Raw genomic sequence first — 111,683 nt, forward strand, 5'->3', positions numbered from 1 at the left:
CCGCGGCGTGCAAGGGACCATTTGGCCTTTGACCGCTGCAATGCATGCCGACGCCGCCATCCAGCAGGAGCGGGACACGCAGTGATCCGCACAGCCCAACGCCTGTATTATCGATTTACAACGTATCGCCTGTAAATGCAGCAAGCAGCAGAAAGAATCGTCGCCGTGACCGCGGCGCAATGGATGGAGAGAAGGATGGACACCCGATTGATGAGCGAGCAGGATCTGCGTGACGTGACCGGCAAGAAGCGGCACAGCGCGCAGGCGGCCTGGTTCAGCCTGCACTTCGGCGTGACGCCGGTACAGCGGGCGGACGGCCGGATCATCCTGACCTGGGCGGCATTCGAGGCACTGCAGGCCAAGCGCGCTGGGGTGCTGCCAGGCGCTGCGACGCCGGGACGAACACCCTTGATTCCATTGCGCAAGGCGGCATGATGGCACGAAAGAAAAGCGGCCTTCCGACTCGGGTCTATGTCCGATCCGGCGCTTACTTCTGGGTGCGGCCGACGGATGAGAAGTGGATCCGGCTGTGCCGCGTAGAGGATGGCCAGACTGCGATGTTCGACCGGCTGGCCGAGGAAAAACGGCGGGTCGAGTCTGACGGCGACGAGGGGAGCATGTCGCGGCTCGTGGCCGTCTATATGGAGCAGCACGAGAAGCGATACGCCGACACCTTCCGGGCCGAGTGGAGGCGCCGCGGCGAGGATGTCCGCAAGGCCTTCAAGCGGCACAGCGTGGAGGAAGTCGATCCGGGGCTGGTGCAGGATTTCCTGCTCGGCAACTGGCCTGACAAGCTTCCGACTCAGACCGCCATGAAGGGCTGGCTGTCCAAGTTCTTCTCATGGGCGGTACTGCGCCGGCATGTGGCGCTGAACCCCTGCCGAGAGATCACGCTGAAGAAGCCGAAGACGCGCAAGGTCTACATCCCGCACGCGCACTTCCTGGCGATACGGGAGGCACTGGCGGTCTACAGCTACGACAAGAAGATCGGCGCCAAAACGCACCACATCACCGCCAAGGTGCCGACCGGGCCGGAGATGCAGGTGTTCGTCGACCTGTGCTATCTCACCTGCCAACGGTCAACCGACATCCGGGACCTGCGCTGGCTGCAGGTAGACCGCCTCGCCGGCGTCATTCATTTCATTCCCAGCAAAACAGCCGATAGCAGCGGCGAGGCGGTGGACTGGCCGATCACGCCGGAAATCGACGAGGTGCTGCGCCGCGCCAAGGAACTCCAGCGCGACCTTAAGGTGCAGTCGCTGACCGGTCACGTCGTGACGGATCGCAATGGGAAGCCCAAGACCGCAGCGGCGTGCCGGGACGCCTGGCGCGATGCGCTGGTGCGCGCGAAGCTGGAGGGAAAGGACTACACGGTGAAGGACATCCGGGCCAAGGCGCTCACGGATGCAAAGAAGGCGGGGTACGACATCGAGGCTCTGCAGGTGGCCGGCGCACACACCGATCGCGCGACCACCGAGGGCTACATCAAGCAGCGGGAGGTGCCGGTTTCGACTGTTCGCCTGCAAATGCCATTAAGAGGGGCGTCGTAATGGCGGATTTCAGGACAATCGAAATACTGGTGCCGGCCAGCAGCGGCAAGTTGCTGACCGATACGGAGGACTTGATTCGATTCTGGATGCGCGTCGAGTTGGGGCCCACCGACGAGTGCTGGCCGTGGACCGGGGCAATGTTTCGAGAGGGATACGGCCAGTTCATCAGCAACGGCCGATCCTGGGTGGCCCATCGTATTGCGTATCAGGACTGCGTTGAGCCGATTCCGCTACGGCGCACGGTCAGAATCGTGTGCGGCAATCGCGCGTGCTGCAACCCGAGGCACCTTCGGCTCGGGGGTAATGGACGGTCCCGAAATCAGGACACGAAGACCCTCTTTTTGGATGCATCCAAGAAATTGGGGTAAAACGCCAACCAGCGCGAAAAATAAAAAACCCGCTTGGCCTTATACCAAGCGGGTTCTGTCTGGTCGGGGCGAGAGGATTTGAACCTCCGACCACCTGCACCCCATGCAGGTACGCTACCAGGCTGCGCTACGCCCCGAAGCAAAAGATTATATCAGAAGCATTTCTCGTATGACTAGCTCCTGACGTGGAAATTATCCGTGCTTCGCAATCTCGCGCAGCTGTGCCAACAGGTGCTGCACGTCGACCAGCGCATTGCGCAAGCCGGCAATGTCGACCGACAGTGCCGGCGCCTTGTCCGCGCCGCCTTCCATCGACTCTTGCGCTGCCGTCGCCGCGCTGTGATGACGGCCCTCGTCGAGGCGGTTGCGCGCGCCGTTGATGGTGAAGCCCTGCTCGTAAAGCAGCTCGCGGATGCGGCGGATCAGCAGGACTTCATGGTGCTGGTAATAACGGCGGTTGCCACGGCGCTTGACCGGCTTGAGTTGCGTGAACTCCTGTTCCCAGTAGCGCAGCACGTGCGGCTTGACGGCGCAAAGCTCGCTGACTTCGCCGATGGTGAAGTAGCGCTTGGCCGGGATCGGCGGCAACGCGATGCGGTCACTGGGTTTGTCCGACATGCAGTGTGTAGACGAGCGTCAGGCCATGCCGGCCAGAAGGTTGGCGCGCCTCGCGCGCGCGCCCAGAAGCATACCGATGCCGGCTTCGGGAAGCAATCCGCCGTTCGGGTGACGGGTCAGCCGGCGATGCCGGCGCGTTCTTCGACCAGGCCCTTGAGCTTCTGGCTGGCGTGGAACGTCACCACGCGGCGCGCGGTGATCGGGATGACTTCGCCGGTCTTGGGATTGCGGCCGGGCCGCTGCGGCTTGTCGCGCAACTGGAAGTTGCCGAAGCCGGAAAGCTTGACGCTGTCACCCTGCTCCAGCGCTTCACGGATGACATCGAAGAAGGCCTCGACCATGTCCTTCGATTCACGCTTGTTCAGGCCGACCTGGTCGAACAGCATCTCGGCAAGCTCGGCCTTGGTCAGCGTGGGAACTTCGGTCGCGCGGGCGTCCGGCATGGCTTCGTCAAAGGATGCTTGCCGGTCGCTCATCTCACCCAGTGCTGCAGCGGTCATGGAATTCGCGTCTCGATCATTCATGTCGATCGCTCGAGTGTCTGTCTGGCGATCCGCCCGGGGCAAGCCCGGGCGCCCTGTTTATCGCGGTGCGTCGGTCATGGCGACCGATCAGCCGCGCAGCCGCGCCTGGAAGGCTTCGGCCAGCGCGTCGACCATGCAGCGCACCGCGCTGTCGACGGTTTCGTCCTGGAGGGTCGACCCAGTATCTTGCAAGGTCACCCGGAACGCAAGGCTTTTCTCGTCCGCGCCGATGGCCGTGGAAGCCCCCTTGGGACGGAACTCGTCGAACAGCACCAGGCCCTGGCAGAAGCGGCCGTAACCCTGTTTTTCCAGCGCCGCGCGCATGGTGTCGAGCAGGTCCTGCACGCGTACCGATTGCTTTACGACCACGGCAAGGTCACGCACGGCGGCGGGGAACTTGGAGATCTCGGTGTACGCCGGCAGGCCGGCGCCGCGCAGCGCGTCGAGCTGCAATTCGAACAGCACCGGCGCATGCGCCAGTTCATATTCCTGCAGCCAGCGCGGATGCAGTTCGCCCACCACGCCCACGGGCTTGCCGTCGAGCAGCACGCGCGCGGCGCGGCCAGGATGCAACGCCGGGTGCGACACCGGCTCGAAGCGCGGCACGCGCGGATGGAACAGCGACTCGACATCGCCCTTGATGTCGAAGAAGTCGACGTTGCGCGTGGCGATGCCCCACTGCTCTTCGAACGCCGGGCCGTAGGCAATGCCCGCGGCCATCATCGGCTGGTCATACCCGGCCACGGTCAGGCCGCCGTCGGTGACGCCGGTGTCGCGATGGAACACGCGGCCCACCTCAAACAGGCGCACGCGCGCGGCCTTGCGGTTCAGGTTGTAGCGCACCTTGTCGACCAGCCCGCCGATCAGCGTCGAGCGCATCACCGCCAACTGGCTGGCGATCGGGTTCAGCAGGCGGATCGGCTTGTCGTTGGCGGCGAAATCACGCTCCCACTTCTCTTCGACGAAGGCGAAGTTGATCACTTCCTGGTAGTCGCGCGCGGCCACGGCGTGGCGCACCACGTGGGTGGAGCGGCTGGCTTCGTTGGTCGGGCGCATTTCGCTTTCGGCAACCGGCGGGCGCGCCGGGATGCGCTCGAAACCGTAGATGCGCGCGACTTCCTCGATCAGGTCTTCCTCGATCTCGATATCGAAACGGTAGCTCGGCGGCGTGACCTCGAACACTTCGCCCTCGGCGCCCTGCGCGCGCGTGAACGGCAGTTGCAGGCGCTGGAACACATCGGCGATGGCCGCCGGCGACAGCTCGATGCCAAGCACGCGCTCGGCGCGCGCCACGCGCAGGCTGACCGGCTTGCGCACCGGCAGGTTGACCACGTGGTCGTCCACCGGGCCGGCCTGGCCGCCGCAGATTTCGAGGATCAGCGCGGTGATGCGCTCGATATGCTCGACCGTGGTGGCGTAGTCCACGCCGCGCTCGAAACGGTGTCCGGCATCGGTCGAGAAGTTGTAGCGGCGGCTGCGGCCCTGGATCGCGGCCGGCCACCAGAAGGCGGCCTCGAGGTAGATGTCGGTCGTGTCCAGCGTGACGGCGGTGCTGTCGCCGCCCATGATGCCGGCCAGGCTCTCGATTTCCTTGTCATCGGCGATCACGCCGACCTGCTCGTCGACCTCGATGGTGTTGCCGTTCAGCAGCTTGATCTGCTCGCCCTTGCGGCCCCAGCGCACGTCCAGGCCGCCGTGGATCTTGTGCAGGTCGAACACGTGCGACGGACGGCCCAGTTCGAGCATCACGTAGTTGGAAATGTCGACCAGCGCCGAGACGCTGCGCTGGCCCGAGCGCTCCAGCCGCTGCACCATCCACAGCGGCGTGGCGGCGCGTGCATTGACGCCGCGGATGATGCGGCCGGAGAAGCGGCCGCACAGGTCGGGCGCCGACACCTTGACCGGCAGCTTGTCCTGGATCGTCACCGGCACCGGCGCCATGTCGGGCAGCTTCAGCGCGGCTCCGGTCAGCGCCGACACTTCGCGCGCCACGCCGTGGATCGACAGGCAGTCGGCCTTGTTCGGCGTCAGCTTGATGACGAAGACCTGGTCGTCGAGGTCCAGGTACTGGCGGATGTTCTGGCCGACCGGCGCATCTTCCGGCAGCACCATCAGGCCACCGTGGTCCTCGGACAGCTTCAGTTCGCGCCCCGAGCACAGCATGCCGTAGCTGTCGACACCACGCAGCTTGCCGACCTTGATCTCGAACGGCTTGCCGCCGTCTTCCGCCGGCGGGAGCACCGCGCCCACCAGCGCGCACGGCACCTTGATGCCGGGCTTGACGTTGGGCGCACCGCAGACGATCTGCAGGGTCTCGCCGGTGCCGGCATCGACCTGGCACACGTTGAGGCGGTCGGCGTTGGGATGGCGCTCGGTCGACAGCACGTGCGCGACCACCACCTTGTCGAACGGCGGCGCGACCGGGCCCACCTCTTCCACTTCCAGCCCGGCCATGGTCAGGCTGTGCGACAGCGCGTCGGTGGAGATCTTTTCAGGGTTGGCGAGGGTGCGAAGCCAGGATTCCGAGAATTGCATGGCGCTTCTGATCCGGTAAGTATTCTGTGTAGTCGGTGACGAGTTTGACGCTGCGCCGCTCAGGCGAACTGGCGCAGGAAGCGCACGTCGCCTTCGAAGAACAGGCGCAGGTCGTTGATGCCATAGCGCAGCATGGTCAGGCGCTCGAGGCCGGAGCCGAACGCGAAACCGATATAGCGCTCGGGATCGAAGCCCATGTTGCGCAGCACGTTCGGGTGCACCTGGCCCGAACCGGAGATTTCCAGCCATTTGCCATTGCCGAAGGCCATGTCGATTTCCGCCGACGGCTCGGTGAACGGAAAGTACGACGGGCGGAAGCGCACCTGGATGTCGTCGCGCTCGAAGAACTTACGCAGGAAATCGGTGTACACGCCCTTGAGGTCGGCAAAGCTCACATCCTCGCCGATCCACAGGCCTTCGACCTGGTTGAACATCGGCGAGTGGGTGGCATCGCTGTCGACGCGGTAGGTGCGGCCCGGGCAGATCACCTTGATCGGCGGCATCGCCTTGCCGGCGTATTTCGCGACATGCATCCTGGCGTAGCGCACCTGCATCGGGCTGGTATGCGTGCGCAGCAGCAGAAGCTTGTCGTCACTGTCGCGGCCGTCCACATAGAACGTGTCTTGCATCGAACGCGCCGGATGGTTGTCCGGGTTGTTCAGCGCGGTGAAGTTCATCCAGTCGGTTTCAATCTCCGGGCCGTCGGCCACGTCGAAGCCGATCGAGCCGAAGATCTGCTCGACCCGCTCCCAGGTGCGCATCACCGGGTGCAGGCTGCCGCGGGCCACCGCACGGCCCGGCAGTGTGACGTCGATGGCTTCGGCGGCCAGGCGCGCATTCATCAGCGCGTCGGCCAGCGCCTGGCGTCGCGCCTGCAGCGCGGCCTCTACCTGCTGCTTGACCTGGTTGATGCGCGCGCCTTCCGTCTTGCGGGTTTCCGGGTCGAGCTTGCCGAGGCCCTTGAGCAGTTCGGTCAGGGCGCCGGTCTTGCCCAGGAAGCGGGCCTTTTCGTTTTCCAGCGTGGCGTTGTCGTTGGCGGCGGCGAAGGCGGCCTGGGCAGCGGCGACAATTTGATCCAGATCCTGAGACATGGCGGCGGTCGTGGCGTGTTCTGGCGTCGGTCGGCGCGGGGGCCGAGGCGACGTGGGGTTGGCACTACGTGCGGTATGCGTTTCCGGATGCCGTCTCGAGGACAGACGCAAAACGATATCCGGAACCGCAAATGAAAACGGGGCTCGGTGAGGAGCCCCGTTTCAGCGGACCTTGCGGTCAGCGGTCGACCTTGCGGTCGGTGCTTGCCCGACGGCGCTTACGCGCCGCCGCAGCCGGCATCAGGCAACGGTGGCTTTCACCTGGTTGACGATGGCGGCAAAGGCAGGCTTGTCGTGAATAGCCATGTCCGACAGCACCTTGCGGTCCAGTTCAATCGAGGCCTTCTTCAGACCGTTCATGAACACGCTGTAGGTCATGCCATGCTCACGCGTCGCGGCATTGATACGCGCAATCCACAGCGCGCGGAACACGCGCTTCTTGTTGCGGCGATCGCGGTACGCGTACTGGCCGGCACGCATGACCGCCTGCTTGGCGATGCGGTAGACATTATTGCGACGGCCGCGGTAACCCTTGGCAGCGTCGATGACTTTTTTGTGACGGGCCCGTGCAGTGACCCCACGCTTTACTCGAGGCATGTAATTCTCCTTTCGTTGTCGTCAGGGGTTATGCGTAAGGCATCATCGCGCGCACCGACTTCAGGTTCGTCTCATGGACGTCCTGGGTACCGCGCAGTTGACGCTTGTTCTTGGTGGTCTTCTTGGTCAGGATGTGACGCTTGAAGGCCTGGCCACGCTTGAACGAACCGTTCGGACGGGCAGTAAAGCGCTTGGAGGCGCTTTTCTTCGTCTTCATCTTCGGCATGAAAAACTCCAGCTCATATGACATGCATGCAGGTGGACGGCTCACGCCGACGCTTGCAAGACCCGCATCCACTTGTTGTTGCGCGATGGTCCTTGCGGACCCGCGCGACTTCCGCACGAAGCAACGCCGGGATGACTGGCATCCCGGCCGCCGCACCGCGCAGGAATTACTTCTTCTTCTTGGGGGCGATCACCATCACCATCTGGCGCCCTTCCATCTTCGGCATCTGCTCGACCTGGCCGATTTCTTCCAGGTCCGCCTTCAGGCGTTCGAGCACACGCACGCCGATTTCCTGGTGCGCCATCTCGCGACCACGGAACCGCAGCGTGATCTTGGTCTTGTCGCCATCTTCCAGGAAGCGCTTCAGGTTGCGCAGCTTGACGTTGTAGTCGCCATCATCCGTGCCCGGCCGGAACTTGACTTCCTTGACCTGGATGATCTTCTGCTTCAGCTTCGCCTCATGGGCGCGCTTGGCTTCCTCGTACTTGAACTTCCCGTAATCCATGATCCGGGCGACGGGCGGAACCGCGTTCGGCGCGATCTCCACCAGGTCCAAGTCCTTGTCCTCAGCCAGCCGCAGTGCGTCCATGAACTTGACGATGCCGAGCTGCTCGTTATCAACCCCTACCAGGCGCAGCTCAGGCGCGCTGATTTCCCGGTTGATGCGATGACCTTTGTCCGTAGCGATGTTGCGTTACCTCAAGAAGACAAAAAAACAAGCCGTGCTCATCACCCATCAGGCTTTGCTGGCGACGTCGTTTTGCAGACGCTCAACAAACGCGGAGACAGGCATCACACCCAGATCCACGTTGCCACGGGCACGCACGGCCACTTGATTGGCATCCCGCTCCTTGTCGCCCACAACCAGCAGGTAGGGGATCTTTTGAAGCGAATGCTCGCGGATTTTATACGTAATTTTCTCGTTACGCAAATCGGCCTTTGCCCTAAACCCTTGTTTTTGCAGCAATTGCACGACGCTTTCGGCGTATTCTGCCTGCGAATCCGCAATATTCATGACCACGACCTGCTCCGGGGCCAGCCACGCGGGCAGCGCGCCGGCGTGATTTTCCAGCAGGATGCCCAGGAAGCGCTCGAACGAGCCCAGGATGGCGCGATGGAGCATCACCGGGCGCTTGCGCGAATTGTCCTCTGAGACGTACTCGGCACCCAGGCGCTCTGGCAGCACCAGGTCGAGCTGCAGCGTGCCGCACTGCCACGAGCGGCCGATGGCATCCTTGATGTGGTATTCGACCTTGGGGCCGTAGAAAGCGCCCTCGCCCGGCAGCTCTTCCCAGTCCACGCCGCAGGCGCGCAGCGCCAGGCGCAGGCCTTCTTCGGCGTGGTCCCAGACCTCGTCCGAGCCGGCGCGCTGGTCCGGGCGCAGCGACAGCTTGACCTTCACATCCTGGAAGCCGAAGTCGTCATAGACCGAGAACGCCAGTTCGTTGAAGGCCTTGGCCTCGGCCACGATCTGCTCTTCCGTGCAGAAGATGTGCGCATCGTCCTGCACGAAGCCGCGCACGCGCATCAGGCCATGCAGCGCGCCGGACGGCTCATTGCGATGGCAGGCGCCGAACTCGGCCAGGCGCAGCGGCAGGTCGCGGTACGAGCGCAGGCCGTGGTTGAAGATCTGCACATGGCCCGGGCAGTTCATCGGCTTGATCGCGTAGTCGCGCTTTTCCGATTCCGTGACGAACATGTTCTCCTTGTAGTTCTGCCAGTGGCCTGACTTCTCCCACAGCGAACGGTCCATCACCTGCGGCGTGCGCACTTCGTCGTAACCGGCGTCGGTCAGGCGGCCGCGCATGTACTGCTCGACGGCCTGCCACACCTGCCAGCCCTTCGGATGCCAGAACACCATGCCGGGCGCCTCTTCCTGCAGGTGGAACAGGTCCAGCGTCTTGCCCAGCTTGCGGTGGTCGCGCTTCTCGGCCTCTTCCAGCATGTGCAGGTAGGCCTCCTGGTCTTCCTTCTTCGCCCACGCCGTGCCGTAGATGCGCTGGAGCATCTCGTTGTTGGCGTCGCCGCGCCAGTAGGCGCCCGCCACCTTCATCAGCTTGAAGACCTTGAGCTTGCCCGTCGACGGCACGTGCGGGCCGCGGCACAGGTCGACGAAATTGCCTTCGCGGTACAGGCCGATTTCCTGGTCAGCCGGGATCGAGCCGATGATCTCGGCCTTGTACTTCTCGCCCATCGACTCGAACAGCGCCACCGCTTCGTCGCGGTTCCACACTTCGCGCGTGACTTTTTCGTCCTTGCGGGCCAGCTCCGTCATCTTCTTCTCGATGGCGGCCAGGTCTTCCGGCGTGAAGGGACGCTTGTAGGCGAAATCGTAGTAGAAGCCGTTTTCGATCACCGGCCCGATCGTCACCTGCGCCTCCGGATACAGCTCCTTGACGGCATAGGCCAGCAAGTGGGCCGTGGAGTGGCGGATCACATCGACGCCGTCGGCATCCTTGTCCGTGACGATGGCCAGTTTCGCATCGCGCTCGATCTTGTAGCTGGTGTCGACCAGCTGGCCGTCCACCTTGCCGGCCAGTGCGGCCTTGGCCAGGCCGGCGCCGATGCTTTGCGCCACTTCGGCAACCGTTACCGGGCCGGGAAACTCGCGGCGGGACCCGTCCGGCAGCGTGATTGCGATCATTTCGACTCTCCAGGTTCCGCCGGCGGCGCCTTGCACCTTGCCTGGGCGGATCAAACTGCATCTTGTGGCGCCGGCCCGCATGCCTGCGCGCTGGCGATCTGTTCTTTGTGCCCGCCTTGCCGCACGGGAAAGCCGGCAGCTTAGCAGGGCGCCGGCAGGCGACAGACGAAAAAAAACGCGGCCAAGGCCGCGTTTCTCTTTGTCAAACCCGATCCAACCGGGTCGAAGGCGCACCTCGACTACTGTCGCTTGCCAGCGGTAGTAGTTCGCGGTGTCATAACCATGGTGCCCTTCCGTTCCGTATGGGGTTGAATCGGACTTGCCGTACTGCTTTTTACTGCTCTACTGCAATTCGTTGGTAGGCTCGATTGGACTCGAACCAACGACCCCCACCATGTCAAGGTGGTGCTCTAACCAGCTGAGCTACGAGCCTAGCGAAGCCGCAAGTATAGCATCACTTTCTTTTCGCCTGCAACACCCCCTGCACCTCTTCGATCAGCAGCAGCGCCCGTTGCAGCTGCGTGGCCTCGGACACCTCGGCGGTGAACTGCATGCGCGCCACGCCCTTGCTGGACAGCGTCTTGACCCCGGTGACGTTGATCTTTTCGCGCGACAGCACTTCCGAGATATCGCGCAGCAAGCCCTGCCGGTCGATGGCCTCGACATGGATATCGACCGGGTAGACCGCGGCGTGGCTCTTCTGGCCCCACTCGGTCTGGATCACGCGCTCCGGCGCGCGCGCCGACAGCTGCTGGAAGGTATGGCAGTTGCGGCGATGGATCGACACGCCGCGTCCGCGCGTGACAAAGCCCACGATCTCGTCCGGTGGCGCCGGCTTGCAGCAGCGCGACATCTGCGTCATCAGCGAATCCACGCCCACCACCAGCACGCCGCTCTTGGCGCCACGCGCCACGCTGGTGGCGCGGCTCTTCTTGGTGACGGCGTCTTCCTCGCTCAGCGGCGCCTGGACTTCGCCCTCTGGGTGGCGCAGCGCGTGCTCGACATGGCGCAGGCTGAACTCGTCCTTGGCCACCGCGGCGAACAGTTCGTCGGGCGTCTTGAAGTTCAGCCGCGTCGCCAGGTCTTCCAGCTTGACCGCGGTCTTGCCTTCGCGCTGCAGCGTCTTGTCGATCAGCGCGCGGCCCTGCGCGATGGTTTCCTGCGAGTCCATCGCGTTGAACCATGCGCGTACCTTGGCGCGCGCGCGGCTGCTGGCCAGGTAGCCCAGGTCGGCGTTGAGCCAGTCGCGCGACGGGCCGCCCTGCTTGACCGCGATGATCTCCACGGTCTGGCCGTTCTTGAGCGGCGTGTTCAGCGGCACCATGGTGCCGTCGACGCGCGCGCCGCGGCAGCGGTGGCCGAGGTCGCTATGCAGGTAGTAGGCAAAGTCCACCGCGGTCGCGCCCTGCGGCAGCGCCACCACGCGCGCCTGCGGCGTCAGCACGTAGATGTGGTCGTCGATCGCGGCGTGCTTGATCTGCTCCCAAGATTCGTCGTGCGCCACGCTGTGGTCGGCGTCGTCCTTCCACGCCAGCAGCTGGCGCAGCCAGGCAATCTTCTCGTCATAGCGCTCGCTGGCGGAGAACTGCCCGGCATAGCCGCGGCTGCCCGCCTCTTTGTAGCGCCAGTGCGCGGCCACGCCGTATTCGGCGAAGTGGTGCATTTCCTGCGTGCGGATCTGCACCTCGAAGGCGCGGCCGTCATCGCCGATCACCACCGTGTGCAGCGACTTGTAGCCGTTGGCCTTGGGCCGTGAGATATAGTCGTCGAACTCGCGCGGGATCGGCTGCCAGATATGGTGGACGATACCCAGCACCGTATAGCAGTCCTTGATATCGTCGACGATCACGCGGAACGCGCGCACATCGTACAGGTCGGCAAAATCCAGCTCCTTGCCACGCATCTTTTTCCAGATGCTGTAGATGTGCTTGGGCCGCCCGCTCACCTCGGCGCGGATGCCGGCAGTGGCCAGCTCCGACTGCAGTCGCGCGATCGCGCCGGCGATATAGCCTTCGCGCTCGATGCGCTTTTCATCCAGCAGCCTGGCGATGCGCTTGTAGGTATCGGGCTGCTCGAAGCGGAAGGCGAGGTCCTCCAGCTCCCACTTCATCTGCCAGATGCCTAGCCGGTTGGCCAGCGGCGCGTAGATGTCGAGCGTTTCACGCGCCACGCCGGGCAATGGCGCCTGCTTGGTCTCGGCCAGCCAGCGCAGCGTCTGCAGCCGCGAGGCCAGCCGCACCAGCACCACGCGGATGTCCTGCGCGAACGCCAGCAGCATCTTGCGCAGTGCCTCGACCTGCTCGTGGCGCGCCTGCGCTTCGTTCTTTGACGGCGCGGCCGCTTCCACGTCAGGGCGATTGCCGGCAATGGCACCGATGCGCAGCAGCTGCCGCACGCCATTGACCAGCCGCGCCACTTCTTCGCCAAAGCGCGGCTCGATCTCGGCTTCGGTGCCGGGCACGAATGCGGCCAGACCGAACAGGCACGCGGCCGCACGCGCGGAATCGTCCACGCGCAGGCCGTCGAGGATGCGCAGCATCCCCTCCGCGTGCGACTGCACGGTCTCACCCGTAGGCAGCGCCACGCCGGCGCCGTGCGCACGCACGTACGCCAGTGCGCGCTCAACCAGCTCGGTATCCGGAATGCCCGCGACCCGGCCAGCCAGGTCGGTCGACGTCACCATGTCACAGCGCCTGCATCAGTTGAGCGCAGCGGTCACCACCACTTCGATCAGGTAATCGGGATTGGCCAGGCGGGCTTCGACGGTGGCGCGCGGCGGCGTGTTGCCTTGCGGCACCCAGGCGTCCCAGACCTCATTCATCGCGCCGATCAGGTCGACGTTGGTCAGGAAGATCTGGCACGACAGGATGCGGGTCTTGTCGCTGCCGGCCTCGGCCAGCAGGCGGTCGATATGGCCGAGCACCTCGCGCGTCTGGCCACGGATATCGGCCTTGGGATCGACCTCGGGCACCTGCCCGGCCAGGTAGACCACGCCGTTGTAGACCGCGTATTCGGACAACCGCTTGCCCACGTGGGCGCGCTTCAGTTCAAGGTTACTCATGACAATGCGTTGATCGATAAAAAACAGGTCCGCCGCGAGATACGCGCCCACTCACCCGACAAAGAACTGCCGGGCGATCGCGATCTGCGCCGGATCGACAAAGGTCGGCGCGTGCCCCACTTCCGGGACTTCGACCGCGCTCACATGCTTGCCGCGCGCCACCATCTCGGCCACGGTCTCGCGCAGCAGCAGGTCGGACTGCGCGCCGCGCACCACCAGCACTGGCGCCTCGATGGCCTCGAAGCCGCGCCACAACGCGGCTTCGCCCGCGGCCACCGCTTCCGGCGTGGACTTGCGGAACGGCACGGCCAGCTGCGGATCGTAATGCAAGCCCCATTCCAGGCCATCGGCACCCTGCACCGGCTTGATGATCGCGGCGTTGAGTTCACGCCACTGTTCCGGCGTGTGGCGCCCGAACGAAGCACTGATGGTCTGCAGGTACGCCAGCCCTTCCTCGAACGTCTTGAAGCGTACCGGGAGCCCAAGGTAGGCGCCGATGCGCTCCACCGCCGACAGCGCAATCTTGGGGCCCACGTCATTGAGCAGCAGCTTGCGCACCGGCGAATTCGGCAACCCGGCCAGGCCCATGCCGATCAGGCCGCCCATCGAGGTACCGAACCAGTCCACCTTCTCGACATTGAGCCGCGCAATCAGCGTGACCATGTCGGACACGTATTGCGGCACGATGTAGCCGTCAGGATTGGCCAGCCATTCGGAGCGGCCGCGCCCCACCACGTCGGGGCAGACCACGCGATAGTCGCCGCACAGCGCGCTCGCGACGGCGTCGAAGTCGCGGCCGGTGCGCGTCAGGCCATGCGCGCACACCAGCACGCGCGGATTGGCGGGGTCGCCCCACTCGTGGTAGGCCATGCGATGCAGGCCCGCCGGACTGATGCACTGGACAAAACCGAGGCGCGGACTGGCAGACATCTGGACTCCCTGACGGACCGGCCAGGACCGCGGAAAAGCGGCGCTGCCGGTGGATGAGCAAAACTGGATTGTACGCCGCACCGGGTACAATGCCACAGCACACTGTCTGCGCCACCGCACGCGCCACATGCTGGTGCGCGGTTGAGCCAGACCAGGCGGTACGGACCATCCGGGCCGCCTTTCCTTCCTGTGGAATTTCTCTCGACGGAGGCTTACATGCTCAAAGGCAAGACCGCTCTGGTGACGGGCTCGACCAGCGGTATCGGGCTCGGCATCGCAAAGGCATTGGCTGCCCAGGGCGCCAACATCATCGTCAACGGCTTTGGTGACGCGGACGCCGCAAAGACCGAAATCGCGCAGGCCGGCCAAGGCATCCGGGTTGGCTACCACGGCGCGGACATGAGCAAGTCGGCAGAGATCGAGGACATGATGCGCTATGCGCAGGCCGACTTCGGCGGTGCCGATATCCTGGTCAACAATGCCGGCATCCAGCATGTGGCGCCGATCGAGGATTTTCCCACCGAGCGCTGGGACGCCATCATCGCCATCAACCTGACCTCGGCATTCCACACCACCCGCCTTGCGCTGCCCGGCATGCGCCAGAAGAACTGGGGCCGCATCATCAACGTGGCCTCGACGCACGGGCTGGTGGCGTCGGCACAGAAATCGGCCTACGTGGCGGCCAAGCACGGCATCGTCGGCTTCACCAAGGTGACCGCGCTGGAAACCGCGCAGACCGGCGTGACCGCCAACGCGATCTGCCCCGGCTGGGTGCTGACGCCGCTGGTGCAGAAGCAGGTCGAAGCGCGCGCGCAGAAGGAAGGCATCCCGGTCGAGCAGGCCAAGCGCGAACTGGTGCTGGAAAAGCAGCCCTCGGGCGAGTTCGTCACGCCCGACGAGCTGGGCGCGCTGGCCGTGTTCCTGTCGTCCGACGCGGCCCGCCAGGTGCGCGGGGCAATCTGGAACATGGATGGCGGCTGGGTCGCGCAATAAGGCGGCACCACCAGGAGCAACGAATGCAACGACGACGTTTTCTCGGCACCCTGGGCGCGCTGGCGCTCGGCACGCTCGCCGCGGGCGTGCTCGGGCCCGCGGCCGATGCGCTTGCGCAAGCCAAAGCCCCGGTCATCGAGGTCTACAAGAGCCCGCTGTGCGGCTGCTGCGAGGAATGGGTCAAGCACCTGCGCGCCAACGGCTTCGCCGTGACGGTGCATGACGTCGAGGATACCGGCGACTACCGCAAGCGCTTCGGCATGCCGGAGCGCTTCGGCTCCTGCCACACCGGCTACATCGGTGGCTATGCAATCGAGGGGCACGTGCCGGCCGCCGATATCCGCAAGCTGCTCGCCGCCAAACCGAAGGCGGTCGGGCTGGCGGTACCAGGCATGCCGGTCGGCTCGCCGGGCATGGAACAGGGCCCGCGCAAGGATCCCTTCGACGTGCTGCTGGTCAAGGCCGACGGCGCCGCCTCGGTGTTCACGCGCTACCACAAGCCGGCGGCCTGATGCGCCGCCCCGCCGGATACGCGCGCGCGTATCCGGCCCGCCCTACACCTCTGCCAGGCGTTCCAGCGCCGCCTCGACTTCCCGCCATACCGACTCGGTCTCGCCCTCGGTGCACTCGCCGTGCTGGCGCTTGACCGCACCCAGCCGGTTCAGCACCAGGTGCCGGTCCGGCACCACGCCCACGTTTGCCAGGCACGCCTGCACGCAAGCCAGCGGGCAGCCGTCCAGCGCAAGGATCGGCCGGCCCGATCGGGCCACGCGCGTCAGCGCCGGCACCCCGCCGCCCACGCCGCTGATGCACGACATTTCCGCGCGGCCACTGCGGTCCAGGCGCACCGCGCAGGCATTGGCCAGTTGCGCCACGCTGGAGCAGCCGGAGCAGGCATACACCAGTGGCAGGGATTGTGTGGGGCAAGCCGGCATCGCACCTTCCGTCAGGACTTTTGCTGGCAGGACCACGCCTGCCGAAAAGCGGCCAGCATAGTGCGTTGCGCACGGGCGGGCCATCCGCCGGTCGAGCTAGCCCGCACGGCCGATCCGCGTAGCCAGGTCCCTGGACACCAAATGAAAAAGGCCCTGTGGCGCAATGCGCCACAGGGCCTGCCAGGCGGTGCCGTACGCTTGCTTACAGCAGCGGCGCCCCGGTCTTCGCCTGGATTTCCTCGCGGCTGACGCCCGGTGCGGTTTCAACCAGCTTCAGGCCGTCCGCGGTCACGTCGATCACGCCCAGGTCGGTGATGATGCGGTTGACCACGCCCACGCCGGTCAGCGGCAGGTTGCACTGCTTCAGGATCTTGATGTCTTCGGTGCCGTCCTTCTTCTTGGCGGTGTGTTCCATCAGCACCACCACGCGGCCGACGCCGGCGACCAGGTCCATCGCGCCGCCCATGCCCTTGACCATCTTGCCGGGGATCATCCAGTTCGCCAGGTCGCCCTTCTCGCTGACCTGCATCGCGCCCAGGATCGCCAGGTTGATGTGGCCGCCGCGGATCATCGCGAACGAGTCGGCCGACGAGAAGATCGACGAGCCCGGCAGCGTGGTCACGGTCTGCTTGCCGGCGTTGATCATGTCGGCGTCGACTTCGGCCTCGGTCGGGAACGGGCCGATGCCGAGCAGGCCGTTCTCGGATTGCAGCCAGACTTCCATGCCTTCCGGCACCCAGTTGGCCACCAGCGTCGGCAGCCCGATGCCCAGGTTGACGTAGAAACCGTCCTGCAGCTCGGCCGCGGCGCGCGCGGCCATTTCGTCACGTGTCCATGCCATGATGGGATCTCCTTAGCTGGCCGCGCGCACGGTGCGCTGCTCGATGCGTTTCTCGGGGGTGGCGTTCAGCACCAGGCGCTGCACGAAGATGCCGGCCAGGTGGATCTCGTCCGGATCGAGTTCGCCGGTCTCGACGATCTGCTCGACCTCGGCCACGGTGACCTTGCCCGCCATCGCGCACATCGGGTTGAAGTTGCGCGCGGTGCGGCGGAACACCAGGTTGCCGGCCTTGTCGGCCTTCCAGGCCTTGACCAGCGCCACGTCGGCGGTCAGCGAACGCTCCATCACGTATTGCTCGCCGTCGAATTCGCGGATTTCCTTGCCTTCGGCGACGATGGTGCCAACCCCGGTCTTGGTGAAGAAAGCGGGGATGCCCGAGCCGCCGGCGCGCAGCTTTTCGGCCAGCGTGCCTTGCGGCGTGAATTCCAGCTCGAGCTCACCGGCCAGGTACTGGCGCTCGAACTCCTTGTTCTCGCCCACGTAGGACGAGATCATCTTGCGGATCTGGCGCGTGGCCAGCAGCAGGCCCAGGCCGAAGCCGTCAACGCCGGCGTTGTTGGAGATGCAGGTCAGCTGCTTGGCGCCGCTGTCGCGCAGCGCGGCGATCAGCGCCTCGGGGATGCCGCACAGGCCGAAACCGCCCACAGCGATCGTCTGGCCGTCGCGGACGACGCCTGCAAGCGCTTCTGCGGCGCTGGCGTAGACCTTGTTCATGCTTCGCTCCTTCCTCGGTAGTCCCTGTCGATCTCCCCGCCGGCGGGTGGTGCGGCGGGCGACGCAGGGAAATTGTAACGGTACAATCGGCGACGGGCGCCGGTTCTCGTCCGACCGACAGCATACGCAAGCCCAGCCGGCTACGCCATTACGTAAAAATACATAAGCAGATGCCCGCCATCGACTACCAGACTGCCTTCCAGCTCGCCCCCGTGGGCCTGGTGCTGTCACGCGAGCGCGTGATCGAGGACTGCAACGAAGAGGTCTGCCGCATTTTCGGCACCACGCGCGAGGCACTGCTGGGCCAGTCGTTCCAGGTGCTCTACCCCACCGCCGACGAGTTCGAGCGAACCGGCGCGCGCATCGCGCCGATCATGAACAAGCACGGCATGTATTCGGACGAGCGCATCATGAAACGCGCCGGCGGGGAATTGTTCTGGTGCCACGTCACCGGCCGCGCGCTGGAACGCACCCAGCCGCTGGGCGCCGGGATCTGGACCTTCGAGGACCTGTCGCAGAAGCGCCAGGTCACCGCCGAACTGACCGCGCGCGAACGCGAGATCGCGGCGCAGCTGGTGGAAGGCAAGACCAGCAAGCAGATCGGCAAGCTGCTGGCGATCAGCCCGCGCACGGTCGATATCTATCGGGCGCGGTTGATGAAGAAGTATGGGGCGAGTACGTCGGTGGACCTGGTGCAGCGGTTGGTGCACCACTGAGACAGCAAAATCCCCTCGGTTTGCTCTCCTCTCCCGCTTGCGGGAGAGGGGCCGGGGGAGAGGGGAGCAAACCCTCGGCAGCTCGTTAGCCTTCGACGACCTCCCGGATCTCCGCCGGCACCGGCACCGATTTCTCCAGCGCGTAATCGCACCACACCACCTTGGCCCCACCCTCGGCCCACACCACATCGGGCATGTCGGTGCGGCAGATTTCCATGCGCGTCTCGAAGCTGGTGCGCCCCAGCTGTCCGGCATAGACCCGGCACTCGATCTCACCCGGATAGCGCAGCTGCTTCAGGAAAGTCATATGCGCATTGATGATGACCGGCCCCTGCCCGTTCGCATCCTTGCCGCCGCGCCCCAGCGACGCGAACCACTCGATGCGCGCCTGCTCCAGGTACTGGAAATAGACGGTGTTGTTGACATGGCCCATCGCATCCATGTCGCCCCAGCGGATCGGCATGACCGCCGTATAGACGTGTTTCATCTCAGCCTCCAAGGCAACAGGCCCGCCAAATCCGGCGGGCCTGCTTCATGATCTGGCTCAGCGCTTGGCGATCGCGCCTTCAGCCTTGGTCACCAGGTCGGTGCCGATCTGCTTCTTCCACTTGTCGTAGACCTTGGCGGTGGCCTTGCGGAAGGCGTCATGCTCGGCCGGGGTCAGGTGCGTGACCTTGACGCCGTGCGCTTCCATGTCCTTCCACGCGGGCGCGCCGGCCTCGGCCAGGCCCTTGCGGGCCAGCGCGATTTCCTGCTTGCCGGCGTCGATGGCGGCCTGCTTGACGATCTCGCGGTCGGCCGGGGTCCAGCTTTCCCAGATCTGCTTGTTGACCACGAAGATCAGCGGATCGGCCACGTAGCCCCAGGTGGTGACGAACTTCTGGCCCACCGTGTACAGCTTGGCGGCGGCGAACACCGACTGCGGGTTCTCCTGGCCGTCGACCGCGCCCGAGGCCATCGCCGGCTGCGCGTCGGCCCAGCTCATCTGGGTCGGGTTGGCGCCGAGCGCGTTGAAGGTCTCGATATACAGCGGCGAACCGACCACACGGAGCTTCATGCCCTTGAGGTCTTCCGGCTTGCGGATCTCGCGCTTGGAATTCGACACCTCGCGGAAGCCGTTTTCGCCCCAGGCCAGCGGCACCACGCCGGCCTTCTCCAGCGTGGCGAAGATCGACTTGCCGACCTCGCCCTGCGTGAGCGCGTCGAGCGCCTTGTAGTCGGGCATCAGGAACGGCAGCGAGAACAGGTTCAGTTCCTTGACCTGCGGCGACCAGTTGATGGTAGAGCCCACCGCCATGTCGATCACGCCCTGGCGGATCGCCGAGAATTCGCGGGTCTGGTCGCCGGCCACCAGCGAGGTGCCCGGGTACAGCTTGATATTGATGCGGCCGTTGGTGCGTTGCTTGACCAGGTCGGCCCAGATCTCGCCGCCCTTGCCCCACGGGAAGGCCGGGCCGAGCACCAGCGACATCTTGTATTCGGACTTGTAGGTCTGGGCCATCGCGCCGGCGGGGGCGAAGGCGGAAGCGGCCATGGCGGCAGCCGTTGCGAGCATCAGGGCACGACGTTTCATTTCATCTCCTCTCGGGAAAGCATCAATTCTTGTTTGTGCATGCGGAACATCAGTAGCCAAGGTAGTCAGGCAGCCACGTCGCCAGCGGCGGATAGGCCAGCACCATCAGCATGGCGATAAACATCGCCAGCAGCATCCAGATCACCCAGGGCACGGTCTCTTCCATGCGCACCCGGGCGATCCGGCACGACACCATCAGGTTGACCGCCAGCGGCGGCGTGAACTGGCCCAGTGCCACCTTCAGCGTCAGCACCACGCCGAACCACACCGGGTTCCAGTGGAAGGCATTGGCGATCGGCAGCAGCAGCGGCACGAAGATCAGGAAGATCGAGATGCCGTCGAGGAACATGCCCACCGTCATCAGCAGCAGCACGATCAGCGCCAGCACGCCATATTCGCCCAGGCCGGAGGTGGCAATCGCCTGCGCCAGCGGGTCGATCACGCCCAGCGTCGACAGCGCATAGGCGAAGATGCCGGCCAGCGCCACCACCAGCAGGATCACGGCCGAGGTCTCGGCCGCTTCCTGGAAGATCGTGAACAGGTCGCGCAGGCCGATGCTGCGGTACACCACCATGCCGACGAACAGGCCATAGACCACCGCCACCACGGCGGCCTCGGTCGGCGTGAACCAGCCGGCGCGCATGCCGCCCAGGATCAGGAACGGCGCCACCAGGCCCCACGCGGCCTCGCGCAGGCTCTTCCAGAACGGTGGCCGCGGCAGCGCGGCCTCGGCGGCGCCCATGTTGTGCTTGCGCGCCAGCCACACCGCCGGCACGATCAGCGCGATGCCGGCCAGCACGCCGGGGATCATGCCGGCGGCGAACAGCGCCGGCACCGACGCGCCCGGCACCAGTACGCTGTAGATGATGAAGGCCACCGACGGCGGAATCAGGATGTCGGTCGCCGCGGCCGCGCCGACCACCGCCGCGCTGTACGAGCCGGGATAGCCCGCGCGCGACATCGCCGCGATCATCACCCCGCCCACCGCGGCCGCATTGGCCGGGCCGGAGCCGGAGATGCCGCCGAGAAACATCGCCACCAGGATCGCCACCAGCGGCAGCATGCCGGGGCCACGGCCGACGATGGCGATGGCAAACGTCACCAGCCGCTGCGCCACGCCGGAACGATCGAAGATCGACCCCACCAGCACGAACATCGGGATCGCCAGCAGCGGATACTTGGCCAGACCCGCGTAGAAGTTCTGCGGCACGGCCAGCAGGCCGAACATCTGGGTATCGAGATTGGACAGGCCGATTGCAACCAGGCCGCCCAGGCCCAGCGACACGCCGATCGGCACGCCCAGCAGCATCAGGCCGATAAAGACCACGAACAGGATGATGGCAACCAGCGTCATGGCGCACGCTCCGCTGGTGCCGCCTTGCCGGCATGCAGCGCCTTGAGCGCGCGCACGTTGCGCGCCATCAGGGCCAGCGCGCGCAGCGCGATCCCGGCCGACAGCACCGGCAGCCAGACCGAGTACCACCAGCTCGGCACGCCGATGCCCGGCGAAGTCTCGCCGAAGGTGTATTCGTCCCAGGTGATGCGCGCGCCCAGCACCGCCAGCGCGATAAACATCACCGCCACCGCCAGCGCCGACAGGATCGCCAGGCGCCGCTGGCGCGCGGCGCTGCCGCGTTCGAAGAAGAATTCGATGCGGATATTGCGGTCGCGCGCCACCGCGGCGCTGCCGGCCACCAGCGCCAGCACGATCATCAGGAAGACGGAGAACTCCTCGGTCCAGGCGAATGACTCGTCGGTGAAATAGCGGACCACCACGTTGGCGAAGGTGATGCCGACCAGCAGCACCATCACGATCACGCCAATCCAGTCCTCGAGGCGGGGCGATACCCGGAATTCAGCGTCCTGCGCTTCGTCGGCGGCCTGCGGGATCACCGCGGAATCGACGACGTGTTGCGGCACGGCGTTGCGCCGTGCCTGTTGTTGTGGCTCCATCTCCCCGGCCTCCGGTCCAGGGCCGCTCGGGCCATGCGGCCACCGCGGCGTTCTCGCTTTGTATGTAAAGACTTAATCTGCAGACATGGCGGATTATGCCAAGACTGGCCTGCCACGCACGAAATTTCTGAATATTGATGCGTGCTGACGACGGCGCGCCCAAGGGGACCGGATCAGCCCAGGGTTGGCCGTCGGGCATCCCGGGGCGCTTTTGGCGCGCGGCCGGGATGCCGGGGGGCATGCGCCCCTTCTTCAGCGTGCGGGCGCTTCAGACCATGCCGTCGTCGGCGGTGATCACGGCCCCGTTGATGAATTGGGACTGGTCCGAGGCCAGCAGCAGCAACAGGCCATCGAGGTCTTCGGGCTTGCCCAGGCGCTTGCGCGGCAGCATCTGGATCAGCTTCTGGCCGGCGTCCGAGTCCCAGTGGTGGTGGTTGATATCGGTGTCGATATAGCCCGGGCAGATGGCGTTGGTATTGATGCCATGACGCGCCCATTCCAGCGCCATGGCCTTGGTCATGTGCACCACCGCCGCCTTGCTCATGCAATAGACACCGATCTGCGACAACACCTTCAGCCCGGCCACCGAGGCGATATTGACGATGCGTGCCTGCGGCAGCGGACTGCCGTTGCGCTCGGCGCCCTTGGCGCGCGCGATCATGCGCTTGGCCACTTCCTGGGCAACGAAAAAGGCGCCGCGGGTATTGGTATCGAAGACGAAATCGAAGTCTTCCGGGGCCACCTCGGTCAGCTTCTGCGTGGTCGACACGCCGGAGTTGTTGACCAGGATATCGATGGCACCGGCTTCGGTCTCGGCGTGCGCCACCGCGGCGCGGATGCTGTCCGGGTCGGTCACGTCCAGGCGCACCACGTGGGCGCTGCCGCCCTCGGCCTCGATCGCGGCGCGCAGTTCCTTGAGCCGCTCGGTGCGGCGCGAGGCCAGCACCACCTTGGCACCGGCGGCGGCCAGCACCGTGGCGAAACGCGAGCCCAGCCCGCTCGAGGCGCCGGTCACCAGCGCCACCTTGCCTTCCAGATTGATCGACAAACCCATGATTACCTCTTGTGCGGGAGCCCCTCTGGCCTCACGAGGAGCAGAAGGCAGCATATCAAAAAAAAGAACGACCGTTCCAAAAAAATCCTTGCCTGTGGGTGGCGAGTCCCGGACAATGCCGGAGATTCTAAGAACTTGGCCCGCAAAGGGAAAGAGGGAAAACGCGCGATACGCCCGTTTTCAGGCACCGTTCCAGCGCCCTTCCCTGCCGAAAGTCCGCCAATTGCGCGTGGCGCCCCGGACGGGTCCGCGCCGCTCCTAGGCCCGGTTCTCAGCACAACGATCACCGCATTTCCCACAATTGCCAGCTAGCAGCAAAGAAACAGAGGGTTAGAGACAATGGATCAGCAACAGCTCCTGGAACAGTTCGGCCCGCGCGAAGCCATGGAATACGACGTGGTCATCGTCGGCGGCGGCCCCGCCGGCCTGGCCACGGCCATCCGCCTGAAGCAACTCGCGCAGGAGAAAGGCGCCGACGTCAACGTGTGCGTGCTGGAAAAGGGCTCCGAGCCCGGCGCGCATATCCTGTCGGGCGCCATCATGGATCCGCGCGCCCTCAATGAGCTGATCCCGAACTGGAAGGAACTGGGTGCGCCGCTGAACCAGGCGGTCACCGAAGACAAGTTCCTGTTCCTGAACGAAAGCGGTTCCAAGGGAACCCCCAACGCCCTGCTGCCCGAGTGCTTCCACAACGAAGGCAACTACATCGTCAGCCTGTCGAACTTCGTGCGCTGGCTGGGCCAGCAGGCCGAGGCGCTGGGCGTGGAAATCTTCCCGGGCTTCCCCGCCGCCGAAGTGCTCTACAACGAAGACGGGTCGGTCAAGGGCGTGGCCACCGGCAATATGGGCATCAACAAGGAAGGCGAGCCCACCGAGAACTTCCAGCTGGGCATGGAGCTGCATGCCAAGTACACCATCTTCGCCGAAGGCGCGCGCGGCCACCTGGGCAAGCAGCTGATCGAGAAATTCGGCCTCGACACCGGCAAGGACCCGCAGAGCTACGGCATCGGCCTGAAGGAACTGTGGGAGATCGACCCGGCCAAGCACAAGCCCGGCCTGGTGGTGCACACCGCCGGCTGGCCACTGGACCCTGCCACCTACGGCGGCTCGTTCCTGTACCACATGGAAGACAACAAGGTCGCGGTCGGCTTTGTGGTCGGCCTGGACTACACCAACCCGTGGCTGTCGCCGTTCGAGGAATTCCAGCGCTTCAAGACCCACCCGGAAATCCGCCAGTACTTCGAGGGCGGCAAGCGCCTCTCCTACGGCGCGCGCGCCATCACCGCCGGCGGCCTGCTTTCGCTGCCCAAGACCGTGTTCCCGGGCGGCGCGCTGGTCGGCTGCGATGCTGGCTACCTGAATGCGTCGCGCATCAAGGGCAGCCACGCCGCCATCAAGACCGGCATGCTGGCCGCCGAAGCCGCCTATGACGCGCTGCAGGCCGGCCGCCAGCACGACGAGCTGAGCGCCTACCCGGCCGCGTTCGAGCAGAGCTGGCTGTACAAGGAGCTGCTGCAGGCCAAGAACTTCAAGCAGTGGTTCAAGAAGGGCCGCACCACCGCCACGCTGATGACCGGCATCGAGCAATGGCTGCTGCCCAAGCTGGGCATCCGCAACCCGCCCTGGACCATCCATCGCGTCAAGCCAGACCATGTCTATCTCAAGCCGGCGGCCGAGTGCCAGAAGATCGATTACCCGAAGCCGGACGGCAAGCTGACCTTCGACCGCCTCAGCTCGGTCTTCATCAGCAATACCAACCATGAAGAAAACCAACCGGCGCACCTGACGCTCAAGGACGCCAGCGTGCCGGTCAACATCAACTGGGACAAGTACGCCGGCCCCGAGTCGCGCTACTGCCCGGCCGGCGTGTATGAGTTCGTGCAGGACGAGGCCTCCGGCAAGGAGCGGCTGCAGATCAACGCGCAGAATTGCGTGCACTGCAAGACTTGCGACATCAAGGACCCGACCCAGAACATCGTCTGGGTAACGCCGGAAGGCGGCGGCGGCCCGAACTACGTCGGCATGTAAGCCGGCCGCGCGAGCGCGCTGGCTAGCGAAGACGGCACCGGATCCCCGGTGCCGTTTTTTTTGCAGCGGCGGCGTTCGTCAGCGCGCCCGCCGCCGCGCCGCCATCGCCTGGTCGACCACCTCGGCCTGCAGCGCCTCGCTGCGGCTGGCGAAGGCCTGGCTGCGCAGCAGGTCGAGCTGCTGGCGCCGGTCCTGGGCGGACAGCCCCGGAAAAGCCTCGAGCTGGGCCCGGCGCGCGGCGTAATCGTCGTAGCGCTGTTGCCACGATTGCTCGGCCTGCGCCTGCTGCTGGTAGCGCTGCGCCCGGCTGCCTGCAGGTCGGCGATGGTGGCGCTGATCGCCTGCGGGCGCGCGCTGGCTTCCCGCGCCGCGCGCACGGGCTCGGGCAGCGTGGCGTCGAGATCAGCCAGCCGTTGCCGGCGCTGCGCGTCAGCCAGGCCGGGCTGCGCGGCGATCTCGAGGCGCGCCAGCATGGCCTCGTCGTAGGCCTGCTCGTCGCCGAACCAGGCCTGCGCGACCTCGGGCAGCCAGCGCTGCCGCGCCGCATTGCGCTGCGCCAGCAGCGCGCGCAGCTGCTCCAGCTGCTGCGCATCGAGTGTCCCGCCCGCATCAGCCAGCGGCTTGTGCGCGGCCTGTGGCCGTACTTCAGCCAGATACGCCACGTAGCGCCGCCACAGTTGCCAGGCCTGCCCGGCCGCGGGCTGCGGCACGCGGCGGCGGATGTCGTCATGCACCAGCGGCTCGAGCGCATCGATGCCGCCGGCGTCGTGGCGCGCGCTGAGAAAATAGTCGAAGTAAGTGCGCAGCGCGCGCGTCAGCCGCAGGTTGCCCGCGGCATCGATTTCGGGACCCGCCGGCATCTCCACGCCGGACAGCGATGGCCACGCGGGAACGCCGGCGGGCACGGCCTCCACTGGCGGCGCGGCCGGATGCGCGGCGACGACCGCTGCCGGACGCGGCGGCACTGGTGGCTGGCCCGACGGCGACGTCAGAACGTACACCGCGGCCGCCGCGGCGCCGGCCGGCAGCAAGGCCAGCCAGAGCCGCGGCGCACGCTCAGAGCTGGTCATTGCGTAGCCGGTTGGCGTGTTGAAGGATGACCGTGCGCGGATCGGCATCCTGGTACAGCCCGGCCATCTGGTTGACCTCGTCGAGATGGTTCCAGTAATAGCCGGTGGCCAGCACCCGCCCCCACTTGCTGCTGCACACCGAAACCAGGCCGTCGTTCGGGCCAGCGCCCTTCAACGCCATCAGTCCCGCCGAGGTCGACATCATCACGGTCGACGGATCGAGCAGGTTGGAGCGCAGCAGGCTAAGCGGCCCGCCCTGCCCGGTCCACGAATAGGCGGCCTGGGTGTGGGTGACCAGGTTGCCCGCGGCATCGCGTGCCTGGCGCTGCTCCGACACCGCGCCGGCGGTGCTGCAATCCGGGCCCAGCGCCGATTTCGTGCCCGGCGCCAGCGTGGCATCGAGCCGCGCGTTCTGTTCGGCGGCGCCGCGCGTGGTCAGGCTCTCGAGCGAGGCCAGCGCATCCTGGTCCAGCGCCTGCCCGTTGCTGATGCCGTTGAACCAGCCGACCGTATCGAACACGCCCTGGATGATGCTGACCAGGACCGGGCCGGCGATCGGGATATTGCCGATGCCGCTGATCAGCTCGAGCACGGTGTCGGCCACTTCGCTGCCGCGGTGCGGGCTGCCGATGGTGGTGACCGAGGCCACGTCCTGCGGCGACATCGCCGCCAGCATGCGCGCGGTGGGCCCGCCCTGGCTATGGCCGATCAGGTTGACCTTGTCGGCACCGCTGTCCAGCTTGACCGCGCGCACATAGGCCTGCAGCGCCAGCGCGCGCTCGGCATCGCTGTTGAACGACGGCACCGTGGCCACGTAGACCTGGGCGCCGTGGGTCCGCAGCACTTCGGGGATGCCATACCAGTAGTCGAGCACGCCGGCCATCTTCGCCGCGCCGGTCAGGCCGTGGACCAGCACGATCGGGTAGCGCGTGCGGGCGTAGTCGCCGTCCGCGGCGGCGGCGGGCGCTGGCTGTGCCAGCATGGCCGCCGCGGCCAGCGCCGAGGCGGTGCCTGCAAGTCTGCACAGCAGGTTGCGGGTCTGCTGTGCGCCGGCCACAAGCGCGCGTGGCCCGCACGGGTGGTGTCCGCCATGCTCCATCTGGTCTCCTCGGTGGTGGGTCTTTTTATGTTGGAAGCAGTAAAGACGGCCCGATCCGGGGAGACAATCAAAACATTAGCGGATTCCCTCTAAACGGCCGCTACAGCAGCGGGTTGCACGGGCATGCGGGTGGTGGCAAGCAGTTGTTCGTAGATGTAGCACTGCAGCAGCGTCAGCTCGCGCTCGGCCAGCACGTCGAAGGCCACGCCGAACGCCGGGAACTCGGCATCGTCGCCGGCTGCGCCGGACGGCGCGGCGCGGACCCAGCCATCGATCACCACCTCGCTGTCCAGCGATGCGGTACGCAGATTGAAGCGCAGCCGCACGCGGCTGCCTGGCGCGGGGGCCGGGGAGGTGGTCTGCACCAGCGCGCCACCGGTGCTGAGGTCTGACAGCAGCGACAAGCGCGGCACGCTGCGGTCGATGCCGTCGTCATCGCCGGGTTCGGCCAGGTAGGCGGCCAGGCGGGTCGGCACCCGCGCCGCCTTGCGCACTGGCATGGCGTGCTCACGCTCCGGCGCCGACAGCACCAGGTAGCGGAACGGGCTGCGGCATACGGCGGTGATCGTCGAGGTAAAGCTGTGGATGGCGTGCCCCGAAAAGCCACGCAGCAGCACCGAGTCACCGGCCTGCAACGGCAAGTCGCGTCCGCCCAGTTGCGGCCAGGTGACAAAGAGGCCGTGCTCGATAAAGCCGATCAGGCGGCTGGCCGCCGCACGCGTGGCGGCACCGTCAAGCTTGACATGCAGCAGCGTGCCGACCTGCAAGCCGAGCGGCCCCGGATTCGGTCGCAGTACGTCGGCGGCATCATCGCCGCCTTCGTCGCGGCAGACCGTGCCGTGGCGGAACACCAGCGCCAGGTCGCGCGCATCGGGAATGATGTTGCCGCTGCCAAGCACCAGGTTGCCCTCGCCATCTAGCAATGACCAGGGCAGCGGGTGGCCGACGGGAAGATCGTTAGGGGTGAGCTGGATCATGGCTGTTTGCAGTTGGCCCGGGCATGAACGCCCAGGGGCACGGCGAGCCCGGGACGGCGGAAATCTCAGGCACGGGCTCCGCCACCTGTATTGGGCTTCTATCGGCGTGCGCGCGCCGAAGTTTAGTCCGACACGATGGACGCCGAAGCCGTATGTGTAGCATAGATTACTTGCGGCAAGCTTGACGCGCGGCAAAACTGCGGTCAGAATGGCGCAAAGCTGTCAGACAGCCTGACATATTGAATACATGAACACGCTCCTGCCCCGCCCGGCTTCGCTTGCCACCCGTATCGCGCAGACCCTGCATGACGACATCCTTGCCGGCCGCTACGGCGCGGGCGCGCGCCTGCCGGCCGAGTCCGCCCTGGCCGATGGCTTCGGCGTCAGCCGCCCCATCGTGCGCGAGGCCATCGCCCAGTTGAAGGCCGACGGCGTGCTGGTCACGCGCAAGGGCTCCGGCGCCTATGTGTCCGAGACGCCGGGGGGCCAGGCCTGGCGCGTCGCCAGCGCGCCCGACGGCGGCCCGACGCTGGCCCAGTTGTTCGAGCTGCGCCGCGTGGTCGAAACCGCCTGCGCCGAGATGGCGGCGCAGCGGCGCACCGCCGCCGACGTCGAGGCCATCGGCGCCGCGCTGGCGGCGATGCAGGCGCAGGCCGACGGGCACGGCGACATGGCCAGCGCCGCCGCCGCCGACATGGCGTTCCACCATGCCATTGCCGAAGCCGCGCACAACCCCTGCTTTACCGGCCTGACGGATTTCGTCGGCCAGCAGATGCTGGCCGCGCGCCAGCGCGCGTGGGAGAACACCGCCCGGCTGAGCGCCGCCACCGGCGCCCCGCGCGCCGCCGACCACGAGCATGCCGCGCTGGCCGCGGCCATTGCCGCCGGCGACGCCACGGCCGCGCGCCACGCCGCGCAGCAACACCTCGCGGCGGCCGCCACGCGCCTGGGCCTGCCGGCCTGAGCCCCGATTCATCGAGACCCCTGCAGCAAGGAACAACATGGAAACAGTGGATTGCGTCGTGATCGGCGCCGGCGTGGTGGGACTGGCGGTGGCGCGCGCGCTGGCGCTGCAAGGCCGCGAAGTGATCATCCTCGAGGCCGAGAACGCCTTCGGCACCATCACCAGCGCGCGCAACAGCGAGGTCATCCATGCCGGCATCTACTATCCGGCCGGCTCGCTCAAGGCGCAGCTGTGCGTGCACGGCAAGGCCATGCTGTACGACTACTGCGCCAGCCGCCACGTCGCGCACCAGCGCTGCGGCAAGCTGATCGTCGCCACCAGCGAGGCCCAGGTGGCCACGCTCGAAGGCATCCGCGCCAAGGCCGCTGCCAATGGCGTCGACGACCTGCGCCTGCTCAGCCGCGCCGAGGCGCAAGCGCTGGAGCCGCAACTGCAGTGCCATGCGGCGCTGCTGTCGCCGTCGACCGGCATCGTCGACAGCCACGGCCTGATGACGGCGCTGCTGGGCGATGCGGAAAACGCGGGCGCGATGCTGGCGGTGCAGTCGCCGGTGCTGGGCGGCGCGGTCACGGCGGACGGCATCCGGCTGGAAATCGGCGCGGAGGACGGCAGCGCCACCACGCTGCTGGCGCGCACGGTGGTGAATTCGGCGGGGCTCACGGCACCGGAACTGGCGCGCCGCATCGAGGGCATGCCGGCAGCCCACATCCCGCCGCAGTACTACGCCAAGGGCTGCTATTTCACGCTGGCCGGGCGCGCGCCATTCTCACGGCTGATCTACCCCGTGCCGGAGGCCGCCGGACTGGGCGTGCACCTGACCATCGACCTGGGCGGCCAGGCGCGCTTCGGCCCCAATGTGCGCTGGATCGACGAGATCGAATACGGCGTGGATCCGGCTGACGCGGATGGCTTCTATGACGAGGTGCGCCGCTACTGGCCAGGGCTGGCCGACGGCGCGCTGCAGCCCGGCTATGCCGGCATCCGCCCCAAGATCAGCGGCCCGCACGAAGCGGCGGCGGATTTCCGCATCGACGGCCCCGCTGTACACGGCGTGCCGGGGCTGGTTCACCTGTTCGGCATCGAATCGCCGGGGCTGACCTCGTCGCTGGCGATTGCCGAGCGCGTCTGCGCGACGCTCGACTGAAGCGCGCCGCGGCGCCGGGTGATACCTCACCCGACGCCGCCCGGGCCAGTGGCTAGCGCAACGCGCCTTCGATGACGCGTGCGTCGACCACCAGCGCCGGCCAGTCGGCCACCGGCACCGACAGCGTCACGGCGCCGGGCGCGTTGGCGGAGATGCTGCCGGCCGGCATGTCATAGACGCGACCATCCATCATGTCGACGTAGCGCGGCGCGGCCCCGCTCGCCGCCATGCCGCTGAAGCCGATCCCATTGCACGACACCTGCACCACCGCGCGCGGCTCGGCTGTGTCGGCCACCGGCAGCCGGGTCATTTTCCAGACCCCGATCACGGTCGCGTCCACGCCACCCTTGCGTTGCCGCCAGGCATGGGCGGTATAACCGGCGGGCGCGGTGCAGCCGTGGGCTAAAACCGGCTCCATGCGGCTGTCGAACAGCGCCGTCACGTTCTGGAAGGCGCCATAGACGATCTTCTTGCCGGCGATGCGCTGGTCGCCATTCAGGAACGGCGTATCGAGGTTCGGATCCCAGACCCCGGTGGTCAGCAGTCCCTTGGTGTTCTTGGCATCGTTGTAGTGCAGGTCCGAGATCGTGAACATGCTGGTCTCGATGCCGCGTGCGAGATCGCCGAGGACGCGGCGCAGGTTGTACTTGGCCTGGTTCTTCTCGGTCCACGCCTTGGTGCCGTTGTCGCACATCGCATAGGTCATGCACGGCGTCGACGGCGCGCCGTTCTCGTCCATGCGCGGCTTGAAGCCGTAGCCGCGTAACAGCGCCAGGAAGTTGTCCATGCTGCGCGCATCCCACGGATTCTGGTCGTAGTCGACGCTGGTCGTGTACGGATGGAACGCCACGTAGACGTCCTCCGACGGCACCGTGGGCCCCTTGTTGTCATAAAAATACTTGAGCGACGTCAGGATGTAGTTGCGCGCTTCCTGGACGTCGGCCGAATCCGTGCAGTTCTCCAGGCATGAGAGCGCGTAATGCACGGTGTACCACGAGCCGATCGTCAGCTTGGCATTGGGCTGGATCTGCTTGATAAGCTTTGCCGTCTCCACGATCAGCGTCTTGTAGGTGTCGAGGTCCTTGGTGGGCTCGTTCCAGATCTGCCAGTCGGTGACCTTGTCCTTGTACCGCGTCACCGTGGCGGCGACGAACTGCAGGAAGCGCGCCTTGCCCGCTCCGGTCGGGAAGCTGCCGCCGAGACCCGCGCCACCGCAGTCGGTACACCCCGCGCGCACGTTGCCATAACCCAGGAACACCATGGGCTCGTGCTTTTGCTCGAGCGCGCCGTCGACGATCTCGTCGAGCTTGGCGAAGTTGTAGGTGGCGGGCGTGGTGATGACCTGCTCGATGTCGTTCCAACCAGACTGGATACGCACGCGGGTCGTGCCGAGCGGGTTCAGATACTCGCGCCAGTTCGCGAACACGCTGAAGTTGCGGTCCGTCGTTTCCCCGCCGATCATCAGGTGGCTGGTCAGGCCCTGTGCCCGCAATTCGGCGGTGGTGCGCGGCTGGATGCGGCCGAGCAGCGTGTAGCCAGGCTCGGCGACCGGGTCGAGCGCGGCATAGCTGGCCGGATCGGCGTCCAGGATGGCGCGCGTCGCGGCGCTGATGGGGGGATTCAGCGCCGGCTTGTCGGGCGCTGGCCGCGACGCCGCGGGTGGCGGCTCGGCCGGCTGCGTGGCGCCGGCTGGCGGGGGCGACCCGGCCTCGGCCGGGTCATCGCCGCCACAGGCGGCCAGGGCCAATGCCAGGCTCACTGCCCCGGCCAGTCTCACGTAGTTGCGAATCTTCATGCTGCTCCTCTTTGTGGTTGTAGTAGTACCGCCGCGCGCCGTCCTCCGGCGCCGCCACGGCGGTACCGGATCGCAACCCACAGCGACACGAAGAAAGGTTGGTGCGCGGCTACGTCAGCCGCAGGCGGACCGTTGCCGGCGCGTCCGCGGCCAGCACGTCCGGCAGCTGGAACAGTTGCCCGTCCTCGGGCCTGGTGTCCTCGGGCGCCCATTGCGGGCGCACCAGCGACGTGACGAAGACCGAGCCGCGCGGGCCCGGGCAAACCATGCTGGGCGCCTGGCATGGCAGCGCCAGCGTGCGGATGCGCGCGCCGGTGGGCGCATAGACGTTGATGCAGCCGGCCGACACGCCGGCCGACCAGTAGTTGCCGTGCGCGTCGATAAAGGCGCCGTCGGGCCGACCGATGCGCTCGTCGGCGGTGACCCAGGGGTTGATGCCGGCGAGCGTGCCGCTTTGCGGCTGCCAGCGGGCCCGGTACACCACTCCGGCCTTGCTGTCGGAGAAGTGGAAGGTCTGCCCGTCGACCGACCAGGCAAAGCCGTTGGCGATGTGCAGGCCGTCCAGCAGCACGTGGCAGCCGTGTAGCCGATGCCAGGCGTGGAGCTGTCCGGTCGGCCCGGCCGCGCCCGAGTCGTCCATCGACCCGAACACGAACCAGGAACCGCAGGGGGACACGCGGCCCTCGTTGAGCCGGTTTTGCGGACGGTCAGGCTCGGGCAACGCCAGGGTGCGCAATGATCCGCGCGCCGGGTCGAGGATCGCCAGTTCGTCGCGCAGGGCCAGGATGATGCTGCCATCGGCGCACAGGCCATGCGCGCCCACCGGTTGCGGCAGCGTCCAGGTGGTCAGCGTTGCCGATGCCGGATCGAGCGCGTGGAGCGCGGGCGCCCGCACGTCGATCCAGATCAGGCGCCCATCGGACCAGATCGGGCATTCGCCCACGCGGTTGGCGACCCGGAACTGGCGCCACGCCAGCCCTTGCGCGGTGCGGCCTGCCAGCGACTCAACGGTCGACGTCGAAACCGGAACGATCACGATTGAACTCCGCCGCGGCAAAGTCGCCGCCCTGGAAATGTTCTGCCAGCGGGTCATTGCTGACCTTGTGCTGCAGCGCCTCGCGATAGCGGTCGGCCGAATCCTGTGGCCGGTAGCCGAGTGCATGGGCGCGCGCGTTGTCCCACCAGCTCGCGGCGTTGTCCGACACGCCATAGACGATGGCCTCGTCGTAGTCGGCGTCCATGCCGACACGCACCAGCTGCGCCAGGTCGCGCGGGCTGATCCAGTGCGCCAGCATGCGTGCGTCGAGCGGCTCGGGCGAGCAGTGGCCGATGCGCATGCCGAAGCCCTTCAGGCCGAACTTCTGCGCATACAGGCCAGCCACCGCTTCCATGAACACCTTCGACACGCCATAGCGCGAATCCGGCCGCGGCAGGTCGTCGCTGCCGACCGTGGTGGCGCGCGGATACAGGCCCATGGCATGGTTGGAGCTGGCGTAGAGGATGCGCTGCACGCCCGCCGCGCGCGCCGCCTCCCACAGGTTGGCGACGCTGGTGATGTTGGCTGGCAGGATCACGTCCCACGCGGCTTCACGCGGATAGCCGGCCAAGTGGACCACCATGTCGGCGCCGGTGAGCAACGCGGGCAACTGGCCGGCATCGTCGAGCGCGCACTGGAAAGCACGCTCGTTGACGGCCTGCGGCGTGACGGGCCGCACGTCGCAGAGCCGCACCTCGCGGCACGCGGACGCCAGCATCGGCCGCACGTATTGCGCCAGGCGTCCCGCGGCGCCGGTCAGCACCACAATCGGCAAGCGCGGCTCAGGCATAGCGGTGGCTCTCCTGCGCCTGCCATTGCGCGTATTCCTGCTGCAGGGCCGGGTCGAGCAGCGGATACAGCCCGGGCAGGCCCGCGCCGGCAAGGATCTTCTGGTTGACCCAATCCTCGTACATGGTCTGCCCGACCGCTTCCCGCGCGACCGCTTCGGCCAGGTGCCGCGGGATGCAGACGATGCCCTCCGCATCGGCCACCATGATGTCGCCGGGATAGATGCTGACGCCGGCGCAGGCAATCGGCAGCTGCAGGTCGACGGCATGGTGCCGGATCAGGTTGGTCGGTGCGGACGGACGGGTGTGCCAGGCGGGGAAGTTCATCGCCGCGATCTCGGGGCTGTCGCGGAAGCCGCCGTCGGTGACCACGCCGGCACCGCCGCGATGCCACAGCCGGGTGATCAGCAGGTTGCCGGACGACGCCGCGGTGGCGTCGCCGCGGCTGTCCATGACCAGCACATGGCCGGCCGGGCATTCTTCGATCGCTACGCGCTGCGGATGGCGCGGATCCTCGAATGCCGTGATCGCGTCGAGATCCTCGCGCGCCGGGATATAGCGCAGCGTAAACGCGGGTCCGACGAAGCGGCACGCCGACGGATTGAGCGGCTTGAGGCCCTGCAGGAACACATTGCGGAAGCCGCGCTTGAACAGGATGGTGGTCAGCGTGGCGGTGGATACGCGCAACAGGATGTCGCGCGAGGCATCGGACAGAGTCATGGAAGGGTCTCCTTGCTACGATTGCGTCAGGCGTGCGCGGGTGCGCCGTGCCTGCAGATACGGGGTTTCCTGCGCAGTGCCGGGCTCCCAGCCGCCGGCCGGCAGCGCGACATTGCGCGCGCTCGGATGCGCGGCGATGAAGGCATGGTCCAGGCTGGTGCCGAGACCGGGGCCGTCGGGCACCACGATGTGGCCGTCGTCGGCTTGCAGCGCGCGGGTGACGGCCTGCGCCTTGCCCGGCCAGTCCGGCTCCAGACGCTCCAGGATGAGGCCGCCGGGCGAGGTCGCGATCCAGTGCACCGCGGCGAATTCGGCCACCGGCCCGAGCGAGCCGGAATGCGGCGCCAGCAGCAGCGATCGGGCTTCGGCCAGCGCGGCAATCTTCTTCAGCTGGGTCGGCCCGCCGGTGCGGCCGGTGTCAGGCTGGACGATGTCTACCAGGCCGCTCGCCATCAGCCGGTCGAACTCGGCCAGCGTGCCGAGCCGTTCGCCGGCGGCAAGCGGCAGCGCGACACCGTCGCGCACGCGGCGCCAGCCATGATCATCGTCGGGACCGACCGGCTCTTCGAGGAACAGCAGGTGCGCGCCTTCCAGCGCCCGCCCGACCGCCACCGCGTCGGCACCGCTCAGCCAGGCCGGACCGTGCAGGTCGACGATCAGGTCGACCTCCGGCCCGATCGCTTCGCGCACGGCCCACGCGCGCTCGACGATCTGCTGCGTGCCGCCGACCTTGACCGCGCGCACGCCGCGCGCCACCGCGGCGCGCGCGGTCGCGGCATCCTTGACATGCGCGTAATAGGACACGCGCTGGCGCAGCGCCCCGCCAAGCAGGTCGTGCAACGGGCGGCCCAGCGCCTGGGCCTTGAGGTCCCAGAGTGCCGTATCCAGCGCCGCCAGCGCTCCCGCGCCGACCACGCCGGTGTGGCCGTGCCCCATCAGCGCCACGCGCAGCTTCTGGTGAAGGCGCTCGGTCTGGAACGGATCCTCGCCAGCCAGCAATGGCGCCAGGTCCGGGATGCCGGCCGCGACCACGCGGGGCCAGCCAGAACCTTCGCCGGTGCCGACCAGGCCTTCATCGGTGGCAATTTCCACGAACAGCCAGTTGCGCCCCGTCGCCAGCGCGCTCTTGCCCGCCCCGCCCCATGCCGTGTGGCTGGGAGCGCCGGCCTGCATAAGGTGAACTTTGACCTGCGTGATTTTCATCGTGTCTGGCGGTTATTGCGGCTTGATGTTCGCTGCCTTGATGAACCCGCTCCAGCGTGCCAGTTCGTCCAGGTAGAGCTTCTGGAAATCCGCCGGGGTCGCGCTCGCGGCGGGCTCCATGCCCATGGCCTGGGCCCGGGCCTGCACCGCCGGCTGGCGCATGGCGGCGTTGAGCGCCGCATGCAGCTTGTCGATGATGGCCGGCGGCGTGCCGGCCTTCACCGCCAGGCCCTGCCAGCTGCGGATATAGGTTTCCTTGGGCAAGCCCGCGGCGGGCGCCGGCGGCGCCTTGACGCCGCTGACCGCGGTGGCCTGCATCACAGCCAGAGGCCGCACCTTGCCCGTATCAATGTAGGACTTGAGTGTCCCCGACCCCAGGTCGAACATCACGTCCACCTCGCCCGACATCAGTCCCTGCAGGGCGGGCGTACCGCCGCGATAGGGAATATGCAGCGCCGGCATGTGCTCGGCGCGCTTGAGCAGTTCGAGCGCCAGGTGCGACGACGTGCCGATGCCGCCGCTGCCGACCTTGACACCGCCCTCCAGCTTGCGCGACGCCGCGATGACGTCGGCCGCCGACCGGTACGGCGACGAGGCTGCCGCCAGCATGAACACGGGCACGCTGGTCATCTGGCCCACCATCGCCAGGTCGGTGCGCGGGTTGTAGGGCACGCCGATCAGCGACGGATTGGTGGCGAGGTGGATGGCGGCGAAGATTACCGAATAGCCATCCGGCGCCGCGGCCAGCGCGGCCTGGGTGGCGATATTGCCCGAGGCGCCGCTGCGGTTGTCGACCACCACTGGCTGGCCCAGGGTCCTGGACATTTCCTCGGCGACGGCGCGCGCCATGGTGTCCGCCGCGCCGCCGGGTGCAAAGCCGACGATCAGCTGGATCGGCCTGGACGGATATGGCGCGGGGGCAGCGCCGGCCGCATGGACCAGCCCGAGGGCTGCGGTGAATGAAAACGCTAGGCGCACGGCGCCCTTACCGAACTTCATGTCGGCTGTCTCCTGGATCAGGTTTGGAACAGTTTCGTGGCGCCGCGCGGGCGCCGCGGCTTAATGCGGTGTTTGGATCATGCGCAGCAAGTCGTCGCGCGCCGATTCGGCGTGGTCCAGCGCGATGCGCGCGGCCAGCGCGCCGTCGCCATTGCGCACCGCGGCCACCAGCTTGCGGTGCTGCGCGATCACCGCTTCCTTGCGCTGCGGGCCATAGCCGAGCGAGCGGCGCAGCGCATCGACCAGGCTGGAGCGCGAACCGAGCACGTCCACGGCGGGCTGGTTGCCCGCCACCTGGTTGAAGACCCGGTGGAACTCGCGGTTCGCCGCCACGCTGGCGCCGGTGTCGTCGCCGCCGACGACGTCCTCGTAATGCAGGCGCGCCGCATCGATGCGCTCAAGGTCCTGCGGCGTGGCCAATGCCGCGACCTTGGCGGCGAGCATCTGCTCGATCGCCCCGCGCATGTCGTAGATGTTGGCGATGTACGCCGCGTCGACCGTGGGGATCACCGCGCCGCGATGCATCTGCATGTCGATGATGCCCTCGCCCTGCAGATGCAGCAGCGCCTCGCGCACGGGGTTAAGGCTGACCTCGTAGCGCTCCACCATCTGCGCGAGCGTGATGTGCGCACCGAGCGGCCAGATGCCAGCGGCAATGTCGGCGCGAATCTGTTCGCGCAGGCGGACGTAGGTGGGGGTGTTGATGCGTTGCATGGAGGGAAACCCGGTTGCGTTTGGTAAAGCACGAGCTTACTATACACTGGATTTTCCAAAATCCAAAATCCAAATGCGATATCCGAACTACATCAACGGCTGCTGGATCGATAGCGACCTGCGTGAACCCAACCTCAATCCCTCTGACCTGTCGGATCACATTGGCGAGGCCCCTTTGGCCAGCCCTGCGCTGGCGCAGGAGGCCGTCGCGGCAGCCAGGGCCGCGTTTGGCGCGTGGTCCGAAAGCCCCGTGCAGGTGCGGGCGGACATCCTCGATCGCGTCGGCCACGAAATCCTGGCGCGGCAGCAAGAACTGGGACAACTGCTGGCGCGCGAGGAAGGCAAGACGCTGCGCGAGTCGATCGGCGAGGTGGTGCGCGCGGGACAGATCTTCAAGTATTTCGCCCAGGAAGCGCTGCGGCCGCACGGGCAGCTGGTGGCATCGGTGCGGCCGGGCATCGACGTGGAGGTCAGCGCCGAACCGGTCGGCGTGGTCGCCATCATTACGCCGTGGAACTTCCCCATCGCCATCCCGGCGTGGAAGATCGCGCCGGCGCTGGCGTTCGGCAATTGCGTGGTGTTCAAGCCGGCCGAGCTGGTGCCGGGCTCGGCCTGGGCGCTCGCGGAGATCCTGTCGCGCAGCGGCTTGCCGGACGGCGTCTTCAACCTGGTGCTCGGCCGCGGCGCGGATCTGGGCCCGGCCCTGACCACCGCGCCAGGGGTCGCGGCAGTGTCCTTTACCGGATCGGAAGCCACCGGCCGGCGCATTGCGCAGGCACTCGGCGGCATCGGCACGCGCCTGCAGCTGGAGATGGGCGGCAAGAACCCGCTGGTGGTGCTCGGCGACGCGGATCTTGCCGTGGCGGTCGACGCCGCCGTGCAGGGCGCCTTCTACTCCACCGGCCAGCGTTGCACCGCGTCGTCGCGGATCATCGTGACCGACGATATCCACGACCGCTTCGCCGCGGCGCTGCGCGAGGCGACGCAGCGGCTTCGCGTCGGCCATGCGCTCGACCCGGCCACCGAGATCGGCCCGGTCGTCGACGCCGGCCAGCTCGAGAAGAACCTGCGCTACGTCGCCATCGGCCGCGACGAAGGCGCCGTGCTGGCGTGCGGCGGCGAACGGCTGCAGGGCGCCAGCGACGGGTTTTATCTGTCACCGGCGCTGTTCCTGCAATGCGAGAGCGGCATGCGCATCGCGCAGGAAGAAATCTTCGGGCCGGTCGCGACGGTGCTGCGCGCGCGCGACAACGACCATGCGCTCGAGCTTGCCAACGACACCCCGTTCGGCCTGTCGGCGGGCGTGTGCACACGCTCGCTGGCGCAGGCCCGCCGCTTCCGGCGCCACCTGCGCGCCGGCATGGTGATGGTCAACACGGCCACCGCCGGCGTCGACTATCACGTCCCGTTCGGCGGCATCAAGGCCTCGTCATACGGCCCGCACGAACAAGGATGGGCCGCACGCGAATTCTTTACCGCAGGCAAGACCAGCTACATCCGGGCCTGACACAACCACGGGGCCAATCACCGCCGACCCTTGTCCGCAGTACCGTCCGGGGCGCCTGCCGCCCTGGAAAATTCTTATATCCATCACGGAGACAACATGAAGAAACACATCGTGCCGTTTTGCCTGGCATGCGGATTCGCAGCGCCTGCCCTGGCTCAGAGCAGCGTTTCGCTGTACGGGCTCATCGACACCACGATCCGCTACACCACCCATGAGAACGCCGCCGGCGACGGCAAGGTCCAGATGGGCGACGGCGTGCTCACCGGCACGCGCTTCGGCATGCAGGGCACCGAAACGCTCGGCAACGGCTATCGCGCCTTCTTCGTGCTGGAGAACGGTTTCCTGCCGGACACGGGCATGGCCTCGCAGGGCGGACGGCTGTTCGGGCGCAAGGCCTTCGTCGGCCTCGGCGGGGATTTCGGCAGCCTCAAGCTGGGGCGGGACTTCACCGTGATCCATGAGGTCATCGCCAGCTACGACACCATGGCGCTGCCCAACCTGGGCCTGATCGCGTTCCAGAGCGGCAACTACACCGGCGGCGTGCGGCAGGACAACATGCTCAAGTACTCCGGCGTATTCGGGCCGGTCACCGTCGCCGCGCAGCATGCCTTCGGCGAAGTCGCCGGCAGCTTCGCGGCGTCCTCGTCGACGGGCGCGAGCGTCACCTACAGCAGCGGCAACGTCAAGCTGGCCGGTGGCTACCAGATCATGCGCGACACGACCACCTATTTCGGCACCGCCGTGCCCGTGAGCGACCAGCAGGTGTGGTCCGCAGGCGGCACCTATCGCTGGGGCAAGACCCTGTTCAACGCCGGCTTCACGCGCAGCACCTATGACCAGGCGGGCTATCGCGACAACGCTTACTACGCCGGGCTGAAGCACGCCTTCGACGATGCCTGGACGTTCTATCTCACCGGCACCTACGACCGCATGAAGATCAACGGCGACGGCGGCAACCGCTATACCGCGGCCATGATGGTGGACTACAACCTCAGCAAGCGCACCGATGTCTACCTCGAAGCCGATTACACATCGTTGACGGGGACGTGGCGCACGCTGGCGTCGCGGCCCAACTTCGTCACGCCGTTCTTTGGCCATGGCAACCGCATTGGCGTCACCACCGGGCTGCGCCACAAGTTCTGACGCCCTGGCCGGCTCTAGCTGCCCGGCATGGTGTCGCCACGGCCGAGCGTGTCGCTGGCGCCAGCCGGGCGGCCTTCCGCGCGAAAGCTCATCGCGGCGCAGAAGGCCCCGGCCGCCGCGGCGACAGCGGCGAGCCCGAAGGTATGCGCCGGCGCCAGCGCGTTCCAGGTCCAGCCCATCGCCAGCCCGCCCAGCGTGCCGCCGACGCCGTACGAAATGCCGGTGTACAGCGCCTGCCCGCGCCCTTGCAGCGGCCCGGCAAACCAGGCCTGCAGGCGCTTCAGGCTGGCGCTGTGGTGCGCGGCGAAGGTGGCCGCGTGCAGCACCTGCACCAGCGCCATCAGCCAGACCCACTGCGCGAAGTAGCCGGTCAGCCCGAAGCGCAGCGCCGCCAGCACGAAGGTGCCCGCCAGGATGGTACGCAGCGCAAAGCGCGCGAACAGCAGGCCCTGGTAGTAGAAGAAGACGATCTCGGCCACCACGCCGATGGTCCACATCGCGCCGATGGCCAGCTTGCTGTAGCCCAGCGTCTCCAGCCACAGCGAATAGAACACGTAGAGCGCGGCGTGCGCGAACATCATCAGGAAGGCCGACGCCAGGAACCAGGCCACGTCCGGGCGGCGCAGCAGCGGCAAGGCGCGCGGCGGCGTGGTGCGCGGGCCATCGTCGGCGGCGTCGCGCATGGTCAGCACCACCCCGGCCAGGATGCCCAGCAGCGCGCTGGCGACCCACGGGAAGGCGCGCATGCCGACCGCCTCGAACAGCGCCCCGCCGGCCAGCACCGCGCCGATAAAGCCGAGCGAGCCGAACATGCGGATGCGGCCGTAGCTGTGGTCGAAGGCGCCGTGGCGGCGCAGTGTGGAAATGGTCAGGGCATCGCCCAGGGGCGACATCGCGCTGGTCAGCAGGCTCAGCGTCAGCATCATCGCCATCATGCCGCCGTAGCTGCCGACCCCGGGCAGCACCAGAAATGCCAGCAGCGACGTGAACGCGCTCACGCGCAGGATGCGCACGCGCGTGTGCATCACGTCGGACAGCCAGCCCCACAGGTAGGGCCCGACGATGCGGCTGACCTGGAAGCTCGCCATCAGCACGCCGATCTGCACCGGGTCGAAGCCGCGGTCGGCAAAGTACAGGCTGACGTAGGGCGAGATCAGGCCGACATAGCCGTAATAGCCCAGGTAGAACAGCCCGAAGCGGGCATAGTCGGGGCCGCCGCCACCGCCGGCGCCCGCGCGGTGCGGCGCCAAGTCAGCGGGTCGGGCCGGCCTGCGCGGGGATGCGCGGCGTGTCGACGCGGACGTCGCCGCACTGGGCGCGATGGCGCAGCGCGTGGTCGATCAGCACCAGTGCCAGCATGGCCTCGGCGATCGGCGTGGCGCGGATGCCCACGCACGGATCGTGGCGGCCGAAGGTTTCGACGGTGGCGGCATTGCCGGCCTTGTCGATCGATTCGCGCGGGGTGCGGATCGACGAGGTCGGCTTGATCGCCAGCGATACGGTCACGTCCTGGCCGGTGGAAATGCCGCCCAGCACGCCGCCGGCGTTGTTGGTGCGGAAGCCCGCGGCGGTCAGCTCGTCGCCATGGACGCTGCCGCGCTGCGCGACGCTGTCGAAGCCGGCGCCGATCTCGACACCCTTGACCGCATTGATGCCCATCATCGCGTGCGCGATATCGGCGTCGAGCTTGTCGAACAGCGGCTCGCCCAGGCCCACCGGCACGTTGCTGGCCACCACCTCGATGCGCGCGCCGACCGAATCGCCGTCGCGGCGCAGCGCGTCCATATAGGTTTCCAGCTCGGGGGTGATGTCGGCGTTGGCCGCGAAGAACGGGTTCTCCGGCACATGCGACCAGTCCGTGAACGGCACCGCGATCTCGCCCAGCTGCGACATATAGCCCCGGATCTCGGTGCCGTACTGCTCGCGCAGCCACTTCTTGGCCACCGCCCCGGCCGCCACCACCGGCGCGGTCAGGCGCGCCGACGAGCGGCCGCCGCCGCGATGGTCGCGGATGCCGTATTTCTGCCAGTAGGTGTAGTCGGCATGGCCGGGGCGGAAAGTCTCGACGATATTGCCGTAGTCCTTGCTGCGCTGGTCGGTGTTGCGGATCAGCAGGCAGATCGGGGTGCCGGTGGTCTTGCCCTCGAACACGCCGGACAGGATCTCGACCTGGTCGGGTTCCTTGCGCTGGGTGACGTGGCGCGAGGTGCCGGGCTTGCGGCGGTCCAGGTCGCCCTGGATATCGGCCTCGGTCAGCGCCAGGCCCGGCGGGCAGCCGTCCACCACCGCGCCGATGGCGAGCCCGTGCGATTCGCCGAAAGTGGTGACAGTGAAAAGCAGGCCAAGGGTGTTGCCGGACATGATGGAAACCGCACAGGAATTGGGGACGGCCTCCATTGTAAGGCCAATGGCCGGGCTCGGGCGGCCCCGGGCGGCGCCGACACGGTCAGGCGGCGGCGCTCTGCGGCACCGCTTGCGCGGCCAGTCCGGGGTAGAACTCGGCGCGCATCCGCTCCATATAGGCCACCAGGTTGGCATGGCCCTCGGCCGCGGTGCGGATCGGGGTGTCGAATACGGGGCACAGCAGGCTGCCGGCAAAGGCGAACAGCGTGGCATCGGCCCCGCACGGCCGGTCGCCCATCAGGTAGGGCTTTTCGCCCAGGATATCGGCGATCGAGGTCACGCCCTTGCTGGCCAGCGCCACCAGCTCTTCCTCGCTGTGCCGGCCGAGGCCCTGCCCCCACAGCGTCTTGCGCACCTTGTAGCGCACCAGCCGCTCGGCCAGGCCGCGCACCGGTGCCGGCACGCTGCGGAAGAACTGCGCCGGTCCCTTGTCGAAATTGGCCTGGTCCAGCCAGCGCACCCGCGCCACCGCCCAGTAGAGATGGTCCTCCATCAGCTTCTCGGCGGCCCAGGCGATGCCGCGCTCGGCCGGGCTCAGGCCCTCGTCGAAATCGATGTGGTAGGTCTTCTCGATATGCCAGCGGATCATGGTGGAATCGGCCACGATCTGGCCCATGTCGTCCAGGTACGGCAGCTTGCCCTTGGGCGCGCGCCGCAGGCTGCCCCGGCGCGCGTGGTACGGCAGGCCGGCCAGCTTGAGCAGCATCTCGGCCTTGGTGACGAACGGACTGGCATCGGGCAGCCCGAAGGCGGGGCCGAAGGTATAGAGGGTAATCATCGAGGTCGCCTTGTCGTGAGCTATCGCCAGTCACCGCGCAAGGCCTGCACCATCTGCTGCAGCCCCTCGGGAGTGGCGGCCTCGGGCGGCACCGGCTCGCCCACCACCAGCTCCAGCCGGTTCAGGATGCCGCGCCGGAACGGCCGCGACATCGCCGGCGCGCCCTTGCGCGAAAAAAAGCTGCCCCACAGCCCGCGCAGGGCCATCGGCACCACCGGCACCGGCGTGCGCCGGATGATCTGCTGCACGCCCTGCCGGAACGGATTGATGTCGCCGGTGGCGGTGATCTTGCCTTCGGGGAAGATGCAGACCAGGTCGCCCTCGTCCAGCGCCTGCGCCACGCTGTCGTAGGCACGCCTGAGCATCTCGGGGTCCTGGTGCGCCGGCGCGATCGGGATTGCCCGCGCCTGGCGGAAGAACCACGACAGCAGCGGCACCTTGAAGATGCTGTGGTCCATCAGGAAGCGCACCGGGCGCGGGCTGCAGGCCATCAGCACCACCGCGTCGGCAAAGCTGACGTGGTTGCAAACCAGCACCGCCGGGCCGTCGGCGGGAATGCGCTCGGCGTTGATGCGGCGCAGCCGATAGAGGGTATGGACGAGGATCCACGCGATAAAGCGCAGCAGGAATTCCGGCACCAGCGAATAGATATAGGCCGCCACCACGGCATTGAGCAGCCCCACCACCAGGAACAGCTGCGGGATGCCGTAGCCCGCCCGCGTCATCGCCACGCCGAGCAGCGACGCGGCGATCATGAAGAAGCTGTTCAGGATGTTGTTGGCAGCGATGATGCGGGCGCGGTGCGTCGGCGCGCTGCGGCTCTGGATCAGCGCGTACAGCGGCACGCTGTAGAAGCCGCCGAACATCGCCAGCAGGAACAGGTCGGCCAGCACGCGCCAGTGGTGCGGCGCGGCCAGAAAGGCGCCGATGCCGCTGAGCGCGGCCGGCGCCTGCCCCTGGCTGGCAAAGTACAGGTCGACCGCGAACACGGTCATGCCGATCGAGCCGAACGGGACCAGGCCGATCTCGACATGGCGCCCCGACAGGCGCTCGCACAGCAGCGAACCGGTACCGATGCCCAGCGAGAACACCGCCAGCAGCAGCGTCACCACGTTCTGGTCGCCGCCCAGCACATCCTTGGCGTAGCTGAAGAACGAGGTGAGGAAGGTCGCGCCGAGGAACCACAGCCACGAGATGCCGAGCAGGCTCAGGAACACGGTGCGGTTGCCGCGCGCCAGCACCAGGTTGCGCCAGGTCTCGGAAAACGGGTTCCAGTTGATGCGCAGGTCCGGCTGCGGCGCCGGCGACGCCGGGATCCGGCCCGACACCAGCCGCCCGGCCACGGCAATGCCCACGCACACCGCGCCCACGTACATCGGCCCGACGATGGTGTCGCCCTGCTGCAGCCCGGCCAGCTCGCCGCCGATCAGCGTGCCGATCAGGATCGCGACGAAGGTGCCCATCTCGACCAGCCCGTTGCCGCCGACCAGCTCGCTCTCGTCCAGGTGCTGCGGCAGGTAGGCAAACTTGACCGGGCCGAACAGCGTCGAATGCAGCCCCATCAGGAAGGTGCCGGTGTACAGCAGCGGCGCGCTGTGCCACGCAAAGCCGGCCAGGCCGAGCACCATGATGGCGATTTCCAGCGACTTGACCAGCCGGATCAGCCGCGACTTCTCCAGCTTGTCGGCGATCTGGCCGCTGGTGGCCGAGAACAGCACGAACGGCGCGATAAAGATGGCCGAAATCAGAAACGCCGCGCTGCGCGCGTCGACGCCCTCGAACAGCGCCGTGTGGTAGGTCACCAGCGAGGTGAAGGCGACCTTGAACACGTTGTCGTTCATCGCCCCCAGGAACTGGGTCCAGAAGAACGGGGCAAAGCGGCGCAGGCCGAGCAGTCGGAACTGGCTGGGTTGGCTCATGGATGGGCCGGTCGGTCGGGCGACCGCCAACGGAAATGGAAACGCCGGCTAGTGTGCCGCAGCCGCGTCCTCGCCGCCACCTTGCCGCGGCCGGGTGGCGCCAACCAAGGGTATTTCCGGGTCGGATTCAGGCCGGGCGGCCCGGCGCCATCACTCGGCGCGCTCTTCCGGCCAGTCGCGGATATAGGCCTTGAGCATCTTGTTCTCGAAGCTCTGGTCCTCGACCACGGCCTTGGCGACGTCGTAGAAGGAAATCACGCCCATCAGCGTGCGGTTGTCGAGCACCGGCAGGTAGCGGGTGTGACGCTCCAGCATCATGCGGCGCACCTCGTTGACGTCGGTTTCCATGGTGCAGGTCAGCGGCGCATCGTCCATCACCTTGCGGATGCTGGTGGTGCCGACGTTGCCGTTGTTGCGCGCCAGCGTCTCGATGATCTCGCGGAAGGTCAGCATGCCGACCAGGTCGCCGTACTCCATCACCACCAGCGAGCCGATATCGTGCTCGGCCATGGTGTGCACGGCAACCAGCAACGAGGTGTCAGGCGTCACGGTATAGAGCGTATTGCCCTTGATCTGGAGGATGTCGCTGACTTTCATGGTGGTCTCCGCTGCCTGCGCTCTAACCGAGCTGAAACTGAAGGCATCGCCGTGGCCGCTGGCGGGGGCGATGCCGGTCACATTGTTTTCTGTCTGGGGGTGTGCGGGCGCCTTGCCCGTTGGCCGATGCTAGCCCAAACCCGCCGCCAAAGTAAAGCGGGAGGCCGGTTTGCGGGCCACCACCGGGCGTGGCTGGGCGCACGATGCTACGATGCTGACCGGAGACAACTCAAGGCCGACCGACCATGTCCGGAACCCGCTTCGACACGCTGGCGCTGCACGCCGGCGCCGCGCCCGACCCCGCCACCGGGGCCCGCGCCACCCCCATCCACCTGACCACGTCGTTCGTGTTCCGCGACAGCGAGCATGCCGCGTCGCTGTTCAACATGGAACGCGCGGGGCACGTCTACTCGCGCATTTCCAACCCTACCGTGGCCGTGCTCGAAGAGCGCATCGCCGCATTGGAGAACGGCGCCGGCGCCATCGCCACGGCCTCGGGCCAGGCCGCGCTGCACCTGGCGGTGGCCACGCTGATGGGCGCGGGCTCGCATATCGTGGCGTCGTCGGCGCTGTACGGCGGCTCGCACAACCTGCTGCACTACACGCTGCGCCGCTTCGGCATCGAGACCACCTTCGTCAAGGCACGCGACCTCGACGCCTGGCGCGCCGCGATCCGCCCCGAGACCCGGCTGCTGTTCGGCGAGACGCTGGGCAACCCCGGGCTGGACGTGCTCGACATCCCGACCCTGGCGCAACTGGGCCAGGACCATGGCATCCCGCTGCTGGTGGACTCCACCTTCACCACGCCCTACCTGCTGCGCCCGTTCGACCATGGCGCCGGCCTGCTCTACCACTCGGCCACCAAGTTCCTGGGCGGGCACGGCACCACCATCGGCGGCGTGCTGGTCGAAGGCGGCACCTTCGACTTCGAAGCCTCGGGGCGCTTCCCCGAGCTGTCCGAGCCGTACGAGGGCTTCCACAACATGGTGTTCACCGAGGAAAGCACGGTGGCGCCGTTCCTGCTGCGCGCGCGGCGCGAGGGCCTGCGCGATTTCGGCGCCTGCATGAACCCGATGGCGGCATGGCAGCTGCTGCAGGGCGTGGAGACGCTGCCACTGCGCATGAGCCGCCATGTCGACAACACCCGCAAGGTGGTGCAGTTCCTGGTGTCGCATCCGATGGTCGAGTCGGTGTCGTACCCCGAACTGGAATCCCACCCCGACTACGAGCTGGCCAAGCGCCTGCTGCCGCGCGGCTGCGGCGCGGTGTTCAGCTTCAACCTGAAGGGCAACCGCGCTGCTGGCCAGCGCTTTATCGAAAGCCTGTCGCTGTTCTCGCACCTGGCCAACGTCGGCGACGCGCGCTCGCTGGTAATCCACCCGGCGTCGACCACGCACTTCCGCATGGACGCGGCGGCGCTGCAGTCGGCGGGCATCACCGAGGGCACGATCCGGCTGTCGGTCGGCCTGGAAGATGCCGACGACCTGATCGACGATCTCAAGCGCGGCCTGAAGGCGGCCGAGAAGGCCATGGGCGCGGGCGCCGGCAGCAAGGGAGGGCAAGCCTGATGGAACTGAACCTTGCCGGCCAGCCGGCCTACGCGTATACCGGGGGCAAACCCTTCGACCCCGCCCTGCCCTGCGCCGTCTTTGTCCACGGCGCGCAGAACGACCACAGCGTGTGGGCGCTGCAGACGCGCTGGTTCGCCAACCATGGCTTCTCGGTGCTGGCGGTGGACCTGCCCGGCCACAACCGCAGCAAGGGCGCGCCGCTGGCGACGGTGGAGGCCATGGCCGACTGGGTCATGGCGCTGGTGGCCGCCGCCGGCGTCACCGCGCCGGCCTTCGTGTTCGGCCACAGCATGGGCTCGCTGATCGCGCTGGAATGCGCGGCGCGGCACCCGCAGGCGGTGCGCGGCATCGGCCTGCTGGCCACGGCGTACCCGATGAAGGTGTCGGACGCGCTGCTGGACGCTTCGCTAAATCGCGAGGGCGACGCCATCGCCATGGTCAATGCGTGGTCGCACTCGAGCCTCGCCAACAAGCCGTCGTCGCCGGGCCCGGGCGCGTGGATGCATGGCGGCAGCCAGCGGCTGATGGAGCGCGTCTCGCGCAACAACCCGCAGGCGCATGTGTTCCACAACGATTTCTCGGCCTGCAACGCCTATGCCCATGGCGAGGAAGCCGCCGCGGCGGCTTCCTGCCCGGCGCTGTTCATCAGCGGCAGCAAGGACATGATGACCTCGCCCCGGGCGGCGCAGGCGCTGGCGGGCAAGATGGCCAGCGCCAGCGTGGTGACGGTGCCGTGCGGCCATGCACTGATGGGCGAGCGACCGGATGAAGTGCTGGATGCGCTAGCGGCGTTTGCGCGCAAGGTGGTGGGGGCAGCCTGACACTGCCCCCGGGACGGCCTGCCACGCCGGCGGCCGGCCCCGCTACAGCCATGCGCTGAAGGTCTACACTGCAGCAAACCAGACCTGCCGGAGACAGCCATGGCCCATGCCCGCGCGCGCGAGTTCGAAAATTTCGCGGCTTTTTATCCCTACTACTTGAGCGAACATCAGAACCGTACTTGCCGGCGGCTGCATTTCGCCGGCTCGACGGTGGCGCTGCTGTGCCTGGTGGCGCTGGTCGTGACCGGCAATGCCTGGTGGCTGCTGGCCGCGGTGGTCGGGGGGTATGCGTTCGCCTGGGTTGGGCACCTCGGTTTCGAGAAGAACCGGCCGGCGACGTTTCGGCATCCGGTTTATAGCTTGATGGGGGATTGGGTGATGTATTTGGATATTTGGCGGGGGAGGATTCCGTTTTGATTGGCGAGCGCTGTTGGTGACATGCTGTCGGCTTTTGAACCGCCTGGTTCCGCCCTCCTGGGCGGGTCACTTTTTGTCCGAGCGACAAAAAGTAACCAAAAAGCGCGTTTACTGCCCTGCGGGCGGCATATCTTATCGTAGTGTGCCTGGGGGTTTTCGTACGGGGCTGGGCTTCCTCACATAGCGGGACTGCCTGCCGCGGGGGTGCACCACGGTGGGCGGGGCGTTGGAAGGATGGTTGAACGAGCCCAGAGCGGTCGGTGGCTGCCTGCTGCGGGTCTTGTCGTAGGAACGCCTGCGGCTGCTGCGCCGGCAGTATCGCGGGACGTGCGCCTTGGCACGGAACGCGTCGCTGCGCTCGCTTGGCGCTGCCGGCTGGTGAACCCGGGTTGCGAAATCGCACAACGCCTTCGGCTGCGTTCGCGCAAGCGCCCAACGCCCTCCAGCTCAATCGACCCTGCGCAGCAGCCGCAGGCGTCCCCGCGATACGGCTCGCAGCAGGTTGCCTACACCCTCATTGGGATTGTTCAATAGTGGGTGATCGCAGGCACTATCCCTGGCTCACATAGCGTAGCAGGGCCGAACGGGCACCCACGCCCAAACGGAAAGCACCACCGCCCAAACCACCAACACCGTCAAATTGATTGCCAGCCGCACAGGCGACGCGTTTCTTGCCTACTTCTTGTCGCTCGGACAAGAAGTAGGTCGCCGGCTGCGCCGGCGAAACAGCCCACGCCAGTCAAGAACGAAACCCGCCCAATCAAGCGCCAGCCAGCCTAATCAAGAATCAAACCTGCCCATGCCACCCCGGTGGCACCACCTCCAGCGCGCGCCGCGGGCGCTGCCCGTCGCCATCGCCCGCCGTGGGCGGCAAATCCACCGGCTGCTGCCGGAACACCGCCTCGAGCGTCTGGTCCAGCTGCGGATTATCGAGGATCGACTTGAGCGCATCGGCCCCGCGCAGATGCTGCGCCAGCGCCGTGCGTGGCAGCCGCGGCAAGTTCAGCACCAGCCGGTCATGCAGCGTGCGCAGGGTCACCTGCGACGGGTCGCACAGCAGCGCCCAGTGGGCTTGCCCGCGCTCCTGCTGCAGGCGGCCGACCAGGTGCATGGCCTTGAGCTTGCCCAGCAGCGCGGCCAGGTAATCGGCTTCGACCCGCAGCTTGCGGCCCAGGTCCAGTTCGCCGACGCTGCGCGGCACTTCATCGCGGGCGCGGTAGAGCAGCAGCAGCACGCCCAGCGCGTCGAAGAACTCGCTGCCGGCGAAGCTGCGGCGGCGCCAGTAGCCCTGCCGGATCACCGGCAGGTTGGCGGCGATGGTCGCGCCCAGCAGCGTCACCAGCCAGCTCAGGTAGATCCAAAGCAGAAACAGCGGCAGCGCGGCGAAGGTGCCATAGACCGCGGTATAAGCGGGAATCTCGGTGATGAAATAGCCGAAGCCGCGCTTGGCGAACTCGAACGCCACCGCCGCCACCAGCCCGGCGACGATGGCATCGCGCCACTCGACATAGGCATTGGGCACCGCCGTGTACAGGAAGGCAAAGGCCAGCGCCGACAGCAGCACCGGCGCCGCGCCCACCAGCAGGCCCAGTCCCACAGGCATGGTGCCGACATAGCCCGCCGAGATCGAGATCAGGTAGGAACTGATCGACAGGCTCGCGCCGATCAGCACCGGCCCGAAGGTCAGCACCGCCCAGAACACCAGCACCCGCTGCGCCAGCGGACGGCGCTGCTTGACGCGCCAGATCGCATTGAGCGCGTCTTCCACGGTCAGCATGGTCAGTACCGAGGTGACCATCAGCCCGCCCAGGCCCATCGCGGTCAGCCCGCGCGCGCTCTTGGCGAACATGCCGAGATAGCGCTGGATCGATTCGCTGACGTTGCCAGGGATCAGGTTCTGGAACAGGAACGCCTCGATGGCGTTGCGGAAATCGCGGAACACCGGGAACGCGGCCAGCAGCGCGAAGGCCACGGTCAGCACCGGCACCACCGCCAGCACGGTGGTGAAGGTCAGGCTGGCCGAGACCTGCGGCAGCCGGTCTTCACTGGCGCGGCGCAGCGCGTAGCGCGCCAGGGCGCGTACCTTTTGCAGGTTCCATTCCCGGCGCAGGCGGGCGACGCGGGCTCCAATCATGCGCAAGCAAGCTCCTGGATCTGGTTGGTCGGATCGTCGGTCGAATCTTTGGGCGGCCCCGCTGCGCGTGCAGCGCGAGGCCAAAGGGAGATGGCGCGGGGGGCGCATCTATAATACGCGCATTGTTGCCGGCATCCTCCCGCATCTTCCTTCGCCGCCCCTTTCACCGCCGGCCGTCCCGCTCAATGACCGAGATCCTCGTCCTGTACTACAGCCGCCACGGCAGCACCCGCAAACTTGCCGAACTGATCGCCACCGGCATCGACAGCGTTGCCGGCGCCCAGGCCCGCCTGCGCACGGTACCGCCGGTTTCGACGGTGTGCGAGGCCACCGCGCCCGATATCCCAGCCGACGGCCCGCCCTATGCCGAGCTGCGCGACCTCGAGGAATGCGCCGGGCTGGCGCTGGGCAGTCCCACCCGCTTCGGCAACATGGCCGCACCGATGAAGTACTTCCTCGACGGCACCGTGGCCCAGTGGCTGTCGGGCGCGCTCACCGGCAAGCCCGCCTGCGTCTTCACTGCCACGGGCAGCCTGCATGGCGGACAGGAAACCACGCTGCTGTCGATGATGCTGCCGCTGCTGCACCACGGCATGCTGATCCTGGGGCTGCCCTATTCCGAGAAGGGCCTGATGACCACGGCCTCCGGCGGCACGCCCTACGGCCCCAGCCACCATGCCCACGGCGACAACCGCGGCCCGGTCACCGAAGACGAATCGGCGCTGGCCCTGGCCATGGGCCGCCGGCTGGCGCAGACCGCGCTGCGCCTGGCCGGAGCGCAGGCATGACGCCCGCGGCGGCCACCGACCAGGCCCTGCACAGCCCCTGGCTGTACCGCCTCAGCGTGGGCAGCCTGCTGGCGCTGCTGGTGCTGTGCATCGCCTGGGAATGGTGGCTGGCGCCGCTGCGGCCGGGCGGCTCATGGCTGATCCTCAAGTTCCTGCCACTGCTGCTGCCGCTGCGCGGCGTGCTCACGCGCAATCGATACACCATGCAGTGGTCGTCGATGCTGATCCTGCTGTTTTTCACCGAAGGCATCGTGCGCGCTACTAGCGACCGCGCGCCCTCGTCCACGCTGGCGTGGGTGGAGGTGGCGCTGACGCTGGTGTTCTTCACCAGCACCATCCTGTACCTGCGTCCGTACAAGCGCCGCGCGCGCGCCGCCGGCAAAGCCGCCGCGCGCAAGTCCTGAATCCCCTCCGCCATCACCATGACTTCGCCTCAAGACTCCTTCCTCGCGCTGTGCCGCGCCGCGCTGGGCCCGCAGCACGTGCTGACCGATGCGGCCGACCAGGCGCCCTACCTGACCGACTGGCGCAAGCGCTACCGCGGCGAGGCGCTGGCGGTGCTGCGTCCCGGCAGCACCGGGGAAGTCGCCGAAGTGGTCCATGCCTGCCACGCGCACAAGATTGCCATGGTGCCGCAGGGCGGCAACACCGGCCTGTGCGGCGGCGCCACGCCGGTGGCGGGACCGATGCAGGTCGTGATTTCGCTGCAGCGGCTGAACCGCATCCGGCAGGTCGATCCGCTGAACAACACCATCACGGTCGAGGCCGGCGTGGTGCTGCAGCAGTTGCAGGAGGTGGCGCGCGAGCACGGCCGCCTGTTCCCGCTGAGCCTGGCGGCCGAAGGCAGCTGCACCATCGGCGGCAACCTGTCGACCAATGCCGGCGGCACCGCGGTGCTGCGCTACGGCAACACGCGCGAACTGTGCCTGGGGCTGGAAGTGGTGACGCCATCCGGAGAAACCTGGCATGGGCTGCGCGGGCTGCGCAAGGACAATACCGGATATGACCTGCGCGACCTCTTTATCGGCGCGGAAGGCACGCTGGGCCTGATCACCGCCGCGGTGATGAAGCTGTTCCCGCTGCCGCGCGCGTCGGTCACCGCGCTGGCCGCGGTGCAGAGCCCGCGCGCCGCGCTGGCGCTGCTGGCCATCGCCCAATCGCACGCAGGCGCCATGCTGACCGGCTTCGAACTGATGTCGGCGCTCAGCATGACGCTGGTGACGCGGCACTTCCCGCAGCTGCGCTATCCGTTCACGCAGATGCATCCGCAGCTGGTGCTGCTGGAACTGTCCGACGGCGAAAGCGAAGCCCATGCGCGCGGCGTGTTCGAGACCATGATGTCGGCCGCCTTCGACGCCGGCGTGGTCGCCGACGCGGTGGTGGCCGAATCGGTGCAGCAGTCGCGCGACTTCTGGAACCTGCGCGAGCATATCCCGCTGGCGCAGGTGGAAGACGGCAAGAACATCAAGCACGATATCGCCGTGCCGGTATCGCGCGTGGCGGACTTTATCGAGTGCACCGACGCGCTGCTGCAGAACGCCTTCCCGGGCGCGCGCATGGTGACTTTCGGCCATCTCGGCGACGGCAACCTGCACTACAACGTCGCGCCGCCGGAGGGCGTCGACCATGACGCCTTCCTGGCGCACCAGGACCAGGTCAACCGCATCGTGCACGACAGCGTGCGCTCGCATAACGGCTCGATCTCGGCCGAGCACGGCCTCGGCCAGCTCAAGCGCGAGGAGAACCGGCACTACAAGAGCGAGGTCGAGCTGGCCATGATGCGGGCGATCAAGGGCGCGCTGGATCCGCTCGGCCTGATGAACCCGGGCAAGGTGCTCTGAACACGCGCCCTCATCCGCGCAGTTCAGTGTGGATGTAGGCCGCGACATGCTCCAGCAGTTCGTCGAGATGGCCGCGCAGCACCGCAAAGCCGGCATGCTGCGCCAGCGTGGCCTCGTCCATGTACAGCGCCCGGTTGATCTCGATCTGCAGGCTGTGCCGACCTTGCGCCGGATCGGCATACGCGCGGATCAGTTGCGCGCCCTTGTACGGCCAGTTGACCGCCACCTGGTAACCGAAGCCGCGCAGGCACTCCACCACCAGCTCGACAAACGCCGCCGCGCAGGTGGCGCCATCGCCGTTGCTGACGACGAAATCCGGCCGCGCCGCGCCGTTGTCGACATTCATCGCATTGCCGCGCGATTTCATCGAATGGCAGTCGAGATGCCACACCGCGCCCGAGCGCGCATGGTGCCGCGCCAGCAGGCCGGACAGCGCAGCATGGTACGGGTCGTAGTAAGTCCTGAGCAGGTACTCCGCCATGTGCGGCGACAGGGTCGCGGCATAGACCGGCACGCCCGGCAACGCCAGCCGGCGCAGCACGCCCATGCCGCGGCCGGACTTGTCGCTGGGCCGCACGGCATAGGGCATGGCGCCATCGATCAGGTCGGGATCGATATCGTCGCGGGCACGGTTGACGTCGACCAGCCAGCGCGGAAAGTCCGCGCACAGCAAGGTGCCGCCCACCCGCGGCGCGTGTGCGAAAAGCTGGTCGACATAGGCGTCCCAGCCGCTCAACAAGGCTTCGGGCGGCGCGGCGAGCGGCAGGGTCTCGACATGCACCAGCCCGCTGTGCGGGGAATCCACCACCAGCGGCAGCACCGCGCCAGCCGGTTCGGTCAGCGAATAGGGAAAGGCCATGGTCAGAACCTGTGCTGGATGCCGATGCCCACCGTGGTCACGGTGTCGCCGGGCTTGTGCGAGTTGGGGTCCTCGCGGTCAAAGAAGACGTAGGGCATGGTGCGCTTGCTCAGGCTGTAGCCGTAGCCGGCCTGGACCTTGCTGAGCCGCCCCTGCGGGTCGCGCTGCACCGCGCGCTGCATGTAGTTCACGGTGAGCTTGTGGGCGCCGTACGGCACGGTGAAGCCGACCAGCCAGTACGGCACGTCGGTGCGCGTCGTCGCGGTGCCGGCGTAGCGGTCGCGCCCGACGATGCCGTAAAGGCTGGCTATGGTGAAATCGTACGACGCGGCAGCCTGCAACTTGTCGCGAAAATCATTAGCGACCAGGCCGCCGCTCTTGGCATCGCGCGAATACCCGAGGCCCGCGGCGAAGTTGCCGGCCGCGTAATTCAGGCCGAGGTCGAATTGCCTGAAATCATCCTCCGCCTGCACCGGCGGCCGGGTGCTGGGCGTCGCCGGGTCGGGACCCGCCAGGTTCACCCGCGCCCGCACCGAGAAGCCGCCGAAGGTCGGCGTCATATAGCCCAGCGCGTTCGACACGCGGTTGCGCGCATTCAGCACCTTGGTGCCAATCGCGGTGGCGCCGGCATCATGGATGGCGAAGTCGATGTTCTGCGTCACCTGCGAATAGATCGGCGAACCCACGATGGTCGCCGAATCGAGCCGGCCCAGCGCGATCGCGCCGAAGCCGCCTTCCAGGCCGACGAAGGCATTGCGGAACTGCGGGGTGGTGGCGACGCCGTTGTCGGCGCCAAAGCCCTGCTCCAGGCCAAACGCGGCGCGCAGGCCGCCGCCCAGGTCTTCGCTGCCGCGCATGCCCCAGCGCGACGCGTTATCGGTCATCTGCGTTGCGCCACCTTCCGGCCCCTTCTGGTATTCGATGTCGGTGTCGAGGCGGCCATATAGCGTCACCGTGGCGTCGGCCGCGGCCGACAGCAGTGCCAGCGTGCCGCCGATGCAGGCGCGCCCGAGTGCGCGCCGGGTGTGGATACCGTTCATGCTGCTGCTCCCTCTGCGTGGTCTGTCATGCAAAAAATCTCCTTTTCCTTGGCCGCAAGTGCCGCATCGCCGGCCCGCGCAGCACGCACGCTTCCCCCATCCCGCGCGGGCGGGACGGCGCCGTTCGACAGGCAGCGTGAGCAGGCCGCGCCGGGGCGGCGGCTATCTAGTCATTCAAGTGGCAGGCGGACAGGCGTCCGCCGATATCGCGCAACAGCGGCACCTGCGCCGTGCAGCGCGCGCTCGCGTGCGGGCAGCGCGGATGGAAGGCGCAGCCACCCGGAGGCGCCAGCGGGCTGGGCAATTCGCCGCGGATCGGCTGGTGCGCGGGCGCACTGGCGCCCAGGCGCGGGGCATCGGCCAGCAACGCCCGCGTATAGGGATGGTTGGGCGCCGCGAACACCTCACGTGCGGGGCCGCTTTCGACAATGCGGCCCAGGTACATGATCACCACGCGGTCCGACATATGCTCCACCACCGCCAGGTTGTGGCTGATGAAGACATAAGTCAGCGCGTGCTCGCGCCGCAGCTGCATGAACAGGTTGATGATCTGCGCCTGCACCGAGACGTCGAGCGCGGAGACGGCCTCGTCGCAGATCAGCAGGCGCGGGCGCAGCGCCAGGGCGCGCGCAATCGCCACGCGCTGGCGCTGCCCGCCCGAGAACTCGTGCGGAAAGCGCTCGGCGTAGCCCGGATCGAGCCCCACCTGCTGCAGCAGTTCGCCGGCGGCCGACGCGGCGCGCGAGCGCCTGACCAGGCCGTGGTAGACCGCGCCTTCGGTGATGGCCTGGCCAATGCGCAGGCGCGGGTTCAGTGACGCATAGGGGTTCTGGAACACCATCTGCACCGCGCGGTGATAGGCGGCCGACGCGATATCGGCGCGCTGGCCCTGCCAGGCGATCTCGCCCCCCGTCTGCGGCAGCAGTCCCGCCAGCATGCGGCCCAGCGTGGACTTGCCGCAGCCGGATTCGCCGACCACGCCCAGCACCTCGCCCTGGCGCACTTGCAGCGAGACATCGTTGACGGCATGCACCGCCTGCGCCGGCTTGCCGGCCATGCGCGCGAGCAGGCCGGGCTTGAGCAGAAAGCGTTTCTGCAAATTGTGCGCTTCGAGCATGACCGTCATGCCGCCTCCAGGGGATAAAAGCAGCGCAGCGTGCGGCCGCGCACAGTGGTTTCGACAGGAACCTGGCCGCACGCGGCCTGCGCGCGCGGGCAGCGCGGCGCGAAGGCGCAGCCCGGCGGCAGTGCGGCCAGCGCCGGCGCCGCCCCCGGAATCGCGCGCAGCGTGGCGCCGCGCATGGCCGGCGTGGGCAGCGAATCGAGCAAGCCGCGCGTGTATGGATGCAGCGGCCGCGCGATCACCTCGGCGACCGGGCCCTGCTCCACCACCCGGCCCGCGTACATCACGCAGACGCGGTCGACCAGGTCCTTGACCACGGCCAGGTCGTGGCTGATCCAGATCGCCGCGGCGCCGGTCGCGCGCACCAGTTGCTTCATCTCGTAGAGGATCTGCGCCTGGATGGTGACGTCCAGCGCGGTGGTGGGCTCGTCCGCGATGATCAGGTCGGGCTGGTTGATCAGCGCGTTGGCGATCGCCACGCGCTGGCGCATGCCGCCGGACAGCTCGTGCGGGTACGCGCGCATGCGCTCGCGCGGCGCCGGAATGCCGACGCGCGCCAGCGCATCGACCGCCTGCGCATGCGCCTGCGCGCGGCTGCGGCGATGGTGCACCAGCACGGTCTCGGCCAGCTGGTCGCCCACGCGCATGACCGGGTTCAGCGACATCATCGGGTCCTGGAACACCATCGCGATGCGGTCGCCGCGCAGTGCCTGCCACTGGCGCGGCGAACATGCCAGCAGCTCCTGCCCCTTGAAGCGGACCGAGCCGCCGGTGACGCGCCCGGGTGGATCCAGCAGGTTCATCAGCGAGAACGCCGTCACCGATTTGCCCGAGCCGGACTCGCCCACAATGCCCAGGATCTCGCCCGGCTCCAGTGCGAACGACACGCCATCGACCGCCTTGACCGCGCCATGCGCGAACGCGAAGCTGGTGCTCAGCCCGGAAACTTCCAGTAGTGCCATGCCGGGCTCCTTACGCTTCCAGCCGCGGGTTGAGCACGCGGCGCAGGCGGTCGCCCACCAGGTTGATCGAGCCGATCAGCAGCACCAGGGCCACGCCCGGGAACACGCTGATCCAGTACTTGTTCGACAGCATGTATTCGAAGCCATTGGCGATCAGCATGCCCAGCGATGGCTGCGTGCGCGGCAGGCCGATGCCGAGGAAGCTCATGGTGGCCTCCAGCGTGATCGCATGCGCGATCTGCAGCGTGGCGGTCACCACCAGCGGCGCCATGCAGTTGGGCAGGATATGGCGGAACATCACGCGCAGCGCTGGCAGCCCCTGGCCGAGCGCGGCCTCGACATACTCCTTGCGCCGCTCCACCTGTGCCGCGCCGCGCACGGTGCGGGCAAAGTAGGCCCACTGCACGATCACCAGGGCCAGCAGGGTCTTGTCCACGCCCTGCCCCAGCACCGCCAGCAGGATCAGCGCCACCAGCACCGCCGGCAGGCTCAGCTGCAGGTCGACCACGCGCATGATGGCGGCATCGGCCACGCCGCCGAAATAGGCCGCGGCCAGCCCCACCGCGCTGCCCACCATCAGCGCCACCACCGCGCTGATCACGCCCACGCCGACACTGATGCGGATGCCGTAGAAGATGGCGCTGAGCAGGTCGCGCCCGGCGCCGTCGGTGCCAAGCCAGTAGTGCGCCTGGCCTTCATAACCCGCGCTGCCCGGCGGCAGCTCGGCATCGATCACCGACACCGTGGCAAGGTCATAGGGGTTCTGGGGGCTGAGCGCATGGGCCAGCACGGCCACCAGCAGCAGCGCCAGCAGCAGCGCGAGCGCGGCGGCGGAGACGCGATTGCCGCAGAAGCGCCGCAGCAGCGAAGGCCGTGCCGGCGGCGCGGCAGCAAGCGCCGGCGCGACCGCGGCGAGCGCGGGCTGGGCGGGACCGGCTTCATCGGTTTCGCCGGTATCGGATATAGGCAGGGACATCGGTTCAGTCTCGTTATTCGGTCTTCGGGTACAGGGGAATGGCGGCGGTGCAGGCTAGGCCGCCTTGTGCCGCAGGCGCGGGTCGAGCACCACGTACAGCAGGTCGACCACAAGGTTCAGCACCACGAACAGCAGCAGCGTGACCAGCAGGTAGGCCACCACCACCGGGCGGTCCAGCGCCAGCACCGAATCGATGATCAGCTTGCCCATGCCGGGCCAGGAGAACACCGACTCGGTCACCACCGAGAACGCGATCAGGTGGCCGAACTCCAGCCCGACCACGGTCACGATCGGGATCAGCACATTGGGCACCACGTGGCGCAGCACCAGCCGCGCGCCGCCCACGCCCTTGGCGCGTGCGAACTTGATGTACTCCTGCCCGGCCACTTCGCGCGTGCCGGCCTCGGTCAGCCGTGCCACCAGCGAGATCTTGAACAGGGACAGGGTCAGCGCCGGCAGCAGCAGGAAGCGGATGCCCTCCCAGCTGGTCACCGACAGCGGCACGCCCAGCACCGTGCTGACCGGCCCGCGCCCGCCCGACGGCAGCCAGCCCAGGTTCACCGAGAACACCAGGATGCTGATCATGCCGATCCAGAAGGTCGGCATGATCACGCCGCCGAGCGATACCGCCATCAGCATTCGCGCCAGCCGGCTGTGCGGCTTCAGGCCGGCGTAGACGCCCATCGGGATGCCGATGCCCAGCGACAGCAGCAGCGCCGTCACCGCCAGCTCCAGCGTGGCCGGCACGCGGCTGACGATCAGCTCGATCGCGGGCCGGTTGTAGACAAAGGAATCGCCGAGGTCGCCGTGCAGCGCGCCGGCGAGAAAACGCAGGTACTGGCGGGTGACGGGCAGGTCCAGGCCGAGCGCATGGCGCGCTTCGGTGATCTCCTGCTCGGTGGCGGTGGGGCTGACCAGCAGGTGCACCGGATCGCCGATCAGGTTGACCGCGCAGAACGTCAGCACGGACATGATCCACAGCACCGCAATGCTCTGCAGCAGCCGTTTGAGTAGGGTTTCAAGCATAGGAAGGCGGGATACAGGGTGGCGTGATCAGCGTTGCGGTAACGCCGGCGGTGCCGGGCGGATATTGCCGGCATAGGTGAAGCCGTCGCTGCGCGCCTGCACGGCGAGCCCGCCGCGGTAGGCCCAGGCGGCGCGCAGGTGATGCAGCGGGACGATGCCGGTGTCGGCCGCCAGCTGTTCCGCCGCGCCTTGCTGCGCCAGCTCGCGCGGGCCCGGCGCCATGGTGCGCATGGCCTGCTCGATCAGTTCGTCCACGGCGGCGTTGGCATAGCCGCTGCGGTTGTTGGCCCCCAGGCCGGCGGCCTTGTCCTGCGCATGCGCCACCGCGACCAGCGGCTCCAGCGAGTCGCCGCTGACCGCGCCGATGCCAAGCAGGAAGGCGCTGAACTCGGGCTTGCCGCCGGCGCCGCCGGAGGTGGCGCGAGTGATATAGACCGAATATGGCAGCGTGCGCACCTCGGTGCGGATGCCGGCGCGGGTCAGCATCTGGCCGACCGCCTCGCAGGTCTTGGCGTCGTTCAGGTAGCGGTCGTTGGGGCAATGCAGCGTCAGGCGGAAGCCCTCCGGATAGCCGGCCTGCGCCAGCAGCCAGCGTGCCCGGGCCACGTCGGCGCGCGGCGCCGCCACCGCCGGGGCGAAGCCGAAGAAGCCCTGCGGCACCATCTGCCCGGCCGGCACCGAATCGCCCTTGGTGACGCGCGCGGTGATCAGGTCGCGGTCGATCGCCAGGCTGATCGCCCGCCGCACCCGCGCATCGCGCAACGGGTTGGCGGCCAGCGGCTGGCCCGCGTGGTCCTGCACGTAGGGCGACACCGCACGGGCCTGGTCCAGCTGCAGGTAGTTCAGCATGTACGAGGTGGCGGAAATGGTGCGGATGCGGCCATTGGTGCGCGCAAAGGCTTCGGCAATGCTGGCCGACGAGGCGTCGATCACGTCCACCAGCCCCGACAGCAGCGCCGAGGCCCGCGCCGGCTCCTTCGGGATGAACTGGAACATCACCCGTTCCCACGGCTGCGGCCCGCCCCAGTAGCCGGGATTGCGCGACAGCGTCAGCTGCTGGCCATGCTCCCACACCACCAGCCGGTATGGACCGGTGCCGATGGCGGCATTGCCATGGGCGAAATCGGCCTCGCGCACGGCCGGGCCCAGCGAGCGCGGCAGCATCGCCACCATCCCGATGTTCTGCGGCAGCACCGGGTTGGGCGAGCGCGTCCGCACCCGCAACGCCAGCGGCCCGGTGACCTCTACCGCCGCCACCGACTTCAGGTAGGTGCGGAAGGTGCGCGCGCCCGGCAGCTTCATGGCGCGCTCGATCGAGTAGCGCGCGTCCTCGGCGGTAAACGGCTCGCCATTGCTGAAGCGCACGCCGGAACGCAGCTGGAACTCCCAGGTGCGGTCGTCCAGCTGGCGCCAGGCGGTGGCCAGCAGCGGCACCGGACGCAGCGTGTTGTCCAGGCCAACCAGGGTTTCGTAGACATGGCCCCACAGGTTGCGCCCGGCGGCGTCGAGCACATGGGGATCGGCGGCGCTGATCTCGGCCTTGTAGCCGATGCGCAGGTCGGCCGCCCGCGCGGCGTTCGGGCCGGCAAGCAGCGCCGCGGCAGCAAGCGTGGCCAGGATGGCGGCGGCAAGGCGCGGCGCCAGGTGGATGGCTAGGCTGGGCATGGTGGGGTGGTTCGCTTCCCGATACATTGTTTCATTCAGTGATACCGTGTATCGAAGGATAAGACATCGAAGCCTATCCCGATAAGAAGGGTTTACCCCCGAGGCAAGCGACAGGCAAAAGAAAACGGCGCCGAAGCGCCGTTGGGGACGGGAAGTGCGGGACGTGGCCGCGCGGTGCCGGGCTCAGCCGCCCGTGTAGCCGAGTGCCCGCGACAGGCTGGCGGCCTCCGCCACCACCATCGCCACATGGCTGTCCAGCGCCTGCGGCGTGGTGCGGCTGGCCGGGCTGGCGATGCTCAGCGACGCGACCGCCGCGCCGCTGTGGTCGCGCAGCGGCGCGGCGGCAGAGACGGCGTCGGCATCGCGCTCGCCGACCGACACGGCGTAGCCGGCGGCGCGGATCGCCGCCAGTTCCTCGCGCAAGGCCTGGGGCTCGATGATGGTCTTGGCCGTGAAGCGTTCCAGCTGTTGCGCCAGCACCGCGTCAACCACATCCGGTGCGGCGAAGGCCAGCAGCAGCTTGCCGGAAGCCCCCACATGCAGCGGCCGGCGGTTGCCGATCTCGGTATGCACCCGCACCGATTGCGTCGACTCGTGCCGCGCCACGCAGACCGACTCGAGCCCGTCGCGCACGCGCACGATCACGTTCTCGCCGCAGGCCGCGCCGATCGCCGCCAGCCGCGGGCCCACCACCTTGACCAGGTCGAACTGCTGGCGCGCGGCATTGCCCACCAGCAGCGCGTTGTAGCTGAGCTTGTAGACCGCAGCCGGCGACTCGCGCGCGATCAGGCCGCGGTGCTCCAGCGTGGTCAGCAGGCGGAACGCGCGCGCCTTGGTCAGCCCGGCGCGCCGTGCCAGTTCGGTCACGCCCAGCGATGGGTGCTCTGCCACCAGCATCAGCAAGCCCAGGGCCTCATCCACCGCTTCAACGATGTAGGTCATCGATCCTTCTTGTCTAGATTCAGAAATGTCCAGCGCAGATTGTAGCGGTCGCCGCAATCGTTCGCGCCGCAAGTGCTCCGCGCCCGGCTTCGATGGCCACGCCCCTGCCTTCACCGAATACACCCTTCGGCACTTCCGAATACAACGCAGCGGGCCAGCTACGCAATACTGTCGGGATCGCCGTGCCAGCCTCGCGCCCGCCCGCTGGCACCACCTGACGCACCGAAGGAGACCAGATGAGCATCAACGGCAAGGCCTATATCGTCGGGGCCTACGAGCACCCGACCCGCAAGGCACCCGACAAGACCGTGGCGCAGCTGCACGCCGAGAGCGCCAAGGGCGCGCTGCAGGACGCCGGCCTGACGCTGGCCGACGTCGACGGCTACTTCTGCGCCGGCGACGCGCCCGGGCTGGGCGCGGTCAACATGGTTGACTACCTCGGCCTGAAGGTGCGCCATGTAGACTCAACCGACACCGGCGGTTCCGCCTACCTGGTCCATGTCTCGCACGCCGCGCAGGCCATCGCCGCCGGCAAGTGCAACGTCGCGCTGATCACGCTGGCGGGCCGCCCGCGTTCGGAAGGCTCCACCGGCACGCAGGCACGCAACTGGGGCGCCAACCTGCCCGACCTGCCGTTCGAAAGCCCGTTCAGCCCGGTCACGGTCAACCTGTACGCGATGGCGGCGATGCGCCATATGCACGACTACGGCACCACCGCCGAGCAGCTGGCGTGGGTCAAGGTGGCCGCGTCGCACCATGCGCAGCACAATCCTCACGCGATGCTGCGCGACGTGGTCACGGTCGAAGACGTGCTGAACTCGCCGATGATCTCGGATCCGCTGCACAAGCTGGATTGCTGCGTGGTCTCGGATGGCGGCGGCGCGCTGATCGTGGCGCGCCCGGAAATCGCCGCCACGCTGCGGCGGCCCAAGGTCAAAATCCTGGGTGCGGGCGAGTACATCAAGGGCCAGCTCGGCGGCGAAGTCGACCTGAGCTGGTCCGGCGCGCGCTTCTCCGGCGCCACGGCGTTTGCCGAAGCGGGCGTGACCCCGGCCGATATCAAGTACGCGTCGATCTACGACAGCTTCACCATCACCGTGCTGATGCAGCTGGAGGACCTGGGCTTCTGCAAGAAGGGCGAAGGCGGCAAGTTCGTCGCCGACGGCAACCTGATCTCGGGCGTCGGCAAGCTGCCGTTCAATACCGATGGCGGCGGCCTGTGCAACAACCACCCGGCCAACCGCGGCGGCATCACCAAGGTCATCGAAGCCGTGCGCCAGCTGCGCGGCGAGGCCCATCCCGCGGTGCAGGTCGCCAATTGCGACCTCGCGCTGGCGCAAGGCACCGGCGGCTACCTGGGCTCGCGCCACGGCAGCGCCACCCTGATCCTTGAACGTGAATAAAGCGCGGGAGCACTGACATGACGACCCCCCACATCCCCGCCGTCTACAAGGCGCCCGACGAACAGCCCGACAACCTGCCGTTCTGGCAGGCCGCGCGCGAAGGCAAGCTGCTGGTCAAGGTCTGCGACGAGTGCGGCAAGCCCCACTGGTATCCGCGCGTGCTGTGCCCGTTCTGCATGGGCACCACCTCATGGAAGCAGGCCAGCGGCCGCGGCACCATCTACACCTTCAGCGTGACGCGCCGCGCTGGCCCCAACCCGTTCTGCATCGCCTACGTGAAGCTCGACGAAGGCGTGACCATGATGACCCATATCGTCGATTGCGATCTCGACACGGTCCGGATCGGCCAGAAGGTGCAGGTCAGGTTTTCGCCCAGCGACGGCGGCGCGCCGGTGCCGACCTTCACGCTTGCCTGAGGCGGCGCGGCAGGCAGCCGGCGCTGCGCCAGCCGCCTGCCGCCGGTGGCTTACTGCCGGCCGGCGGCCATGCTGCCGAACCTGCCGCTGCTGAAGTCGCTGAACGCCTCGGCAATCTGCGCCTCGGTGTTCATCACGAACGGGCCGTGGCCGACGATGGGCTCGTCGATCGGCTCGCCGCTGAGCAGCAGCACCACCGCATCGGTGCCGGCTTCGAGATTGACATCGTCGCCGGCACCATCCAGCACCACCATCTCGGCATCGCGCACGGTGGCCTCGGCGTTGACCGTGACCTTGCCGCGCAGCACCACCAGCGCGGTATGCCAGCCTTCGGGCAGCGCCAGCCGCGTGCTGGCACCCTGGTTCAGGCGCATGTCCCACACGTGCATCGGCGTAAAGGTGCGCGCCGGGCCGCGCTTGCCCTCGTACTCGCCGGCGATCACGCGCACCGTGCCGGCGCCGTCGGGCATCGGCACTGCCGGGATATCGCGGTCGACGATGGCCTGGTAGCCCGGCGCGGCCATCTTGTCGCGGGCCGGCAGGTTGACCCACAGCTGCACCATCTCGAGCGCGCCGCCGCTTTGCGTAAAGGCGGGCGAGTGAAACTCTTCATGCAGGATGCCGGCACCCGCCGTCATCCATTGCACGTCGCCCGGGCCGATGACGCCGCCCTGCCCGGTCGAGTCGCGATGCGCGACCTCGCCCTTGTAGACGATGGTCACGGTCTCGAAGCCGCGGTGCGGATGCTGGCCCACCCCGCGCGGGCGCTGCGTCGGCGTGAAATCGGCCGGGCCGGCGTAGTCGAGCAGCAGGAACGGGCTGAGCTGCTTGCCGTGGCTGGTGTACGAGAACATCGAACGCACCGGGAAACCATCTCCAACCCAGTGCGGACGCGGTGCGCTGTAGACACCCAGAATGCGCTTCATGTTGATCTCCGAGAATGCCCGGCACGCGTGGCAGGCAATGATCCATGACGCGATGATAGGTGGCGCGCCCAGCGAGCGGTAGGCAGCGGGATTGCGATGCAGCGTCCTGCGGCTGGAACGATGGCGCAGGCCGCCCCGTCAGAAGCGGTAGCGCAGGTAGCCCATGCTGAAGTTGGTGCCGGGATTGGGTTCCTGGATCCCGGCATTGGACAGGTGCTGGAAGCGGTAGCCGATCGCCAGCCGCTGCGCCTTGCCGAAGGCGACGCCGACACCCACCATGTCCGAAAACTGGAACGCCGACCCCATGCGATGGCCGCCGGCGATCTCGGTGTGGCTCAGCACGCGCAAGCCAACCGAGGCCTCGACAAACGGCGTGGCGTATTCCCCCGCATAGCTGAGCCGGAAGATCGGCGACACGCCGAACTCGGTCAACTGGCTCGACGGCCGCGACGACAGCGCGCGCCAGTTGGCAACATTGACCTCGCCGTCCAGCGCCAGCGCCAGCCGGCTCGACAGCTGCCACTGCACGATATCGTCCCAGCGCGCCGACACTTCGTACTTCTCGACGCCGTGCCGGTTGTCACGCCCATAGCCCGCCTGCAGCGAAAACGGTGCCGCGCCGGCAACGCACGGCAGCGCCAGCAGGCAGGCTGCAAACGGCAACGCGGCCGCGCGCTGCAGCCGTCCTGACAAGGTGTTTTTCTTCACTGACATCCGTATCTGTCGGGCCGCGCCCCCGTGATGGGTGGCGCCACCACTTGGCTTTGATCACGGTCCAAGACGATAGCAGCGCCCCGACATTGCGGAAGCCTGCGCCAGGCAAACACAGCGTTCCAATGCCGGAACAATGTGGCAATGCGCATGACGAGACCACGCATGCGCGCCGCATCCACGCAAAAAACCCCGGAAAGACCGGGGGTCTTCCGGGGTCCACTGCCCGACCCACGCCGCCGCCGCGGCGTGCCACACCGCCCGGGTCAGCCCTTCAGCTCGACCAGCAAATCCTTCGCCGCCACCCGATCCCCGGCCTTCACATGCACCGCGGCAATCTCGCAGTCGCGCTCGGCGGCGATATGGGTCTCCATCTTCATCGCCTCCAGTGCCAGCAGCGTGGTGCCGGCGGCCACGCGCTGGCCTGGCTGCACCGCCACGGTCACGATCGAACCCGGCATTGGTGCGGCCACATGCAGCGGATTATCAGGCTCGGCAACCGGCCGCCCCTGGCGCGCCGCCGCGGCTTGCGCGGTACTGCGCTGCGCCACCAGCGTGGTGCGCGACTGCCCGTTCAGTTCGAACTGGACCTTGATCTTGCCTTCGTCGGCGTCAGGGTGGGTGCCTTGCAGCGAGACCAGCAGCGTCTTGCCGGGCTCGATGTCGATGGCCACCTCTTCCTGCGGCTGCAGGCCGTACAGGTACGCCGGCGTGGGCACCACCGCGGTATCGCTGTACTGGCGCACATGCGCGTGGTATTCGGCCGCCTGCTTGGGGTACATCAGGTATGAGGCCAGCTGGCGGTCGTCGAGCGGCTGCTCGCATGCCGCGGCGCCCGCGGCGCGCGCCGCGTCGAGGTCGACCGGCGGGATCTGGTCGCCGGGCCGGTACGGCGCCGGCGGCTCGCCGCGCAGCACCTTGCGCGACAGCGCCGCGGGGAAGCCGTCGGGCGGGAAGCCCAGTTCGCCCTTGAACAGCGACACCACCGATTCCGGGAAGGCGATCTCCTTGGCCGGGTCGCACACATCGGCGGCGTTCAGGTCGTTGGCCACCATCATCAGCGCCAGGTCGCCGACCACCTTGGAGGTCGGCGTCACCTTGACGATGTCACCGAACATCTGGTTGACCTCGGCATAGGCACGCGACACCTCGGTCCAGCGGTGCTCGATGCCGAGCGCGCGCGCCTGCTCGCGCAGGTTGGTGTACTGGCCGCCGGGCATTTCATGGCGGTACACGTCGGCGGTGCCGGCGCGGATCTCGGATTCGAACGGCGCGTAGTAGCGCCGCACCCCTTCCCAGTACATCGACGCCTCGTGCAGGCGCTCCAGGTCCAGGCCCGGATCGCGCTCGCTGCCGGCCAGCGCCGCGGCGATGCTCGACAGGTTGGGTTGCGAGGTCAGCCCGCTCATCGCGTCGAGCGCGCCATCGACCGCATCGCAGCCGGCCTCGATCGCGGCCAGCGCCGAGGCGGCCGAGATGCCGCTGGTGTCGTGCGTGTGGAAATGCACCGGCAGCCCGGTCTCTTCCTTGAGCGCCCTGACCAGCGCGGCGGCCGCTTGCGGACGGCAGATGCCCGCCATGTCCTTGATGCCCAGCACATTCACGCCGGCCTGCTGCAGCTCGCGCGCGATGCCGACGTAGTACTTCAGGTCGTACTTGGCGCGCTTCGGGTCGAACAGGTCGCCGGTGTAGCAGATCGCGCCTTCGCACAGCGCGCCGCTTTCGCGCACGGCATCGATCGCCACGCGCATGTTGCGCACCCAGTTGAGCGAATCGAACACGCGGAACAGGTCCACGCCCGCGCTGGCCGCCTGGCGCACGAAGAAGCGCACCACGTTGTCCGCATAGTTGGTGTAGCCCACCGCATTGGAGCCGCGCAGCAGCATCTGGAACAGCACGTTCGGCACGCGCTCGCGCAACTGCTCCAGGCGCTGCCATGGGTCTTCCTTGAGGAAGCGCAGCGCCACGTCGAAGGTGGCGCCGCCCCAGCATTCCAGCGAGAACAGCTGCGACAGCTCGCGCGCGTAGAACGGCGCGATCGGCAGCATGTCGGCGGTGCGCATGCGCGTGGCGAACAGCGACTGGTGCGCGTCGCGCATGGTGGTGTCGGTCAGCAGCACCGGCTTCTGTTCCAGCATCCAGCGCGAGAACTTCTCCGCGCCAAGCTCGCGCAGCCGGTCGCGCGTGCCGTACGGCAGCGTGCCGCTGGTATCGATGGCCGGCAGCACCGGCGCGGGCAGCGGCAGCGATGGCAGCGTGCGCCCGCTCATCTCGGTGTGCCCGTTGACGCTGATCTCGCCCAGGTAGCGCAGCAGCTTGGTGGCGCGGTCCAGGCGCTTGGTGAATTCCAGCAGTTCCGGCGTCTTGTCGATAAAGCGCGTGGTGACGTCGCCGGCGCGGAACGCGGGATGGTTGATGACATTCTCGAGGAACTGCAGGTTGGACGCGACGCCGCGGATGCGGAACTCGCGCAGCGCCCGGTCCATGCGCCGCATCGATTCCGGCGCGGTCGGGGCCCAGGTGGTGACCTTGACCAGCAGCGAGTCGTAGTACGGCGTGATCACCGCGCCGCCATAGGCGGTGCCCGCATCGAGCCGCACGCCGAAGCCCGCGGCGCTGCGATACGCGGTGAGGCGGCCATAGTCCGGCAGGAAGCCGTTCTCCGGGTCCTCGGTGGTGATCCGGCATTGCAGTGCGTGGCCGTTCAGGCGGATATCCTGCTGGACCGGCACGCCCGCGGCACGCACCACGATCTTGCCGTCGGCATCGCGCGTGTTCTCGGTCATGCCGATATGGCCGCCTTCAGTGATCCGGATCTGCGCCTTGACGATATCGATCCCGGTGACCATCTCGGTGACCGTGTGCTCGACCTGGATGCGCGGGTTGACTTCGATGAAATAGAACTGGCCCGAGTCCGCATCCATCAGGAACTCGACCGTGCCGGCATGGGTGTAGCCGACCGCGCGCATCAGGCGCAGCGCCGACTCGCACAGCACGGCGCGGCCGGCAGCGTCCAGATACGGCGCGGGCGCGCGTTCGACCACCTTCTGGTTGCGCCGCTGCACCGTGCAGTCGCGCTCGTACAGGTGCACCAGGTTGCCGTGCGTGTCGCCCAGCACCTGCACTTCGACGTGGCGCGCGTTGCGCACCAGCTTTTCGACGTAGACCTCGTCGTTGCCGAACGCGGCCAGCGCCTCGCGCCGCGCCGCCGCGAGCGCCCCTTCCAGATCCTGCTCGCCCTCCAGCACGCGCATGCCGCGGCCGCCGCCGCCCCAGCTGGCCTTGAGCATCAGCGGATAACCAACGCCCGCGGCCAGGCGCTTGCACGCCTCCAGGTCATGAGGCAACGGATCGGTGGCCGGCATCACTGGCACGCCCGCCGCGATCGCCGCGTTGCGCGCCGCCACCTTGTTGCCGAGCTTGCGCATCACCTCCGGCGACGGGCCGATCCAGCGGATGCCGGCATCGATCACGGCCTGCGCGAAATCCGGGTTCTCCGACAGGAAGCCATAGCCGGGATGGATGGCGTCGACTTGCGCCTGCCTGGCAATGCGCAGGATGTCGTCGATGTCCAGGTAAGCCGCCAGCGGCTTCTTGCCCGCGCCGACCAGGTAGCTCTCGTCGGCCTTGAAGCGATGCAGCGCAAGGCGGTCTTCTTTCGAATAGATCGCCACCGTGCGGACGTTCATCTCGGCGGCCGCGCGCATCACGCGGATCGAGATCTCGGAGCGGTTGGCAATCAGCAGGGATTGGATCGGGCGGTAGTCCATGGGCGGCAGGGAAATTCCCTCCGTGCGCAATGGCCGCGGAAGGTCGGGTGATGGAAATGGCGAAGGAAGGCGGGATCCAGCATGCGCCTGCAACCCAGCGGGCGCAAGAAACGAGCCACCGGCCCGTTTGCTGATTTACAAGAGGATTTTCAACCGAGACCAGTCACATGGAATTCAAAACTGCATTTCCCGGAATTTCGCCCGCCGTCCGGCTATCGCGCCGCACCGGTCTTGTCGAGGTGCAGGGCGAATTCAATGCAAGCCGCGCTGGGCCCCGTCCACTGGCCAAACCCGATCCAGCCGTGCCCCCTCAACGTGACCTCATCGCGGCGCAAAATGAATGGCTCGCCGCCGTCCATGCAGACATGGGTGCCGTTCGAGCTTCTGTCGATCAGCACATAGCGGCCGGCGCGGGGCTCGGCCATGGCCTGGAAGCGGGACGCCAGGGGGTCCGATACCACGATCGTCATGCCGGCGTCACGCCCGATGGTAACCGGCGCGGAGGCGGCGTTCACTTCGACCACAGTGTCCCGATAGCGCAACGTAAGCAGGGCGGCGTTCAGCAGCGGCTCTTTGAATCCCGCGACCAACGTCAGATCGGTAGCCGGCTGCCAGATCGCCTCGTACAACTCCACCGGCTGCGCCCTGCCGCGCACCTGGATCGGGTACAGGTAGCGCGTCATCTGGCGCAACGGCGCGGGCAGGTCCGCCACCGCATCCTTGCTGGTGATGATCTGTCCGCGCGCGGCAAGTCCGGCCAGTCGGGCCGCGAGATTCACGGCATCGCCGAATACATCGCCGGAGGCGTCGGACAGCACCGGGCCGTGGTGGAAACCGATATGGGACGACATGGCGAAGCCTGCCACCGGCGGCAATTCGGCGACCGCCCGCTGCATGTCCAATGCCGCCTGCAAGGCCTGCTCGGCGCACGGAAACAGCACCATGACCTCGTCGCCGATGGTCTTGACCAGCCTGCCTTGCGATGCCTCGGAACAGGATTTCATCGCACCCAGACAACGGCCGACCGCGGCAAGGGCGGCGGCGTTGCCCGCCCTTTCATAAAGCCGCGAACTGCCGCTGACATCCGCGAACAGTACCGACCCCTCCGATGCCTGGTGCAGCAGGTCCATGTGCATCCCGATCCGTACGGCCAGCCGACCCCGCCCTGTTGCCGGGGCCTGCTCCGCATGTAGGGAATTCTGGCACCCGGAATGCTGATGCTCAATATGAATCTGGATGCCGCGTGGCGCAGCGATGGCAGGGGATGCGCGAACGCGCGACGCAAGGCAAGGTTGGGGGCAACACCGGCAGTTCGCCCATGGCGCGCGATGCGCCTTGCTGGCCCGGAAAAAACAAAACCCCGGAAGACCGCGATCTTCCGGGGTTCGCCGCCATTGCTGGCGGAGACGGAGGGATTCGAACCCTCGATCCAGGTTTTGGCCCGGATGCTCCCTTAGCAGGGGAGTGCCTTCGACCTCTCGGCCACGTCTCCCAAACTTGCGTTGTGCGAGGGAGCCACACAACGAAGCGCGTATTCTAGCGGCGCCGTGCGTGGTGGTCAACAAAAAATCGATGACACAACACAAAAACCGCGCCGCCAGAAGTGTTCACGAACGGATTACGCCTGTTCCAGTTCGAAGGCCTTGTGCAGCGCGCGCACGGCCAGTTCCATGTACTTCTCGTCGATCAGCACCGAGATCTTGATTTCCGAGGTGGAGATCATCTGGATGTTGATGCCCTCTTCCGACAGCGTGCGGAACATCTTGCTGGCGATACCCACGTGCGAACGCATGCCCACGCCCACCACCGACACCTTCGACACCTTCGGGTCGCCCGACACGCTGCCGGCACCGATGTGCGACTTCACGCCATCGTTCAGGATGGCCAGCGCGCGCTGATACTCACCGCGCGGCACGGTGAAGGTGAAGTCGGTCTTGCCGTCGACGGACTGGTTCTGAATGATCATGTCGACGTCGATATTGGCGTCGGCGACCGGGCCCAGGATCTGGTAGGCGATGCCGGGCTTGTCGGGCACGCCCAGGACGGTGATCTTGGCTTCGTCGCGGGCAAAGGCGATGCCGGAGATGACAGCGGCTTCCATGGTGGAGTCTTCTTCCTCAAAAGTGATCAGCGTGCCCGAGTGCATTTCCTGCTCGAGCGGCATAAGCGGGTCGGTCAGCGACGACAGCACGCGGGTCTTCACGCGGTACTTGCCGGCGAACTCCACCGAGCGGATCTGCAGCACCTTGGAGCCGAGGCTGGCCATTTCCAGCATTTCCTCGAAGGTGATCTGGTCCAGGCGGCGGGCATCCTCGACCACGCGCGGATCGGTGGTGTAGACGCCGTCGACGTCGGTGTAGATCAGGCACTCGTCGGCCTCGATCGCGGCGGCGATGGCCACGGCCGAGGTGTCGGAGCCGCCGCGGCCCAGCGTGGTGATGTTGCCGTCGTCGTCGATGCCCTGGAAACCGGTGATCACGACCACGCGGCCTGCGTCGAGGTCGGCCAGGATGCGTTCGTCATCGATCGATTCGATGCGGGCCTTGGTATAGGACGAGTCGGTCTTCACCGGAACCTGCCAGCCGGTGTAGCTGACGGCGTCGATGTCCTCGCCATGCAGCGCAATCGCCAGCAGTGCCACGCTGGCCTGTTCGCCGGTGGAGGCGAGCATGTCCAGTTCACGCGGATTGGGCTGCGGCGAAATTTCCTTGGCAAGTCCGAGCAGGCGATTGGTCTCGCCCGACATGGCCGAAGGCACCACGACTACGCGGTGACCGGCGCGGTGCCACTTGGCCACGCGCTTGGCGACATTCTTGATGCGTTCCGTGGAACCCATCGAAGTGCCGCCGTATTTGTGAACGATGAGAGCCATCTTCTTGTCGACGCCAGCGATTATGCAAAGCCCTTGAAAATACACGAACCCGCCCGGTCAGGCAAGGCGCACGGAAGCTGCGCGCTGCACATCGATGTGATGCCGGCGGCTGGCGGCAGTCAGCGGCGGTGATGGGAGCGGCCGCGGACGCGTATCAACGCGGCGGCCCCGGCACAGCCGGCGCCTGCGCCGCCCATGCCACGCGCCACCGCGGTGCCGGCGCGGCGTCCGGCCAGCGGCGATGCATGCCCAGGCCGGCGGCCAGCACCAGCGTATCGCCGGCCCACAGCAGCGGCAGCCAGGCCCGGCGCCAGGCCGGGATGCCGGCTTCCTGGCAGGCCTGCTTGAGCGCACGGGCGGGCCCGCCGGGGCGCAGCACGATGCGCTCGCCGCCGCTGCGGGCGGCCAGGCGCAGCGGCTGCCGCAGCACGGCTTCGGGCACGCCGAAGGTGTCATCGCGGAAGAAATGCAGTTCGCCGCGCCAGGCGGGCACGACGATGCGGGCTTCGCCGCGCCAGTCCAGCGTCACGGGCGCCGGTGCCACCGCCGGCGGCGGCAGGCAGGCCAGCACGCGCTCGCGGAAGCGGCGCAGCACCAGGCCGTCATGCGCGATGGCCGGCTCGCCGCCGGCGTGCGCGACCAGTTGCTCGCGCATCGCCGCAAGGCGCGCGGTAGAGGGCGCGCGCACGCCGAGGTCGCGCAGCCAGTAGCGCAGCACCGCATCTGCCTGCCCTTCGGGCAACGCGCGCAGGCCGGCAAGGTCAAGCTCGGACAGCGTGTCGGCGTCGCGGCCGGCACGCACCAAGGTAGCCAGCGTGGTCGCGGCCAGTTGGTCGATCAGCGCGCCCGCCTGGGCAAGATGCGCGGCCGCCTGCACCACGTTGGCCGCCAGCGCCGGAAACGCCGCCTGCAGCGCCGGCAGTTGCGCGCGCAAGGCATTGCGCGCGTATCGATCGTCGGCATTGGACGGATCGTCGACCCATTGCAGCCCGTTGGCGGCGCAGTAAGCCTCGATGCCGGCGCGGGGCTCGTCCAGCCAGGGCCGCAGCAGCAGCACGCCGCTGTGCGCATCGAGCGGGCGCATGGCCGGCATGCCCGCCATGCCGGCCACGCCGGCGCCGCGGAACAGGCGCAGCAGCACGGTCTCGACCTGGTCGTCCTGGTGGTGCGCGAACAGCAGCAGGCGCGCGCCGCTGTCGGCGCACATTGCCGCCAGCGCGGCATAGCGCGCGCGGCGCGCGGCCGCTTCCACGCCCTCGCCCGCCGCCGGCAGCACCGACACGCGCCGCACGAAATAACCGACCTGCCACTGCGCGCACAGCGCGGCGCAGAAGCGGTCCCAGTCGTCGGCCTCGGCCTGCAGGCCGTGGTGGACGTGCAGCGCCACCACGCGGGCGCCCTCGCCCGCCTGGGCAGCCGCCACGCGCGCGGCATGCAGCAGCGCGACCGAGTCGCGCCCGCCCGACAGCGCCACCGCGACCGTCGCCGCAGCCGCCGTGGCGCCGCCAGAAACAACAAAGGCCGCACCGGCCTGGAGGGCCTGTGCGACCTTGTCGGTCAGCCGGGCGGACGGGTCAGTCCTGAACGCCGGTTTCCTTGAACTTGCCATAGGCCAGCAGGCGCTCGTAGCGGCGCGCCTGCAGCTCCTTCACGCTCATGCCCTGGAACTGGCGCAGCGACTCCGCCAGCGAGCGCTTGAGCATTGCCGCCATGCCCTTGTAGTCGCGGTGCGCGCCGCCCAGCGGCTCGCTCACGATCTTGTCGATCAGGCCCAGCGCCTTCAGCCGGTGCGCGGTCAGGCCCAGCGCCTCGGCGGCTTCGGGCGCCTTCTCGGCGGTCTTCCACAGGATCGAGGCGCAGCCTTCCGGCGAGATCACGGCGTAGGTGGCGAACTGCAGCATCTGCACCACGTCGCCGACGGCAATCGCCAGCGCGCCGCCCGAACCGCCCTCGCCGATGATGGTGGCGATCAGCGGCACCTTCAGGCCGGCCATCACATACAGGTTGTGGCCGATCGCCTCGGACTGCCCGCGCTCTTCGGCGTCGATGCCGGGGAATGCGCCCGGGGTGTCGACAAAGGTGAAGATCGGCAGGCCGAACTTGTCCGCCAGTTCCATCAGGCGCTTGGCCTTGCGGTAGCCCTCGGGCTTGGGCATGCCGAAATTGCGCAGGGCGCGTTCTTTGGTGTCGCGGCCCTTCTGGTGCCCGATCACCATGCACGACTGGCCATTGAAGCGCGCCAGGCCGCCGATGATCGACAGGTCGTCGGCAAAGGTGCGGTCGCCGTGCAGTTCGTGGAAATCGGTAAAGATCTCGCGCACGTAGTCCAGCGTATAGGGACGCTGGGGATGGCGGGCGATTTGCGCAACCTGCCACGGGGTCAGGTTGGCGTAGATGTCCTTGGTCAGCTGCTGGCTCTTGCCGGCCAGCCGCGAAATCTCTTCGGAAATATCGACAGCCGAATCGTCCTGCACAAAGCGCAGTTCTTCGATCTTTGCCTCGAGTTCGGCAATGGGCTGCTCAAAATCCAGGAAGGTGGTTTTCATAAAATCACACGTACCTGTCTGTGAAGGGGCGCATTCTACCGGAATTTGGCCGCTATCTTAGCGCCTCCCGTATGGCGCGGAATGCACCCGCGTTTAAATTCTGTGGTTGTGATGCTTAATACGTCACAGGCAACGGATCGAGACTGCGCCACATATACCACGTGGCCACGGTGCGCCAGGGCTCCCAGTTGGCCGCCACCTCGCGCGCCTCGCTGCGCGTGACCGGTTCGCCGCTGAAGTAATTGGCGGAGATGGCGTTGATCAGACCGACGTCGTCGAGCGGCAGCACGTTGGGCCGCATCAGGTTGAACATCAGGAACATCTCGGCGGTCCAGCGGCCGATACCGCGGATCTGCGTCAGCTCGGCGATGACAGCCTCATCATCCATCTGCGCCCACTGCGCAACGTGCACGGTGCCAGCCTTGAAGTGCTCGGCCAGGTCGATCAGGTATTCCGCCTTGCGCTTGGACACGCCGCAGCCTGCCAGTTTTTCCGGGCCGGCGCGCAGGAACTGCGCTGGCGCCAGCCTGGGACAGACCGCGTGCAGCCGCTCCCACACCGACTGCGCGGCCTTGACCGAGATCTGCTGGCCCACCACTGCGCGCGCCAGCGTGACGAACGGGTCGCCGCGCGACACCAGGTGCGCAGGGCCGTAGGTCGGGATCATCTTGCGCAGGATACGGTCGCGCTTCATCAGGTCGGCGCACGCCTCATCCCAGTAGGCGGGGCGCACCGCGTCGACCACGGTCTCGACCGGCACTGGCACCGCTTGCGCCTCGGGCAGCACGGCCTTGGCGTTGCGCGCGGTCTTTGCCGCAAGCCGGGTGGCATCCTTGCTGGTGTCCTTGCCGTCCGGCAGCGGCGCCTCTTTGGCGCCGGCCTTGCCCGGCCGCGGGCCGGCCGTCTTCGCCCGACCGGCGGTGGCGGGCGGCGTGGCGGTGGCGGGCTTGCGCGCGGCAGCGTTCAAGCACGCCTCCACTCGGTGGCACCGCCCGGCTTGTCTTCCAGCACGATGCCCGCTTCCAGCAGTTGCGCGCGGATGCGGTCTGCCTCGGCGAAATCGCGCCCGGCCTTGGCGCTCTTGCGCGCCGCGATCAGCTTCTCGATCTCATCAGGCGTCGGGCCGTGGTCGGGCGTGCCGCCCTGCAGGAAGGTATGCGGATCGCGCTCGAGCAGGCCCAGCGTGCCGGCCAGCCCTTTGAGCTGGCGCGCGGCCGAGGTCGAGCCGGTGCGGTTGATTTCGCTGGCAAGGTCAAACAGCACCGACATCGCGATCGGCGTGTTGAAGTCGTCGCCCATGGCCTCGGCAAAGCGCTTCGCGTGGGGCTCATCCCAGTCCACCGCGCAGCCGCCCGGCTGGCTGTCCTTGAGCGCGGTGTACAGGCGCGTCAGGGCGTGGCGGGCATCGTCCAGGTGCGCGTCGCTGTAGTTCAGCGGGCTGCGGTAGTGCGCGCGCAGGATGAAGAAGCGCACGACCTCGGCGTCGTACGCCTTCAGGACTTCGCGGATGGTGAAAAAATTGCCAAGCGACTTGGACATTTTCTCGTCGTTGATGCGCACGAAGCCGTTGTGCATCCACAGGTTGACGAAGGGCTTGCCGCTGGCGCCTTCGGACTGCGCGATCTCGTTCTCGTGGTGCGGGAACTGCAGGTCCGCCCCGCCCCCGTGGATGTCGAAATGCTCGCCCAGCAGCGCGCAGCTCATCGCGGAGCATTCAATGTGCCAGCCGGGGCGGCCGGCGCCCCATTTGGAGTCCCACTTGCTCTCGGGCGGTTCGCTGGCCTTGGCGGATTTCCACAGCACGAAATCGAGCGGGTCCTGCTTGGCGTCGTTGGCACTGACGCGCTCGCCGGCGCGCAGGTCTTCCAGCGACTTGCCCGACAGCTTGCCGTAGCCGCCAAACTTGCGCACCGAATAATTCACGTCGCCGTCGCTGGCCTGGTAGGCCAGGCCCCTGGCCTCGAGCTTGCCGATCATGTCGAGCATCTGCGGCACGTAGTCGGTGGCGCGCGGCTCGTGGTCGGGACGGATCACGCCCAGCGCCGCGGCATCCTCGTGCATGTACTGGATGAAACGTGTGGTCAGCTCGCCGATGGTCTCGCCGTTCTCGACCGCGCGGCGGATGATCTTGTCGTCGATATCGGTGATGTTCTGCACATAGGTCACCTCGTAGCCGGCGGCGCGCAGCCACCGGTGCACCATGTCGAACACCACCATCACGCGCGCGTGGCCGACGTGACAGTAGTCGTACACGGTCATGCCGCACACATACATGCGGACCTTGCCGGGTTCGATTGGCACGAATGGCTGCTTCTCACGCGCGAGCGTGTTGTAGATGTTCAAAGGCTGCATGAAACGAAGTGAGTGATGAGAGGAGTCTGCCGGGTTCGCCGGCAGGCAGCGCGGGCCGTGCCGCCGGCGCGAACGCCACTGGCGCAATGCTGTCGCGCCCCATATCTTACCGGAAGGCGCCGCGCGAGTCGGGCCCGCGGGCCAGCCGGCTTGCGCGCGCGCAGCCCCGCCTGCAGGCCACGCATCGAGACCGCCGCGGCATCGCCTTCGTGCCGCACTTGCCGCTTTGCTAGAATGCCGCGGAGTATAACGGACCCGTCCTCAATGAGCCTGCCGCTGCCCTCCCCGTTTTTCGCCGTCTCCGCTGCGCGCGTGCGCCGGCGCCGACCTCGCACCGTACTGCCGCTGCTGGCCCTGGCCGCGGCGCTGGCAGGCCCCGCGTCCGCGCAGAACGGCCCGCTGTCGCTGGCAGTGCCGACCTCGCCGGTGGGCGGCGTCCAGTCGACCGACCCGGGCATGGGCGAAGCCCAGCAGGCCGCCAACGCGCGCCGCTATGAGGACGCCATCAAGGGCTTTGACCGCGTGCTGGCCACCAATCCGCGCAATGCCCAGGCCCGCTTCCAGCGCGCCTGGGCGCTGGCCCAGGCCGGCCGCGAGGATGACGCGATCCAGGCCTTTGCCGAGATGGCGCAGGACTTTCCCGAGCTGCCCGAGCCGCACAACAACCTGGCGCTGCTCTATGCCAAGCGCGGCGACCTGAAGCGCGCGGAGGCCGAATTGCTGCTCGCCACCCAGGTCAAGCCCGCCTTTGCCGTGGGCTACACCAATCTGGGCGACGTCTACCGCCGCCTGGCCGAGCAGGCCTACACCGAAGCGCTGCGCCGCAATCCAGGCGATGCCCGCGCCAGTGCCGGACTGCGCCAGCTGGCCCCGGCGTCCACAGTGGCAGTGCCACCGAAGCCGGCACCGGCGGCCACAGGCCGCAAGGCGGGGCCGGCCGGGCGCCAGTCTCCTGCCAGCGCCCCTGCGGCGAACTGACAACCTGCATCCGCATGGCCCGGCGCCTACGCCGGGCCGTGTCCATCCCGACTTACCGGAGTTCCATTCATGATCCGTTCCCGTCGCATCCTCCTGGCCGGCCTGACCGCCGGCGCCCTGGCGTTGACCTCGTTCAGCGCGCTGGCGCAGCAGAAGGCCGCCGAGCGCGTCCAGTTCGTCACCAGCGCCGGCAAGTTCACGGTCGAGCTCTATCCCGACGCCGCGCCCAAGACCGTCGCGAACTTCCTGGAATATGTGAAGAGCGGCTTCTACAGTGGCACCATCTTCCACCGTGTGATCAACGGCTTCATGGTGCAGGGCGGCGGCTTTGACCGCGACATGAAGGAAAAGCCGACGCGCGCGCCGATCCCGCTGGAAGCCCGCAACGGCCTGAAGAACAAGGCCGGCACGGTGGCCATGGCGCGCACCAGCAACCCGGATTCGGCCACCGCGCAGTTCTTCGTCAATGTGGTGGATAATCCGAATCTCGACTATCCGCAGCCGGACGGCAATGGCTATGCCGTCTTCGGCAAGGTGGTGGAAGGCATGGACACGATCGACAAGATCAAGACCGTGCCGACCACGGCCTACGGGCCCATGCGCAATGTGCCGGCCGCGCCGATCGTGATCGAGTCGGCCACCGTCGTCAAATAATTACCGAACAGAGGAAACCGCCATGTCCAAGGTACAGCTCCAGACCAACAAGGGTGTGATCACCCTGGAACTCGACGCCGAGAAGGCCCCGAAATCGGTGGAGAACTTCCTGTCGTATGTCCGCAAGGGTCATTACGACAACACCATCTTCCACCGCGTGATCAAGAACTTCATGATCCAGGGCGGCGGCTTCGAGCCCGGCATGAAGCAGAAAGACACCGATGCCCCGATCGAAAACGAAGCCGGCAACGGCCTGAAGAATGACCGCTACACCGTGGCGATGGCGCGCACCAATGCGCCGCACTCGGCCACCGCGCAGTTCTTCATCAACGTGGTCGACAACGACTTCCTCAACTTCTCGTCGCCCACCCCGCAGGGCTTCGGCTATGCCGTGTTCGGCAAGGTGGTCGACGGCACCGACGTGGTCGAGCAGATCAAGGGCGTGCGCACCGGCAGTTCGGGCTTCCACCAGGACGTGCCGCTGGAAGACGTGGTGATCGAGAAGGCCGTCGTCGTCGAGTAAGCCATGCCTGCCGATTGCGGTGCCGTGCGCGCCCGCGTGCCGGCCTTTTTCTCCCGACACCACGCATGACCGCAATCTCCCACACGCCGGTGGCCGGTCCCCTCGAGGTACAGGCGCCGGCGTGGTTCATTTCAGACCTGCATCTCACGCCCGGCATGCCGCGCACGCTGGCGGCCTTCGAGCGCACCCTCGAACGCGCCGCCGCGCACGCGCGCACGCTGTTCATCCTGGGCGACTTCTTTGAATTCTGGGTCGGCGACGAAGAAACCGATGCGCCGTTCGCGCAACGCGTGGCGCTCGCACTGCGCGCACTGGCCGCGCGCGGCGTGGCGGTGTACCTGATGCACGGCAATCGCGACTTCCTGCTGGGCCGGCGCTTTGCCGGCGCCGCCGGCGCCACGCTGCTGCCCGACCCCACCGTCATCGATTGCGCCGGCCAGCGCGTCGTGCTGAGCCACGGCGACATGCTGTGCATCGACGACGAACGCTACAACCGGTTTCGGCGCTGGACCCGCAAGCGCTGGGTGCAGCGCGTGTTCCTGGCGCTGCCGCTGCGGGCACGCCTGGCGGTAGCCCGCAAGTTGCGCGCGGACAGCGAAGGCAACCGTGCCAGGCAGCGCAGTGCGGGCGCGGCGGTACCGGTGATCTATGGTGATGTGGCGCCCGCGGCGGCGGCAGAGTTGCTCGGCGCCGCCGGCGCTTCGCTGCTGGTCCATGGCCATACCCATCGCCCCGCCCGTCATGAAGACGCCGCGGGGGTGCGCTGGGTGCTGACCGACTGGGACCTGGATGGCGCCCATCCGCGCGCCGCGGTGCTGCAACTGGATCACGACGGCTTCCGGCTGCTGCCGCAGACGGACTGAGCCGGCGCTGCCGCCGCGCTGCGCCCCGTCCTTACTTCATCAGCTTGCGCAGCTCGCTCGCATCGAACGGGTCGTTCGGCGTGTTCTCCAGGTGTTCGCCAAGCCGGTCGAGCGCGGCCAGCACGGCCTCGATGCGGTCATGCTGGAGCGCGGCATTGTCGATCAGGCCCTTGAGCGCCAGCGATACCGGGTCATCCGCGTTCGGCGTAATGCCGTAGGCGGAGAACTCCTGCCGGGCGCCCTGCTGCACTGACGGCGCGTCCGGCAGGATGATGCGGGCCGGAATGCCGACGGCGGTCGCGCCCGGCGGCACCGGCTTGAGCACCACCGCGTTGGAGCCCACGCGCGCGCCGTCGCCCACCTCGAATCCGCCCAGCACCTTGGCGCCCGCGCTGACCACCACGCCGACGCCCAGGGTCGGATGCCGCTTCTGGCCCTTGTACAGCGACGTGCCGCCCAGCGTCACGCCCTGGTAGATGGTGCAGTCGTCGCCGATCTGTGCGGTCTCGCCGATCACCACGCCCATGCCGTGGTCGATGAACACGCGCCGGCCCAACGTTGCCGCCGGATGGATCTCGATGCCGGTGAAAAAGCGCGACCAGTGCGAAATCCAGCGGCCCAGCCAGTGCACGCCCGCGCGCCAGCACGCGTGCGCCAGCCGGTGCAACAGCACCGCATGCAAGCCCGGATAACAGGTCAGGACTTCCAGGCGGCTGCGCGCGGCGGGATCGCGCAGCATGATCGTGTCGATATCTTCCTTCAGGCGAGAGAACATCTTGGTCGTGTCGTGGTGCCGCGCCGTGCGCCGCGCCACGCGGGCCAGGGCCCGGGGCAGGGTCGCCGGCGAGGTCGGGGGCCGGTGAAGACAGGATCAGGAGTGTAAGTGATTTACCGGCCCGCCTTGCGGCGCCGGCATTTGGCCCCTGATCCGCCAGGGACATTGCTTCGATGCCCCGATCAACATCGACCAGGCATGCGCCAACCCGCGGCGACAGGGCCCCCGGCCGCGCCGCATCGGCATGCGCCAGCCTGGTCCCACATCGCATCAGTACGGGTTGCTGCCACAGTCCTTTGCTCCTGTCACCGGTCCGCTTGCGGACCAGGCTGGTTCCGCGCGGCAACCAGCATGTGCTTGGCGATGCCGCGCAGGATGTTCACTTCCTCGCGCTCCAGGCCGCTGCGTGCCAGCAGCCGGCGCAGCCGGGTCATCAGCTTGCGCGGATTGGACGGATCGAGAAAACCGATCGCCTCCAGCCCGCTCTGCAAGTGCCCGAACATGGCCTCGACCTGTTCGGCCGTGGCCGGCTCGCCAGCATAGCCGATATTGGCGCCCTCGTCCGGGGCTGCCTCCAGCAGCGCCAGGCGCATCTCATAGGCGACCAATTGCACCGCCTGCGCCAGATTCAGCGAGGCATAGGCGGGATTGGCGGGGATATGGGTCACGGCATTGCAGCGCTCGACCACCTCGTTGGGCAGGCCATAGCGCTCGTTGCCGAACACGAAGGCAACGCCGCCGCTGCCCGAGAGCGTCTGGCGCGCACGTGCGGCAGCGGCGCGCGGCAACAGCCGCGGCGGACCGAACTCGCGCTGGCGCGCGGTCATGGCCACGGTCAGCGCAGCACCGGCCAGGGCTGTGTCGACCTGGTCGACGATCACGGCCGCGGCCAGCACGTCGTCGGCGCCGCTGGCCATGGCCACGGCGTCCGGATGCCGCAGCACCTCGGGTTCGCGCGGCGACACCAGCACCAGGCTGCCGAAGCCCATGGTCTTGATGGCCCGTGCCACCGAGCCCACGTTGCCGGGATGGCTGGTTTCCACCAGCACGAAGCGCACGCGGTCGAAGACATCACCGTTGGTGGAAGGGATGGCGGGCTGGCTCGTATCCATGGCCGGGTTCATATACAATTCGGGGTTCTTCTTTGGCGCGGCGCCAGGTTTTTTCATGGCCGCGAGACGTTCACGGCACAATTGCAGGACGTTTTGCCGCAGAACTGCTCAGCCCCGGCGACGCCCCACGTTCTTCTACAATCCGTTGTGTTGTCAGCTGCCCATGAGCGGGCGTGCGGCGCTTTGGCGCCCCGCCGCGCGGTCGTGGCCGGCCTGGAGAGATTCATGCATCCGATGCTCAATATCGCCATCAAGGCGGCCCGCAAGGCGGGATCCATCATCAACCGCGCGTCGCTCGACGTCGATCTGGTGCGCGTCTCGCGCAAGCAACACAACGATTTCGTCACCGAGGTGGACCGCGCCGCCGAAGCCGCGATCATCGAGATCCTGCGCACGGCCTACCCGGAACACGGCATTCTAGCGGAAGAGTCCGGCCAGTCCTGGGCCGAGGACGAAGCCGGCCACGAATACACCTGGGTCATCGACCCGCTCGACGGCACCACAAACTTCATCCACGGCTTCCCGCAATACGCGGTCTCGATCGCCCAACTGCACCGCGGCACGCCCGTGCAGGCGGTGGTCTACGACCCGACCCGCGACGAACTGTTCACCGCCACCAAGGGCGCCGGCGCCTTCCTGAACAACCGGCGCATCCGCGTCACCCGCCGCGACAAGCTGGCCGACTGCCTGATCGGCACGGGCTTCCCGTTCCGCGACCTGGAGGGCGTGGAAGAGTACCTCGAGATCTTCTCGCTGATGACGCGCAGCTGCGCCGGCCTGCGCCGCCCGGGCGCCGCGGCGCTGGACCTGGCCTACGTGGCCTGCGGCCGCCTCGACGGCTTCTTCGAGCGCGGCCTGCAGCCGTGGGACATGGCCGCCGGCATGCTGCTGATCACCGAATCGGGCGGCCTGGTCGGCAACTACGCCGGCGAGCCGCGCCAGATGGAACAAGGCGAAGTGCTGGCCGGCAATCCGAAGGCGTTCGCCCAGATGGTGCGCCTGCTGTCGCCGTACTCGCTGGACAACGCCAAGCCCAGCGCCGCCTGACTCTGGCTCATGGCCTGACCGGCCACGCAAGCACGCCCGCCTTCGGCGGGCGTTTGTTTTTTTTCCCGGGGCCGTACGCCAGTGCGTCCCGCCTTGCGGCCTCGTCTTATTCCCCGGCGAGCCATGATCCTGGTCAAGGCCGCGCCGACCTGCGCTCACCAGAATGAATCCGTGCGCCACGCCATGTGCGCGCGGATCCAGCAACAGGAGAGCCAGCATGTTTCCCGAGTACCGCGACCAGATCACCGCCCTGAAGACGCAGGACGCCCGCTTTGCGCGGCTGTTCCACCGCCACAATTCGCTCGACCAGGAAATCCACAATATGGAGGCCGGCCTGGTGCCGGCTTCCACCTTCGAGATCGAGCGGCTGAAAAAGGAAAAGCTGCTGCTCAAGGACCAGCTCTACCAGATCCTGCGCCGCACCCCCGCCTGACGGAGGCGTGCAGATGACCGATCGCGACACGCCGCCGGCCCGTATTCCCACCGCAGCAAGGCCCCGCGCCACCGCCAGGGGCGATGTCCTGCCCACCCGTTCGGCGCTGTCGGCCCAGCGCAATAAGGTCGACAGCGCCGCCGAAGCCGCGGTGCAACTGGCGGCAAGCGGCATGCAGGACATCCTGGCCAGCCGGGCCGGCGATGGCACCGGCATGCTTGGCGCCATCAGCACCCTGCTCGACGGCCTGGCGCCGGACGAGGCCGCGCAACTGCGCAGCCTGATCCTGGAGGGCGAACCGGCCGCCTGGCAGGCCGGCCGCGAGCGCCACCCGGACGATGCGCTGTCCGCCGGCTGGCGCGAAGGCGCATACCCGTACCAGAACCTGATGTCGCGGCGCAACTATGAAAAGCAGAAGTACCGCCTGCAGGTGGAATTGCTCAAGTTCCAGGCATGGGTGCGCGAGACCGGCGAGCGCGTGGTGATCGTGTTCGAGGGGCGCGACGCCGCTGGCAAGGGCGGCACCATCAAACGCTTCATGGAACACATGAACCCGCGCGGCGCCCGCGTGGTGGCACTGGAAAAGCCTACCGAAGCCGAACGCGGGCAGTGGTACTTCCAGCGCTACGTGCAGCACCTGCCGTCCGCGGGGGAGATCGTTCTGTTCGACCGCTCCTGGTACAACCGTGCCGGCGTTGAGCATGTGATGGGCTTCTGCTCGACGCGCGAATACCAGGACTTCCTGCAACAGGCGCCGGATTTCGAGCGGCACCTGGTGCGCAGCGGCATCCACCTGTTCAAGTTCTGGTTCTCGGTCAGCCAGAAGGAGCAGCGCCGGCGCTTCCGCGAGCGCGAGGTCCATCCGCTCAAGCAATGGAAGCTCAGCCCGGTCGACGTGGCCTCGCTCGACAAATGGGACGACTACACCCGCGCCAAGGAAGCGATGTTCGCGCATACCGATACCGCCGATGCGCCATGGACGGTGATCCGCTCGGATTGCAAGAAGCGAGCGCGGCTCAATGCGCTGCGCTACATCCTGTCGCGCTTTGCCTATGCCAACCGGGACACCACCGCCATCGGCCAACCGGATCCGCTGATCGTCGGCCGGGCGCTGGCCAACTGACCGCGCGGCAATGCCGCACGACCCCCTTTTTGTCCGGTTCACGGCATTCGCCTCACCCCCAAAACAAGGACCTCATGTTCAAACACATCCTGCTCCCCGTCGACGGCTCGGAGCTTTCGCACCAGGCCGTCTCCGCCGCGATCCAGTTCGCCCGCACCGCGGCGGCGCGGCTCACGCCGTACATGTGCGTGGAGGGCTATCCGTATGTGCTGTCCAGCGACAGTTCGCACGAAAAGCGCGACGCCTACCAGCAACGCGTGGAAGCCGAGGCCCGCCGGGAACTCGGCAGGGTCGAGTCCGCGGCAGCGCTGGCCGGCGTGCCATGCACCGGCCATGTCTCCACCGCTTCGGCGCCGTACCAGGGCATCATCCATGCGGCCCAGGACCTGGGCTGCGATGTCATCTTCATGGCCTCGCATGGTCGCCGCGGACTCAGCGGGCTGCTGCTGGGCAGCGAAACGCAGAAAGTGCTGACCCATAGCGACATCCCGGTGCTGGTGTTCCGCTGATCCGGGCCGGCGCACCGGGCTTCGGCACATCGCCGGCCTTGCGGCTGCACTGCCGCTGCACTGCGGCGGAACTTCGGCGGCAGCACCGTGCTGTACCATATCGCCCATACTCGAGAACGCCCCTTCGTGCCGCGGCCCCAGGCCGCCGGACCAGCGCCCGGCCCGCCCCTGCGGGGGCGCTGTTCCGCGGCTCGCAAGGTGCGCTCGGCGCGGATCGGGCGGCACGACGCAGCCCACCGCCAGACAGGCTAAATGGCAATGGGATTGCAGAAGAAAACCGACCCTGAACAGGCACAGGCAGACGCCGCAGGCAGCCGCCACACGCCCATGATGCAGCAATATTTGCGCATCAAGGCGGACCACCCCGACACCCTGCTGTTTTACCGCATGGGTGACTTCTACGAACTCTTTCATGACGATGCCGAGAAGGCCGCGCGCCTGCTCGACATCACGCTGACCGCGCGCGGCGCCTCCAACGGCGTGCCGATCCGCATGGCCGGCATCCCCTTCCATTCGGCTGACCAGTACCTGGCGCGGCTGGTGAAGCTGGGCGAGTCGGTGGCGATCTGCGAGCAGATCGGCGACCCCGCCACCAGCAAGGGGCCGGTGGAGCGCAAGGTGGTGCGCATCGTCACCCCCGGCACGCTGACCGACGCCGCGCTGCTACCCGACAAGGCCGATACCTTCCTGATGGCCGTGCACCAGCAGACCACGCGCCGCGGCGTCAGCAAGACCGGCCTGGCGTGGCTGAACCTGGCCAGCGGCGAGTTGCGCCTGATGGAATGCGAAGCCGCGCTGCTGGGTCGCGAACTCGAGCGCATCCGCCCGGCCGAACTGCTGTACGCGGACGGCATCGAACTCCCTGCGCTGGCGTGCGCGCGCACGCGGCTGCCGGAATGGCATTTCGACCAGGACGCCGGCACGCGCCGGCTGCGCGAGCAGCTTGGCGTGGCCAGCCTGGACCCGTTCGGCTGCGCCGGGCTGGGGGCGGCGCTGGGCGCTGCCGGCGCGCTGCTGAACTACGCCGCCACCACACAGGGCCAGTCGCTGCGCCATGTGCAAGGCGTGAAGGTCGAGCGCGAATCGGAGTACGTCGGACTGGATTCCGCCACGCGGCGCAACCTGGAACTGACCGAAACGCTGCGCGGCGGCGAGTCGCCGACGCTGTTCTCATTGCTGGACACCTGCTGCACCGCCATGGGCAGCCGCGCGCTGCGCCACTGGCTGCACCATCCGCTGCGCGACCCGGCCCTGCCGCAGGCGCGCCAGCAGGCCATCGGCGTGCTGATCGACCAGGGCACCGACGCGCTGCGCGCGGCCCTGCGCCGGCTCGCCGACGTCGAGCGCATCACCTCGCGGCTCGCGCTGCTCAACGCCCGCCCGCGTGACCTGTCTTCGCTGCGCGACACGCTGCGCGCGCTGCCGGACGTGCAGGCTTGCATCCGCGATGACCAGGGCAGCGTGCTGCTGAAGCAAACCGTCCAAGACCTGGCCGTGCCGCAAGACTGCCTGGACTTGCTGGTGCGCGCCGTGGCCGAAGAGCCGGCCACCGTGGTGCGCGACGGCGGCGTGATCGCGCGCGGCTTTGATACCGAACTCGACGAGCTGCGCGATATCTCCGAGAACTGCGGCCAGTTCCTGATCGACCTGGAAGCGCGCGAGCGCACCCGCACCGGCATTGCCAACCTGCGTGTCGAATTCAACCGCGTGCACGGCTTCTATATCGAGGTCACCAACGGCCAGGCCGACAAGGTGCCGGACGACTACCGCCGTCGCCAGACCCTGAAGAACGCCGAGCGCTACATCACGCCCGAGCTGAAGGCGTTCGAGGACAAGGCGCTGTCGGCGCAGGACCGCGCGCTGGCGCGCGAGAAGCAGCTGTACGATGGCCTGCTGCAGGCGCTGCTGCCGCATATCGGCGAGTTGCAGTGCGTGGCCGGAGCGCTGGCGCGACTGGACGTGCTGGCGGCACTGGCCGAGCGCGCGCAGACGCTCGACTGGTCGGCGCCGGAGCGCGTCGCCGAGAACGTGGTCGATATCGTTCAGGGCCGGCACCCGGTGGTCGAAGGCCAGCTCGCGGCCGAGTCGGTCGCGTTCATCGCCAACGACTGCCAGCTCAACGAAGCGCGCAAGCTGTTGCTGATCACCGGCCCCAACATGGGCGGTAAATCGACCTTCATGCGCCAGACCGCGCTGATCGTGCTGCTGGCCTGCGTGGGCGCGTATGTGCCGGCGCGGCGGGCGGTGATCGGGCCGATCGACCGCATCTTCACCCGCATCGGCGCCGCCGATGACCTGGCGGGCGGGCGCTCGACCTTCATGGTCGAAATGACCGAAGCCGCCGGCATCCTGCACCACGCCACGCCGGCATCGCTGGTGCTGATGGACGAGATCGGGCGCGGCACCTCTACCTTCGACGGCCTGGCGCTGGCGTGGGCGATCGCGCGCCACCTGCTGTCGCACAACCGCAGCCATACCCTGTTCGCCACGCATTACTTCGAACTGACCCAGTTGCCGCAGGAGTTTCCGCAGGCGGCCAACGTGCACCTGTCGGCGGTCGAGCATGGCGACGGCATCGTGTTCCTGCATGCGGTGCAGGACGGCCCGGCCAGCCAGAGCTACGGCCTGCAGGTGGCGCAACTGGCCGGCGTGCCACAGCCGGTGATCCGCGCCGCGCGCAAGCACCTGGCCTGGCTGGAGCAGCAATCCGCCGACGCCACGCCCACGCCGCAGCTCGACCTGTTCACCGCGCCGCCGACGCCTGACGACGAGGCCTGGGACGATCGCGATGCCGGCACGGCCGCGGCCGCCGGCCCCGCCGCACTGGCGCCGGAGCAGGCTGCCGTGATCGATGCGCTGGCCGATCTGGATCCGGACACTCTGACGCCGCGCGCGGCGCTGGAGGCGTTGTACCGGCTCAAGGCGCTGGCGGGCGAGGCGGTCGATACGGCATGAACGCGCTGCGCCGTGCCCTGCCAACCCTGCTGCTGCCGTGGCTGTGCCTGACCGCCATGGCGGCTGCCGCGCCGCATGCGCTGGCGGCGCGGGCACCCGCCAAGCCCCAGGTGGTACGTATCGCGCTGATCGCCGACCTGCCGCAATGGCCCGCGGCGGAAGCCAATATGACGACGCTGCTCGACCACTTCGCCGAGCGCAAGCTGAACCTGGTGATCCACGCCGGCGGCATCAAGGGCGATACGGAATCGTGCAGCGACGCCGTGCTCGGCAGCCGCCAGCAGTTGCTGAACCAGTCGCCGCTGCCGCTGATCTATGTGCCAGGCGAAACCGACTGGTCCGAGTGCCGGCTGCCGGTCAACGGCAGCTTCGACCCGGTCGAGCGGCTGAACCGTTTGCGCGAACTGTTCTTCCCGGAAGATGCCACGCTCGGACGGCAGACGCGGCCCCTGGTGCGGCAATCGGACCAGGCGCTGTTCCGCAGCTTTCGCGAGAACATGCGCATGAGCATTGGCGACGTGCTGATCGTCGGCCTGAACGTACCGGGCGATAACAACCACTATCGCGACGAAGGCGGCCGCAACGGCGAGTTCGAGGACCGGCGCGAAGCCAACCGGCAGTGGCTGGCACGGGCGTTCTCGGTGGCGCGCCAGCGCGACCTGAACGGCATCGTCGTGGTCGCCCACGCCGATCCGCATTTTGCCAACGGCTGGGAGAAGAAGGGACGGCCCACGCTGCTCGACGGCTTTATGCGCCATCACGCGCGCGATGGCTACCTGGAATTCAAGCGGCAGCTGCGCGACCTGAGCGCGCGTTTCAGCGGCCAGGTGCTGCTGGTGCACGCCACCGGAAGCGGGGCCGACAGCGGCTTCGGCATCGACAAGCCGCTGCGCGATGCAGCCGGCAAGGTGATGCAGAACTTCACGCGCGTGTCGCTGCCGGCCAGCACAATCACCCAATGGGCCGAGTTGGTAATCACGCCCGCCGCGGCGTCGCCGTTCGCGGTCGTACTGAAGGATGCCCCGGCACCGCAGTGATGCGCGCGCCAAAGCAAAGAAGCCGGCAACGGCCGGCTTCCTGAGGGTAGCACTGGAACCGCTCAGTGCAGTGTGCGGGGCGTATCGTCGTCCTCGTCTTCGTCCACGACTTCAACGCCCGAGGCGCCGTGGGCGTGACCATGCTCAACTTCCTCGGCGGTGGCTTCGCGCACTTCGGAAACCTTCAGCCAGAAGCGCAGCGCCATGCCGGCCAGCGGATGGTTGCCATCCAGCACGACCTTGTCCTCGGCCACGTCGGTCACGGTATAGATGACGGAGTCTTCTTCGTCGCCATCCTCCGGCATGCCCTCGAACTGCATGCCGACTTCAAGCGGCTCGGGGAAGCGGTTGCGCGGCTCCACCTTCACCAGGTCGGCATCGTAGTCGCCGAACGCGTCTTCCGGCTCCAGCTGCAGTTGGGTCTCGAAGCCGGTGTCATGGCCGTCGAGCGCTTCCTCGATCTTGGGGAACGTGCCATCATAGCCGCCGTGCAAATAGACCATGGCTTCATCTGACTCCTCGATCAGATTGCCTTGCGTGTCCGACAGCTTGTACATCACGGACACCACCGTGTTCTTAGCGATTTTCAATTCTTGACTCCATGAACGATTCCGCATTATACGCGCAGGCCCTGCCCCCTGGCCCCGTCGATCCAGACACCCCGCTCGACCTGCTTGGTGGCATGACGCCTGCTGCATTCATGCGGGATATCTGGCATCGCAAGCCCTTGCTGATTCGACAGGCGGTTCCGGGAATTGTGCCGCCGGTGTCGCGCGATGCGCTTTTCGATCTCGCCGACCGCGACGATGTCGAATCGCGCCTGGTGACGCACTTCCGCAACCGCTGGAAGCTCGCGCATGGTCCATTTGCGCGCGAAAACCTGCCCGGCGTCAAGACCCGCCAGTGGACCCTGCTGGTGCAGGGCGTTAACCTCCACGATGCCGCCGCGGCGGAACTGATGAGCCGCTTCCGTTTCGTCCCCGACGCCCGCCTTGACGATGTGATGATCAGCTACGCCACCGACGGCGGCGGTGTCGGCCCGCACTTCGATTCCTATGATGTGTTCCTGCTGCAAGTCTCGGGCCGGCGCCGCTGGCGCATTTCGTCACAGGCCAGCCTCGAACTGATTCCCGACATGCCGCTGAAGATTCTTGCCGACTTCAGCGCCGAGCAGGAATGGGTGCTGGAACCCGGCGACATGCTGTATCTGCCCCCGCAATATGCGCACGACGGTATTGCCGAGGGCGAATGCATGACCTGCTCGATCGGTTTCCGCGCGCCCGCGTATCGTGAATTGGCCGGGCACTTCCTGGCCTGGTTGTCAGAAACGGTGGAAGACAACGAAGATCTCGGCGGCCGTTATGCCGATGCCGGCGAGCGCGCCGTGACACGCCCCGCGCAATTGCCTGCCGGCATGGCCAAGGCGGTGGCGGAACGGCTCAAGGCGCTGCAATGGAACAGCCAGATGGTGTCGGAATTCCTCGGCAGCCATCTGTCCGAACCCAAACCTGGCGTTGAATTTGCAGAGATCGCTGACCTGCCGTTGCGCCGTTATGCGACACTGGCGTCCCGGCATGGGGTGGTGCTGGCTCCGGCATCGATTGCGCTTTACGACCGGACCAATTTTTTCCTGAATGGCGAAGCCTACGAGCCGCCGGCTGAATTGATGCCGTGGCTGAAGAAGCTGGCCGATAATCGGCGGCTTAGTGCCCAGGAAGTTGAGACCTGTGCCGCCCTGCCTGACCTGATGGAAACCTTCCACCACTGGACCCTGGAGGGATGGCTGCAATTGGGGCCGCCGCTGTAATAATGCGTAACATTGCGAATCAGCAAATTTCGGCGCTACACAAGCCGGGAAAACGCGGATATAATCGTTGGCTGGCTAGTACTGTGGACCACTGCATATGTCGGCACCCGGGAGGGCCTAATTTTGCAGTTCAAGAGCGATAATTACCGGTAATTATTCATCGCCTGTTTTTCGTTATTACAAGTTAAAGGACGAACAATGAAGAAGTCTCTCCTGATCGCATCGCTGCTGGCCGCTGTTGCTCTCGCTGCTTGCGGCAAGAAGGAAGAAGCTGCCGCTCCGGCCGCTGACACGGCTGCTCCGGCTGCTACCGCTCCGGCTGCTGAAGCTTCGGCTCCGGCTGCTGAAGCCCCGGTTGCTCCGGCTGCTGAAGCCTCGGCCCCGGCTGCTGACGCCTCGGCTCCGGCTGCTGACGCTTCGGCTCCGGCCGCCAAGCAGTAATCGGTTTCTCACCGATAAAAAAACCGGCCTTCGGGCCGGTTTTTTTTTGGGGCGCGCCACCGCGTGGTCCTGCCCGGGTGCGCCCGCCCTTCAGGCCCGTACCGCCTGCCATGCCAGGCCTTCATCCTGGTCCGCCACCAGCACGTCGCTCGGCCTGGCGCCCAAGGCGGCCGCCAAGGCACCGGTGGCCAGTTCACGCGTATTGTTCTGCTTGCTCAGATGGGCCGCTACCACGCGGTTCAGCCCGTCATGGGCTACCTGCGCCAGGATGCTGGCCGCCACTTCATTGGCCAGGTGGCCAAAGTCGCCGCCGATGCGCCGCTTGAGCGAGGCCGGATAGACGGAATTGCGCAGCATCTCGCGGTCATGATTGCATTCCAGCACCAGTGCATCCACGCCCGCCAGGCGCGCGGTCACATAAGGCGTTTCCATGCCCGCATCGGTAAGCACGCCGAGCCGCGCGTGCCCGTCCGACAGCACGAACTGCACCGGCTCGCGCGCGTCGTGCGGCACCGTGTAGGGCAGCACCTGCAAGCCGCCGATGGCGAAGCCATGGTCGGCGCAGCAAACCCGGACGTCGGCCACATCGGCACCGCGCAGGCGCGAGGTGGCCAGCCAGGTACCGTGGCTGGTATAGACCGCCAGGCGATGGCGCGCGGCAAACGCATAGGCAGAACCGACATGATCGCCATGCTCGTGCGTGACCAGCACCGCGTCGAGCTGGTCCGGCGTGACACCCAAGCGCTCCAGGCGCCGGGCCGTCTCGCGGATGCCAAAGCCGCAGTCCAGCAGCACGCGGGTAGTGGTGGTGTCTTCGCGGGATTCGATCAGCAGCGAGTTGCCCTCGCTGCCGCTGCCGAGGAAGGCGAAGCGCATCATGGCTGCGCCCTCCCCGCCAGGCACCGGCCAGGATGGCCGGCTGGCAAGCCAGCAATCATGCGCCGGCTCAGTGCAGTTGCTCGTCGAGCAGCGACAGGATGCGCTTGCCGACCTCGCCGTTCTCGGGCTGGCCGGCATCGTTGAGCACCGTCACCAGCGTGCCGCTGCCCGTGCCCTTGAGCGAGACGCGGTACTTCTTGGCGGTCTTGGGATCGTCCGGCTTGGTGAACAGCTTTGAGAAGAAGCCGCGGTTGTCGACGGTGTTGCGCGGGTCGACATAGCGCACGAAATACAGCCCTTGCGCGCGATCGCGGTCTTCAACGGTAAAGTTCACGCGATCCAGCGACAGGCCCACCGAGCGCCAGGCGCGATCGAACGGCTCGGGCAACTGCAGCGCGGGGGCACCGTTGACCTGCGCCAGGTACGACTTGTTCGGCGTAGCGGCGGCGGTGGCGTCGGCAGCGGTGCCGGCGGCTGCGGCCGCCCCGTCAGTGGCGGCGGCGTTGCCAGCCGGCGCCGGGTTCTTGGCCATGCGGTCGGCCTGCTCCTTCTGCACGCCCAGGCGCTGGGCCAGGCGCGACAGGAATTCGGCCTCCAGCTCAGGATCGGCCGGGCGCGGGGTCCACACCGTGCTCGACTTGTCGATGCCGGTCAGCTGTTCCTGCGCACCGCGGTGGCTGATGAAGACTTCCAGCGTGCCGTTCTGCGAGCGCTCGACTCTGGTGCGGAACTTGTCGCGCTCCGAGGTCGAGTACAGGCCATCGAACACCTTGCCGATGGTATTGCGGATGATGTCCTGCGGGATCTTGGCGCGATTTTCGGCCCAGTCGGTTTCCATGATGCCGGTCTCGGGCGAGTCCTGCACCAGCAGGAAACCGCTTTCCTGCCAGAAGCCGCGCAGTTGTTGCCACAGCTGGTCGCCGCGCATGCCGTTGCTGATCACCAGCCAGCGCTGGTTGCCGTCGCGTTCCATGCGGATGCCCTGCGCCGAGGGCAGTACGTTCTCGGTCGGCGATTGCTCGCGGACCTTGGTGGCCTGGCTGTAGGTCGACAGCGTCGAGGTGCCGTTCGCATCAGGCACCGAATAACGGCGGTCGCCTTCCAGCTTGGTCAGGTCGGGCGGCACGTCCAGCGTGGGGGTGCGCTTCGAGGCCGACGACTTGTAGTCGATCTTGTCGGGCTGCATGGCCTCGTTGATGCTGCTGCAGCCGGTCATCACACCGACGGCGAGTACGGGCACAACCAGGGCGGCGCGGCGGACTTGCGTCGTGCCGCGGCGGTTAAGCTTCAGTTTCATTGACACGCAATCCTAGTAGATAAGGCGGACAGCAGGACGCCGCGAAAAATCAGGCCAGCAGGCCGGCGGCGGCCAGTGCCTTGCGTACGTAGTCGTGGTTGCCCTCGGACAGCGGGGTCAGCGGCAGGCGGATGCCGCCTGCCATCTTGCCCATCTGCTGGAGCGCCCACTTGACCGGGATCGGATTGGCTTCGATGAACATGGCCTGGTTCAGCCCGATCATTTCCATGTGCAGGCGGCGCGCGGTGACGACGTCGCCCTTCAGTGCCGCCGCGCACATTTCATGCATCTTGCGCGGCGCCACGTTCGCGGTCACCGAGATATTGCCGTGACCGCCCAGCAGGATCAGCGCCACCGCCGTGGGATCGTCGCCGCTGTAGATGGCGAAGCCTTCCGGCGCGCCCTTGATCAGCTGCGCGGCACGGTCGATGTTGCCAGTCGCTTCCTTGACGCCGACGATGCCCGGCACCTGCGCCAGGCGCAGAATGGTCTCGTTGTTCATGTCCGCGACCGTGCGGCCGGGGACGTTGTACAGCAGCACCGGCAGGTCCACCGCCTCGGCGATGGTGCGGAAATGCCGGTACATGCCTTCCTGGGTCGGCTTGTTGTAGTACGGCACGACCTGCAGCGAGGCATCGGCGCCCACCTTCTTGGCGAAGGCGGTCAGCTCGATGGCTTCCTTGGTGGAATTGCCGCCGGTCCCGGCGATGATCGGAATGCGCTTGCCGGCCTGTTCGACAGCAACGCGGATCAGTTCGCAGTGCTCCTCGACGGTCACCGTCGGCGACTCGCCGGTGGTGCCTACGATCACGATGGCGTCGGTGCCTTCGGCAACGTGCCAGTCGACCAGTGCGCGCAGGGCCGGGAAGTCCAGGCTGCCGTCCTCCTGCATCGGGGTGACGATGGCGACGATGCTGCCGGTAATCTGTGTCATAACGTTAGGGAATTCGGGATGCGAATAACGGGATTGTACCGGAACCGCCGGCCGCTTCGACCGCTGCCCGGACAGGGGTTGATACCAACTGTTTCAACGCGTGCGGCGCCGTTCGCGCCGACAGCGCGGCGCACCGCTCAGGGATCGAGCCGGTAGCGTGGCGGCGCGGCCGCCCCGGCGGCCGCTGTCGCCTCGCGCACCGCACATAGGCGCTGCACGAAGGCTGTTTTCGGCACTTCCACCAGGCCGTCTTCATATGCAACCACCCGCAGCCCCTGTTCGCGCGCCACGTCGAGCAACTCGCCAGGGCGCAGCAGGAAATCCGGCCGCGACGGCTTGCCGACGGTCTCGTTGCCGGCGGCGAAGGTTTCATAGATCCAGCAACCGCCCGGCGCCAGCGCGGCCGCCAGGTGCGGCCATAGCGGCCGGTGCAGGTAGTTGGTGACGACGATGGCGTCGAACGGCGCCTCGCCGGCCAGCGGCCACACGCCCTGCTCCAGGTCGGCCACCCGCCCGGCCACACCGGCCGGCAGGCCGGCAATGGCGTCGGCATCGCGGTCGAGCGCCAGCACCTGGTGGCCGCGCGCGGCCAGCCAGGCGGCATGGCGCCCGCTGCCGCAGGCCAGGTCCAGCACGCGCGCGCCCGGGTGCAGCAGGTGGGCCCAGCGCGTGACCCACGCGGAGGGGGTGGCAATGCCGGCGTGCGACAACGTCATGGCAGCCCCGTCAATTGAGCAATACCATGATCGGGCGCAGCAGCAGCTCGATCAGGGACATCAGCGCATTGACCACCGGCGTCATCCAGATCGTGGTGATCACGCCCGCGGCGACCAGCGCCAGCACCACGAAAATGCCGTAGGGCTCGACGCGGGCTACCGCGCGCGCAATCCCTTGCGGCAGCAGCGCGGTCAGCACGCGGCCGCCATCCAGCGGCGGCACCGGGAACAGGTTGAAGGCGGCCACTACCAGGTTGACGCGCACGCCGGCTAGCGCCATCTCGCCGAAAAACGGCTCGCGCACGCCGCCCCAGGTCAGGCCGATCGCCAGCAGCACCCAGACGAAGGCCTGCACCACATTGCTGGCGGGACCCGCCAGCGCCACCCACATGCCATGCCAGCGCGGGTTGCGCAGGCGCTCGAACACCACCGGCACCGGCTTGGCGTAGCCGAACACGAACTGGCCGCTGGTCATGATGTACAGCAGCAGCGGCACGGCGATGGTGCCGATGGGGTCGATATGGCGGATCGGGTTCAGGCTGACGCGCCCGAGTGCATAGGCGGTGTTGTCGCCGAACACCTTGGCCACGTAGCCGTGCGAGGCCTCGTGCAGCGTGATGGCGAACAGCACCGGCAGGGCATAGACCGCGAAGGTCTGGATAAGGGAGGAATCCATGAGCGCTATTGTAGCGGCCCGCCGGCGCCCGGGCGCACGCTGATGCACCCGACTGAAAGCGCGGCGGCGCTGCCGGTCAGAGGCCGAAGCGAGCGATGTCGCCGCGGCCCGCGCGGACCAGTTCCGGCTCGCCGCCCGTCAGGTCGATCACCGTGGTCGGCTGCGCCGGGGCCGGGCCGCCGTCCACCACCAGGTCGAGCTGCTTTTCCAGCCGTGCGCGGATTTGGGCCGGGTCGTTGAGCGGTGCCTCGTCGCCCGGCAGCTGCAGCGTCGCCGAGATCAGCGGCTCGCCGGTTTCGCCCAGCAACGCCAGCGGGATGGCATGCTCGGGCACGCGCACGCCGATGGTCTTGCGCGCCGGGTGCGACAGCCGCCGTGGCACTTCCTTGGTCGCTTCCAGGATAAACACGTACGGGCCCGGCGTGGCGCCCTTGAGCCAGCGGTACTGCCGGTTGTCGACGCGGGCAAAGTTGCCGAGTTCGGACAGGTCGCGGCACATCAGCGTCAGGTGGTGGCGGTCGTCGATGCCACGCAGCCGGCGCAGGCGCTCGACCGCGGCCTTGTCGTCGAGCCGGCACGCCAGCGCATAGCTGGAGTCGGTCGGCAGCGCGATCAGCCCGCCTTTCTGCAGGATCTGGGCCGCCTGCTTGACCAGGCGCGACTGCGGGTTGAGCGGATGGATCTCAAAGTACTGGGACATGGACCAGGGAGCGGAGTCGGATCAAACGGAGCGGCATCCGGGGTCTGGCCCCGGCCAGGCGGGGCGCGCCTACCAGTCGTGCCAGACCGGTGTGACCGTGGGCGGCAGCGGCGGCAGCTTGCCGAGCTCCACCCGGCCTTCGCCGGGGCCGTGAAAGTCAGTGCCGCGCGAAGCCATCAGCCCGTAGTGCCGCGCCACTTCGGCGTAGCGGCGGTACTGGTCGGGCGTATGGCTGCCGGTCACCACCTCGACCGCGCCGCCGCCCAGCGCCGTGAATTCATCGAACAGCGCGTCGTGCTGGGTGTCGGTGTAGTGGTAGCGGCCCGGGTGCGCCATCACCGCGATGCCGCCGGCCGCGCGGATCCAGCGCACCGCTTCGCCCAGGCTGGCCCAGCGGTGCCCGACATAGCCGGGGCGGCCCTCCGACAGGTACTCGCTGAAGACATCGCCGATGGTGGCGCAACGGCCCCGGTCGACCAGCCATCGCGCGAAATGCGTGCGCGAGATCAGGTCCGGATTGCCCACGTACTGCAAGGCGCCTTCATAAGCCCCGGTGATGCCCACTCTGGCCAGCGCGTCCGCGATGTCGCGCGCGCGCCGCGCCCGGCCCGAGCGGGTCTCGGTCAGGCCATCGATCAGTTCCGGGCAGAACGGGTCGATCTGCAGGCCGACGATATGCACGGTCTGCCCCGCCCATGTCACCGAGATCTCGACGCCCGGCACATAGCGCATGCCGAATTCTTCGGCGGCGGCGCGTGCCTCGGCCTGCCCGCCCAGCTCGTCGTGGTCGGTCAGCGCCCAGAACGCAACCCCCGCGTCGCGGGCGATCTGCGCCACGGCGCGCGGCGCGAGCGTGCCGTCGGAAACGGTGGAATGGCAATGCAGGTCGGCATTGATGGCGTGGGCGTTTTGCATGGGGGCATTCTACTCCGGTCGCCCCTGGCCTGCGTGGCGCCGGCGCAGCCGGCAGCCCGCGCAAAGCCATGCCGGCAACGCTGGCGTCGGCGGAAAGCCGGTGGGTGCGGGGTATAGTCGGGCTTTGCACCGTCGATTCGCGGGCACATGGCGTGCCTGCCATGCCCCATGCCCATCGCTACCCCTGCTGCCGCCCCCGTCACCGCCACCGACGTACTGATCGTGGGTGCCGGTCCGGTCGGCCTGTTCGCTGCCTTCCAGGCTGGCGTGCTAGGCCTGAAATGTGAGCTGATCGATGTGCTCGACCGCGCCGGCGGCCAGTGCACCGAGCTCTATCCCGAGAAGCCGATCTACGACATTCCCGCCGTGCCGGGATGCCTGGCGCAGGAGCTGGTGGACCGGCTGCTGGAGCAATGCGCCCCCTTCGACTTCCCGATGCACTTTGGCCAGCGTGCCGAAAGCGTAGCGGAAATCCCGGCGCCGGAAGGCCGTGCCGGGCACGAACGCCTGCTGGTGACGACCGACGGCGGCAAGCGCTTCGAGGTCGCCGCGGTGCTGGTCTGCGCCGGCGCCGGCGCGTTCGCGCCGCAACGCGTAGCGCTGCCGGAGGCCCCGGCGCTGGAGGGCCGCCACGTACACTACGCGGTGCGTGATGTGTCGCACTTCGCGGGCAAGCGCGTGATCGTGGCCGGCGGCGGCGACTCGGCCCTGGACTGGGCGCTGGCGCTGCGCAAGGTCGCCGCGCGGGTGACGCTGCTGCACCGGCGCGAAGGCTTTCGCGCCGCGGACGGCACCGTGGCCGAGATGCGCAGCGCGGTGGCCGCGGGCGAGATGGACTTCGTGGTCGGCATGCTGGGGGCGCTCCGCACTGCTGGCGACGGCGGCACGCTCAGCGAAGTCGAAGTGCGTACCCGCGATGGCAGCGCCGTACTGCCGGCCGAGGAACTGGTGGCCCTGTACGGCCTGGTGTCCGAGCCCGGCCCGATCGCGCAGTGGGACCTGGATATGCGCGCGGGCCGCATCCTGGTCGACACCACCACCTATGAAAGCTCGCGCCGCGGCATCTTTGCCGCGGGCGATATCGCGTTCTACCCCAACAAGCAAAAGCTGATCCTGTCAGGCTTCCACGAGGCCGCGCTGGCGCTGCGCCGCGCCTACCATTACGCGTTCCCGGAAAAGGCGCTGGTGCACGTGCACACCAGCAACAACGCCGCGCTGAAGGAAAAGCTGACGCACGCCTGAGCGAACGCAGGCGCCGGTATCACAGACCGGTGCAGAACGATTCCACCAGCTCGGCCACGGCGGCGGGCTGGTCGTGGTGCAGCATGTGGCCGGCATCGTCCACCACCGCCTCGCGGAAGTCGCGGAACGCGCCAAAGCGCTGCTTGAATTCATCGATGGCCTGCTTGTGGGCGATATGGCGCAGCGTCTCCGAGTCGCGCGCTTCCACGTGCAATACCGGGGCCGTGACCTGCTCCCAGATCGCCATCACTTCATCGAGCCGGTACAGCATCGGGTTGACCAGCTTGTGCGCGGGGTCGCCCAGGATTTCCCAGCGGCCTTGCGCGTTGCGGCGCGACCAGTGTTCGGCCAGGAATGCGGCGCGGTCGTCGGGCAGGCGCGGGTTGGTCTTCTGCAGCCGCGCGGCAACGCCGTCGAGGCCGTCATAGGTCTTCAGTTCGGCGCCCGCGCGCAGTTCGTCGAGCCAGCGCGCATAGCGCCTGGGCGCATGCTCCGGCCGTGTCGCGGTCATGCCGAAGCCCTCCAGGTCCACCACGCGGCGTACGCGCTGCGGGCGGATGCCGGCATACAGGCAGATCACGTTGGCGCCCATGCTGTGGCCGACCAGGTCGACCTTGCCCTCGGGCTGGTAGTGGTCGAGCAAGGCCTCCAGGTCGGCGACATAGTCGGCAAACCAGTACGACTGCGTGCCCGGGTAGCGCGTGGGCCAGTCGGTCTCGCCAAAGCCGCGCCAGTCGGGCGCGATCACGTGCCAGTCGCCACGCAGATGGTCGACCAGGAACTGGAACGATGCGGCCACGTCCATCCATCCATGCAGCATGAACAGCTTGCGCGCGCCCGGCGTGCCCCAGTGGCGCACGTGGTAGCGCAGCCCGCGCACCGTGATAAATTCAGACCGCGAGGTTTCCTTGATTGTCATTGTCTCCACCCTTGCGTCGGGATCTTTCCCGCCGGGGGCTGGCGAGGAAGCCACGACAAAATAGAACGATCGTTCGCTTACGGGCATTATAGCGGCAGCGGACCCGACGGAGACCTTGAATGACCGCAGCTGCCTTGCCGGCAAGCCGGCGCGACGACTACCGCGCCCTGTACGAATCCTTCCGCTGGGAGATTCCGCCGCAATTCAACATCGCAGAAGCCTGCTGCGGGCGCTGGGCGCGGGATCCGGCCACGATGGACCGCATCGCGGTCTATACCGAGCACGAGGACGGCCGCCGCAACGCGCATAGCTTTGCCTACCTCCAGGCCGAGGCCAACCGGTTGTCGGCGGCGCTGCGCTCGCTCGGCGTGGCGCGCGGCGAGCGCGTGGCAATCGTGATGCCGCAGCGCATCGAGACCGTGATCGCGCATATGGCGATCTACCAGCTGGGCGCGATCGCGATGCCGCTGTCGATGCTGTTCGGGCCGGAGGCGCTGGCCTACCGCATCGCGCACAGCGAAGCCACCGTGGCCATCGCCGACGAGACCTCGATCGACAACCTGCTGGCGGCGCGTCCGGAATGCCCGACGCTGGCCACCGTGATCGCCGCCGGCGATGCCCATGGCCGCGGCGACCAGGACTGGGACGTGCTGCTCGCCGCGCAGCTGCCAACTTTTGTCGCCGAGCAGACCAAGGCCGACGAGGCCGCGGTGCTGATCTACACCAGCGGCACCACCGGCCCACCCAAGGGCGCGCTGATCCCGCACCGCGCGCTGATCGGCAATCTGACCGGCTTTGTCTGCTCGCAGAACTGGTATCCGCAGGACGACGACGTGTTCTGGAGCCCGGCCGACTGGGCCTGGACCGGCGGGTTGTGGGACGCGCTGATGCCGGCGCTGTATTTCGGCAAGCCTATCGTCGGCTACCAGGGCCGCTTTTCCGCCGAGCGCGCCTTCGAGCTGCTGCAGCGCTATGCCGTCACCAACACCTTCCTGTTCCCGACCGCGCTCAAGCAGATGATGAAGGCCTGCCCCGAGCCGCGCCGGCACTACGACATCCGCCTGCGCGCGCTGATGAGCGCCGGCGAGGCCGTGGGCGAGACCGTGTTCGACTGGTGCCGCGACGCCCTCGGGGTGCTCGTCAACGAGATGTTCGGCCAGACCGAGATCAATTACATCGTCGGCAACTGCACCGCGCAGAACGACGACGCGCGCCTGGGCTGGCCGGCGCGCCCGGGTTCGATGGGGCGCCCCTACCCCGGCCACCGCGTGCAGGTGATCGACGACGAAGGCCGTCCCTGCCCGCCCGGCGAGGACGGCGAGGTGGCGGTATGCGCCACCGACAGCGCCGGGCATCCGGACCCGGTGTTCTTCCTCGGCTACTGGAAGAACGAAGCCGCTACCGCGGCCAAGTACACCGAGCGCGACGGCCTGCGCTGGTGCCGCACCGGCGACCTGGCGCGCGTCGATGCCGACGGCTACCTGTGGTACCAGGGGCGCGCCGACGATGTGTTCAAGTCGTCGGGCTACCGCATCGGGCCGAGCGAGATCGAGAACTGCCTGCTCAAGCATCCCGCGGTCTCCAACTGTGCCGTGGTGCCGTCACCCGATCCGGAGCGCGGCGCGGTGGTCAAGGCCTTCGTGGTGCTGACGCCGGCGGTGGCGCGCTCCTTCGACGGCGACGCGGCGCTGGTCGCGGAACTGCAGGCCCATGTGCGCGGCCAATTGGCGCCGTACGAATACCCGAAGGCGATCGAATTCATCGACCAGTTGCCGATGACGACCACGGGCAAGATCCAGCGGCGGGTGTTGCGGCTGCTGGAGGAGGAGCGCGCCGCCGGGCGCGCCTAGCCCCGGGCGGGCGCGCCCTCGGCAGGAAAGACGCGCGCGCTCAGGAAATCGACCAGCGCCCGCACTTTGGGCGAGGGATGCCGGCTCGCCGGCCACAGCACATGGAAGGCCTTGGCCGGTCCCACATGATCGGCCAGGAGCTGGCACAGGCTGCCAGCGGCCAGCTGCTCGCGGATGGCGAAGTCCGGCAGGCAGGCAATGCCCAGCCCACGCAGCGCAAAGCACAGGCGCGTCTCGATGTTGTTGCAGATCATCGAGGTCGGCAACGCGGGCTCGGGCTCACCGGGCGCGCGCCGCAGCGGCCATGCCTCGAGCTTGCCGGTATGGGGAAAGCGGTAATGCAGGCAAGCATGGCCAGCCAGGTCGGCCGGCACCTTGGGCGTGCCGCGCTGCGCCAGATAGGCGGGCGAGGCCACCAGCATCGCCTGGAACGCGCCCAGCCGGCGCGCCGAGAGGCGCGAGTCGGCGGGCTCGCCGGTGCGGACGACGGCATCGAAACCCTCCTCGATGACATCGACCAGCTGGTCCGTGAAATCCAGGTCGAGCTCGATGTCCGGATACGCGCGCATGAAATCGCCCAGCACGGGCAACACCAGCGAGCTGACCAGCGGCAGGCTGACCCGCAGCCGGCCGCGCGGCGCCGCGGTGGCTTCGGCCAGCTCCAGCTCCGCCGCTTCGATCTCGGCCAGAACGCGGCGGCTGCGCTCCAGGAACAATGCGCCTTCGGCCGTCAGCGTGACGCTGCGTGTGCTGCGGTGGAACAGCCGCACGCCGAACCTCTGTTCCAGCCGCGCCACGCTCTTGCCGATGGCCGAGGCCGACACCCCCAGCAAGCGTCCGGCCGCGACAAAACTGCGGGTTTCGGCGACCTGCACAAACACCGCGAAGCCACTGAGGCTATCCATGATGCTCCCGATTGCGGACATAAAGTTCCGGAGAAAAAGGAACTGTAGCCCACTTTTTCTTTAATCGCCGGATCCTTATCGTCGGCAGGTCACTCACCGCACAAGGAACCTGCCGTGTCTCTTCCCGCGATCGCCCCGTGCCGGGGCCTTTCCCCTGCTTGCGCAACGTCCCTCAATGCGCGCATCGAAGCCGTGGTCCACCAGGCGCTGGCGCAGCAGCGGCTGGTCGGCGTGGTGGTACTGGCCAGCCGCGACGGCGAGCTGGTGCACCAGCAGGCCGCAGGCCAGGCCGATCGGGAAAGCGGGCAGCCGATGACGGTCGATGCCATCTTCCGCCTGGCTTCCGTCAGCAAGCCAATCGTTTCGGTGGCCGCGCTGGTGCTGGTGGCACATGGCCGCCTCGACCTGGACCAGGACATCGAGCGCTGGCTGCCCGAGTTCCGCCCGCGCCTGGCCGATGGCCGGCCGGCTCGGATCACGGCGCGGCAGCTGCTCAGCCATACCGCCGGCTTCGGCTATCGCTTCTTCGAGGCTGGCGCGGACGGGCCCTATGCCCGCGCCGGCGTCTCCGACGGCATGGACGACGCCACCATCAGCCTGGCCGAGAACCTGCGGCGCATCGCCAGCGTGCCCTTGCTGTACCAACCGGGCACGGCATGGGGCTACTCGCTTGCCACCGACGTGCTGGGCGCGCTGATCGAGCGCGTCCATGGCACGCCGCTGGACCTCGCCGTGCGCCAACTGGTCACCGGCCCGCTCGGCATGGCCGACACCGGCTTCACGGCGCGCGCTGCGCACCGCGTGCCGACTCCATACGTGAACGACAGCCCCCGCCCGCACCGCTTGCGCGAAGGCGAAGCCGTACCCGTGATCGAAGGCACCGCCGGCATTCGCTACAGCCTTGCCCGCATCTTCAACGACCAGGCCTTTCCTTCCGGCGGGGCCGGCATGGCAGGCACGGCGCCAGACTTCCTGCGCTTGCTGGAGACCCTGCGCCAAGGCGGCGGCGCGTTGCTGCCCGCAGCGCTGGTCGCCGACATGGGACGCGACCAGACCGGCGGCCTGGACCTGCCCGATGCGCCCGGCACCGGCTTCGGACTGGGCTTCTCGGTGCTGCGCGACCCGCGCCGGGCGGGTTCCCCGGAATCCGCCGGGACCTGGCGCTGGGGCGGCGCGTACGGCCACGCCTGGTTCGTGGACCGCAGCCAGGGACTGAGCGTGGTCGCGTTCACCAACACCTTGTATGAGGGCATGTCCGGCCGCTTTGTCACCGACCTGCGCGACGCGGTCTATGGGGTGGCCCCGGCCGCCGCGCAGCCATGCCAACGCAGCGCATAGTGCCGCGCCACCCCTGTCCGCTACCCGTTCTTCCTGCTCAAGGCGCCAACATGACCATAGCCACCAACACGCTTGCAGACGATGCACACCCCGGCGCGCAGCCCGCGCGGCTACCGCTTCCGGCACTGCTTGCACTTGCCGTCGCCGGCTTCATCACCGTCGTGACCGAGGCCTTGCCGGCGGGGCTGCTGCCGCAGATCGGCGCCGGCCTTGCGATTTCCGAACCGCTTGCCGGCCAGCTGATTACCGTCTACGCGTTCGGCTCACTGGTGGCGGCGATGCCGCTGACGGCGGCCACGCAGGGCCTGCGGCGGCGCCGGCTGCTGGTGCTTGCCATCGCCGGCTTCGCCGTCGCCAACGCGCTCACGGCCTGGTCAGGAAGCTATGCCATGACGATGGCGGCGCGTTTTCTCGCAGGCGTTTCGGCAGGGCTGCTGTGGGCGCTGCTGGCCGGCTATGCCGGGCGCATGGTGCCGGATCACCTCAAGGGCCGTGCCATCGCCGTCGCGATGGTGGGCATCCCGCTCGCCCTGTCGCTGGGCGTGCCGTCCGGGACCTTCGTCGGAGCCATCATGGGCTGGCGTGCGGGGTTCGGCATCATCAGCGTGATCGCGCTCGGCCTGATTGCATGGGTGCTGGCGAGCGTGCCGGACTTTGCCGGCCAGCCCGCCGGCCAGCGGCTGCCGCTCGCGCGCGTGTTCACGCTGCCGGGCGTGCGCCCGGTGCTGTTCGTGACGCTCGCCTTCGTGCTGGCGCACAACATCCTCTACACCTATATTGCGCCGTTCCTGCGCGCGGCCAACGCCGGGGCACGGCTGGACCTGGTGCTGCTCGTGTTCGGCGCGGCCTCGCTCGCCGGCATCTGGGTCACCGGCGTGCTGATCGACAGGTGGCTGCGGGCGCTGACGCTGGCCAGCACGCTGCTGTTCGGGCTCTCGGTGCTGGCGCTTGCGGCCGGTGGCGCGCACGCCGCGGTTACCTATGGCGCGGCCGGGATCTGGGGCCTCGGCTTTGGCGGCGTTTCCACGCTGTTCCAGACGGCGCTGGCAAAGACCGCCGGCAAGTCCGCCGACGTGGCGCAGTCGATGCTGGTCACGGCGTGGAACATCGCCATCGCCGGCGGCGGCGTCCTCGGCGGGCTGCTGCTCGACGGGCCGGGCATCGCAGCATTCGCGCCGGTGCTGTTGGCGCTGCTCGCGGCAACATGGCTGGCGGTGTGGTCGGCGCGCCGGCATGGTTTCCCGCCGCGCCACTGAACCAGCCTAGCCCGCCGAGGCCTCCAGCCACGCCAGCTCGTCTTCGTCGAAACCCGCGGCGCGGCGCGCCTCGAGATTGAACGGGCCACGCAGCTTCGGGGCGCGGTACTGCTCGGCCAGGCGCGCATAGGTGGCCACGGGCTCCAGCCCGCGCTGCGCGCACAGCCAGCGGTACCAGTGGTTGCCGATGGCAACGTGGCCGACCTCGTCGCGCAGGATGATGTCGATGATGGCCGCGGCGGCATGGTCGCCGGCGCCGGCCAGCCGGGCGCGCACCGGCGGCGAGGCATCGAGCCCGCGCGCCTCGAGCGTGCGCGGCACCAGCGCCATGCGCGCGAGCACGTCGCCGGCGGTCTTGTCGGTCATCTCCCACAGGCTGTTGTGGGCGGGGAAGTCGCCGTAGGCGGCACCGAGCGTGCCGAGGTGGTCGGCCAGCAGCGTGAAGTGGTATGCCTCTTCATCGGCCACGCGCAGCCAGTCGCGGTAATACGCGGGCGGCATGCCGGCGAAGCGCCAGGCCGCGTCCAGCGCCAGGTTGATCGCATTGAACTCGATATGGCACAGCGCGTGGATCATCGCCGCGCGCCCGGCCGCGGTCTGCAGCGAGCGGCGCCGCTCGACGTGCTGCGGCGCCACCAGCGGCGGCCGCTCCGGTCGGCCCGGGATGGCATGGGCGGCATCGGCATGGATCGGCTCGCCGGCTGCCAGGGCCGCGTCCGGCAAGGTCGTCACGTGGCGGTAAAGTGCCCGCGCCGCCACGGCCTTCGCGCGGGGATCCGTCATGCACAGTACCGCCAGCGCCTGGTGGCGCGGCGAAAGTGACGGATCAGGCAAAGGGGCGGCGGGTGTTTTTTCTGGCATGGGCGTAAAATCCGGGTCTGCCGCCATTGTAGGGCCTGGCCGGTGCCCGACTGCCGCGCAGCCCGGCAGCGCCACCCCCGTTCCCACCGCACCCTTTAAAGTCCGGCGGCAATCCCCACTTCAACAAAAGCCATTCGTGCAGGAGACCTCATGGCGCTTTACCAGCTCGGCGACGTCAAGCCCAGTATCGACAGCGATGCCTACGTGGCCCCCGAAGCCACCATCATCGGCAACGTGACCCTCAAGTCCCGCGCCAGCGCCTGGCCCGGTGTCGTGATCCGGGGCGACAACGAGCCGATCGTGGTCGGCGCGGACACCAATATCCAGGAGGGCTCGGTGCTGCATACCGACCCGGGCTGCCCGCTGACCCTGGGCGACAAGGTCTCGATCGGCCACCAGGCCATGCTGCATGGCTGCACCGTGGGCGAAGGCTCGCTGATCGGGATCCAGGCCGTGGTGCTGAACCGCGCCGTGATCGGCAAGGAATGCCTGGTCGGCGCCGGCGCCGTGGTGACCGAAGGCAAGGTCTTTCCGGACCGCTCGCTGATCCTGGGTGCGCCGGCCAAGGTGGTGCGCCAGCTGACCGATGCCGACGTCGCCAACCTGTATCGCAACGCCGAGACCTACGCCACGCGGCAGGCCCTGTACAAGCAACAGCTCAAGCGGATCGGCTGACGGCCGCCGCGGCATTTACCGAAACCTCGACCGATTATTGTGACCGATACCACCACCCCCGACACCCTGCAGAAGTTCCTGTTCGACGCGGCCCCCGTGCGCGGCGAGCTGGTACGCATGGAAGCCACCTGGCAAGAAGTGCTCGGCCGGCACAGCTACCCCGCGCCGGTGCGCCGGCTGCTGGGCGAACTGATGGCCGCCGCGGCGCTGCTGTCGGCCAACCTGAAGTTCAACGGGGCGCTGGTGATGCAGCTGCACGGCGACGGTCCGGTGCGCATGCTGGTGGTGGAATGCCTGTCCGACCTGTCGATGCGCGCCACCGCCAAGCTGGCTGACGGCGCGCACCTTGCCGACGACGCCACGCTGGCGCAGATGGTCAACGCCCACGGCCACGGCCGCTTTGCCATCACGCTCGACCCGAAGGACAAGCTGCCGGGCCAGCAGCCGTACCAGGGCATCGTGCCGCTGGCCGACGCGCACGGCCCGCTGGGTTCGATCAGCGCCGTGCTCGAGCACTACATGCAGGCCTCCGAGCAGCTCGACACGCGCCTGTGGCTGGCTGCCGACGACCATGTCGCCGCCGGCATGCTGCTGCAGAAGCTGCCGGCCTATGGCGGCACCGCCGAAGTCGGCGAGACCGGCGCGCCGCTGGCCAGCCATGCCAGGGCGCAGGACCTCGATACCTGGGACCGTGCGGTACAGCTCGGCACCACGCTGAAGGCTGACGAACTGCTGGCCGAAACGCCGGACACCCTGCTGCGCCGCCTGTTCTGGGAAGACTTGCAGGACGCCGGCCTGCGCGTGTTCGAGCCGCTGACGCCGCATTTCCACTGCACCTGCTCGCGCCCCAAGGTGGCCGGCATGCTGCAGTCACTGGGCCGGGAAGAGATCGAAGGCATCATCGCCGAGCGCGGCCATGTCGAGATCCACTGCGACTTCTGCGGCCTGCGCTATGAGTTCGACCCGGTCGACTGCGCGCAGCTGTTCTCGGCCACGCCGGTCGCTACCGGCGCCGGCGCCGGTGCCCGCCAGCACCACTGAGCGGCATTCGGCAGCGCCTGCGTGCGCTGCCGCACCGGGGTGGGCGGTCCAAGGCATCCTGCGCGCGGCGCGATGGAAACATCGGTCTTGCCGCCGGGTCCAACGGCTGTACGATGGCAGCATCCAGTTAGTTGCCGAGCCGCGAGCCTGAGAACCGCCATGTCCGCCCGAGCCAACCCTCCCCAGCCTGAGTCCGCATCCCGCGCCGGTGTTCCGCTACGTGGCACCGCAGCCGGCGCCGCGTTCGCTGCGTTGCTGCTGGCAGCCGGTTGCGCGCAGATCCCGCGCGACGTCAATGGCTCGCCGCCCACCGCGCGGCTGGCACCCAACGCGATGCCGCCGGCGCCGCTGACCGCCGAAGACAGGCAGAAGCTTGACGCGCTGAACCAGCAGGTGTTGCGCGACCAGGCCGCGGCGATCGCGCTGGACCAGCAGGCCGCGGCCGCGCGCGCGGCCTATGGCTATCCCAACACCAGCTGGAACCTGTATTACGGGGGATGGGGTGGCGGCCACTGGGGCGGTGGCGTCAGCGTCGGCATGCCCGGCTGGGGCTGGGGCGGCTATCCGTACGGCTGGTGGTGAACCGGGCCTCCGGCTGGCTTGAGGCAAGCCAGCGGAACGCGGCGGACCGATGCCTAGTGGCCGCCCCGACCGGCGACTGAATTCGCCGGCGGCGGCAATGGCGGCGTGGCGCTGACCTTGGGCGCCGGCGCGACGAACTGCACGAAGACCTCGCCTTCCCGCACCATACCCAGCTCGTAGCGGGCCCGTTCCTCGATCGCTCCGGTACCGTCCTGCAAATCGGCGACTTCCCCTTCCAGCTTGGCATTGCGCAGCTTGAGCGTCTGGTTGCGCGTGCCCTGCTCGGTCAGTTGCCGGTTCAGGTCCCATACGCGCAGCCAGCCGCCCTTGCCCAGCCAGAGTGGGTACTGGACGGCAAGCAGCAGCACGAACAACAGCAGCGAGATCAGGCGCATGAAAGGTGGCGGACAGGAATTTCCGCACAATGATCTGCGAACTCAGCCTGGAAGGCAATTGCCAGGCAGATTTCGATACAAAAACGGCGGCGGCCAGGAAGTCCCGGCCGCCGCCATTCCATCCGCTTGCGCCGCTCCCGCTAGCGCGGGACCGACGCGGCAAGGGGTCAGCGCAGGTTGTAGAACGCGCCCTTGCCCGGGTAGCTGGCGATATCGCCGAGGTCTTCCTCGATGCGCAGCAGCTGGTTGTACTTGGCCATGCGGTCCGAGCGCGACAGCGAACCGGTCTTGATCTGGCCGGCGTTGGTGCCCACTGCAATGTCGGCAATGGTGCTGTCTTCGGTTTCGCCCGAGCGGTGCGAGATCACGGCGGTGTAGCCGGCGCGCTTGGCCATCTCGATCGCGGCGAAGGTCTCGGTCAGGGTACCGATCTGGTTGATCTTGATCAGGATCGAGTTGCCGATGCCCTTCTCGATGCCTTCCTTCAGGATCTTGGTGTTGGTGACGAACAGGTCGTCGCCCACCAGCTGCACGCGCTTGCCCAGCTTGTCGGTCAGCGTCTTCCAGCCGTCCCAGTCGCCTTCGGCCATGCCGTCCTCGATCGACACGATCGGGAACTTGTCGCACAGGTTGGCCAGGTAGTCGGCGAACTGCGTCGAGCTCAGCTTCAGGCCTTCGCCTTCCAGCTGGTACACGCCTTCGGCCTCGTGGTAGAACTCGCTGGCGGCGCAGTCCAGCGCCAGCAGCACGTCCTCGCCAGCGCGGTAGCCGGCCTTCTCGATGGCCTGCACGATGGTGTTCAGGCACTCTTCATTGGAAGAGAAGTTCGGCGCGAAGCCGCCTTCGTCGCCCACCGCGGTGGACATGCCCTTGTCGGCCAGGATCTTCTTCAGCGCGTGGAAGATCTCGGCACCGCAGCGCAGGGCTTCGCGGAAGCTGGTCTGCGACACCGGCATGACCATGAATTCCTGGATGTCCAGGCTGTTGTTGGCGTGCGCGCCGCCGTTGACGATATTCATCATCGGCACCGGCAGCTGCATCGCGCCCGAACCGCCGAAGTAGCGGTACAGCGGCAGGCCGGCTTCTTCGGCGGCGGCCTTGGCCACGGCCATCGACACCGCCAGCATGGCGTTGGCGCCCAGGCGGCCCTTGTTCTCGGTGCCGTCGAGGTCGATCAGGGTGCGGTCCAGGAACGCCTGCTCGGAGGCGTCCAGGCCCATGATGGCTTCGGAGATCTCGGTGTTGATGTGCTCGACGGCCTTCAGCACGCCCTTGCCCAGGTAGCGGCTCTTGTCGCCGTCACGCAGCTCGATGGCTTCGCGCGAACCGGTCGACGCGCCCGACGGCACCGCCGCACGGCCCATCACGCCGGATTCCAGCAGCACGTCGCACTCGACGGTGGGGTTGCCGCGCGAGTCGAGAACCTCGCGACCGATGATATCTACGATTGCACTCATGAATTCCTCTCTGACTGTTGATTCTTGCTGCTGATCACTTCAACCCGCGCGCGTGTCAGGCGCGTGTCATGCGCGAAAGCCACGCGCGCATGACGCTGCCTGGCGCCTGCCGGCTCAGGCGGCGCCTTCGACCACGATCATGTTCATCTTCGCCGCATGTTCGCGCGACTTGCGCGCGGCACGGTAGGCCTCGCCGTCGTGGAAGGCCTTGGCGGCTTCATAGCTTGGGAATTTCAGCACCACCACGCGCGTCGGCGCCCACTCGCCCTCCAGCGTCTCGGTCTTGCCGCCGCGCACCAGCACTTCGGCGCCATGGATCTGCATGGCCTTGCTCGAAAGCACCTTGTATTGCTCGTACTGCTGGGGGTCGGTCACATCGATGTAGGCGATGATAAAGCCCGCGGCCATGGAGAATCTCCCGATTTTTTGTATGGTCTTTCGATATGGTTTGTCACCGCCGGCACCCGGGGCGCGCGGCGGCGAACAGAGCGGGCCGCGCTCAGGCGCAGGCCGGCCAGCCGAAATTGTCTTCGAGGAAACCGGCGCGCTTGACCAGCGTGTCCAGTTCCTTGAGCACGGCCAGCAGTTCCTTCATGCGCGACAGCGGCACCGCGTTGGGGCCGTCCGACATGGCCTTGCTCGGGTCCGGATGCGTTTCCATGAACAGGCCGGCGACACCGGTGGCAACCGCGGCACGCGACAGCACCGGCACGAACTCGCGCTGGCCGCCCGAGCTGGTGCCCTGACCGCCGGGCAGCTGCACCGAGTGAGTGGCATCGAACACCACCGGGGCGCCGGTCTCGCGCATGATCGCGAGCGAGCGCATGTCGGACACCAGGTTGTTGTAGCCGAACGAAACGCCACGCTCGCAGGCCATGAAGACATCGTCGGGCAGACCGGCTTCGCGCGCGGCATCGCGCGCCTTGTCGATCACGTTCTTCATGTCGTGCGGCGCCAGGAACTGGCCCTTCTTGATGTTCACCGGCTTGCCGCTTTGCGCGCAGGCACGGATGAAATCGGTCTGGCGGCACAGGAACGCCGGCGTCTGCAGCACGTCGACCACGGCGGCAACGGGCTGGATCTCGTCGATTTCGTGGATGTCGGTCAGCACCGGCACGCCGATCTCGCGCTTGACGGTGGCCAGGATCTCCAGGCCCTTCTCCATGCCCAGGCCGCGGAACGACTTGCCCGATGAACGGTTGGCCTTGTCGAACGACGACTTGTAGATGAACGGGATGCCCAGTTCCGTGGTGATGGCCTTGAGCTCGCCCGCGGTATCCAGCGCCATCTGCTCGGACTCGATCACGCACGGACCCGCGATCAGGAAGAACGGCTTATCGAGGCCGGCCTCGAAACCACAGAGTTTCATGACTTCTCTCCTGCTTGCGCCGGGCCTTACGCGCCCTTGCGCTGCTGGCTGGCCAGCGCGGCTTCGACGTAGGCCTTGAACAGCGGATGGCCGTCGCGCGGCGTCGAGGTGAATTCGGGGTGGAACTGTACGCCGACGAACCACGGGTGCATCGATTCGGGCAGTTCCATCATTTCCGGCAGGTTCTCGGTCGGCGTGCGCGCCGAGATCACCATGCCGGCCTTCTCCAGCGTCGGCACGTAGTGGTTGTTGACCTCGTAGCGGTGGCGATGGCGCTCGTTGACCTCGGCGCCGTAGATGGCGTTGGCCTTGGTGCCTTCCTTGACCGGCACGCGCTGCGCGCCCAGGCGCATGGTCCCGCCCAGGTCGGAATCGGCCGAGCGCTGCTCGACCTTGCCTTCGCGGTCGACCCACTCGGTGATCAGCGCGACCACCGGGTGCTCCGTTTCCA

Annotated in this window: 107 protein-coding genes and 3 tRNA genes (1 of these 110 running past the window's edge); 37 read left to right on the top strand and 73 right to left on the bottom strand. The window is 67.7% G+C overall.

The window, feature by feature from the left end; genetic code table 11:
• Positions 1-135 precede the first annotated feature (135 nt).
• Together E5S69_RS25440 and E5S69_RS25445 are read left to right on the top strand one after the other, a co-directional pair.
• A complete protein-coding gene (locus E5S69_RS25440; RefSeq protein ID WP_236901431.1) occupies positions 136-435 on the top strand; it encodes a DUF4224 domain-containing protein in 300 nt (99 codons plus the stop codon).
• Positions 432-1,550 (top strand): tyrosine-type recombinase/integrase, encoded by a 1,119-nt coding sequence (locus E5S69_RS25445; protein WP_171517233.1) that lies wholly within the window; start codon positions 432-434, stop codon positions 1,548-1,550. The genes E5S69_RS25440 and E5S69_RS25445 overlap by 4 nt, the downstream gene beginning before the upstream one ends.
• Before the next feature lie 428 nt (positions 1,551-1,978).
• Here E5S69_RS25445 and E5S69_RS25455 read toward each other — a convergent pair.
• From E5S69_RS25455 to E5S69_RS25515, 13 genes are all read right to left on the bottom strand, one after another.
• Positions 1,979-2,055, bottom strand: a tRNA-Pro gene (locus E5S69_RS25455).
• Between the two features lie 55 nt (positions 2,056-2,110).
• A complete protein-coding gene (locus E5S69_RS25460; protein WP_171517235.1) occupies positions 2,111-2,536 on the bottom strand; it encodes a MerR family transcriptional regulator in 426 nt (141 codons plus the stop codon).
• 116 nt (positions 2,537-2,652) lie between these two features.
• A complete protein-coding gene (locus tag E5S69_RS25465) occupies positions 2,653-3,060 on the bottom strand; it encodes an integration host factor subunit alpha (protein ID WP_171517236.1) in 408 nt (135 codons plus the stop codon).
• 87 nt (positions 3,061-3,147) lie between these two features.
• Positions 3,148-5,595, bottom strand: coding sequence for a phenylalanine--tRNA ligase subunit beta (gene pheT / locus E5S69_RS25470; RefSeq protein WP_171517237.1), 2,448 nt, complete (start codon positions 5,593-5,595; stop codon positions 3,148-3,150).
• A gap of 59 nt (positions 5,596-5,654) precedes the next feature.
• Entirely contained in the window at positions 5,655-6,686 is a 1,032-nt protein-coding gene (gene pheS, locus E5S69_RS25475) for a phenylalanine--tRNA ligase subunit alpha (RefSeq protein WP_171517238.1), read from the bottom strand.
• A gap of 240 nt (positions 6,687-6,926) precedes the next feature.
• On the bottom strand, positions 6,927-7,283 hold the full coding sequence (gene rplT, locus E5S69_RS25480; RefSeq protein ID WP_008650487.1) for a 50S ribosomal protein L20: 357 nt from the start codon (positions 7,281-7,283) through the stop codon (positions 6,927-6,929).
• 28 nt (positions 7,284-7,311) lie between these two features.
• On the bottom strand, positions 7,312-7,509 hold the full coding sequence (gene rpmI, locus E5S69_RS25485) for a 50S ribosomal protein L35 (protein WP_006575466.1): 198 nt from the start codon (positions 7,507-7,509) through the stop codon (positions 7,312-7,314).
• Between the two features lie 166 nt (positions 7,510-7,675).
• Positions 7,676-8,197, bottom strand: coding sequence for a translation initiation factor IF-3 (infC, locus tag E5S69_RS25490; protein WP_171517362.1), 522 nt, complete (start codon positions 8,195-8,197; stop codon positions 7,676-7,678).
• 48 nt (positions 8,198-8,245) lie between these two features.
• The gene (gene thrS, locus E5S69_RS25495) at positions 8,246-10,153 is read right to left on the bottom strand and encodes a threonine--tRNA ligase (RefSeq protein ID WP_171517239.1); all 1,908 of its coding nucleotides are present in this window, start codon (positions 10,151-10,153) and stop codon (positions 8,246-8,248) included.
• 356 nt (positions 10,154-10,509) lie between these two features.
• Positions 10,510-10,586, bottom strand: a tRNA-Val gene (locus tag E5S69_RS25500).
• A gap of 21 nt (positions 10,587-10,607) precedes the next feature.
• Positions 10,608-12,836 (bottom strand): RelA/SpoT family protein, encoded by a 2,229-nt coding sequence (locus tag E5S69_RS25505; protein WP_171517240.1) that lies wholly within the window; start codon positions 12,834-12,836, stop codon positions 10,608-10,610.
• Positions 12,837-12,851: 15 nt separating this feature from the next.
• Positions 12,852-13,214, bottom strand: a complete 363-nt coding sequence (locus E5S69_RS25510; protein WP_171517241.1) for a RidA family protein — start codon at positions 13,212-13,214, stop codon at positions 12,852-12,854.
• Positions 13,215-13,265: 51 nt separating this feature from the next.
• Positions 13,266-14,144 (bottom strand): alpha/beta fold hydrolase, encoded by an 879-nt coding sequence (locus E5S69_RS25515; protein ID WP_171517242.1) that lies wholly within the window; start codon positions 14,142-14,144, stop codon positions 13,266-13,268.
• Positions 14,145-14,360: 216 nt separating this feature from the next.
• Here E5S69_RS25515 and E5S69_RS25520 point away from each other — a divergent pair, with 216 nt between their 5' ends.
• Positions 14,361-15,137, top strand: coding sequence for a 3-hydroxybutyrate dehydrogenase (locus E5S69_RS25520; RefSeq protein WP_171517243.1), 777 nt, complete (start codon positions 14,361-14,363; stop codon positions 15,135-15,137).
• A 23-nt stretch (positions 15,138-15,160) separates the two neighbouring features.
• Positions 15,161-15,649 carry a DUF411 domain-containing protein gene (locus E5S69_RS25525; protein WP_171517244.1) on the top strand — a complete coding sequence of 163 codons (489 nt, stop codon included), beginning with the start codon at positions 15,161-15,163 and terminating at the stop codon, positions 15,647-15,649.
• 42 nt (positions 15,650-15,691) lie between these two features.
• Here E5S69_RS25525 and E5S69_RS25530 read toward each other — a convergent pair whose 3' ends face one another.
• The 3 genes from E5S69_RS25530 to E5S69_RS25540 form a co-directional block, all read right to left on the bottom strand.
• Entirely contained in the window at positions 15,692-16,072 is a 381-nt protein-coding gene (locus E5S69_RS25530; protein WP_171517245.1) for a putative zinc-binding protein, read from the bottom strand.
• 202 nt (positions 16,073-16,274) lie between these two features.
• Positions 16,275-16,913 carry a CoA transferase subunit B gene (locus E5S69_RS25535; RefSeq protein WP_171517246.1) on the bottom strand — a complete coding sequence of 213 codons (639 nt, stop codon included), beginning with the start codon at positions 16,911-16,913 and terminating at the stop codon, positions 16,275-16,277.
• A gap of 12 nt (positions 16,914-16,925) precedes the next feature.
• Entirely contained in the window at positions 16,926-17,627 is a 702-nt protein-coding gene (locus E5S69_RS25540; RefSeq protein WP_171517247.1) for a CoA transferase subunit A, read from the bottom strand.
• A 170-nt stretch (positions 17,628-17,797) separates the two neighbouring features.
• On the opposite strand from E5S69_RS25540, the gene E5S69_RS25545 reads away from it, so the two are divergent.
• Positions 17,798-18,343 carry a PAS and helix-turn-helix domain-containing protein gene (locus tag E5S69_RS25545; protein ID WP_171517248.1) on the top strand — a complete coding sequence of 182 codons (546 nt, stop codon included), beginning with the start codon at positions 17,798-17,800 and terminating at the stop codon, positions 18,341-18,343.
• Between the two features lie 85 nt (positions 18,344-18,428).
• Here the strand turns inward: E5S69_RS25545 and E5S69_RS25550 are convergent, their stop codons facing one another.
• From E5S69_RS25550 to E5S69_RS25570, 5 genes are all read right to left on the bottom strand, one after another.
• Positions 18,429-18,830 (bottom strand): acyl-CoA thioesterase, encoded by a 402-nt coding sequence (locus E5S69_RS25550; protein ID WP_171517249.1) that lies wholly within the window; start codon positions 18,828-18,830, stop codon positions 18,429-18,431.
• Positions 18,831-18,887: 57 nt separating this feature from the next.
• Positions 18,888-19,916: a DctP family TRAP transporter solute-binding subunit gene (locus tag E5S69_RS25555; protein WP_171517250.1), complete on the bottom strand. Its 1,029-nt coding sequence runs from the start codon at positions 19,914-19,916 to the stop codon at positions 18,888-18,890.
• A gap of 49 nt (positions 19,917-19,965) precedes the next feature.
• Positions 19,966-21,270, bottom strand: a complete 1,305-nt coding sequence (locus tag E5S69_RS25560; RefSeq protein ID WP_171517251.1) for a TRAP transporter large permease — start codon at positions 21,268-21,270, stop codon at positions 19,966-19,968.
• Positions 21,267-21,869, bottom strand: a complete 603-nt coding sequence (locus E5S69_RS25565) for a TRAP transporter small permease (protein ID WP_171517252.1) — start codon at positions 21,867-21,869, stop codon at positions 21,267-21,269. The genes E5S69_RS25560 and E5S69_RS25565 overlap by 4 nt, the downstream gene beginning before the upstream one ends.
• 268 nt (positions 21,870-22,137) lie before the next feature.
• Complete coding sequence (locus E5S69_RS25570; protein ID WP_171517253.1) at positions 22,138-22,923, bottom strand: SDR family oxidoreductase; 786 nt, start codon at positions 22,921-22,923, stop codon at positions 22,138-22,140.
• Positions 22,924-23,262: 339 nt separating this feature from the next.
• On the opposite strand from E5S69_RS25570, the gene E5S69_RS25575 reads away from it, so the two are divergent.
• Positions 23,263-24,951 (top strand): electron transfer flavoprotein-ubiquinone oxidoreductase, encoded by a 1,689-nt coding sequence (locus E5S69_RS25575; protein ID WP_171517254.1) that lies wholly within the window; start codon positions 23,263-23,265, stop codon positions 24,949-24,951.
• Here E5S69_RS25575 and E5S69_RS25580 read toward each other — a convergent pair.
• From E5S69_RS25580 to E5S69_RS25590, 3 genes are all read right to left on the bottom strand, one after another.
• The gene (locus E5S69_RS25580; RefSeq protein WP_272871739.1) at positions 24,936-26,021 is read right to left on the bottom strand and encodes a lipase secretion chaperone; all 1,086 of its coding nucleotides are present in this window, start codon (positions 26,019-26,021) and stop codon (positions 24,936-24,938) included. The two genes, E5S69_RS25575 and E5S69_RS25580, sit on opposite strands and share 16 nt — an antisense overlap.
• Positions 26,008-27,120 carry an esterase/lipase family protein gene (locus E5S69_RS25585; protein ID WP_171517255.1) on the bottom strand — a complete coding sequence of 371 codons (1,113 nt, stop codon included), beginning with the start codon at positions 27,118-27,120 and terminating at the stop codon, positions 26,008-26,010. Before E5S69_RS25585 ends, E5S69_RS25580 begins: the two co-directional genes overlap by 14 nt.
• 89 nt (positions 27,121-27,209) lie before the next feature.
• On the bottom strand, positions 27,210-28,097 hold the full coding sequence (locus E5S69_RS25590; protein WP_171517256.1) for a flagellar brake protein: 888 nt from the start codon (positions 28,095-28,097) through the stop codon (positions 27,210-27,212).
• A 247-nt stretch (positions 28,098-28,344) separates the two neighbouring features.
• Here E5S69_RS25590 and E5S69_RS25595 point away from each other — a divergent pair, with 247 nt between their 5' ends.
• Positions 28,345-29,061 carry a FadR/GntR family transcriptional regulator gene (locus E5S69_RS25595; RefSeq protein WP_171517257.1) on the top strand — a complete coding sequence of 239 codons (717 nt, stop codon included), beginning with the start codon at positions 28,345-28,347 and terminating at the stop codon, positions 29,059-29,061.
• A gap of 37 nt (positions 29,062-29,098) precedes the next feature.
• Complete coding sequence (locus E5S69_RS25600; protein ID WP_171517258.1) at positions 29,099-30,205, top strand: NAD(P)/FAD-dependent oxidoreductase; 1,107 nt, start codon at positions 29,099-29,101, stop codon at positions 30,203-30,205.
• A gap of 52 nt (positions 30,206-30,257) precedes the next feature.
• Here E5S69_RS25600 and E5S69_RS25605 read toward each other — a convergent pair whose 3' ends face one another.
• The 7 genes from E5S69_RS25605 to E5S69_RS25635 all read right to left on the bottom strand — a co-directional run bounded on the left by E5S69_RS25605 (position 30,258) and on the right by E5S69_RS25635 (position 37,460).
• On the bottom strand, positions 30,258-32,000 hold the full coding sequence (locus E5S69_RS25605) for a hypothetical protein (RefSeq protein WP_171517259.1): 1,743 nt from the start codon (positions 31,998-32,000) through the stop codon (positions 30,258-30,260).
• A gap of 109 nt (positions 32,001-32,109) precedes the next feature.
• Complete coding sequence (locus tag E5S69_RS25610) at positions 32,110-33,036, bottom strand: SMP-30/gluconolactonase/LRE family protein (RefSeq protein WP_171517260.1); 927 nt, start codon at positions 33,034-33,036, stop codon at positions 32,110-32,112.
• Positions 33,005-33,826 (bottom strand): NAD-dependent epimerase/dehydratase family protein, encoded by an 822-nt coding sequence (locus E5S69_RS25615; protein ID WP_171517261.1) that lies wholly within the window; start codon positions 33,824-33,826, stop codon positions 33,005-33,007. Before E5S69_RS25615 ends, E5S69_RS25610 begins: the two co-directional genes overlap by 32 nt.
• Positions 33,819-34,544, bottom strand: a complete 726-nt coding sequence (locus tag E5S69_RS25620; RefSeq protein ID WP_171517262.1) for a ribonuclease activity regulator RraA — start codon at positions 34,542-34,544, stop codon at positions 33,819-33,821. The genes E5S69_RS25615 and E5S69_RS25620 overlap by 8 nt, the downstream gene beginning before the upstream one ends.
• Before the next feature lie 15 nt (positions 34,545-34,559).
• A complete protein-coding gene (locus tag E5S69_RS25625) occupies positions 34,560-35,747 on the bottom strand; it encodes a mandelate racemase/muconate lactonizing enzyme family protein (protein WP_171517263.1) in 1,188 nt (395 codons plus the stop codon).
• Positions 35,748-35,759: 12 nt separating this feature from the next.
• A complete protein-coding gene (locus E5S69_RS25630; protein WP_171517264.1) occupies positions 35,760-36,746 on the bottom strand; it encodes a Bug family tripartite tricarboxylate transporter substrate binding protein in 987 nt (328 codons plus the stop codon).
• Positions 36,747-36,806: 60 nt separating this feature from the next.
• A complete protein-coding gene (locus tag E5S69_RS25635) occupies positions 36,807-37,460 on the bottom strand; it encodes a GntR family transcriptional regulator (RefSeq protein ID WP_171517265.1) in 654 nt (217 codons plus the stop codon).
• Positions 37,461-37,533: 73 nt separating this feature from the next.
• On the opposite strand from E5S69_RS25635, the gene E5S69_RS25640 reads away from it, so the two are divergent.
• Together E5S69_RS25640 and E5S69_RS25645 are read left to right on the top strand one after the other, a co-directional pair.
• Entirely contained in the window at positions 37,534-38,967 is a 1,434-nt protein-coding gene (locus E5S69_RS25640) for an aldehyde dehydrogenase family protein (protein ID WP_171517266.1), read from the top strand.
• Between the two features lie 96 nt (positions 38,968-39,063).
• Positions 39,064-40,110, top strand: coding sequence for a porin (locus E5S69_RS25645; protein WP_171517267.1), 1,047 nt, complete (start codon positions 39,064-39,066; stop codon positions 40,108-40,110).
• A gap of 14 nt (positions 40,111-40,124) precedes the next feature.
• Here E5S69_RS25645 and E5S69_RS25650 read toward each other — a convergent pair whose 3' ends face one another.
• From E5S69_RS25650 to E5S69_RS25670, 5 genes are all read right to left on the bottom strand, one after another.
• Entirely contained in the window at positions 40,125-41,360 is a 1,236-nt protein-coding gene (locus E5S69_RS25650; protein ID WP_171517268.1) for an MFS transporter, read from the bottom strand.
• Position 41,361: 1 nt separating this feature from the next.
• Positions 41,362-42,471: a chorismate synthase gene (aroC, locus tag E5S69_RS25655; RefSeq protein ID WP_171517269.1), complete on the bottom strand. Its 1,110-nt coding sequence runs from the start codon at positions 42,469-42,471 to the stop codon at positions 41,362-41,364.
• Positions 42,472-42,556: 85 nt separating this feature from the next.
• Positions 42,557-43,291 carry a glutathione S-transferase C-terminal domain-containing protein gene (locus tag E5S69_RS25660; protein WP_171517270.1) on the bottom strand — a complete coding sequence of 245 codons (735 nt, stop codon included), beginning with the start codon at positions 43,289-43,291 and terminating at the stop codon, positions 42,557-42,559.
• 20 nt (positions 43,292-43,311) lie between these two features.
• Positions 43,312-45,210 (bottom strand): MFS transporter, encoded by a 1,899-nt coding sequence (locus tag E5S69_RS25665; RefSeq protein ID WP_171517271.1) that lies wholly within the window; start codon positions 45,208-45,210, stop codon positions 43,312-43,314.
• 150 nt (positions 45,211-45,360) lie between these two features.
• Positions 45,361-45,807, bottom strand: a complete 447-nt coding sequence (locus E5S69_RS25670; RefSeq protein WP_171517272.1) for a CBS domain-containing protein — start codon at positions 45,805-45,807, stop codon at positions 45,361-45,363.
• Between the two features lie 245 nt (positions 45,808-46,052).
• Here E5S69_RS25670 and E5S69_RS25675 point away from each other — a divergent pair, with 245 nt between their 5' ends.
• The 3 genes from E5S69_RS25675 (at position 46,053) to E5S69_RS25685 (ending at position 48,616) form a co-directional block, all read left to right on the top strand.
• Positions 46,053-47,375 (top strand): O-acetylhomoserine aminocarboxypropyltransferase, encoded by a 1,323-nt coding sequence (locus E5S69_RS25675; protein ID WP_171517273.1) that lies wholly within the window; start codon positions 46,053-46,055, stop codon positions 47,373-47,375.
• Positions 47,375-48,199 (top strand): alpha/beta fold hydrolase, encoded by an 825-nt coding sequence (locus E5S69_RS25680; RefSeq protein ID WP_171517274.1) that lies wholly within the window; start codon positions 47,375-47,377, stop codon positions 48,197-48,199. The genes E5S69_RS25675 and E5S69_RS25680 overlap by 1 nt, the downstream gene beginning before the upstream one ends.
• Positions 48,200-48,298: 99 nt before the next feature.
• Positions 48,299-48,616, top strand: coding sequence for an Mpo1-like protein (locus tag E5S69_RS25685; protein WP_171517275.1), 318 nt, complete (start codon positions 48,299-48,301; stop codon positions 48,614-48,616).
• 787 nt (positions 48,617-49,403) lie between these two features.
• On the opposite strand, the gene E5S69_RS25690 is transcribed toward E5S69_RS25685, so the two are convergent.
• A complete protein-coding gene (locus tag E5S69_RS25690; RefSeq protein WP_171517276.1) occupies positions 49,404-50,750 on the bottom strand; it encodes a YihY family inner membrane protein in 1,347 nt (448 codons plus the stop codon).
• A gap of 185 nt (positions 50,751-50,935) precedes the next feature.
• Here E5S69_RS25690 and wrbA point away from each other — a divergent pair, with 185 nt between their 5' ends.
• From wrbA to E5S69_RS25705, 3 genes are read left to right on the top strand one after another with little or no spacing between them, the layout of a single operon-like run.
• Positions 50,936-51,538 (top strand): NAD(P)H:quinone oxidoreductase, encoded by a 603-nt coding sequence (gene wrbA / locus E5S69_RS25695; RefSeq protein ID WP_171517277.1) that lies wholly within the window; start codon positions 50,936-50,938, stop codon positions 51,536-51,538.
• Complete coding sequence (locus E5S69_RS25700; protein WP_171517278.1) at positions 51,535-51,942, top strand: DUF2069 domain-containing protein; 408 nt, start codon at positions 51,535-51,537, stop codon at positions 51,940-51,942. The genes wrbA and E5S69_RS25700 overlap by 4 nt, the downstream gene beginning before the upstream one ends.
• Before the next feature lie 18 nt (positions 51,943-51,960).
• Complete coding sequence (locus E5S69_RS25705) at positions 51,961-53,379, top strand: FAD-binding oxidoreductase (protein ID WP_171517279.1); 1,419 nt, start codon at positions 51,961-51,963, stop codon at positions 53,377-53,379.
• Between the two features lie 10 nt (positions 53,380-53,389).
• On the opposite strand, the gene E5S69_RS25710 is transcribed toward E5S69_RS25705, so the two are convergent.
• From E5S69_RS25710 to E5S69_RS25745, 8 genes are all read right to left on the bottom strand, one after another.
• Positions 53,390-54,238, bottom strand: a complete 849-nt coding sequence (locus tag E5S69_RS25710) for an N-formylglutamate amidohydrolase (RefSeq protein ID WP_171517280.1) — start codon at positions 54,236-54,238, stop codon at positions 53,390-53,392.
• Between the two features lie 2 nt (positions 54,239-54,240).
• Positions 54,241-55,278: a porin gene (locus E5S69_RS25715; RefSeq protein ID WP_171517281.1), complete on the bottom strand. Its 1,038-nt coding sequence runs from the start codon at positions 55,276-55,278 to the stop codon at positions 54,241-54,243.
• A gap of 166 nt (positions 55,279-55,444) precedes the next feature.
• Entirely contained in the window at positions 55,445-56,404 is a 960-nt protein-coding gene (locus E5S69_RS25720; RefSeq protein ID WP_171517282.1) for an ABC transporter ATP-binding protein, read from the bottom strand.
• On the bottom strand, positions 56,401-57,363 hold the full coding sequence (locus tag E5S69_RS25725; RefSeq protein WP_171517283.1) for an ABC transporter ATP-binding protein: 963 nt from the start codon (positions 57,361-57,363) through the stop codon (positions 56,401-56,403). Before E5S69_RS25725 ends, E5S69_RS25720 begins: the two co-directional genes overlap by 4 nt.
• Positions 57,364-57,373: 10 nt before the next feature.
• Positions 57,374-58,339 carry an ABC transporter permease gene (locus E5S69_RS25730; RefSeq protein ID WP_171517284.1) on the bottom strand — a complete coding sequence of 322 codons (966 nt, stop codon included), beginning with the start codon at positions 58,337-58,339 and terminating at the stop codon, positions 57,374-57,376.
• A gap of 54 nt (positions 58,340-58,393) precedes the next feature.
• Positions 58,394-59,365, bottom strand: coding sequence for an ABC transporter permease (locus E5S69_RS25735; RefSeq protein WP_171517285.1), 972 nt, complete (start codon positions 59,363-59,365; stop codon positions 58,394-58,396).
• Positions 59,366-59,392: 27 nt separating this feature from the next.
• On the bottom strand, positions 59,393-61,030 hold the full coding sequence (locus E5S69_RS25740; RefSeq protein WP_171517286.1) for an ABC transporter substrate-binding protein: 1,638 nt from the start codon (positions 61,028-61,030) through the stop codon (positions 59,393-59,395).
• A 183-nt stretch (positions 61,031-61,213) separates the two neighbouring features.
• A complete protein-coding gene (locus E5S69_RS25745; protein WP_171517287.1) occupies positions 61,214-61,972 on the bottom strand; it encodes an IclR family transcriptional regulator in 759 nt (252 codons plus the stop codon).
• A gap of 236 nt (positions 61,973-62,208) precedes the next feature.
• Here E5S69_RS25745 and E5S69_RS25750 point away from each other — a divergent pair, with 236 nt between their 5' ends.
• Positions 62,209-63,375, top strand: coding sequence for a thiolase domain-containing protein (locus E5S69_RS25750; RefSeq protein WP_171517288.1), 1,167 nt, complete (start codon positions 62,209-62,211; stop codon positions 63,373-63,375).
• A 17-nt stretch (positions 63,376-63,392) separates the two neighbouring features.
• Positions 63,393-63,791, top strand: coding sequence for a Zn-ribbon domain-containing OB-fold protein (locus E5S69_RS25755; RefSeq protein ID WP_171517289.1), 399 nt, complete (start codon positions 63,393-63,395; stop codon positions 63,789-63,791).
• Between the two features lie 50 nt (positions 63,792-63,841).
• Here E5S69_RS25755 and E5S69_RS25760 read toward each other — a convergent pair whose 3' ends face one another.
• The 10 genes from E5S69_RS25760 to cysS all read right to left on the bottom strand — a co-directional run bounded on the left by E5S69_RS25760 (position 63,842) and on the right by cysS (position 76,968).
• Entirely contained in the window at positions 63,842-64,717 is an 876-nt protein-coding gene (locus tag E5S69_RS25760; RefSeq protein ID WP_171517290.1) for a pirin family protein, read from the bottom strand.
• A gap of 138 nt (positions 64,718-64,855) precedes the next feature.
• Positions 64,856-65,431 (bottom strand): acyloxyacyl hydrolase, encoded by a 576-nt coding sequence (locus E5S69_RS25765; RefSeq protein ID WP_171517291.1) that lies wholly within the window; start codon positions 65,429-65,431, stop codon positions 64,856-64,858.
• Positions 65,432-65,694: 263 nt separating this feature from the next.
• Entirely contained in the window at positions 65,695-69,198 is a 3,504-nt protein-coding gene (locus tag E5S69_RS25770) for a pyruvate carboxylase (RefSeq protein WP_171517292.1), read from the bottom strand.
• A 212-nt stretch (positions 69,199-69,410) separates the two neighbouring features.
• Positions 69,411-70,334 (bottom strand): adenylate/guanylate cyclase domain-containing protein, encoded by a 924-nt coding sequence (locus tag E5S69_RS25775; protein ID WP_171517293.1) that lies wholly within the window; start codon positions 70,332-70,334, stop codon positions 69,411-69,413.
• Positions 70,335-70,596: 262 nt separating this feature from the next.
• Positions 70,597-70,690 (bottom strand) — tRNA-Ser (locus E5S69_RS25780).
• A gap of 126 nt (positions 70,691-70,816) precedes the next feature.
• The gene (locus E5S69_RS25785; protein WP_171517294.1) at positions 70,817-72,070 is read right to left on the bottom strand and encodes an aspartate kinase; all 1,254 of its coding nucleotides are present in this window, start codon (positions 72,068-72,070) and stop codon (positions 70,817-70,819) included.
• Positions 72,071-72,224: 154 nt separating this feature from the next.
• Entirely contained in the window at positions 72,225-73,679 is a 1,455-nt protein-coding gene (gene tilS, locus E5S69_RS25790) for a tRNA lysidine(34) synthetase TilS (protein WP_216621444.1), read from the bottom strand.
• On the bottom strand, positions 73,645-74,616 hold the full coding sequence (locus E5S69_RS25795; protein ID WP_171517295.1) for an acetyl-CoA carboxylase carboxyltransferase subunit alpha: 972 nt from the start codon (positions 74,614-74,616) through the stop codon (positions 73,645-73,647). Before E5S69_RS25795 ends, tilS begins: the two co-directional genes overlap by 35 nt.
• A gap of 115 nt (positions 74,617-74,731) precedes the next feature.
• Positions 74,732-75,583 (bottom strand): DNA-3-methyladenine glycosylase family protein, encoded by an 852-nt coding sequence (locus E5S69_RS25800; RefSeq protein WP_171517296.1) that lies wholly within the window; start codon positions 75,581-75,583, stop codon positions 74,732-74,734.
• On the bottom strand, positions 75,580-76,968 hold the full coding sequence (gene cysS, locus E5S69_RS25805) for a cysteine--tRNA ligase (RefSeq protein WP_171517297.1): 1,389 nt from the start codon (positions 76,966-76,968) through the stop codon (positions 75,580-75,582). The genes E5S69_RS25800 and cysS overlap by 4 nt, the downstream gene beginning before the upstream one ends.
• 264 nt (positions 76,969-77,232) lie before the next feature.
• On the opposite strand from cysS, the gene E5S69_RS25810 reads away from it, so the two are divergent.
• The 4 genes from E5S69_RS25810 to E5S69_RS25825 all read left to right on the top strand — a co-directional run bounded on the left by E5S69_RS25810 (position 77,233) and on the right by E5S69_RS25825 (position 79,986).
• Positions 77,233-77,946, top strand: a complete 714-nt coding sequence (locus tag E5S69_RS25810) for a tetratricopeptide repeat protein (protein ID WP_171517298.1) — start codon at positions 77,233-77,235, stop codon at positions 77,944-77,946.
• Between the two features lie 69 nt (positions 77,947-78,015).
• Positions 78,016-78,600, top strand: a complete 585-nt coding sequence (locus E5S69_RS25815; RefSeq protein ID WP_171517299.1) for a peptidylprolyl isomerase — start codon at positions 78,016-78,018, stop codon at positions 78,598-78,600.
• Positions 78,601-78,622: 22 nt separating this feature from the next.
• The gene (locus E5S69_RS25820) at positions 78,623-79,123 is read left to right on the top strand and encodes a peptidylprolyl isomerase (protein WP_171517300.1); all 501 of its coding nucleotides are present in this window, start codon (positions 78,623-78,625) and stop codon (positions 79,121-79,123) included.
• 65 nt (positions 79,124-79,188) lie between these two features.
• Positions 79,189-79,986 (top strand): UDP-2,3-diacylglucosamine diphosphatase, encoded by a 798-nt coding sequence (locus E5S69_RS25825; protein WP_171517301.1) that lies wholly within the window; start codon positions 79,189-79,191, stop codon positions 79,984-79,986.
• 31 nt (positions 79,987-80,017) lie between these two features.
• Here E5S69_RS25825 and cysE read toward each other — a convergent pair whose 3' ends face one another.
• Together cysE and E5S69_RS25835 are read right to left on the bottom strand one after the other, a co-directional pair.
• Positions 80,018-80,761: a serine O-acetyltransferase gene (gene cysE / locus E5S69_RS25830; protein WP_171517302.1), complete on the bottom strand. Its 744-nt coding sequence runs from the start codon at positions 80,759-80,761 to the stop codon at positions 80,018-80,020.
• Positions 80,762-81,066: 305 nt separating this feature from the next.
• Positions 81,067-81,885, bottom strand: coding sequence for an RNA methyltransferase (locus tag E5S69_RS25835; protein WP_423766667.1), 819 nt, complete (start codon positions 81,883-81,885; stop codon positions 81,067-81,069).
• A 213-nt stretch (positions 81,886-82,098) separates the two neighbouring features.
• Here E5S69_RS25835 and E5S69_RS25840 point away from each other — a divergent pair, with 213 nt between their 5' ends.
• From E5S69_RS25840 to E5S69_RS25865, 6 genes are all read left to right on the top strand, one after another.
• Positions 82,099-82,920 (top strand): inositol monophosphatase family protein, encoded by an 822-nt coding sequence (locus E5S69_RS25840; RefSeq protein ID WP_171517304.1) that lies wholly within the window; start codon positions 82,099-82,101, stop codon positions 82,918-82,920.
• Positions 82,921-83,137: 217 nt separating this feature from the next.
• A complete protein-coding gene (locus tag E5S69_RS25845) occupies positions 83,138-83,353 on the top strand; it encodes a YdcH family protein (RefSeq protein ID WP_171517305.1) in 216 nt (71 codons plus the stop codon).
• A gap of 13 nt (positions 83,354-83,366) precedes the next feature.
• Positions 83,367-84,476, top strand: a complete 1,110-nt coding sequence (gene ppk2 / locus E5S69_RS25850) for a polyphosphate kinase 2 (RefSeq protein WP_171517306.1) — start codon at positions 83,367-83,369, stop codon at positions 84,474-84,476.
• 74 nt (positions 84,477-84,550) lie between these two features.
• Entirely contained in the window at positions 84,551-84,985 is a 435-nt protein-coding gene (locus tag E5S69_RS25855) for a universal stress protein (RefSeq protein WP_171517307.1), read from the top strand.
• A 258-nt stretch (positions 84,986-85,243) separates the two neighbouring features.
• The gene (gene mutS, locus E5S69_RS25860; protein ID WP_171517364.1) at positions 85,244-87,940 is read left to right on the top strand and encodes a DNA mismatch repair protein MutS; all 2,697 of its coding nucleotides are present in this window, start codon (positions 85,244-85,246) and stop codon (positions 87,938-87,940) included.
• Positions 87,937-88,977 carry a hypothetical protein gene (locus E5S69_RS25865; protein WP_171517308.1) on the top strand — a complete coding sequence of 347 codons (1,041 nt, stop codon included), beginning with the start codon at positions 87,937-87,939 and terminating at the stop codon, positions 88,975-88,977. Before mutS ends, E5S69_RS25865 begins: the two co-directional genes overlap by 4 nt.
• Positions 88,978-89,039: 62 nt before the next feature.
• Here E5S69_RS25865 and E5S69_RS25870 read toward each other — a convergent pair whose 3' ends face one another.
• Positions 89,040-89,567 (bottom strand): FKBP-type peptidyl-prolyl cis-trans isomerase, encoded by a 528-nt coding sequence (locus E5S69_RS25870; RefSeq protein ID WP_171517309.1) that lies wholly within the window; start codon positions 89,565-89,567, stop codon positions 89,040-89,042.
• An 11-nt stretch (positions 89,568-89,578) separates the two neighbouring features.
• Here E5S69_RS25870 and E5S69_RS25875 point away from each other — a divergent pair, with 11 nt between their 5' ends.
• Together E5S69_RS25875 and E5S69_RS32485 are read left to right on the top strand one after the other, a co-directional pair.
• Positions 89,579-90,784: a cupin domain-containing protein gene (locus E5S69_RS25875; RefSeq protein WP_171517310.1), complete on the top strand. Its 1,206-nt coding sequence runs from the start codon at positions 89,579-89,581 to the stop codon at positions 90,782-90,784.
• A 198-nt stretch (positions 90,785-90,982) separates the two neighbouring features.
• Entirely contained in the window at positions 90,983-91,225 is a 243-nt protein-coding gene (locus E5S69_RS32485; RefSeq protein WP_236901434.1) for a hypothetical protein, read from the top strand.
• A gap of 90 nt (positions 91,226-91,315) precedes the next feature.
• Here the strand turns inward: E5S69_RS32485 and E5S69_RS25880 are convergent, their stop codons facing one another.
• The 7 genes from E5S69_RS25880 to E5S69_RS25910 all read right to left on the bottom strand — a co-directional run bounded on the left by E5S69_RS25880 (position 91,316) and on the right by E5S69_RS25910 (position 97,342).
• Positions 91,316-92,104 carry an MBL fold metallo-hydrolase gene (locus E5S69_RS25880; protein WP_171517311.1) on the bottom strand — a complete coding sequence of 263 codons (789 nt, stop codon included), beginning with the start codon at positions 92,102-92,104 and terminating at the stop codon, positions 91,316-91,318.
• Between the two features lie 67 nt (positions 92,105-92,171).
• Entirely contained in the window at positions 92,172-93,401 is a 1,230-nt protein-coding gene (gene bamC, locus E5S69_RS25885) for an outer membrane protein assembly factor BamC (protein WP_171517312.1), read from the bottom strand.
• Between the two features lie 49 nt (positions 93,402-93,450).
• Complete coding sequence (gene dapA / locus E5S69_RS25890; protein WP_171517313.1) at positions 93,451-94,335, bottom strand: 4-hydroxy-tetrahydrodipicolinate synthase; 885 nt, start codon at positions 94,333-94,335, stop codon at positions 93,451-93,453.
• Between the two features lie 137 nt (positions 94,336-94,472).
• A complete protein-coding gene (locus E5S69_RS25895) occupies positions 94,473-95,051 on the bottom strand; it encodes a class I SAM-dependent methyltransferase (RefSeq protein ID WP_171517314.1) in 579 nt (192 codons plus the stop codon).
• 10 nt (positions 95,052-95,061) lie between these two features.
• A complete protein-coding gene (locus tag E5S69_RS25900) occupies positions 95,062-95,727 on the bottom strand; it encodes a site-2 protease family protein (RefSeq protein ID WP_171517315.1) in 666 nt (221 codons plus the stop codon).
• A gap of 76 nt (positions 95,728-95,803) precedes the next feature.
• Entirely contained in the window at positions 95,804-96,427 is a 624-nt protein-coding gene (locus tag E5S69_RS25905) for an L-threonylcarbamoyladenylate synthase (RefSeq protein WP_171517316.1), read from the bottom strand.
• Between the two features lie 69 nt (positions 96,428-96,496).
• Positions 96,497-97,342 carry a 3',5'-nucleoside bisphosphate phosphatase gene (locus E5S69_RS25910; RefSeq protein WP_171517317.1) on the bottom strand — a complete coding sequence of 282 codons (846 nt, stop codon included), beginning with the start codon at positions 97,340-97,342 and terminating at the stop codon, positions 96,497-96,499.
• A 168-nt stretch (positions 97,343-97,510) separates the two neighbouring features.
• On the opposite strand from E5S69_RS25910, the gene E5S69_RS25915 reads away from it, so the two are divergent.
• Positions 97,511-98,584, top strand: coding sequence for an NAD(P)/FAD-dependent oxidoreductase (locus tag E5S69_RS25915; RefSeq protein ID WP_171517318.1), 1,074 nt, complete (start codon positions 97,511-97,513; stop codon positions 98,582-98,584).
• Between the two features lie 19 nt (positions 98,585-98,603).
• Here E5S69_RS25915 and E5S69_RS25920 read toward each other — a convergent pair whose 3' ends face one another.
• Positions 98,604-99,503 (bottom strand): alpha/beta fold hydrolase, encoded by a 900-nt coding sequence (locus E5S69_RS25920; RefSeq protein WP_171517319.1) that lies wholly within the window; start codon positions 99,501-99,503, stop codon positions 98,604-98,606.
• A gap of 119 nt (positions 99,504-99,622) precedes the next feature.
• On the opposite strand from E5S69_RS25920, the gene E5S69_RS25925 reads away from it, so the two are divergent.
• A complete protein-coding gene (locus E5S69_RS25925) occupies positions 99,623-101,353 on the top strand; it encodes an acyl-CoA synthetase (RefSeq protein ID WP_171517320.1) in 1,731 nt (576 codons plus the stop codon).
• Here E5S69_RS25925 and E5S69_RS25930 read toward each other — a convergent pair.
• Entirely contained in the window at positions 101,350-102,258 is a 909-nt protein-coding gene (locus tag E5S69_RS25930) for a LysR family transcriptional regulator (protein WP_171517321.1), read from the bottom strand. The two genes, E5S69_RS25925 and E5S69_RS25930, sit on opposite strands and share 4 nt — an antisense overlap.
• 114 nt (positions 102,259-102,372) lie before the next feature.
• Here E5S69_RS25930 and E5S69_RS25935 point away from each other — a divergent pair, with 114 nt between their 5' ends.
• Together E5S69_RS25935 and E5S69_RS25940 are read left to right on the top strand one after the other, a co-directional pair.
• Positions 102,373-103,596, top strand: coding sequence for a serine hydrolase (locus E5S69_RS25935; RefSeq protein WP_171517322.1), 1,224 nt, complete (start codon positions 102,373-102,375; stop codon positions 103,594-103,596).
• Between the two features lie 50 nt (positions 103,597-103,646).
• Entirely contained in the window at positions 103,647-104,852 is a 1,206-nt protein-coding gene (locus E5S69_RS25940; protein WP_171517323.1) for an MFS transporter, read from the top strand.
• 6 nt (positions 104,853-104,858) lie between these two features.
• Here the strand turns inward: E5S69_RS25940 and E5S69_RS25945 are convergent, their stop codons facing one another.
• On the bottom strand, positions 104,859-105,713 hold the full coding sequence (locus E5S69_RS25945) for a ferritin-like domain-containing protein (protein WP_171517324.1): 855 nt from the start codon (positions 105,711-105,713) through the stop codon (positions 104,859-104,861).
• A gap of 150 nt (positions 105,714-105,863) precedes the next feature.
• Between E5S69_RS25945 and E5S69_RS25950 the strand changes: the two genes are divergently transcribed.
• The 3 genes from E5S69_RS25950 to E5S69_RS25960 all read left to right on the top strand — a co-directional run bounded on the left by E5S69_RS25950 (position 105,864) and on the right by E5S69_RS25960 (position 108,011).
• The gene (locus E5S69_RS25950; protein WP_115679927.1) at positions 105,864-106,388 is read left to right on the top strand and encodes a gamma carbonic anhydrase family protein; all 525 of its coding nucleotides are present in this window, start codon (positions 105,864-105,866) and stop codon (positions 106,386-106,388) included.
• A 39-nt stretch (positions 106,389-106,427) separates the two neighbouring features.
• Positions 106,428-107,429: an Hsp33 family molecular chaperone HslO gene (locus E5S69_RS25955; RefSeq protein ID WP_171517325.1), complete on the top strand. Its 1,002-nt coding sequence runs from the start codon at positions 106,428-106,430 to the stop codon at positions 107,427-107,429.
• A gap of 159 nt (positions 107,430-107,588) precedes the next feature.
• Entirely contained in the window at positions 107,589-108,011 is a 423-nt protein-coding gene (locus E5S69_RS25960; protein WP_171517326.1) for a hypothetical protein, read from the top strand.
• Between the two features lie 53 nt (positions 108,012-108,064).
• On the opposite strand, the gene ftsB is transcribed toward E5S69_RS25960, so the two are convergent.
• The 5 genes from ftsB to E5S69_RS25985 all read right to left on the bottom strand — a co-directional run.
• Entirely contained in the window at positions 108,065-108,406 is a 342-nt protein-coding gene (ftsB, locus tag E5S69_RS25965; protein ID WP_029046895.1) for a cell division protein FtsB, read from the bottom strand.
• 167 nt (positions 108,407-108,573) lie between these two features.
• Positions 108,574-109,863: a phosphopyruvate hydratase gene (eno, locus tag E5S69_RS25970; RefSeq protein ID WP_116382403.1), complete on the bottom strand. Its 1,290-nt coding sequence runs from the start codon at positions 109,861-109,863 to the stop codon at positions 108,574-108,576.
• A 114-nt stretch (positions 109,864-109,977) separates the two neighbouring features.
• On the bottom strand, positions 109,978-110,271 hold the full coding sequence (locus tag E5S69_RS25975) for a DUF1330 domain-containing protein (RefSeq protein WP_171517327.1): 294 nt from the start codon (positions 110,269-110,271) through the stop codon (positions 109,978-109,980).
• A 91-nt stretch (positions 110,272-110,362) separates the two neighbouring features.
• On the bottom strand, positions 110,363-111,232 hold the full coding sequence (kdsA, locus tag E5S69_RS25980) for a 3-deoxy-8-phosphooctulonate synthase (RefSeq protein WP_171517328.1): 870 nt from the start codon (positions 111,230-111,232) through the stop codon (positions 110,363-110,365).
• Positions 111,233-111,258: 26 nt separating this feature from the next.
• Positions 111,259-111,683 carry the end of a CTP synthase gene (locus E5S69_RS25985; RefSeq protein ID WP_171517329.1) on the bottom strand. Its footprint extends 1,228 nt past the window's final position, so only the last 425 of its 1,653 coding nucleotides appear in the window; its start codon lies beyond the right edge, outside the window; it ends in the stop codon at positions 111,259-111,261.

It is taken from the genome of Cupriavidus necator (assembly GCF_013141915.1).
Taxonomy (GTDB): Bacteria; Pseudomonadota; Gammaproteobacteria; order Burkholderiales; family Burkholderiaceae; genus Cupriavidus; species Cupriavidus necator_B.

What these genes read in the sequence shown, in the direction of transcription:
- E5S69_RS25440 (WP_236901431.1), top strand. Translation starts at nt 136, where the DNA reads ATGCAGCAAGCAGCAGAAAGAATCGTCGCCGTGACCGCGGCGCAATGG.
- E5S69_RS25445 (WP_171517233.1), top strand. Translation starts at nt 432, where the DNA reads ATGATGGCACGAAAGAAAAGCGGCCTTCCGACTCGGGTCTATGTCCGA.
- E5S69_RS25460 (WP_171517235.1), bottom strand. Translation starts at nt 2,536, where the DNA reads ATGTCGGACAAACCCAGTGACCGCATCGCGTTGCCGCCGATCCCGGCC.
- E5S69_RS25465 (WP_171517236.1), bottom strand. Translation starts at nt 3,060, where the DNA reads ATGAATGATCGAGACGCGAATTCCATGACCGCTGCAGCACTGGGTGAG.
- pheT (WP_171517237.1), bottom strand. Translation starts at nt 5,595, where the DNA reads ATGCAATTCTCGGAATCCTGGCTTCGCACCCTCGCCAACCCTGAAAAG.
- pheS (WP_171517238.1), bottom strand. Translation starts at nt 6,686, where the DNA reads ATGTCTCAGGATCTGGATCAAATTGTCGCCGCTGCCCAGGCCGCCTTC.
- rplT (WP_008650487.1), bottom strand. Translation starts at nt 7,283, where the DNA reads ATGCCTCGAGTAAAGCGTGGGGTCACTGCACGGGCCCGTCACAAAAAA.
- rpmI (WP_006575466.1), bottom strand. Translation starts at nt 7,509, where the DNA reads ATGCCGAAGATGAAGACGAAGAAAAGCGCCTCCAAGCGCTTTACTGCC.
- thrS (WP_171517239.1), bottom strand. Translation starts at nt 10,153, where the DNA reads ATGATCGCAATCACGCTGCCGGACGGGTCCCGCCGCGAGTTTCCCGGC.
- E5S69_RS25505 (WP_171517240.1), bottom strand. Translation starts at nt 12,836, where the DNA reads ATGGTGACGTCGACCGACCTGGCTGGCCGGGTCGCGGGCATTCCGGAT.
- E5S69_RS25510 (WP_171517241.1), bottom strand. Translation starts at nt 13,214, where the DNA reads ATGAGTAACCTTGAACTGAAGCGCGCCCACGTGGGCAAGCGGTTGTCC.
- E5S69_RS25515 (WP_171517242.1), bottom strand. Translation starts at nt 14,144, where the DNA reads ATGTCTGCCAGTCCGCGCCTCGGTTTTGTCCAGTGCATCAGTCCGGCG.
- E5S69_RS25520 (WP_171517243.1), top strand. Translation starts at nt 14,361, where the DNA reads ATGCTCAAAGGCAAGACCGCTCTGGTGACGGGCTCGACCAGCGGTATC.
- E5S69_RS25525 (WP_171517244.1), top strand. Translation starts at nt 15,161, where the DNA reads ATGCAACGACGACGTTTTCTCGGCACCCTGGGCGCGCTGGCGCTCGGC.
- E5S69_RS25530 (WP_171517245.1), bottom strand. Translation starts at nt 16,072, where the DNA reads ATGCCGGCTTGCCCCACACAATCCCTGCCACTGGTGTATGCCTGCTCC.
- E5S69_RS25535 (WP_171517246.1), bottom strand. Translation starts at nt 16,913, where the DNA reads ATGGCATGGACACGTGACGAAATGGCCGCGCGCGCCGCGGCCGAGCTG.
- E5S69_RS25540 (WP_171517247.1), bottom strand. Translation starts at nt 17,627, where the DNA reads ATGAACAAGGTCTACGCCAGCGCCGCAGAAGCGCTTGCAGGCGTCGTC.
- E5S69_RS25545 (WP_171517248.1), top strand. Translation starts at nt 17,798, where the DNA reads ATGCCCGCCATCGACTACCAGACTGCCTTCCAGCTCGCCCCCGTGGGC.
- E5S69_RS25550 (WP_171517249.1), bottom strand. Translation starts at nt 18,830, where the DNA reads ATGAAACACGTCTATACGGCGGTCATGCCGATCCGCTGGGGCGACATG.
- E5S69_RS25555 (WP_171517250.1), bottom strand. Translation starts at nt 19,916, where the DNA reads ATGAAACGTCGTGCCCTGATGCTCGCAACGGCTGCCGCCATGGCCGCT.
- E5S69_RS25560 (WP_171517251.1), bottom strand. Translation starts at nt 21,270, where the DNA reads ATGACGCTGGTTGCCATCATCCTGTTCGTGGTCTTTATCGGCCTGATG.
- E5S69_RS25565 (WP_171517252.1), bottom strand. Translation starts at nt 21,869, where the DNA reads ATGGAGCCACAACAACAGGCACGGCGCAACGCCGTGCCGCAACACGTC.
- E5S69_RS25570 (WP_171517253.1), bottom strand. Translation starts at nt 22,923, where the DNA reads ATGGGTTTGTCGATCAATCTGGAAGGCAAGGTGGCGCTGGTGACCGGC.
- E5S69_RS25575 (WP_171517254.1), top strand. Translation starts at nt 23,263, where the DNA reads ATGGATCAGCAACAGCTCCTGGAACAGTTCGGCCCGCGCGAAGCCATG.
- E5S69_RS25580 (WP_272871739.1), bottom strand. Translation starts at nt 26,021, where the DNA reads ATGACCAGCTCTGAGCGTGCGCCGCGGCTCTGGCTGGCCTTGCTGCCG.
- E5S69_RS25585 (WP_171517255.1), bottom strand. Translation starts at nt 27,120, where the DNA reads ATGGAGCATGGCGGACACCACCCGTGCGGGCCACGCGCGCTTGTGGCC.
- E5S69_RS25590 (WP_171517256.1), bottom strand. Translation starts at nt 28,097, where the DNA reads ATGATCCAGCTCACCCCTAACGATCTTCCCGTCGGCCACCCGCTGCCC.
- E5S69_RS25595 (WP_171517257.1), top strand. Translation starts at nt 28,345, where the DNA reads ATGAACACGCTCCTGCCCCGCCCGGCTTCGCTTGCCACCCGTATCGCG.
- E5S69_RS25600 (WP_171517258.1), top strand. Translation starts at nt 29,099, where the DNA reads ATGGAAACAGTGGATTGCGTCGTGATCGGCGCCGGCGTGGTGGGACTG.
- E5S69_RS25605 (WP_171517259.1), bottom strand. Translation starts at nt 32,000, where the DNA reads ATGAAGATTCGCAACTACGTGAGACTGGCCGGGGCAGTGAGCCTGGCA.
- E5S69_RS25615 (WP_171517261.1), bottom strand. Translation starts at nt 33,826, where the DNA reads ATGCCTGAGCCGCGCTTGCCGATTGTGGTGCTGACCGGCGCCGCGGGA.
- E5S69_RS25620 (WP_171517262.1), bottom strand. Translation starts at nt 34,544, where the DNA reads ATGACTCTGTCCGATGCCTCGCGCGACATCCTGTTGCGCGTATCCACC.
- E5S69_RS25625 (WP_171517263.1), bottom strand. Translation starts at nt 35,747, where the DNA reads ATGAAAATCACGCAGGTCAAAGTTCACCTTATGCAGGCCGGCGCTCCC.
- E5S69_RS25630 (WP_171517264.1), bottom strand. Translation starts at nt 36,746, where the DNA reads ATGAAGTTCGGTAAGGGCGCCGTGCGCCTAGCGTTTTCATTCACCGCA.
- E5S69_RS25635 (WP_171517265.1), bottom strand. Translation starts at nt 37,460, where the DNA reads ATGCAACGCATCAACACCCCCACCTACGTCCGCCTGCGCGAACAGATT.
- E5S69_RS25640 (WP_171517266.1), top strand. Translation starts at nt 37,534, where the DNA reads ATGCGATATCCGAACTACATCAACGGCTGCTGGATCGATAGCGACCTG.
- E5S69_RS25645 (WP_171517267.1), top strand. Translation starts at nt 39,064, where the DNA reads ATGAAGAAACACATCGTGCCGTTTTGCCTGGCATGCGGATTCGCAGCG.
- aroC (WP_171517269.1), bottom strand. Translation starts at nt 42,471, where the DNA reads ATGTCCGGCAACACCCTTGGCCTGCTTTTCACTGTCACCACTTTCGGC.
- E5S69_RS25660 (WP_171517270.1), bottom strand. Translation starts at nt 43,291, where the DNA reads ATGATTACCCTCTATACCTTCGGCCCCGCCTTCGGGCTGCCCGATGCC.
- E5S69_RS25665 (WP_171517271.1), bottom strand. Translation starts at nt 45,210, where the DNA reads ATGAGCCAACCCAGCCAGTTCCGACTGCTCGGCCTGCGCCGCTTTGCC.
- E5S69_RS25670 (WP_171517272.1), bottom strand. Translation starts at nt 45,807, where the DNA reads ATGAAAGTCAGCGACATCCTCCAGATCAAGGGCAATACGCTCTATACC.
- E5S69_RS25675 (WP_171517273.1), top strand. Translation starts at nt 46,053, where the DNA reads ATGTCCGGAACCCGCTTCGACACGCTGGCGCTGCACGCCGGCGCCGCG.
- E5S69_RS25680 (WP_171517274.1), top strand. Translation starts at nt 47,375, where the DNA reads ATGGAACTGAACCTTGCCGGCCAGCCGGCCTACGCGTATACCGGGGGC.
- E5S69_RS25685 (WP_171517275.1), top strand. Translation starts at nt 48,299, where the DNA reads ATGGCCCATGCCCGCGCGCGCGAGTTCGAAAATTTCGCGGCTTTTTAT.
- E5S69_RS25690 (WP_171517276.1), bottom strand. Translation starts at nt 50,750, where the DNA reads ATGATTGGAGCCCGCGTCGCCCGCCTGCGCCGGGAATGGAACCTGCAA.
- wrbA (WP_171517277.1), top strand. Translation starts at nt 50,936, where the DNA reads ATGACCGAGATCCTCGTCCTGTACTACAGCCGCCACGGCAGCACCCGC.
- E5S69_RS25700 (WP_171517278.1), top strand. Translation starts at nt 51,535, where the DNA reads ATGACGCCCGCGGCGGCCACCGACCAGGCCCTGCACAGCCCCTGGCTG.
- E5S69_RS25705 (WP_171517279.1), top strand. Translation starts at nt 51,961, where the DNA reads ATGACTTCGCCTCAAGACTCCTTCCTCGCGCTGTGCCGCGCCGCGCTG.
- E5S69_RS25710 (WP_171517280.1), bottom strand. Translation starts at nt 54,238, where the DNA reads ATGGCCTTTCCCTATTCGCTGACCGAACCGGCTGGCGCGGTGCTGCCG.
- E5S69_RS25715 (WP_171517281.1), bottom strand. Translation starts at nt 55,278, where the DNA reads ATGAACGGTATCCACACCCGGCGCGCACTCGGGCGCGCCTGCATCGGC.
- E5S69_RS25720 (WP_171517282.1), bottom strand. Translation starts at nt 56,404, where the DNA reads ATGACGGTCATGCTCGAAGCGCACAATTTGCAGAAACGCTTTCTGCTC.
- E5S69_RS25725 (WP_171517283.1), bottom strand. Translation starts at nt 57,363, where the DNA reads ATGGCACTACTGGAAGTTTCCGGGCTGAGCACCAGCTTCGCGTTCGCG.
- E5S69_RS25730 (WP_171517284.1), bottom strand. Translation starts at nt 58,339, where the DNA reads ATGTCCCTGCCTATATCCGATACCGGCGAAACCGATGAAGCCGGTCCC.
- E5S69_RS25735 (WP_171517285.1), bottom strand. Translation starts at nt 59,365, where the DNA reads ATGCTTGAAACCCTACTCAAACGGCTGCTGCAGAGCATTGCGGTGCTG.
- E5S69_RS25740 (WP_171517286.1), bottom strand. Translation starts at nt 61,030, where the DNA reads ATGCCCAGCCTAGCCATCCACCTGGCGCCGCGCCTTGCCGCCGCCATC.
- E5S69_RS25745 (WP_171517287.1), bottom strand. Translation starts at nt 61,972, where the DNA reads ATGACCTACATCGTTGAAGCGGTGGATGAGGCCCTGGGCTTGCTGATG.
- E5S69_RS25750 (WP_171517288.1), top strand. Translation starts at nt 62,209, where the DNA reads ATGAGCATCAACGGCAAGGCCTATATCGTCGGGGCCTACGAGCACCCG.
- E5S69_RS25755 (WP_171517289.1), top strand. Translation starts at nt 63,393, where the DNA reads ATGACGACCCCCCACATCCCCGCCGTCTACAAGGCGCCCGACGAACAG.
- E5S69_RS25760 (WP_171517290.1), bottom strand. Translation starts at nt 64,717, where the DNA reads ATGAAGCGCATTCTGGGTGTCTACAGCGCACCGCGTCCGCACTGGGTT.
- E5S69_RS25765 (WP_171517291.1), bottom strand. Translation starts at nt 65,431, where the DNA reads ATGTCAGTGAAGAAAAACACCTTGTCAGGACGGCTGCAGCGCGCGGCC.
- E5S69_RS25770 (WP_171517292.1), bottom strand. Translation starts at nt 69,198, where the DNA reads ATGGACTACCGCCCGATCCAATCCCTGCTGATTGCCAACCGCTCCGAG.
- E5S69_RS25775 (WP_171517293.1), bottom strand. Translation starts at nt 70,334, where the DNA reads ATGCACATGGACCTGCTGCACCAGGCATCGGAGGGGTCGGTACTGTTC.
- E5S69_RS25785 (WP_171517294.1), bottom strand. Translation starts at nt 72,070, where the DNA reads ATGGCTCTCATCGTTCACAAATACGGCGGCACTTCGATGGGTTCCACG.
- tilS (WP_216621444.1), bottom strand. Translation starts at nt 73,679, where the DNA reads ATGGCAAGTTCAAGGAAACCGGCGTTCAGGACTGACCCGTCCGCCCGG.
- E5S69_RS25795 (WP_171517295.1), bottom strand. Translation starts at nt 74,616, where the DNA reads ATGAAAACCACCTTCCTGGATTTTGAGCAGCCCATTGCCGAACTCGAG.
- cysS (WP_171517297.1), bottom strand. Translation starts at nt 76,968, where the DNA reads ATGCAGCCTTTGAACATCTACAACACGCTCGCGCGTGAGAAGCAGCCA.
- E5S69_RS25810 (WP_171517298.1), top strand. Translation starts at nt 77,233, where the DNA reads ATGAGCCTGCCGCTGCCCTCCCCGTTTTTCGCCGTCTCCGCTGCGCGC.
- E5S69_RS25815 (WP_171517299.1), top strand. Translation starts at nt 78,016, where the DNA reads ATGATCCGTTCCCGTCGCATCCTCCTGGCCGGCCTGACCGCCGGCGCC.
- E5S69_RS25820 (WP_171517300.1), top strand. Translation starts at nt 78,623, where the DNA reads ATGTCCAAGGTACAGCTCCAGACCAACAAGGGTGTGATCACCCTGGAA.
- E5S69_RS25825 (WP_171517301.1), top strand. Translation starts at nt 79,189, where the DNA reads ATGACCGCAATCTCCCACACGCCGGTGGCCGGTCCCCTCGAGGTACAG.
- cysE (WP_171517302.1), bottom strand. Translation starts at nt 80,761, where the DNA reads ATGTTCTCTCGCCTGAAGGAAGATATCGACACGATCATGCTGCGCGAT.
- E5S69_RS25835 (WP_423766667.1), bottom strand. Translation starts at nt 81,885, where the DNA reads ATGAACCCGGCCATGGATACGAGCCAGCCCGCCATCCCTTCCACCAAC.
- E5S69_RS25840 (WP_171517304.1), top strand. Translation starts at nt 82,099, where the DNA reads ATGCATCCGATGCTCAATATCGCCATCAAGGCGGCCCGCAAGGCGGGA.
- E5S69_RS25845 (WP_171517305.1), top strand. Translation starts at nt 83,138, where the DNA reads ATGTTTCCCGAGTACCGCGACCAGATCACCGCCCTGAAGACGCAGGAC.
- ppk2 (WP_171517306.1), top strand. Translation starts at nt 83,367, where the DNA reads ATGACCGATCGCGACACGCCGCCGGCCCGTATTCCCACCGCAGCAAGG.
- E5S69_RS25855 (WP_171517307.1), top strand. Translation starts at nt 84,551, where the DNA reads ATGTTCAAACACATCCTGCTCCCCGTCGACGGCTCGGAGCTTTCGCAC.
- mutS (WP_171517364.1), top strand. Translation starts at nt 85,244, where the DNA reads ATGGGATTGCAGAAGAAAACCGACCCTGAACAGGCACAGGCAGACGCC.
- E5S69_RS25865 (WP_171517308.1), top strand. Translation starts at nt 87,937, where the DNA reads ATGAACGCGCTGCGCCGTGCCCTGCCAACCCTGCTGCTGCCGTGGCTG.
- E5S69_RS25875 (WP_171517310.1), top strand. Translation starts at nt 89,579, where the DNA reads ATGAACGATTCCGCATTATACGCGCAGGCCCTGCCCCCTGGCCCCGTC.
- E5S69_RS32485 (WP_236901434.1), top strand. Translation starts at nt 90,983, where the DNA reads ATGAAGAAGTCTCTCCTGATCGCATCGCTGCTGGCCGCTGTTGCTCTC.
- E5S69_RS25880 (WP_171517311.1), bottom strand. Translation starts at nt 92,104, where the DNA reads ATGATGCGCTTCGCCTTCCTCGGCAGCGGCAGCGAGGGCAACTCGCTG.
- bamC (WP_171517312.1), bottom strand. Translation starts at nt 93,401, where the DNA reads ATGAAACTGAAGCTTAACCGCCGCGGCACGACGCAAGTCCGCCGCGCC.
- dapA (WP_171517313.1), bottom strand. Translation starts at nt 94,335, where the DNA reads ATGACACAGATTACCGGCAGCATCGTCGCCATCGTCACCCCGATGCAG.
- E5S69_RS25895 (WP_171517314.1), bottom strand. Translation starts at nt 95,051, where the DNA reads ATGACGTTGTCGCACGCCGGCATTGCCACCCCCTCCGCGTGGGTCACG.
- E5S69_RS25900 (WP_171517315.1), bottom strand. Translation starts at nt 95,727, where the DNA reads ATGGATTCCTCCCTTATCCAGACCTTCGCGGTCTATGCCCTGCCGGTG.
- E5S69_RS25905 (WP_171517316.1), bottom strand. Translation starts at nt 96,427, where the DNA reads ATGTCCCAGTACTTTGAGATCCATCCGCTCAACCCGCAGTCGCGCCTG.
- E5S69_RS25910 (WP_171517317.1), bottom strand. Translation starts at nt 97,342, where the DNA reads ATGCAAAACGCCCACGCCATCAATGCCGACCTGCATTGCCATTCCACC.
- E5S69_RS25915 (WP_171517318.1), top strand. Translation starts at nt 97,511, where the DNA reads ATGCCCATCGCTACCCCTGCTGCCGCCCCCGTCACCGCCACCGACGTA.
- E5S69_RS25920 (WP_171517319.1), bottom strand. Translation starts at nt 99,503, where the DNA reads ATGACAATCAAGGAAACCTCGCGGTCTGAATTTATCACGGTGCGCGGG.
- E5S69_RS25925 (WP_171517320.1), top strand. Translation starts at nt 99,623, where the DNA reads ATGACCGCAGCTGCCTTGCCGGCAAGCCGGCGCGACGACTACCGCGCC.
- E5S69_RS25930 (WP_171517321.1), bottom strand. Translation starts at nt 102,258, where the DNA reads ATGGATAGCCTCAGTGGCTTCGCGGTGTTTGTGCAGGTCGCCGAAACC.
- E5S69_RS25940 (WP_171517323.1), top strand. Translation starts at nt 103,647, where the DNA reads ATGACCATAGCCACCAACACGCTTGCAGACGATGCACACCCCGGCGCG.
- E5S69_RS25945 (WP_171517324.1), bottom strand. Translation starts at nt 105,713, where the DNA reads ATGCCAGAAAAAACACCCGCCGCCCCTTTGCCTGATCCGTCACTTTCG.
- E5S69_RS25950 (WP_115679927.1), top strand. Translation starts at nt 105,864, where the DNA reads ATGGCGCTTTACCAGCTCGGCGACGTCAAGCCCAGTATCGACAGCGAT.
- E5S69_RS25960 (WP_171517326.1), top strand. Translation starts at nt 107,589, where the DNA reads ATGTCCGCCCGAGCCAACCCTCCCCAGCCTGAGTCCGCATCCCGCGCC.
- ftsB (WP_029046895.1), bottom strand. Translation starts at nt 108,406, where the DNA reads ATGCGCCTGATCTCGCTGCTGTTGTTCGTGCTGCTGCTTGCCGTCCAG.
- eno (WP_116382403.1), bottom strand. Translation starts at nt 109,863, where the DNA reads ATGAGTGCAATCGTAGATATCATCGGTCGCGAGGTTCTCGACTCGCGC.
- E5S69_RS25975 (WP_171517327.1), bottom strand. Translation starts at nt 110,271, where the DNA reads ATGGCCGCGGGCTTTATCATCGCCTACATCGATGTGACCGACCCCCAG.
- kdsA (WP_171517328.1), bottom strand. Translation starts at nt 111,232, where the DNA reads ATGAAACTCTGTGGTTTCGAGGCCGGCCTCGATAAGCCGTTCTTCCTG.